The sequence below is a fragment of the Rhodococcus sp. 14-2470-1a genome (assembly GCF_002259425.1).
In the GTDB taxonomy this organism is placed as follows: domain Bacteria; phylum Actinomycetota; class Actinomycetes; order Mycobacteriales; family Mycobacteriaceae; genus Rhodococcoides; species Rhodococcoides fascians_E.
Window position 1 is genome coordinate 1 of sequence record NZ_NPFZ01000047.1, and the last position, 115,343, is coordinate 115,343.

96 protein-coding genes and 7 pseudogenes (1 of these 103 running past the window's edge) are annotated in these 115,343 nt (G+C 61.2%); 42 read left to right on the plus strand and 61 right to left on the minus strand.

Going from position 1 to position 115,343, the window contains the following annotated elements; all coding sequences use genetic code 11:
• Nucleotides 1-365: 365 nt before the first annotated feature.
• The 11 genes from CH292_RS26205 to CH292_RS29500 form a co-directional block, all read right to left on the minus strand.
• Entirely contained in the window at nucleotides 366-1,718 is a 1,353-nt protein-coding gene (locus CH292_RS26205; protein ID WP_094656107.1) for a glucose-6-phosphate dehydrogenase, read from the minus strand.
• Nucleotides 1,715-3,592, minus strand: coding sequence for a glycoside hydrolase family 15 protein (locus CH292_RS26210; protein WP_094656108.1), 1,878 nt, complete (start codon nucleotides 3,590-3,592; stop codon nucleotides 1,715-1,717). The genes CH292_RS26205 and CH292_RS26210 overlap by 4 nt, the downstream gene beginning before the upstream one ends.
• A complete protein-coding gene (locus tag CH292_RS26215) occupies nucleotides 3,592-4,095 on the minus strand; it encodes a Na+/H+ antiporter subunit E (protein ID WP_094656109.1) in 504 nt (167 codons plus the stop codon). Before CH292_RS26215 ends, CH292_RS26210 begins: the two co-directional genes overlap by 1 nt.
• Nucleotides 4,092-5,864: a proton-conducting transporter membrane subunit gene (locus tag CH292_RS26220; RefSeq protein ID WP_094656110.1), complete on the minus strand. Its 1,773-nt coding sequence runs from the start codon at nucleotides 5,862-5,864 to the stop codon at nucleotides 4,092-4,094. The genes CH292_RS26215 and CH292_RS26220 overlap by 4 nt, the downstream gene beginning before the upstream one ends.
• A complete protein-coding gene (locus CH292_RS26225; protein WP_094656111.1) occupies nucleotides 5,861-7,357 on the minus strand; it encodes a complex I subunit 5 family protein in 1,497 nt (498 codons plus the stop codon). The genes CH292_RS26220 and CH292_RS26225 overlap by 4 nt, the downstream gene beginning before the upstream one ends.
• A complete protein-coding gene (locus CH292_RS26230; protein WP_094656112.1) occupies nucleotides 7,354-8,814 on the minus strand; it encodes a complex I subunit 5 family protein in 1,461 nt (486 codons plus the stop codon). The genes CH292_RS26225 and CH292_RS26230 overlap by 4 nt, the downstream gene beginning before the upstream one ends.
• Complete coding sequence (locus CH292_RS26235) at nucleotides 8,811-9,143, minus strand: NADH-quinone oxidoreductase subunit K (RefSeq protein WP_094656113.1); 333 nt, start codon at nucleotides 9,141-9,143, stop codon at nucleotides 8,811-8,813. The genes CH292_RS26230 and CH292_RS26235 overlap by 4 nt, the downstream gene beginning before the upstream one ends.
• Nucleotides 9,140-10,096 carry a hydrogenase subunit MbhD domain-containing protein gene (locus tag CH292_RS26240; protein ID WP_094656114.1) on the minus strand — a complete coding sequence of 319 codons (957 nt, stop codon included), beginning with the start codon at nucleotides 10,094-10,096 and terminating at the stop codon, nucleotides 9,140-9,142. The genes CH292_RS26235 and CH292_RS26240 overlap by 4 nt, the downstream gene beginning before the upstream one ends.
• A complete protein-coding gene (locus tag CH292_RS26245) occupies nucleotides 10,093-10,380 on the minus strand; it encodes a monovalent cation/H(+) antiporter subunit G (protein ID WP_094656115.1) in 288 nt (95 codons plus the stop codon). Before CH292_RS26245 ends, CH292_RS26240 begins: the two co-directional genes overlap by 4 nt.
• Complete coding sequence (locus CH292_RS26250) at nucleotides 10,381-10,659, minus strand: monovalent cation/H+ antiporter complex subunit F (protein WP_094656116.1); 279 nt, start codon at nucleotides 10,657-10,659, stop codon at nucleotides 10,381-10,383.
• Between the two features lie 560 nt (nucleotides 10,660-11,219).
• The gene (locus tag CH292_RS29500; protein ID WP_256978587.1) at nucleotides 11,220-11,354 is read right to left on the minus strand and encodes a hypothetical protein; all 135 of its coding nucleotides are present in this window, start codon (nucleotides 11,352-11,354) and stop codon (nucleotides 11,220-11,222) included.
• A gap of 238 nt (nucleotides 11,355-11,592) precedes the next feature.
• Between CH292_RS29500 and CH292_RS26255 the strand changes: the two genes are divergently transcribed.
• Nucleotides 11,593-11,856: a hypothetical protein gene (locus CH292_RS26255; protein ID WP_094656117.1), complete on the plus strand. Its 264-nt coding sequence runs from the start codon at nucleotides 11,593-11,595 to the stop codon at nucleotides 11,854-11,856.
• Nucleotides 11,857-12,013: 157 nt separating this feature from the next.
• Here the strand turns inward: CH292_RS26255 and CH292_RS26260 are convergent, their stop codons facing one another.
• The 3 genes and pseudogenes from CH292_RS26260 to CH292_RS26270 form a co-directional block, all read right to left on the minus strand.
• Complete coding sequence (locus tag CH292_RS26260; protein WP_218830205.1) at nucleotides 12,014-12,724, minus strand: DNA/RNA non-specific endonuclease; 711 nt, start codon at nucleotides 12,722-12,724, stop codon at nucleotides 12,014-12,016.
• A 100-nt stretch (nucleotides 12,725-12,824) separates the two neighbouring features.
• Nucleotides 12,825-13,211: an Lsr2 family protein gene (locus CH292_RS26265; RefSeq protein WP_094656118.1), complete on the minus strand. Its 387-nt coding sequence runs from the start codon at nucleotides 13,209-13,211 to the stop codon at nucleotides 12,825-12,827.
• 104 nt (nucleotides 13,212-13,315) lie between these two features.
• Nucleotides 13,316-13,888, minus strand: a pseudogene (locus CH292_RS26270) (IS110 family transposase); the annotation flags it as partial.
• A gap of 1,104 nt (nucleotides 13,889-14,992) precedes the next feature.
• Here CH292_RS26270 and CH292_RS26275 point away from each other — a divergent pair.
• Nucleotides 14,993-15,895 carry a hypothetical protein gene (locus CH292_RS26275; RefSeq protein WP_143545802.1) on the plus strand — a complete coding sequence of 301 codons (903 nt, stop codon included), beginning with the start codon at nucleotides 14,993-14,995 and terminating at the stop codon, nucleotides 15,893-15,895.
• Between the two features lie 293 nt (nucleotides 15,896-16,188).
• Here the strand turns inward: CH292_RS26275 and CH292_RS28725 are convergent, their stop codons facing one another.
• The 3 genes and pseudogenes from CH292_RS28725 to CH292_RS26295 form a co-directional block, all read right to left on the minus strand.
• The gene (locus tag CH292_RS28725; protein ID WP_143545803.1) at nucleotides 16,189-16,482 is read right to left on the minus strand and encodes a hypothetical protein; all 294 of its coding nucleotides are present in this window, start codon (nucleotides 16,480-16,482) and stop codon (nucleotides 16,189-16,191) included.
• Nucleotides 16,483-16,887: 405 nt separating this feature from the next.
• On the minus strand, nucleotides 16,888-17,388 hold the full coding sequence (locus tag CH292_RS29690) for an RNA polymerase sigma factor (RefSeq protein WP_094656223.1): 501 nt from the start codon (nucleotides 17,386-17,388) through the stop codon (nucleotides 16,888-16,890).
• A 1,035-nt stretch (nucleotides 17,389-18,423) separates the two neighbouring features.
• Nucleotides 18,424-18,957, minus strand: a pseudogene (locus tag CH292_RS26295) (aldehyde dehydrogenase family protein); the annotation flags it as partial.
• A gap of 220 nt (nucleotides 18,958-19,177) precedes the next feature.
• Here CH292_RS26295 and CH292_RS29085 point away from each other — a divergent pair.
• Entirely contained in the window at nucleotides 19,178-19,324 is a 147-nt protein-coding gene (locus tag CH292_RS29085) for a hypothetical protein (RefSeq protein ID WP_179278102.1), read from the plus strand.
• A 480-nt stretch (nucleotides 19,325-19,804) separates the two neighbouring features.
• Here the strand turns inward: CH292_RS29085 and CH292_RS26305 are convergent, their stop codons facing one another.
• The 3 genes and pseudogenes from CH292_RS26305 to CH292_RS26315 form a co-directional block, all read right to left on the minus strand.
• On the minus strand, nucleotides 19,805-21,073 hold the full coding sequence (locus tag CH292_RS26305) for a DUF3500 domain-containing protein (protein WP_094656122.1): 1,269 nt from the start codon (nucleotides 21,071-21,073) through the stop codon (nucleotides 19,805-19,807).
• Nucleotides 21,074-21,511: 438 nt separating this feature from the next.
• Nucleotides 21,512-21,646 (minus strand): annotated as a pseudogene (locus CH292_RS26310) (TetR/AcrR family transcriptional regulator); the annotation flags it as partial.
• A 127-nt stretch (nucleotides 21,647-21,773) separates the two neighbouring features.
• Entirely contained in the window at nucleotides 21,774-22,733 is a 960-nt protein-coding gene (locus CH292_RS26315) for a CdaR family transcriptional regulator (protein ID WP_179278103.1), read from the minus strand.
• Between the two features lie 676 nt (nucleotides 22,734-23,409).
• Between CH292_RS26315 and CH292_RS26320 the strand changes: the two genes are divergently transcribed.
• The 3 genes from CH292_RS26320 to CH292_RS26330 all read left to right on the plus strand — a co-directional run bounded on the left by CH292_RS26320 (nucleotide 23,410) and on the right by CH292_RS26330 (nucleotide 26,771).
• On the plus strand, nucleotides 23,410-24,735 hold the full coding sequence (locus CH292_RS26320; RefSeq protein WP_094656124.1) for an MFS transporter: 1,326 nt from the start codon (nucleotides 23,410-23,412) through the stop codon (nucleotides 24,733-24,735).
• Nucleotides 24,736-24,848: 113 nt separating this feature from the next.
• The gene (locus tag CH292_RS26325) at nucleotides 24,849-25,616 is read left to right on the plus strand and encodes an SDR family NAD(P)-dependent oxidoreductase (RefSeq protein ID WP_094656125.1); all 768 of its coding nucleotides are present in this window, start codon (nucleotides 24,849-24,851) and stop codon (nucleotides 25,614-25,616) included.
• A gap of 165 nt (nucleotides 25,617-25,781) precedes the next feature.
• A complete protein-coding gene (locus CH292_RS26330) occupies nucleotides 25,782-26,771 on the plus strand; it encodes an NAD(P)H-quinone oxidoreductase (protein WP_094656126.1) in 990 nt (329 codons plus the stop codon).
• Nucleotides 26,772-27,521: 750 nt separating this feature from the next.
• Here the strand turns inward: CH292_RS26330 and CH292_RS26335 are convergent.
• The gene (locus tag CH292_RS26335) at nucleotides 27,522-28,538 is read right to left on the minus strand and encodes a phosphotransferase family protein (protein ID WP_094656127.1); all 1,017 of its coding nucleotides are present in this window, start codon (nucleotides 28,536-28,538) and stop codon (nucleotides 27,522-27,524) included.
• Nucleotides 28,535-29,767, minus strand: a complete 1,233-nt coding sequence (locus tag CH292_RS26340; RefSeq protein WP_094656128.1) for an acyl-CoA dehydrogenase family protein — start codon at nucleotides 29,765-29,767, stop codon at nucleotides 28,535-28,537. Before CH292_RS26340 ends, CH292_RS26335 begins: the two co-directional genes overlap by 4 nt.
• Nucleotides 29,768-30,070: 303 nt before the next feature.
• On the opposite strand from CH292_RS26340, the gene CH292_RS26345 reads away from it, so the two are divergent.
• The 7 genes from CH292_RS26345 to CH292_RS26375 all read left to right on the plus strand — a co-directional run bounded on the left by CH292_RS26345 (nucleotide 30,071) and on the right by CH292_RS26375 (nucleotide 40,366).
• Nucleotides 30,071-31,696, plus strand: a complete 1,626-nt coding sequence (locus CH292_RS26345) for a class I adenylate-forming enzyme family protein (RefSeq protein ID WP_094656129.1) — start codon at nucleotides 30,071-30,073, stop codon at nucleotides 31,694-31,696.
• A gap of 488 nt (nucleotides 31,697-32,184) precedes the next feature.
• Nucleotides 32,185-33,084, plus strand: coding sequence for an alpha/beta fold hydrolase (locus CH292_RS26350; protein ID WP_094656130.1), 900 nt, complete (start codon nucleotides 32,185-32,187; stop codon nucleotides 33,082-33,084).
• Between the two features lie 138 nt (nucleotides 33,085-33,222).
• Nucleotides 33,223-34,194, plus strand: a complete 972-nt coding sequence (locus CH292_RS26355) for a cyclase family protein (protein ID WP_094656131.1) — start codon at nucleotides 33,223-33,225, stop codon at nucleotides 34,192-34,194.
• A gap of 75 nt (nucleotides 34,195-34,269) precedes the next feature.
• Nucleotides 34,270-35,439, plus strand: coding sequence for an alpha-hydroxy-acid oxidizing protein (locus CH292_RS26360; RefSeq protein ID WP_094656132.1), 1,170 nt, complete (start codon nucleotides 34,270-34,272; stop codon nucleotides 35,437-35,439).
• Between the two features lie 377 nt (nucleotides 35,440-35,816).
• A complete protein-coding gene (locus tag CH292_RS26365; protein WP_094656133.1) occupies nucleotides 35,817-36,692 on the plus strand; it encodes a fumarylacetoacetate hydrolase family protein in 876 nt (291 codons plus the stop codon).
• Between the two features lie 125 nt (nucleotides 36,693-36,817).
• Entirely contained in the window at nucleotides 36,818-39,628 is a 2,811-nt protein-coding gene (locus CH292_RS26370) for an FAD-binding and (Fe-S)-binding domain-containing protein (protein WP_179278104.1), read from the plus strand.
• Between the two features lie 69 nt (nucleotides 39,629-39,697).
• Nucleotides 39,698-40,366 carry a GntR family transcriptional regulator gene (locus CH292_RS26375; protein ID WP_094656135.1) on the plus strand — a complete coding sequence of 223 codons (669 nt, stop codon included), beginning with the start codon at nucleotides 39,698-39,700 and terminating at the stop codon, nucleotides 40,364-40,366.
• A gap of 234 nt (nucleotides 40,367-40,600) precedes the next feature.
• On the opposite strand, the gene CH292_RS26380 is transcribed toward CH292_RS26375, so the two are convergent.
• A complete protein-coding gene (locus CH292_RS26380; protein ID WP_094656136.1) occupies nucleotides 40,601-41,161 on the minus strand; it encodes a helix-turn-helix domain-containing protein in 561 nt (186 codons plus the stop codon).
• Nucleotides 41,162-41,353: 192 nt separating this feature from the next.
• Here CH292_RS26380 and CH292_RS26385 point away from each other — a divergent pair, with 192 nt between their 5' ends.
• The 3 genes from CH292_RS26385 to CH292_RS26395 all read left to right on the plus strand — a co-directional run bounded on the left by CH292_RS26385 (nucleotide 41,354) and on the right by CH292_RS26395 (nucleotide 45,666).
• On the plus strand, nucleotides 41,354-42,418 hold the full coding sequence (locus CH292_RS26385; protein WP_094656137.1) for an isopenicillin N synthase family oxygenase: 1,065 nt from the start codon (nucleotides 41,354-41,356) through the stop codon (nucleotides 42,416-42,418).
• A complete protein-coding gene (locus CH292_RS26390) occupies nucleotides 42,415-43,176 on the plus strand; it encodes an alpha/beta fold hydrolase (RefSeq protein ID WP_094656138.1) in 762 nt (253 codons plus the stop codon). Before CH292_RS26385 ends, CH292_RS26390 begins: the two co-directional genes overlap by 4 nt.
• A gap of 1,113 nt (nucleotides 43,177-44,289) precedes the next feature.
• Complete coding sequence (locus CH292_RS26395; RefSeq protein ID WP_094656139.1) at nucleotides 44,290-45,666, plus strand: uracil-xanthine permease family protein; 1,377 nt, start codon at nucleotides 44,290-44,292, stop codon at nucleotides 45,664-45,666.
• A gap of 465 nt (nucleotides 45,667-46,131) precedes the next feature.
• Here the strand turns inward: CH292_RS26395 and CH292_RS26400 are convergent, their stop codons facing one another.
• Genes CH292_RS26400 through CH292_RS26410 form a run of 3 tightly spaced genes read right to left on the minus strand, consistent with a single transcriptional unit; the run spans nucleotide 46,132 to nucleotide 48,025 of the window.
• On the minus strand, nucleotides 46,132-46,506 hold the full coding sequence (locus CH292_RS26400; protein ID WP_094656140.1) for a DoxX family protein: 375 nt from the start codon (nucleotides 46,504-46,506) through the stop codon (nucleotides 46,132-46,134).
• A gap of 35 nt (nucleotides 46,507-46,541) precedes the next feature.
• Nucleotides 46,542-47,441 (minus strand): pirin family protein, encoded by a 900-nt coding sequence (locus CH292_RS26405; RefSeq protein WP_094656141.1) that lies wholly within the window; start codon nucleotides 47,439-47,441, stop codon nucleotides 46,542-46,544.
• Between the two features lie 29 nt (nucleotides 47,442-47,470).
• On the minus strand, nucleotides 47,471-48,025 hold the full coding sequence (locus CH292_RS26410) for an NADPH-dependent FMN reductase (protein WP_094656142.1): 555 nt from the start codon (nucleotides 48,023-48,025) through the stop codon (nucleotides 47,471-47,473).
• A 108-nt stretch (nucleotides 48,026-48,133) separates the two neighbouring features.
• Between CH292_RS26410 and CH292_RS26415 the strand changes: the two genes are divergently transcribed.
• Nucleotides 48,134-48,595 carry a MarR family winged helix-turn-helix transcriptional regulator gene (locus CH292_RS26415; protein WP_094656143.1) on the plus strand — a complete coding sequence of 154 codons (462 nt, stop codon included), beginning with the start codon at nucleotides 48,134-48,136 and terminating at the stop codon, nucleotides 48,593-48,595.
• A gap of 624 nt (nucleotides 48,596-49,219) precedes the next feature.
• Here the strand turns inward: CH292_RS26415 and CH292_RS26420 are convergent.
• The 5 genes and pseudogenes from CH292_RS26420 to CH292_RS29505 all read right to left on the minus strand — a co-directional run.
• Entirely contained in the window at nucleotides 49,220-50,032 is an 813-nt protein-coding gene (locus CH292_RS26420) for a mycofactocin-coupled SDR family oxidoreductase (protein WP_094656224.1), read from the minus strand.
• A gap of 118 nt (nucleotides 50,033-50,150) precedes the next feature.
• Nucleotides 50,151-51,272, minus strand: coding sequence for a helix-turn-helix domain-containing protein (locus tag CH292_RS26425; protein WP_256978588.1), 1,122 nt, complete (start codon nucleotides 51,270-51,272; stop codon nucleotides 50,151-50,153).
• A 9-nt stretch (nucleotides 51,273-51,281) separates the two neighbouring features.
• Nucleotides 51,282-52,253: an alpha/beta hydrolase gene (locus CH292_RS26430; protein ID WP_094656145.1), complete on the minus strand. Its 972-nt coding sequence runs from the start codon at nucleotides 52,251-52,253 to the stop codon at nucleotides 51,282-51,284.
• 488 nt (nucleotides 52,254-52,741) lie between these two features.
• Nucleotides 52,742-53,218 carry an SRPBCC family protein gene (locus tag CH292_RS26435; protein WP_094656146.1) on the minus strand — a complete coding sequence of 159 codons (477 nt, stop codon included), beginning with the start codon at nucleotides 53,216-53,218 and terminating at the stop codon, nucleotides 52,742-52,744.
• 56 nt (nucleotides 53,219-53,274) lie between these two features.
• Nucleotides 53,275-53,394: pseudogene (locus CH292_RS29505) on the minus strand (short-chain dehydrogenase/reductase); the annotation flags it as partial.
• A gap of 92 nt (nucleotides 53,395-53,486) precedes the next feature.
• Between CH292_RS29505 and CH292_RS26445 the strand changes: the two are divergent.
• The gene (locus CH292_RS26445) at nucleotides 53,487-54,107 is read left to right on the plus strand and encodes a TetR/AcrR family transcriptional regulator (protein ID WP_094656147.1); all 621 of its coding nucleotides are present in this window, start codon (nucleotides 53,487-53,489) and stop codon (nucleotides 54,105-54,107) included.
• A 946-nt stretch (nucleotides 54,108-55,053) separates the two neighbouring features.
• Nucleotides 55,054-55,935 (plus strand): SDR family NAD(P)-dependent oxidoreductase, encoded by an 882-nt coding sequence (locus CH292_RS26450; protein ID WP_094656148.1) that lies wholly within the window; start codon nucleotides 55,054-55,056, stop codon nucleotides 55,933-55,935.
• A 332-nt stretch (nucleotides 55,936-56,267) separates the two neighbouring features.
• Here the strand turns inward: CH292_RS26450 and CH292_RS26455 are convergent, their stop codons facing one another.
• On the minus strand, nucleotides 56,268-56,897 hold the full coding sequence (locus CH292_RS26455; RefSeq protein ID WP_256978589.1) for a TetR/AcrR family transcriptional regulator: 630 nt from the start codon (nucleotides 56,895-56,897) through the stop codon (nucleotides 56,268-56,270).
• A 108-nt stretch (nucleotides 56,898-57,005) separates the two neighbouring features.
• Here CH292_RS26455 and CH292_RS26460 point away from each other — a divergent pair, with 108 nt between their 5' ends.
• Entirely contained in the window at nucleotides 57,006-59,222 is a 2,217-nt protein-coding gene (locus CH292_RS26460; protein ID WP_094656150.1) for an MMPL family transporter, read from the plus strand.
• A gap of 661 nt (nucleotides 59,223-59,883) precedes the next feature.
• Here CH292_RS26460 and CH292_RS26470 read toward each other — a convergent pair.
• The 3 genes from CH292_RS26470 to CH292_RS26480 form a co-directional block, all read right to left on the minus strand.
• Nucleotides 59,884-60,651 carry an SDR family NAD(P)-dependent oxidoreductase gene (locus CH292_RS26470; protein WP_094656152.1) on the minus strand — a complete coding sequence of 256 codons (768 nt, stop codon included), beginning with the start codon at nucleotides 60,649-60,651 and terminating at the stop codon, nucleotides 59,884-59,886.
• Nucleotides 60,652-60,754: 103 nt separating this feature from the next.
• Nucleotides 60,755-61,804 carry an alpha/beta hydrolase gene (locus CH292_RS26475; protein WP_256978590.1) on the minus strand — a complete coding sequence of 350 codons (1,050 nt, stop codon included), beginning with the start codon at nucleotides 61,802-61,804 and terminating at the stop codon, nucleotides 60,755-60,757.
• A 459-nt stretch (nucleotides 61,805-62,263) separates the two neighbouring features.
• Nucleotides 62,264-62,683, minus strand: coding sequence for a nuclear transport factor 2 family protein (locus CH292_RS26480; protein ID WP_094656154.1), 420 nt, complete (start codon nucleotides 62,681-62,683; stop codon nucleotides 62,264-62,266).
• A gap of 127 nt (nucleotides 62,684-62,810) precedes the next feature.
• On the opposite strand from CH292_RS26480, the gene CH292_RS26485 reads away from it, so the two are divergent.
• Complete coding sequence (locus CH292_RS26485) at nucleotides 62,811-63,401, plus strand: TetR family transcriptional regulator (RefSeq protein WP_094656155.1); 591 nt, start codon at nucleotides 62,811-62,813, stop codon at nucleotides 63,399-63,401.
• 648 nt (nucleotides 63,402-64,049) lie between these two features.
• Here CH292_RS26485 and CH292_RS26490 read toward each other — a convergent pair.
• The 9 genes from CH292_RS26490 to CH292_RS26530 form a co-directional block, all read right to left on the minus strand.
• Nucleotides 64,050-64,895, minus strand: a complete 846-nt coding sequence (locus tag CH292_RS26490; protein ID WP_094656156.1) for a 3-hydroxybutyryl-CoA dehydrogenase — start codon at nucleotides 64,893-64,895, stop codon at nucleotides 64,050-64,052.
• 81 nt (nucleotides 64,896-64,976) lie between these two features.
• Nucleotides 64,977-66,176, minus strand: coding sequence for an acetyl-CoA C-acyltransferase (locus tag CH292_RS26495; RefSeq protein WP_256978591.1), 1,200 nt, complete (start codon nucleotides 66,174-66,176; stop codon nucleotides 64,977-64,979).
• A 16-nt stretch (nucleotides 66,177-66,192) separates the two neighbouring features.
• The gene (locus CH292_RS26500; RefSeq protein ID WP_094656158.1) at nucleotides 66,193-68,217 is read right to left on the minus strand and encodes an acetoacetate--CoA ligase; all 2,025 of its coding nucleotides are present in this window, start codon (nucleotides 68,215-68,217) and stop codon (nucleotides 66,193-66,195) included.
• Between the two features lie 85 nt (nucleotides 68,218-68,302).
• Nucleotides 68,303-69,247, minus strand: a complete 945-nt coding sequence (locus tag CH292_RS26505) for a 3-hydroxyacyl-CoA dehydrogenase family protein (RefSeq protein ID WP_094656159.1) — start codon at nucleotides 69,245-69,247, stop codon at nucleotides 68,303-68,305.
• A gap of 173 nt (nucleotides 69,248-69,420) precedes the next feature.
• Entirely contained in the window at nucleotides 69,421-70,536 is a 1,116-nt protein-coding gene (locus CH292_RS26510) for a branched-chain amino acid ABC transporter permease (protein WP_094656160.1), read from the minus strand.
• Nucleotides 70,536-71,420: a branched-chain amino acid ABC transporter permease gene (locus CH292_RS26515; RefSeq protein WP_094656161.1), complete on the minus strand. Its 885-nt coding sequence runs from the start codon at nucleotides 71,418-71,420 to the stop codon at nucleotides 70,536-70,538. The genes CH292_RS26510 and CH292_RS26515 overlap by 1 nt, the downstream gene beginning before the upstream one ends.
• On the minus strand, nucleotides 71,420-72,139 hold the full coding sequence (locus tag CH292_RS26520; protein WP_094656162.1) for an ABC transporter ATP-binding protein: 720 nt from the start codon (nucleotides 72,137-72,139) through the stop codon (nucleotides 71,420-71,422). Before CH292_RS26520 ends, CH292_RS26515 begins: the two co-directional genes overlap by 1 nt.
• On the minus strand, nucleotides 72,126-72,887 hold the full coding sequence (locus tag CH292_RS26525) for an ABC transporter ATP-binding protein (protein WP_094656225.1): 762 nt from the start codon (nucleotides 72,885-72,887) through the stop codon (nucleotides 72,126-72,128). Before CH292_RS26525 ends, CH292_RS26520 begins: the two co-directional genes overlap by 14 nt.
• A 5-nt stretch (nucleotides 72,888-72,892) precedes the next feature.
• A complete protein-coding gene (locus CH292_RS26530) occupies nucleotides 72,893-74,104 on the minus strand; it encodes an ABC transporter substrate-binding protein (RefSeq protein WP_179276085.1) in 1,212 nt (403 codons plus the stop codon).
• Nucleotides 74,105-74,245: 141 nt separating this feature from the next.
• Here CH292_RS26530 and CH292_RS26535 point away from each other — a divergent pair, with 141 nt between their 5' ends.
• Nucleotides 74,246-76,081 carry a GAF domain-containing protein gene (locus CH292_RS26535; RefSeq protein WP_218830208.1) on the plus strand — a complete coding sequence of 612 codons (1,836 nt, stop codon included), beginning with the start codon at nucleotides 74,246-74,248 and terminating at the stop codon, nucleotides 76,079-76,081.
• A 30-nt stretch (nucleotides 76,082-76,111) separates the two neighbouring features.
• On the opposite strand, the gene CH292_RS26540 is transcribed toward CH292_RS26535, so the two are convergent.
• The gene (locus CH292_RS26540) at nucleotides 76,112-76,645 is read right to left on the minus strand and encodes a cupin domain-containing protein (RefSeq protein WP_094656164.1); all 534 of its coding nucleotides are present in this window, start codon (nucleotides 76,643-76,645) and stop codon (nucleotides 76,112-76,114) included.
• Between the two features lie 407 nt (nucleotides 76,646-77,052).
• Here CH292_RS26540 and CH292_RS26545 point away from each other — a divergent pair, with 407 nt between their 5' ends.
• Together CH292_RS26545 and CH292_RS26550 are read left to right on the plus strand one after the other, a co-directional pair.
• Nucleotides 77,053-78,417 carry an MFS transporter gene (locus tag CH292_RS26545; protein ID WP_179278105.1) on the plus strand — a complete coding sequence of 455 codons (1,365 nt, stop codon included), beginning with the start codon at nucleotides 77,053-77,055 and terminating at the stop codon, nucleotides 78,415-78,417.
• A 99-nt stretch (nucleotides 78,418-78,516) separates the two neighbouring features.
• Complete coding sequence (locus tag CH292_RS26550) at nucleotides 78,517-80,706, plus strand: malate synthase G (RefSeq protein WP_094656166.1); 2,190 nt, start codon at nucleotides 78,517-78,519, stop codon at nucleotides 80,704-80,706.
• Between the two features lie 45 nt (nucleotides 80,707-80,751).
• On the opposite strand, the pseudogene CH292_RS26555 reads toward CH292_RS26550, so the two are convergent.
• Together CH292_RS26555 and CH292_RS26560 are read right to left on the minus strand one after the other, a co-directional pair.
• Nucleotides 80,752-81,222: pseudogene (locus tag CH292_RS26555) on the minus strand (AMP-binding protein); the annotation flags it as partial.
• Between the two features lie 2 nt (nucleotides 81,223-81,224).
• Nucleotides 81,225-82,124, minus strand: coding sequence for a GGDEF domain-containing protein (locus CH292_RS26560; RefSeq protein ID WP_143545806.1), 900 nt, complete (start codon nucleotides 82,122-82,124; stop codon nucleotides 81,225-81,227).
• Between the two features lie 254 nt (nucleotides 82,125-82,378).
• Here CH292_RS26560 and CH292_RS26565 point away from each other — a divergent pair.
• The 3 genes and pseudogenes from CH292_RS26565 to CH292_RS26580 all read left to right on the plus strand — a co-directional run bounded on the left by CH292_RS26565 (nucleotide 82,379) and on the right by CH292_RS26580 (nucleotide 86,433).
• Nucleotides 82,379-83,546, plus strand: a pseudogene (locus CH292_RS26565) (IS3 family transposase).
• A 616-nt stretch (nucleotides 83,547-84,162) separates the two neighbouring features.
• Complete coding sequence (locus CH292_RS26575; protein WP_256978592.1) at nucleotides 84,163-84,513, plus strand: hypothetical protein; 351 nt, start codon at nucleotides 84,163-84,165, stop codon at nucleotides 84,511-84,513.
• 114 nt (nucleotides 84,514-84,627) lie between these two features.
• Nucleotides 84,628-86,433: a subtype A tannase gene (locus CH292_RS26580; protein ID WP_094656168.1), complete on the plus strand. Its 1,806-nt coding sequence runs from the start codon at nucleotides 84,628-84,630 to the stop codon at nucleotides 86,431-86,433.
• Nucleotides 86,434-87,364: 931 nt separating this feature from the next.
• Here the strand turns inward: CH292_RS26580 and CH292_RS26590 are convergent.
• The 3 genes and pseudogenes from CH292_RS26590 to CH292_RS26600 form a co-directional block, all read right to left on the minus strand.
• A pseudogene (locus CH292_RS26590) lies at nucleotides 87,365-88,108 on the minus strand (IS21 family transposase); the annotation flags it as partial.
• Nucleotides 88,109-88,723: 615 nt separating this feature from the next.
• Nucleotides 88,724-89,683, minus strand: coding sequence for an alpha/beta hydrolase family protein (locus tag CH292_RS26595; protein WP_094656228.1), 960 nt, complete (start codon nucleotides 89,681-89,683; stop codon nucleotides 88,724-88,726).
• 610 nt (nucleotides 89,684-90,293) lie between these two features.
• Entirely contained in the window at nucleotides 90,294-91,568 is a 1,275-nt protein-coding gene (locus tag CH292_RS26600; RefSeq protein ID WP_256978593.1) for a family 1 glycosylhydrolase, read from the minus strand.
• Here CH292_RS26600 and CH292_RS29515 point away from each other — a divergent pair.
• From CH292_RS29515 to CH292_RS26635, 7 genes are all read left to right on the plus strand, one after another.
• Nucleotides 91,520-91,717: a hypothetical protein gene (locus CH292_RS29515; protein WP_256978597.1), complete on the plus strand. Its 198-nt coding sequence runs from the start codon at nucleotides 91,520-91,522 to the stop codon at nucleotides 91,715-91,717. The two genes, CH292_RS26600 and CH292_RS29515, sit on opposite strands and share 49 nt — an antisense overlap.
• 1,456 nt (nucleotides 91,718-93,173) lie before the next feature.
• Nucleotides 93,174-93,809 (plus strand): TetR/AcrR family transcriptional regulator, encoded by a 636-nt coding sequence (locus CH292_RS26610; protein WP_179278106.1) that lies wholly within the window; start codon nucleotides 93,174-93,176, stop codon nucleotides 93,807-93,809.
• A gap of 996 nt (nucleotides 93,810-94,805) precedes the next feature.
• Nucleotides 94,806-95,114 carry a hypothetical protein gene (locus CH292_RS26615; protein WP_094656173.1) on the plus strand — a complete coding sequence of 103 codons (309 nt, stop codon included), beginning with the start codon at nucleotides 94,806-94,808 and terminating at the stop codon, nucleotides 95,112-95,114.
• Nucleotides 95,111-95,431, plus strand: a complete 321-nt coding sequence (locus CH292_RS26620; RefSeq protein ID WP_094656174.1) for a type II toxin-antitoxin system PemK/MazF family toxin — start codon at nucleotides 95,111-95,113, stop codon at nucleotides 95,429-95,431. Before CH292_RS26615 ends, CH292_RS26620 begins: the two co-directional genes overlap by 4 nt.
• Nucleotides 95,432-95,654: 223 nt before the next feature.
• Nucleotides 95,655-97,331 (plus strand): Mu transposase C-terminal domain-containing protein, encoded by a 1,677-nt coding sequence (locus tag CH292_RS26625; RefSeq protein ID WP_094656175.1) that lies wholly within the window; start codon nucleotides 95,655-95,657, stop codon nucleotides 97,329-97,331.
• Between the two features lie 6 nt (nucleotides 97,332-97,337).
• The gene (locus tag CH292_RS26630; protein WP_094656176.1) at nucleotides 97,338-98,276 is read left to right on the plus strand and encodes a TniB family NTP-binding protein; all 939 of its coding nucleotides are present in this window, start codon (nucleotides 97,338-97,340) and stop codon (nucleotides 98,274-98,276) included.
• A complete protein-coding gene (locus CH292_RS26635; protein WP_094656177.1) occupies nucleotides 98,273-99,499 on the plus strand; it encodes a TniQ family protein in 1,227 nt (408 codons plus the stop codon). Before CH292_RS26630 ends, CH292_RS26635 begins: the two co-directional genes overlap by 4 nt.
• Nucleotides 99,500-99,780: 281 nt before the next feature.
• Here the strand turns inward: CH292_RS26635 and CH292_RS26640 are convergent, their stop codons facing one another.
• The 7 genes from CH292_RS26640 to CH292_RS26670 form a co-directional block, all read right to left on the minus strand.
• A complete protein-coding gene (locus CH292_RS26640) occupies nucleotides 99,781-100,329 on the minus strand; it encodes a recombinase family protein (RefSeq protein ID WP_094656178.1) in 549 nt (182 codons plus the stop codon).
• Nucleotides 100,330-100,610: 281 nt separating this feature from the next.
• Nucleotides 100,611-101,345 carry an HAD-IA family hydrolase gene (locus CH292_RS26645; protein WP_094656179.1) on the minus strand — a complete coding sequence of 245 codons (735 nt, stop codon included), beginning with the start codon at nucleotides 101,343-101,345 and terminating at the stop codon, nucleotides 100,611-100,613.
• A 7-nt stretch (nucleotides 101,346-101,352) separates the two neighbouring features.
• Nucleotides 101,353-102,069, minus strand: coding sequence for an SIS domain-containing protein (locus tag CH292_RS26650; protein WP_143545809.1), 717 nt, complete (start codon nucleotides 102,067-102,069; stop codon nucleotides 101,353-101,355).
• A gap of 42 nt (nucleotides 102,070-102,111) precedes the next feature.
• Entirely contained in the window at nucleotides 102,112-103,164 is a 1,053-nt protein-coding gene (locus CH292_RS26655; RefSeq protein ID WP_094656181.1) for a hypothetical protein, read from the minus strand.
• Between the two features lie 68 nt (nucleotides 103,165-103,232).
• Nucleotides 103,233-105,140, minus strand: a complete 1,908-nt coding sequence (locus CH292_RS26660; RefSeq protein WP_094656182.1) for a PIG-L family deacetylase — start codon at nucleotides 105,138-105,140, stop codon at nucleotides 103,233-103,235.
• The gene (locus CH292_RS29090; protein ID WP_179278107.1) at nucleotides 105,137-105,310 is read right to left on the minus strand and encodes a hypothetical protein; all 174 of its coding nucleotides are present in this window, start codon (nucleotides 105,308-105,310) and stop codon (nucleotides 105,137-105,139) included. Before CH292_RS29090 ends, CH292_RS26660 begins: the two co-directional genes overlap by 4 nt.
• A gap of 12 nt (nucleotides 105,311-105,322) precedes the next feature.
• A complete protein-coding gene (locus CH292_RS26670; RefSeq protein ID WP_094656184.1) occupies nucleotides 105,323-106,561 on the minus strand; it encodes an MFS transporter in 1,239 nt (412 codons plus the stop codon).
• A 142-nt stretch (nucleotides 106,562-106,703) separates the two neighbouring features.
• On the opposite strand from CH292_RS26670, the gene CH292_RS26675 reads away from it, so the two are divergent.
• The 3 genes from CH292_RS26675 (at nucleotide 106,704) to CH292_RS26685 (ending at nucleotide 109,134) form a co-directional block, all read left to right on the plus strand.
• Nucleotides 106,704-106,958: a hypothetical protein gene (locus CH292_RS26675; protein ID WP_143545810.1), complete on the plus strand. Its 255-nt coding sequence runs from the start codon at nucleotides 106,704-106,706 to the stop codon at nucleotides 106,956-106,958.
• A 273-nt stretch (nucleotides 106,959-107,231) separates the two neighbouring features.
• Entirely contained in the window at nucleotides 107,232-107,792 is a 561-nt protein-coding gene (locus CH292_RS26680) for a recombinase family protein (protein WP_179278108.1), read from the plus strand.
• A gap of 238 nt (nucleotides 107,793-108,030) precedes the next feature.
• Complete coding sequence (locus CH292_RS26685) at nucleotides 108,031-109,134, plus strand: GGDEF domain-containing protein (protein ID WP_094656187.1); 1,104 nt, start codon at nucleotides 108,031-108,033, stop codon at nucleotides 109,132-109,134.
• A gap of 159 nt (nucleotides 109,135-109,293) precedes the next feature.
• Here the strand turns inward: CH292_RS26685 and CH292_RS28730 are convergent, their stop codons facing one another.
• From CH292_RS28730 to CH292_RS29095, 4 genes are all read right to left on the minus strand, one after another.
• Nucleotides 109,294-109,542 carry a hypothetical protein gene (locus tag CH292_RS28730; protein WP_143545811.1) on the minus strand — a complete coding sequence of 83 codons (249 nt, stop codon included), beginning with the start codon at nucleotides 109,540-109,542 and terminating at the stop codon, nucleotides 109,294-109,296.
• A 74-nt stretch (nucleotides 109,543-109,616) separates the two neighbouring features.
• Nucleotides 109,617-109,988 carry a hypothetical protein gene (locus tag CH292_RS26690; protein WP_094656188.1) on the minus strand — a complete coding sequence of 124 codons (372 nt, stop codon included), beginning with the start codon at nucleotides 109,986-109,988 and terminating at the stop codon, nucleotides 109,617-109,619.
• Complete coding sequence (locus CH292_RS26695; protein WP_094656189.1) at nucleotides 109,988-110,533, minus strand: hypothetical protein; 546 nt, start codon at nucleotides 110,531-110,533, stop codon at nucleotides 109,988-109,990. Before CH292_RS26695 ends, CH292_RS26690 begins: the two co-directional genes overlap by 1 nt.
• Nucleotides 110,534-110,564: 31 nt before the next feature.
• A complete protein-coding gene (locus tag CH292_RS29095) occupies nucleotides 110,565-111,236 on the minus strand; it encodes an LGFP repeat-containing protein (protein ID WP_179278109.1) in 672 nt (223 codons plus the stop codon).
• 151 nt (nucleotides 111,237-111,387) lie between these two features.
• Here CH292_RS29095 and CH292_RS29100 point away from each other — a divergent pair, with 151 nt between their 5' ends.
• The 5 genes from CH292_RS29100 to CH292_RS26715 form a co-directional block, all read left to right on the plus strand.
• The gene (locus CH292_RS29100; protein WP_179278110.1) at nucleotides 111,388-111,660 is read left to right on the plus strand and encodes a hypothetical protein; all 273 of its coding nucleotides are present in this window, start codon (nucleotides 111,388-111,390) and stop codon (nucleotides 111,658-111,660) included.
• A 1,477-nt stretch (nucleotides 111,661-113,137) separates the two neighbouring features.
• On the plus strand, nucleotides 113,138-113,653 hold the full coding sequence (locus tag CH292_RS26705; RefSeq protein WP_094656191.1) for a hypothetical protein: 516 nt from the start codon (nucleotides 113,138-113,140) through the stop codon (nucleotides 113,651-113,653).
• A gap of 53 nt (nucleotides 113,654-113,706) precedes the next feature.
• Nucleotides 113,707-114,042: a hypothetical protein gene (locus tag CH292_RS26710; protein ID WP_094656192.1), complete on the plus strand. Its 336-nt coding sequence runs from the start codon at nucleotides 113,707-113,709 to the stop codon at nucleotides 114,040-114,042.
• Nucleotides 114,039-114,206 (plus strand): hypothetical protein, encoded by a 168-nt coding sequence (locus CH292_RS29105; RefSeq protein WP_170945405.1) that lies wholly within the window; start codon nucleotides 114,039-114,041, stop codon nucleotides 114,204-114,206. Before CH292_RS26710 ends, CH292_RS29105 begins: the two co-directional genes overlap by 4 nt.
• Nucleotides 114,207-114,584: 378 nt before the next feature.
• A protein-coding gene (locus CH292_RS26715; protein WP_094656193.1) for an ArdC-like ssDNA-binding domain-containing protein crosses the window boundary here: on the plus strand, nucleotides 114,585-115,343 show its 5' portion. Its footprint extends 168 nt past the window's final position; only the first 759 of its 927 coding nucleotides appear in the window; it begins with the start codon at nucleotides 114,585-114,587; its stop codon lies beyond the right edge, outside the window.

A 115,343-nucleotide genomic window follows, 5' to 3' on the forward strand; every position in this document is an offset into this window, starting at 1 on the left:
CTTCGGTTTTGACCTTCGACAAGCCAAAACCTAGACGGGGGACGGCGTGTGGCCGCTTAGGCGCGATTAGCGACCCACGAACGTGTCACAAGAGCCAGATGTCTTGACGGTGCGATAACTGTCGGTCACGGATGCAAGCGTCAATGGCCGCCTCCGTCGGTAAGTTTGACAGCAGTCGATATCGCAATTGTGGAGAACTCGATGCTGGTGGGTTGTCTTCCGTTGGGGCAGGGAACGCGCACTCTACTTTCGTAGCCGCACCCCGAGGTTTCGATTGAAGTGTGTTGTTTCAGTGTCTATTTAAAGTATGCGCTTCCGTGCGACCCCGCATGGTGACCGCATGCGCGTGACGGTAGTCCAGGCATCTACAGAAACCTGTCATCCGGGCCGTCCGAGCCCGCCTCGTATTCCTGCAGTGCAATCTCGTTGTTGTCCCATGCGGCGAGTACATCTTCGACGATGCGCCAACTCTGCTCCGCTTCGATGTCGCTGATGGAGAGCGAGGAGTCGCCGGCGAGCATGGTGCGCAGGACGGTTGCGTAGGCGGGCACCGTCGATTCGTGCGGTTCGACGGTGAATGTGTGTCGCTCCAGGTCGAATGGGTCGCCCTCACCGTTGAGGTCGAGATCGAGGGCAATGCCATCGGTGTCGAGTGTGAGTCGTAGCTCATTGGGGTCGGGGTGCGGCCCTTCGAACGGGGAGTGCGGCACGGGCTTGAATCGTACGCATATTTCTTTGCGAACCGCACCGAGCGCTTTGCCGGTTCGTAGCACGAAGGGAACTCCTGTCCACCGCCAATTGTCGATGTACAAGCGCAATTCCGCATACGTCTCGGTGGTGCGCTCGGGGTCGACCCCGTCCTGCTCGGCGTAGTCGCCCAGCGTGCGATCCCCGACGGTGCCCGCGGTGTAACGTGCCCGGATGCTGTCCACCGGGTCGACTGTGCGCACCGACCGCAGTGCGTCGGCCTTTCTGGCGGGCAGAGTCAGCGCGTCGAACGACTGCGGCGGTTCCATTGCGACGAGTGCCAATAGCTGCAGCAGATGGTTCTGCAGCATGTCCCGCAGCGCACCTGCGGTGTCGTAATATCCGGCGCGCCCTTCGAGGCCGAGTTCCTCGTCGTAGACGATCTCGACGGCCTCGACGTGATGGTGGTTCCATACGGGCTCGAACAGCCGGTTGCCGAACCGGAGGCCGAGAACGTTGAGCACTGTTCGCTTGGCGATGAAGTGGTCGATGCGGAACGTAGATGTCTCGGGCACGATGCGGTGCAGAATCTTGTTCAACTCAGCCGCGTCGCTGCGATCCACGCCGAATGGTTTCTCTACCGCGACGACGGATCCTTCGGGTACCGAGATCTCGGCGAGCGCGCGCAGCGTTGCCGCGAAAATGGTGTTGGGTAGCGCCAGATACACCACCACCGGGCCGTCGACACCGTCCAACGCGGTACGCAGGGCGGCAGGGTCGGTGACATCGCCGACGCGATAGCTGGTCCCGTCGATCAAGGCATCCCACGACTTCTCGGTGGACGCGGCTGCATGTTCGCCCAATTGCTCACCCGCCCAAGCCTGATAGGCGTCGTCATCGAAGTCTTGTCGGCCGACTGCCCGAATGTTGGGGATAGCCCCGCCGTCGGCTGCGAGATGGGCCAGGGCCGGCAGTAGCAGTCGGCCGGTGAGATCACCGTCGCCGCCGAGAATTACCAGCGTGTCGATCATGACTGCACGCCGAGCGCCCGTGCGAGTCTATGGCCGCTGGCGATTATGCCGATGTGGCTGAAGGCCTGCGGGAAGTTCCCGAGGAAGGAGCCGTCGGCCGGGTCGATCTCTTCGCTGAGCAGGCCCAGATGATTGGCTCTGGCACAAAGGGATTCGTACAGCGCCACGGCCTCGTCCAGTCGGCCCTGTCCGGTGAGGTTGTCCACCAACCAGAACGAGCAGAGCAGGAATGCGCCCTCCTTGCCGGGTAGACCGTCCGAGGATTCGTCGTGCAGGTATCGGTAGAGCAGGCCGTTGCCTGCGTCCAACCGCTCGACGACCTTGTCCACTGTGGACACCATCCGCGAGTCGTCGAAATCGATGATGCGGCGCAGCGGCAGTGTGAGCAGAGAGCCATCGAGTCCGCCGTGCCCGGTGCCGTTCTCGTCGGCGAGGTGCTCGGTGAACGTATCGGCGTCCTCGTCCCAGGACCGCTCGAGCAGCTCGGCATGGATCTCGTCAGCGGCCTTCTTCCACCGCTCGACAGGGCAGGTGCGGCCCGATATCTCGGCGATCTGCAGTGCACGATCGACTGCAACATGGCACAGCGCAACGGAATAGGTGAACGGCCGGGCCGAGTCGCGGATCTCCCAGATGCCGTGGTCCGGAGTGCGCCACACCCCGATGACGGACTCGGTCAGCTCGGTGAGGATCTCCCACAGGTGGTCGTCGATCTTGCCGCCTGCGCGCGTCCACTGGAAGGCGACGTCGAGCAACTCGCCATAGACATCGTGCTGCGTCTGACCGGCGGCGCCGTTTCCCCACCGAACCGGGGCCGAGCCGCGCCAGCCCTCGAGATCGGGATCCTCGATCTCCTCCTGGGGTTGGCCGCCGTCGAGCGTGTACATGATGGAGGGCTTGCCGTCACGTTCGGCGCAGGTCAGGGTCCAGTTGAGAAATGCGTCCGCCTCGCTGCCGAGACCGATCCGCCGGAGGGCGTAGGTGGAGAACGCGGCGTCGCGCACCCAGGTGTAGCGGTAGTCCCAATTACGCACGCCGCCAACGTGTTCTGGAAGTGACGAGGTGGCTGCCGCCATGATGGCACCGGTCGTGGAATGGTCGAGCAGCTTGAGTGTCAACGCCGATCGGCGCACCAGATGCCGGGCGGGACCTTCGTAGTGCACGTTCGTCATCCAGCGCCGCCACACCTCGGCCGTTTGATCGATCATCGATGCCGGATCGACCCGGGTGCTGAGCGAATTGTCCGGTGACCACACGAGAGTGGTCGAGAAAGCCTCACCGGCCCGCAGTGAGATCGTGGCACCGAGGGAGCCGTCCTCTGCGACTGTCAGATCGTGAGAAGTCCGCAGTCGCAACGTCAGGTCGGGATGGTCCGGTGACGTCAGCGTCCACATACCGCCCTCGCGGCCGAATAGTTGACGCCGACGCGTTGCAAGCCGGACGTCGAGTTCGACAGTGCCGGTGACGACGCGAGCGACTCGAATCAATTCCCGACGGCTCGCGTCGGCGATTTCGGCCAGATCCGCGCCGGACCGTAGCGTCATGGCGTCGGTGATTTGCACGGTGCCGTCGGGGCAGTCGAGGGTGGTGACCAGAACTGCGGTGTCGTGCAGGTATTCCTGTTCACCGCCGGTGAGCCCGCGCGGGGCGATGGAGAACGTGCCACCGATGTTGCGGTCCAGTATTCCGGCAAGATAAGGCGCAGAGTCGAACTGCGGCAGGCACAGCCACGGGATTGTTCCGTCGCGCGCAACGAGCGCGCAGGTTTGACCGTCGCCGATGAGTCCGTGGTCCTCGATCGGAAGGTAGTCCTCGTCCGCGAACGGACGGGTGCGCGGAACCCGGTACGGGCGTTTGTCATGACTCTGCGGCATCAGGATTCAACCTTCGTTTCGGGGTCATCGGGCAAAACCCGGGCGATCATCTCATCGAGCTCTGCGATCTGTGCCCGTATGGGTAGTTCACGGTGCAATACGTGCAAGAGCAGCCCGTCCTCCGACAAATCGACCGACAGAGAACCGGGTGTGAGACAGCTGATGTCGGCGATTGTCACGCGCCCGAGAATGCTGCGAGTCTCGATCGGAACGGTGATGATCTCGGGGTCAACGTCCACGGTGGGCCGGAGTACCCTCTTGGCCACGTCGACCCCTCCGAGGACGGATTGCCGAACGAACCAGCCGATCAAACGAGCGAGCGCAGGTAGTCGACGCAGCAGTGGCGGACTCGGTCTGGGCTGCAGCAGGGCGAGATTCGCTGCGGTGGCACTCAGGGCAGCGAACACCCCGTAGCCGGCCATCGACAGATCGCCCTCGCTGATTGCCCACCACGCCACATACAGGACAAGGAAACGCAGGACAGCGGCACGTAGAACGATCATGACAGCACCGCCGCAGCGACGGTTACAGACAGGACGGCAAGCACTGCTATCCCCGAGGCCGACCAGACGGAGAGCTTGCGCTCGACGGAGTCGGTGGACGCCCCCGCCAAGGTCCCTACTCTACGTACAACTGTGGACAGGCGACGCGTGACTCCCTCGGTGGATACCGCGACGGTGCGTGCGTGTGCGGCGGCGAGTGCGTGTTCGAGCGGGACGATGATGTCGCCGGGTGGAACGATCGTGCCGTCGGGATGGAAGAGGCGGTCGCCGCTGGGGCGTCTGCGCGCGAGCATCAGCGCGGCGGCAGCGACGATCACACCGACGAGTATGGGCCACAGTGCTTCCCAGAGTGTCACGGCGTCGAGCTCGGGGACCGAAAGTAGCGGAGCCCAACGCTCGGCTAGGAGCCAGGTGACCGCGACACCTCCGACCGAGAGCAGGAACCAGGCCCACAGAGCGGGGTCCGCGTGACGCGGTGCAGCCACCGGACCGGTGAGCAGCAGATAGCCGGCCCGCAGCACCAGCAGTGTGGAGACGGTACCGACCCACGGCAGTAAGGAGATCAGATCGAACCCGCCCAGTGACGCCGGGGTGATGGCGTCCTTCGCAGCATATTTGGCAATGGCACCGCTACCGAGCGGAGCACCTGCCACCGCCAACCCGAGCAGGGTCATCACTCCGATCACAGGCCATTTCAAACGTCCGCCGCCGTGAGTCTTCCAGATCGACACCGACAGAAAGAGCCCACCTTTGGCCATCGCGTGGTGCACAGCGTAGACCACCGCGGCCAAGATGCACGCGGCCGCCAACTCAGGTGTAGCCAGAGCAACTCCGACCAATACGGCGAGAAAACCCATTTGCCCGATAGTGCTGTACGCCAACGGAACCTTCGGGTCACGTTGCAGCACACCTACAGGAAGAGCGGCAAACGCACCTAACAGTGCGAAGATCACCAGGGCAAGCCCCCACGCCGGCATCGCCACCTCACCGAGAGGAAGGAACCGAAGCCATCCCACCAATCCGGCTTTGACCATCGCACCACTGAGGACAGCGCTCGCAGGCGGCGGTGCTGCGGGATGGGCGAGTGGGAGCCAGACATGCATCGGTACGATTCCGGCTTTGATCGCGAAACCGGACAATACAAGGGCGACGATGACAGTGCGATTGCCGGACGAAGCTACCGCCGCGGGGGCGTCGGCGATCAGAAGGCCACCTGCCTCGGCGATCAACACGAGCGCCACCAAGATCATCATTTCGCCCAGGATCGTGAGACTCAGGTAGATGCGCCCGGCACGTCTGGCGGGCGCGGATCCGCTGTGCACGATGACCCCGAACGCGGCGATGCTCATGACCGAGAACGACAGGTAGAACGTCACCACATCAGCTGCGACGAAGACTCCGGCATTGCCGACGAAGCACGCGAGCAGAAATGCGATCAGGACATGCTGGCGCGGAAAGGATCTGGAGTGCACTGTAATCACAGCGGTGCTGTAGAGCAGGGCCGCGACAAGTAACAGGGGTCGACCGATACGGTCGACCTCGAGTTCGGTTCCGAGTAGCAGCCACGGCAAACTGACAGTTCCTGCTGCAGGTCCCACAGCCGCAAGAACCACCGTAGGTGCGATCGAAAGTGCAGCCAAGCTGTCGATTCGGCGCCGGCGCAACGCCGTCATGCGCGCGTTGTGTCCGTGGGTCAATGTGAGCGCTGCGATGGTCACTATCGGCGCGCCCGCCGCGCTGATCCACAATAATGCCTGCATGGTACTCATACGCCGTATATTCCTTCGGTTATCACACGTGCCAGATTCAGCGGCGAGAACTGCACTCCGGCAAGCACACCCACCACAATAGTTGCGACTGCGGTGAGTACGACGGGCCCGAGCATCGGCAGCGTTGCCTCGAAGCGACCGCGTCCATGGTCGGTCCAAGTCTCCGGTTCCGGCGTCAACCACCACATGCGGTAGATGATCGGCAAGAAGTACGCGGCATTGAGCAGGCTCGAGATGACAAGAACCGCTACAACCCAGTACTGCCCGGCGTCGACCGAACCGGTTGCCAGATACCACTTGCTCAGGAACCCGGCCATCGGCGGAATGCCTATCATTCCCACCGCGGCCACCGAGAATGCCGCGCATGTCCACGGCATGCGCCTACCGACCCCCGAGAGTTGACTGATCTTGGTCAGTCCCAACGTCTCCGCTAATAGACCGGCGCAGAAGAACATGGTGATCTTCATCAGGCCCTGATTGACGATGTGCGCGATGGCTCCGGTGGTTGCGAGCACGCTGGTGATCGAGACACCGAGTGTCACGTAGGCGACCTGGCTCACGGTCGAGAAGGCCAGTCGCGCCTTGAGTCCGTCCTGTCGGAGGGCCTGTACGGATCCGTAGACGATGGTAACGGACGCAAGGACGGTAAGTGGGGTGAGCACCCCGAGTTCGGCGGCGACTTCGATACCGTAGATGTAGTCGACAAGCAGCACGATGCCGAACACGCCGGCCTTGACGACGGCCACCGCGTGCAGAAGCGAACTGACCGGGGCGGGTGCGACCATCGCGCGCGGCAGCCAACCGTGCAGCGGAAACAGAGCAGCCTTGACGCCGAGCCCGGCGAGGATGAGGACGAAGATGGCGATTGCCGTCGCCGGCTTCTCGGCTGCAAATGCAGCCATCTCCGGGCTGCCGCGATCCGAAAAGTCGACCGACCCGATCTCCGCTGTCAACCACACGATTCCGAGAAGAATGGACAGGCCACCGACAAGCGTGTACGTGAGATACGTACGACCGCCCGCCAACGCTTCCTTCGTCCGGTTGTGAATCACCAGTGGATAGGTGGCAAGAGTGAGCAGCTCGTAGAAGATCAGGAACGTCACCGGATTACCCGCCAGCGCAACGCCACTCGTCGCTGCAACACAGAGGCCGAAGAAGCCGAAGAAGCGACTCCGCTCCGGCGACCCACCGAAGTAACCGATGGCGTAGATGGTGGTGAGGAGCCACAGAACGGCCGACAGTGCCAAGAAATACAGCGCGAACGGTTCCACGCGCAAGACCAGGTCGATACCGGGAACGAACGACGAGCGCCACTCGAAGCGCTCACCGTCGACCGCTGCGCCGATCAAGCTACCGACGAGCAGGACCTTTGCGACCGCACCCGCCAGGTTGAGAATCGTACGCAGCCTTTCACGATCCTCGGGAACGAAGAATACGACCAGACCGGGAACGAGCGAGGTCGCCAGAATCAGCAACGGAAGATATTGCGTCACTGCAGTACCCCCGAAAGGTCGGTGAGGCTCAGAACTAGTGAACCCTGCACCCCGAGCACCACGACCGACGCAGCAAGAACCAGAGGCACCCACTCCATCCGGCGCGGCGGCCGCGTCCACGCGACCTCATCCCGAACCGGAGCCATGGTGATCGCGACGACGCGCACGGTGTACGAGAACGTCGCGACTCCGCCCACGAGAACGAACGCGAGCCACCACCACTGGCCGGACTCGAGGGTGGAGCTCAGTATCTGCCACTTGCCGGTGAACGCCAGTGTCGGCGGCAGACCGGCCAAAGAAACACCCGCAACGGCGAATGCGAACACTGCCCGCGGATTACGTACCGACGCACCCTGCATAGACGAAAGGTCGTCGGTACCGTGCGCGAAGGTGAGTGCTCCGGCAGCGGAGAACATCGCAGCCTTGGCGAGTCCATGCGCTATCAAGAAGACCAACACGCCCTGAAACCCCAGTGCCGCAGCCTCGATCGCTGCAGGCTCGGCGTCGGGAAGCAGCCCTGGTGCCACAATCGGAAAGAGCAGAAAGAAATATCCCACCTGCGCGACTGTCGAGTACGCCACTACCCGCTTCAAGCTGCTCTGACGCAGAGCCGCCACCGATCCCCACAGCAATGCGACGGCACCCAACACCCCGACCACCTGTGCCAGTGCGACGACGATATCCGACGCCGGTAGCGAGATCCACAATCGAACCAGAACGTAGAACGATGCCTTGATCACCAGGGCGGACATCAACGGGCTTACGGCAGAGGGTGATCCGGCGTGCGCGGGAGGTAGCCATGCGTGCAGGGGCCACAACGCCGTCTTGAGCCCCAGACCGACGGTGGCGACCACCAGCGCAGTCGTGACACCGATTCCGGGCGTGAGCGCGGCACTCACGTCGGCGATCGAGAGGGTGCCGGCCTCGGAGTAGATCAGTGCGACGGCGATCAGGAAGCCCAGTGAACCGAGGATTCCGACGAACAGGTAGCGCAACGAAGGAGCGAGTGAATTACGGCCACCGATCGCCACCAACCCGACGGCTGCGACGGTGACAAGTTCCAGCGCCACATAGGTATTGAAGAGGTCGGCGGCGATATAAACGGCGTCGAGTCCGGCCCAGAGCAGCATCCACAATGGCCAGAAGAAGCGGTTGCCCCTGGCCTTCTCGGTCGCCGACGCGTAGATCGCGATGGCGGATCCGACCACTGCTGTGAGGAGCAGCATCGCCGCACTCAGGCCGTCGACGCGCAGTCCGATTCCGACAGGCTGCGCCCATCCGGAGAGCTCGGTCGATACCGGCGCACCGCCGAGAACCGTACGTGTGACAGCGATCGACAAGCCCAGTACCGCGACAGAACACACGGCAGTCACGGCCGCGCCCCACCGCGGCAACATCACGGCCAGTGATGCGCCGATCAGCGGCGCGAATATCAGGAGAGGGAGCCAGGTACTCACGAGTCACTCTCGGCTTGTTCGTCGTTTCTGTTCGTATCGTTGGTGTTCGCGTCGATGAGGTCGTTGGCTTCGATGTGGCGGGCCAGCGCCAGTGCCAATCCGCTAAGGCTGACCGTGATGACGATGCCGGTCAACGCCAATGCGTGCAGTACCGAATCTGGCCGACCGGTGTCCGGTGCGGCCAAGGCGATCAGGATGATCAGGGTGCCGGCGCCCGCGACGTTCACTGCAACGACACGGCGAACGAGATCGGTCGTCAGCAAGACGCGTACGGAGCCGAGTACGAAGAGGGCTGCGCCAAGCGCGAGGTACCACTCGGACCGGGTCATCGGCTCTGTCCGGACTTATCGAGGGATGAATACGAGTAAGCAGGATGTCGACCGGCCAGGTAGAGCAACGCCAGTCCGACGCCGATGGTCGCGGTCAGCACCGCCTCGATGGCGAGTACGACCCACGAGCCCCAGGGTGATTGAAGAACGAACCAACCGTCGCCCAGGACTACGGTGAGCACGGCGGCGACCAGGAACCCGATGAGACCGGCCGTCAGAGACAAGTTTGTCCAGCGGCCTCCAAGCAATACCGTTCGACCGGACAGGTGCAGCAACAACAGCGCGCCGGTGACGACGGCTCCAGCTTGGAAGGCGCCACCCGGGCGGCTGGAACCGGCGAAAAGAAACCACGCAGCGACCAGCACTACAACCGGGATGAGGAAGCGCACGAAGCCATCGAACGTCGGACGCTGATCAGCCTCCTGCGGGCCGACACGAAGAACTCCACCCGGATGAAGCGAAAGCGCGACCACCACCGCGGTGAAGAGCACGGCAATTTCGAGGAGGGTGTCATATGAGCGGAATTCGAGAAGGACGGCAGTGACTAGATGAGGAACCACCGCTTCGTCAAGAGGCAATGCACGACCCACTGCGGGAGACCCGTTCCCGGCCCGGGTCGCACCGATGAAGGCGGCGCCCAGACCGCCAGCAACGCCGAGACCGAATGCAATCTCGGCAGCGGCGGCGACCCGGCGGATAGGCGCCGGCCGGTCCCCGACGCGCCCGCCGGTGGTCGCGGCCATCAGCAGCGCGCCGGTTACGCCGGAGGCAATAGCGGCCTCGGCCAGTGCAATATCGGGCGCACCCAGACGGGCCCACAGAACGGTCAGCAGTACGCCGAGAGCCAGGAATATGGCGACGGCGGTGATGCGCTCGCGCGCGAACAAAGCCACCAGTGCGGTGCCGAGGACACCCATGCCTATGAGCACGTCGATAACAGCTGCTGCCGTCATAGCTTCGGCTCCGATCGACCAGCGCTACGCGCAAGCAGAGCAGCAGCAGTTGCAGCGGAGAGTAGAGCGAGACCCCAGATGATGAACAGTTTCGCTGACACCGCTGCCGAACCCGACTGCAGAATGAGACCGAGAACAACGAAGCCCAGTCCGACGTTGTCAGCTTTGGTCAGTGCGTGCAACCTGCTGAGATAGTCCGGAAAACGCAGAACACCGATCGAACCGGCCGCATAGAAAAACAGTCCGACGACGACAAGAACGACAGTAGCGATGTCCAGAATCATTCAGACCGTCCCAGCATCGTCTTCGCTGCGCTCGTCTGGCAGCAGATCGCGCTGCCGCTCGCCGACGATGCGCACAGCGACCATCAGAGCGGCCACCACGGCCAGGGCAAGTGCGGCATCGCGAAGGGCGGCAGTATCAATGGCCTGAGCAAGCACGAGGAGTACGGCGACGCCGGTGGTGGACACCAGGGCCAAAGCCATCACTCGATCACGATCAGAGGGGCCGAGCACGACCCTGACGAGGCTGACCAGCAAACTCAGCAGCAGAAGCGCAGACACGATAATGAGGAATGTATCGATGACGTCGTCCTCGATTCAGCGCTTCGACTCGGCGCCCGAGGCAGCGCGGGCACAGAGCACGTCGTTGTTTTCGCTCATGCCCTTCCCTTCTCGATCCCATGTCTGCACGTGGTACCCAAACTTCCAGACCGTCTTTACCCGCGGTCGCCACATCTAACCATTCCGGACATTTCAACCTTGCGATCGATGGATATCGGGACCGTCGGCGCATTAGCTGTCCGCCTAGAATGCCAGTCCCCCCCAGTCATTTACCGCACCCCAGGGTTCCCTCTCACAGCACCGACAGGCCCTGATATGAGTCGACAGCTGAATCAATCTTCGCGAATATCGGCACAATCGGACTGGTATCGCTGCCGGATCGCGCGGTACGGCCGACAGTGAAGATTGCCAACACCTTGGCAGAGTCCCACTTCAGCCCTCGTCCACTCTTCGTGCTCAGCTAACCGTGAGGCTCACGCGCGATCGTCCGTGTGCATTACCGAAACGGGTGCGGGTTCGCAGCAGTGCCTCGGCGGATATGGCAGGCGCCGAGCCTGCCGTCAGCCGCGGTTCGGCCGCGCGGTGGTGGAGTTCGCGCCGGCGTGGTCCACACCGATCCCGCGCACGAACGTGGTGGTGTGGCGCCGCGCGGTCAACGGCCAATCCAGCGATGAATGCAGGGGCCGTCCGATCATCGTTGCGCGCACAATGACGTCGAGCGTGATGACGTCTGAGCGGATGGTGCCGTCCGCTCAGACGTCACGCGGTCCGATGCGCCTCCACTGCGTCGACGATGCGATCGCGCGCACGCAGAGCGTGGTGATCGAGCAACGGCGGGTGCCGCGCAGAGGAAGGATCAGGTGATCGGCAACCGCAAGGCACTCCACCAGGTATGCCTCGATCGCAGCGGGACCGCGCAGCCCGGCCGCTCTGATGCGTTCGAAGGCGATCGACGGCGGCGATCCGCTCGGTGGCCGCTTCATCCCCAGTTTCGTCATCGATGCGCTCTACACCGGCGACACCGAGGTGACGATCTGCGGCCGCAACGCGCGGACGGCGTTCGATCATGCACTTGCTGCGGAGATCCCGACGGTCGAGTTGCTCGTCGAGCATCGCGGCGGTGGCGATGAGACGTGGGTGAAGGAGAACGGAGTCGTGGTGTACTCCGAAGGTGCGGCCGAACACCGCGCTCCCTGACCCGTGGCCTTCCTGGAGCCGCCTTTCGCGAAACCGACCTGCCTGTCAGAGAACAATATCGGTGTAGGAAGCCAGTTCGGTCCACCGCCCAGGCCCCAACCGCGCCGCAGGCTGAAGCGCATACCGATCCGCTGCGACGAGTTGGTTCATCGACAGTTCAGTGGCTACGACGATGTCCTCGATCGGTACTTGGAAGGTCCGGTACGGGCCGAGCGGGGGGAGTAGCGGTGTCGGCACTGGCGGGGCGTTCGAGGATCGGGCCCAGCGACGGTGTTTGATCGAGGACGTACCCGGTCGCCGCGAGCTCCGACTCTTGTTCCCAGGCAGCGATTTTGAAGAACCGGCGGGGGATTGCCACACCCCGGTACACCGGGTCGTCGGCGGCGAAGATGCAGCCGGAGAACACCGACAGCCGCTGGCCGTACTGACGGGCGTGTTCGAGCACGTAGTCCTCCAGGCCGAGCCACAAGGTTTTCGACTGGTTCAGGGTCGCTGTCTGGGGTGCGCACACGGTGTAGTGGAAGGTGTCGGCGTTGGCCTGCTCGGCGATCGCGGAGGTGCCCCAGACGGGGTCGGGGCGGCGCACCAAGTGTCCGCGGTCGAGATCGTTTCTGGCGTACAGCTCCGGTCCGGCCTGCTGCGTAGCCAGCAACCTCGGATCGAGTCGCCAATCGTCACCGCGCTCGACCTCCCGCAGCCCGGATCCGTCGATGTTCACCGCCGTGGATGCTGCGAGACGCCGGGCGGGGTCGATCCCGACGGTGAAGTGCGTGTACGGCAGCACGGCCAGCCCGGACCGCGTGGGCGCATCGAGTTCGATGGTGGGCAGGAACGCGGGGGTCATAGCCTGCGGGTCTACGCCGTCCATGCGTCGAGCGGAGTCTTGATCAGTGCGCGCTAGTCGCTACGTGTTTAACTCGGGACATCGGTGGGCGGACCGGAGTCCGCGCCGCCGGTTCCGGGATGACTCAGTGTGATGTGTTGTACGCTTCTTCGATGTCTGCTGGAATTCGGCCACGTTCGCTGATGTCATAACCCTGGTCGACTGCCCATTGGCGGATCGCCCGGGTCTGCTCAGGATCGCGCTTCGGCTTCGAATTTGTTGCTGCGGAACCGGACTCTGCAGAAGGGGTAACAGCACCGGCTGGAGAGGGGCGCCGCCTGCGCCCACCGACCCGGGTGGCGTGCTCGATGTAGTAGTCGAGCTTGCGGTGAAATTCGGTGGCGTTCTTGTTTCTCAGGTCGATGACATAGTCGACGCCAGACACACTGAACTCGATCGATTCTCCGGTGCCGTCATCGATGATTGTCTCGTCGATATCGTCGACCAATTGGACAGTTGTTTTCTTTGCCACAGCGCGGTGCTGCCTTTCATGATAAGAATCTGACGTCGAAATTTTGACTTGACCAGAACAATCCTACAGCGAAATCATAACCTCCGAACCTGCACTGCGGCGCAAATTCCGGCGGGGCCACCGCATCGGGAGAGGATCTCGACCACGGCAGGGTGCGTGACCCGCGGTCCGAGGACTCGCTCGAGTGCGGGATGAATACCGTTGAGCAGTCCGCGAATTCGGTTTCTGACACGGGTCGCTTCGCCTGGCGAGGTCGTCATCGAAACCGATCAGAACACCGAGCTCGGCGAGCGTGTCGTCGCCGGTGTCGACGCGCCGCAGCGTGTGGGGCATGGTCCTGGCGGTGTCGGCGATGATGAACGCGTCCAGCGCATCTGTCTTGGCCTGTCCGGGATACAGATCTGCGATTCGGCGTATCGACAGTCCTGGAAGGTACGCCACTTGATGACCGCAGGAGCGGGCGACGGTCACCGGTAGGGCGCCGATCGTGTTGGGCTGATCGACCACGATCAACAACGGCCCGTGCACTGCGAGACGGTCGAACACAGTGCGTAGACGAGCCTCGTCGTTGGGTAGGGCTTGTCGTATAGGCGGGTGCCGTCGGCGGCGAGACCGACAGCGTGGTGTTCGGATTTCCCCACGTCAATGCCGCAAAACACGGCGTAACTCGTGTCCATGAAGCAGTCCTTCGTCCGGTTTACCACCGGTCGCCGATCCGACATCGATACCCGACACCCACGTTATGAAGAGACCTGCTCAGGATCAGCGGCCCTGTCCCTATCAGCGGTTCATCGATGCCACCACACCCAGCGACACCACCCCCCCCGGATCATTGATGACAGGGGCAAGAAGTCATACCAGGTCTGGCGACCGCAGCCCTCGGTTTCAAGGACCGCCTAAAAGATAATGGGCGACTCAAACGCGATGGCTACGGTATCGCTGTGTAGACGAAGGACGGCTGGTCTGCACCGCGGATTGAAGGACCAACTATTCATCAACCGAATAGTAAATACATTGGCTTCGGCTTATATCGAGTTCAGATAGTGTTCAATTAGCTACATTGCGTCGATAAGCACGGTGAAATCAATGAACATAAGTCGAGCAATTCACGACGGATGGTCATTTGAGGTATTTAGAACAGCAGGCTCGACGTAGCCATCACCTGATGCCCGCCGCTGGACGGAACGAGACCAAGCGTGACTGAAACTGGACATGGTCCCTGTTGGTGACTCGACGCGAATCCACCAGGACCGTGGTAGTCGAATTCCATGCACGCTGGCTGCTGACTCATCAGGGGCCAGAGTTGCCTTGTTGGCTCCAATTCCCGCCCCGGAGCAGGACATCGGCGACCGGCAAAGGACGGGGTACGCAGCCCTCGCGCGACATCACCCGATCCTCCACGGCATGCTCACGATACGCCGACCCCTCCACACATACATGGTGGATCCGCCTTTCCGTGGCCGCATCCACCATCTCGTTGTGGACCGTACAAGCAGTGTTCCTTCAGAATTAACCTGCAACCGAGCGCTTTTCGGTAGTCGGATGACTCGATTCCCATGATCCTGATCACTAAATAGTCCTGACCGGTGGACCGGTAGGCCCCTGTCGCCCAGGTGGGACTCGGATTTACACGTAAATTGGACAGTGAGAGCAACTTTCCTTGAGATTCAAGACCTGGCCGAATCCGCCCGCTCTCTCTTACTTTGATCTGGCGCGGATCGATCGGAACCGGTGGCGTCGACCGTGCACCCCGCCCGAACGGAAAGCTTGGAGTTTTGAATATGAACGAAATCGGTCGTCGCAAGTTGTTGACGGGAAGCGCAGCACTACTGGCAGGCGGCGCAGCGAGTTCCCTAGGCCTTGGACTTGCACCGCGTGCACTAGCGTCTCAGCGAAAGTACACCGTGCTGCATTTCCAAATTGGTGCTGGCCACCAGGAATTGATCGCTACCAACTTCGGCGGAGGTACTCTCGGGGCGCAATGGGTTGACGGCTCCAACATCATCCAGCAAGCCCGCTTCGACTACAACGGCGGCACTCAATACTGGTCGAAGATCGGTGGCGCGCGTGGACGATTGTTGCCAATGCGTCCGATCGACCCCAGGGTCGGAATCTTCGAAGCACGGCGAGGACAATTGGAAACATCCCGCATCAACGTCAACGGGTTCGGTGCCCTAGTCTATCGTGAGAACGGCATTCTGTACGTCCGGGTCCAGGTGGTCGGGGCGAACGGAATGCGGTATTACACACAAACTTTGCGAACACACAACACCGGTCCAGTCCAGTCTGCGCTCGACGCTTTCTTGGATACGGCCTACCAACTCAATCTGCAATACGCAAACTACCGCGTCGCGGCCGCACAGTGGGGTGCCGCTGCGCTCCCCGGCATCGCTGTCGGCGCTGGAGGCCTGATCGTGGCCGGGGCGACCCCTGTCACAATAATCGCTCTAATTGCGGCCGCGACTGCGGCGACGATCGGTATCGTTGGCAACATCCGCACCCAGATGAATACATATATGACTACCTACAATGTCATGATCGATAGGTTCCAGCGATTGATGGCTGCAGCCAATCACCCCGTTCCAGATATAGCAGGTTACAATGTGGGTAATATGACCTGGAATAGATATTACGTAACAGATAGTGCCGCACCTCCTTTCGAGGTGTTGAGCATTCCCCGATAAATGGACAATCGCCCGGTCCACTTCGGCCATTTCTCGATCAACTACTTGTCACACCGTCAACGTGGTTTGACCCAACGAGGACGCGCCACGACAATTTCGGTTGTTGCGGCGGGTCTGAATCCGGCAGCGAGTAACACGTCCCGTATCAACTCGGCCCTGTGCCTGTCTTTTTCGATTCGGTATCGGTAGCGCTGTTCGGGGGGTCGTTGGTTTGTTGTTTGAGGGAGGTCGGCAGCTGACGCCACCGCGATACGCACGGGGTAAGGTAATCGACAGTTCAAGTTCTGTATCGGTCAGCCACCGAAAGCATTCTGATAAATTGACCGAAGTTCATCGGTGGACGGGCCGCTCTGTCCACACGTCGCGATGACGCCGTCGTCGGCCGAGATCAGATAGGACTGTCCGTCGATCAATTCGCCGATGGTGAATTCGGATGGCAAATCTGCGGGCTGCTGTGGAATTCCTACCGTGTCTTCTACGTTGCCAGTGAATCGCTGGGTGACGTTTAGTTTCACCTGGCCGTCGACGATATCGGTGACCGTGGCCTCGAAAGCAACTTGTCGGTATCGGAGTCCTTCGGTGGTCACTGCGGCGCAACTCGTCGATGGAGCGCCCGCGGTCGCAGTGGGCGTGGTGAGAGTTGTCATGGCCGAACCTCCGGTGCCGACGCTCACCGCTAATACCGTTGCGGCGGATGCGGTTGCGATGCCGACGAGCGCCCACCGATTACGCTTCCGATGTATGGGACTGACGGTATCAGTGGTGTCACGAAGCTTTCGACGGTCGGCCGAGATTGCGCCGTTCAGTCGTTCCAAAAGGTCGGACTGTGGCAAGGGGCGCAGATTTCGGGCGGGGTCGGCCGAGCGGACCAGGGTACGTAGTTGCTCGTCGTCGAGTTCGGCACCGAGTGGTGCAGTGTTACCGTCTCGCGGGATGTCATTCATTGAGGTCGTCTCCTGAGGAAGCGGAAGGTTGACGGAACCAACTCGTACTCATCGGAGTTTTATCAGGTGAGTACGCAGGCGATTTTTGGCCCGGTGAAGGCGTACTGCGGCCGCATTGACACTAATGTCGAGTGAGCGGGCGATCTCGGCAGGTCCGAGCTGCTCCCACGCCCAGAGTCGCAGCACCTCGGCGTCATTATCCGATAGCATTGTCAACGCTGATGCCACTTGTACAGACGCCCGGTCATCTAATGGTTCGTGGTGTATGTAAGAAAGTGGATCGGCTGCGGCGATGGCATGTATTAGGCGTTCTCGGCGGCGATCGGAACGCTGCGCATTGGCCAAGTTGAGTCGGGCAACTCCGATCGCCCAGGGCACCGGGCTATCGGTCGGTACATCGTCGAGTCGGCGCCAGCACACCAGGAGGGTCTCGTTCAGGAGGTCCTCAGCGGTGGCGGTGTCGGTTCGACGAGCCAAGTACCGGCGTAGCGGTTCGACAACCTCGGCTGCCAGACTGGCGAAGCGGTCTTGATCTGCCCTCCGCATCATGTTCTCCACACCCCTCTATGTCCAGAATGGACCGAGTTCTTACGCAGCATCGACGGGCGTCGTGTGTGGAATTAATCACATGGGAGGATTGGGGGCTCTTGACCGCAGTGGTTTCAGAGCGAGTAGATCCGCGTCCTGTAGACAGTCAGCTCGCCGGAGCGGGTGAGGAGTCGTGCATCGACCCCAGTCAGGTCCATTGTGTGAATCGCTTACCGGTGCGTGGCCGATCTATCGATGATTGTGCGCTTCGCGGGGATACCCATCGCGGTGTGGGGTGTCTTCTCCGCACACGACTCCGGCCCGGGATATGCAACGTGTGCACCGCAGACGTCTGTCCGGCGGCGTTAACGCCGGACTCGTCGACGATCCTCGGGTCGACGATCCTCGGGTACGGGTCGTGCCAGTGGTTGTGTCGACCAGCTCGCTGGCAGTGTGTAGTACCGGTGTCGGGGGTTCTGATCTGACATGATGTCAGCTCCGCCTGGGTTGCCCAGGTTGACCGCACGAGAATTGGTTTCATCGATCAGCACTCCGGATCCTATCCGTCTCTCCGATCGAGAGTTGTCTTCCATATCAGCCCTTCTCAATGGGTGTATCGATGGATGTCGAAGATGTGGTCGACGCTGTCGAGGGCCGGACCACGCGACATTGGGGCTGTGCAATCGGTGTATCAACCGATTGTCGGGTTTAAGCGTGCCGTCAGCTGCCAAATTGATAAGAACACCATCGCAGCGGCGGTGTGAACGTGACCGCGGAGCACTGGCTAGCGTCGATTGGCCGTGCGCTCATTCAGCGGTCCACTAAAATCGGAACACGGGTGCCCTTTTCGATCGCCGTTGACACTCACCACTTCGGTCCGGATGAAATCCCGGCTATGTATCGCTTTCCGGGCTTTTCGAATCCGTCTTTTGATGCTGGGTGAGCAGCATCTGATTTGCTGAGCGGATGGGGCTGCTGCGCGTGACGACGGACTAGGGGTGATGGTCATGTCGTGGTCCTTGTCGAAAGGTGAAGGGGAGTCAGTGCTTGTCTGCGTCAGTGCTTGGCTGGGTCGGCTTTGCCGAAGGTCGGGTTGTGTACCTTGCCGAGCGTGATGTGCACGGCTTGCTGCTGGGTGTAGAAGTCGATGGAGCGGTAGCCGCCTTCGTGGCCGACGCCCGCTTTGAGGCCGCTGAACGGGGTGCGCAGGTCGCGGACGTTGTTGGAGCCACACCATGCCGGGCGTCGATGGCCTGGGCGAAGTTGTGCGAACGTTCAAGGTCGTTGGTCCAGAAATATTCTGCGAGAACGTATTTGACGCAGTTGGCCAGTTCGAGTCCTTCGTCGTCGGTGTCTAACGGGGTGATCGCCGCGACGTGTCCGAAGATCTCTTCCTGGAAGATACGGGCGTCGAGTGCGACGTCGGCGAACACGGTGGGGGTCACGAAGTTGCCCTGCTCGAAGCCTTCGGCCCGGCCGCCGCCGGCCACCAAGGCGGGCTTCGCCCTTGCCGATCTCGATATAGCTCATGACCTTGTCGTAGTGCTCGGGGTGGACCAGTGCACCGGCCTCGGTCACAGGATCGCGCGGGTAGTCGGCACTTCTCCGGCAAAGACGACATCTTGGGTACCGCCTTTCGAAGTCGTTCTCGAGGAGACGAACGGTCGAATCGATCGTGCGGTCGGGAAGCAGCGGGGGCTCAAAAGCGTTGTCCAAGATGTGCAGGGAGATCATGTCGCTCACGTAGGAGGCGCGACTCGAAGCCAGGATTGCGATTTCCCAGTGGCAGCGGGCGATCTCGGACAACTCCATGGAGGTATCGAACAATATCGCCGTCGCGCAGTGGCGACAGAGGATCGCTCTTCACCTCCAGGAAGCCGTGAACGACGAGGACCTGCGGCCGGTGGCCGTCGACATGTATGCCGATTTGATCATGACTACGATGATCGGCCTTTAGGTGACCGCAGTCGTCGACCGTCCACGGGCGTCGAGAAAGATCAGTTGGCGTTGATCGACCCGATCGTGGACGGGTGTCGCGTGTAGAGCGTCTGAGGGGCCAAGCCTCACAACGTCCGATCTCGAGAGACCCAGTTCAGGCGTCTGAGTGAAGATCGCGCAACAAAGTGCGCGCAGTTCTGATGCGCGTTTAGATAGCGCCGTCCACTACTACGCCGTTCCAGCCCTTGGCGAAATCGGCGCCGGCTAAGCGTAGTCGTGTGTCGGTGTGTGGAACGCTTTCCAGCCGTCGAAGAACTGACCTGATCGCAACGTTGCCCACGTCTGACCGGACCACTCGTCGCGACCCAATCGTGTCCACCGCACTCAAGGACTTCCAGGCCCGCAGCCCACACGTCGACGGCCTTCTGCACGGGCCCTATGTTCGCATATGCGTCTTGTCGGCTAACGGACGTCGAGACAAAAGCTCGCTGCGAGGGGATCAGGAGCCTGCGACGCCGACGGGTGGGGTGCCGCCTGCCGGCGGGGTGCCACCGGTTGGTCCGCCGCCCATACTCGTTGCTGCTTGCTGGGTCGCGCTGTTCGCGTAGTCGTTGGTGGGATCTCGGTAGATGGTGTGCACGTGGCCCCAGCCGGAGGTGGTGACGCCGGCGACGTCGGCGCCCGCCGATCCTTGCTGTGCGGCAAACTCGACGTAGACGTTCGGTCCGGAGATCTGGAAGTAGATGCCGTCGCCTTGCGTCATGTCGTAGGTTGTTGCGCCGGACCAGTTCACGTAGGTGGTGTCGAGAGTGGATTCGATCTCGGCGAGTGCGGCGTCCGTCGTTTCTTCGTCGGCCATGCCGGCCCAGTTGGCGATGACGTCGAGGAGCAGTTGCTTCTGTTCGTCGGTGAGGTCGGCGCCGGAAAGGCCGGTGCCGGTGGGGTAGTCGCAGGTGCTGCCGGGTGCGCAGACCATGTTCGCCACAGTGTCGCCCTGGTACAGGGTGGCCTTCTGCTCGTCTGTCAGGCTGTCGTAGAACGCGAACGCATCGGTGTAGATGCCGTCGAACGGTTGTACGTCGTTACCATCGGCGTCGGTGTATTCGGCCGGTTGGATGCCCAAGTGCGTCGGGGCGAACGTGATGGCGTCGGCCGAGCCGTCGAGGGTGGCGTTGATGCCGAGGTGGTGACCGCCGAACTGGACCTCCCAGGCGTTGGTTTCGGACGGGTCGCCGAAGAACGCGATGTAGTACTGGCCCAACGACTCTTCAGTGGAGTTGCTGTTCTCGTGCAGGTATTCGTCGCCGCCCATGATTCCGCTGACGGTGGCGTAGGCGTCGTCGCTGAGTAGGCCTTTGAGCACGGCGAGTGCTGCTGTTTTCTGTTCGTCGGTGAGGTCGGACAGGTTCAAGCCGGCGCGGTCGACGAACGTGACCGGGAAGTTCGACCACGACGTGGTCTTGGTCTCGTCGTCGTAGGAATACAGGACGGAGTCGCGCTGCTCCTCCGACAGCGTGGCCAGGAAAGCTTCGGCGGCGTCGGCAGTGGACGAGATGGTTTCGGCAGTGGTGGTCGCGTCGGTGGGCGCTGAGGCGGATGATGAGGTGGCCCCGGCGCTCTGCGAGGTGCTCGCGGCTGTCGTTGCGGTGGTGGCGTCTGCAGCGCAGCCGCTGAGGGCGAGACCGCCGACGAGTAGGGCCGAGGCGAATGCGAAGCGGATTCGTTTGCGGGGGGAGGTGGGCGATTGGCGAGGTATGTCGATCGTCATGACACGAAGGTTATGGCCCGATCCTGCAAGGTCCCTGTGAGCCAGCTGTGCACTAGCGGTGGAAAGAGCCGATGCGAGCCGCGACTGCCGAAGCTCGGGGTCTGGTGGCCAAACCGGTTCGATGAAAGATCGTGATCAACTGCCCGCCTGAGGTAGCGGTGTTTATTGCTTTGACTATCGATTTGACCGGAATGGCGGACCGCCTTGCTGATACAGACCACGACTAGTTCGGGCGTTGGCAGGCGACACGGAGCCCGGCGGCGACCAGGTTGCGCAGCGAGGTGTCGTCGGTGCCTTAGGGTGCGAGCACCCGTTCCGGGGGAGAGGACTGTGTGCCCGTTGGCTCCGGCGAGAAAGCGGAGCGTGGCGATCAGCGCCTAGTCCGATGCTGGTTGAAGCTGGAGACAGGTGCAGGGTGTAGCGCGAGGCCAACCAAATACTGGTGAAAATCGAATGCACAGTCTGCCTCGTCACGCCCCCAGCCCGTGCCACCGCCGCGATGGTGACGTCCTCGAAGCCGGACTCGGCGATCAGCCCGAGCGTCGCATCGAGAATCTTCGGCTTCGAGCGCATCACCCGATTATGACTGCCTCATTAAGGCTGCGCCCTGCATCTCTGTGCAGTCGTCGTCGATGCCGAACCGGACGAAGGCTGTCGACAATATGATCGATACGTTCGACGCGGACCTCCAGGGGGTGTCCTAACCGCTGGTGGTGAAGCGTCCGCTGGCCCGGGCTGGAAATTGGAACGATGCTCGCCTCGGAGCCAACAGTCTTACGGCAACCAGCAAATCCAGTACGTCGGCGAAGTTGCGCATGTCTTTGCCCGTTCGCTCCGCAATTCGGTCCAACCGGGCATATGCGGTGTTGCTATGGACGTATATTTTCGCGGCTGTAGCTTTTGCATTCAGGTTGGATTCCACATACGCGACCAACGTCACGATGTACAGGCCGTCGGCGTCGTCGTCTTCTTCTACGAAACGGTGAATTCTTGGAGTGATCAGCCTTCGCGCGGTTTCGTCGGCCCGTGTGACCAGGTACTCGAACGCGCTCAAGCTTTCCAATGAATGAACGCCTGGCACCGCGTATCTCGACGATCGAGCCATTGCGGCCTCTCTGTATGCCTTCGGTACGTCGTCGAGACTTTCGTGGACGGTACTGGTACCGAAAGACACCTGCAGGCCGTTCTGGTTCATGGCCTGCAGCACCGGGCGTAGCCGGGCGAGCAGGCTCGAACTTCCCTGGTCGGAGACGGGGAAGATGCCGACGATTTCGGTGCCTCGAATCGTCACCACGCCCTGTGCGCCGGCCTGTGCCGCTTGGCCGAGTGCTCGCGCGATCACTCGCTTGTCACCGGTGTCGTCGACGGTTCCCCCAACACCTACAACGATTTTGGAGGATTGGACGAATCCTGCGTCGCGCAGCGAATCCTGCCTGATTCCCATTGCAGGTGGCCGTCCGGCCAGGAGGTCCTCCACCAGATCGCGTGCTGCCCGGTCGGCGTCGGCGAGTAGGTATTGTTGGGCCTCGATATAGCTCTCCGCTGCTGCTGTGCTCCCGGCCTCGATGACCTGCATGACGTACTGGACCGATGCTGTTGCGGCCGCACTCAGTTCTGGGTGATCTGCGGTCAACTCGAGGATCATTTCCCACAATGTCATCTGACTGATTCGGAACGCTTGTAGGAAGTCTGCGAGTGGGATGTTTTGAGTAACGCGGCGCATCGAGTAGGTTGCGGCCACTTCGAACTCCGCCCGCCGGGATGGCCGCTGCTCCATCAAGCTTCGAACAAAGGTTTTGAAAACGTAGTGACAGTGAGCTGCTACATCCTCGCGCAGTGTGGAGTCCGCGTTGTTGCGGTAGCTGGGGACCTGTTCGCACACACGTGAGGCTGCACGATCGGAGATCACCTGGAGTGATTCCTCGATCTTTATCGCGAACGTGTGCACAGCTTCACGCTCTCTCTCGATCGATTCTCGCGGACTCACCAGCTTCACCGACCTCGCTCGTGTTCGACGGTTGTGCGTACGGGCGGCACCTCGTCTACAAGTCTCCGGGCCACCATGGTCCGATCACAGCGTACCCCGTTGCTCGTTCATCACGGATGACAATGTTCGTCAGAGGTTTCGGGCTAGTCGACAGCGTCGTCGACGTGGAGCTGGGCGTTTGGATCACTTTTTCCGGGGTCGTTGCGGCCAGAGCACCTCTGCTTGGGGGGCTGCGTAGCTCTTCGTCACCCCCTAGTGACTAGTAGGGGCCACCACTTTCCCTGTGGCCGAGTCACAGAAAAGTGGTGGCTACCTTCCGTAGCGTAGAGATACAGGTCACAGTTGCAGAATGACATCAAAGACTCTGGCTGCACCAGTGACGCATCTCAAAGATGCGCGCCGGGCGTCGATGGCGGCCGCACTTGCATCGTCGCTCGAGTGGTACGACTTCTTCATATACGGTACCGCCGCCGCCCTCGTGTTCAACAAGACATTCTTCTACACCGGCGACCCGGTCCTGTCTGCTATCAACTCGTTCGCCAGCGTGGCGGTTGCGTTCGTTGCCCGGCCGTTCGGCGGAGTGGTGGCCGGACACTTCGGCGACAAAATCGGGCGCAAACCGGTCCTCGTTGCGGCCATCGTGTTGATGGCCTGCGCAACGTTCATGATCGGTCTGACGCCGGACACCGAAATCATCTGGGTGGCACCCGCTTTCCTTGTCCTCTTGCGTATTGCGCAAGGATTGGCGTTGGGTGCGCAGTGGGGCGGCGCAATGCTGCTCGCCACCGAATACGCACCCGAGAACAGACGCGGTTTCTACGGAAGTTTCGCCCAGATCGGAGTGCCGGTAGGGGTGCTGACCGGAAACCTCGTGTTCCTGTTGCTGTCCAATGCAATGGACAACGAAACCTTTTTGAGTTGGGGATGGCGGGTCCCGTTCCTGCTGAGCATTCTCATGCTCGCAGTCGGCCTGTACATCCACAAGTACCTCGAAGAGACACCGTCGTTTCGAAACGCCGAAAAGGCGATGCTGAATGCGCCGAAACAGAGTTCACCCGTGATACAGGTGATTCGCAACAATGGTTCCACCATTATTCAGGCAGCAGGAACTTTCGTCGTCATCAACGCGATTTTCTATTCGACGATCATTGCCTCGCTTCAGTATGCAGACGTTGTGCTGGGAATTTCGACCTCTCAGGTCCTTCTGCCGATCCTGGCGGGTGCCGCGGTACAGGTAGTACTCATGCCGCTCTCGGCGCTGGCATCGGATATCTACGGCCGGGTGAGGGTATACACGATCGGGATCACGCTTCTCGGACTGTGGGCGTTCCCCATGTGGTGGATCTTCAGCCAGGCGACCCCGGACAACACCCTCCCCATCTGGATCTCGATCGTTCTTGCCTCGGCGTTGATCAGTATCAGTTATGGACCCCAAGCTGCACTTTTCAGCGAGATATTCCCGGCTGCCCTGCGCTACTCGGGAGCATCCCTCGGATATCAGATCGCCACAATTGTCGGCGGTGCAACCCCGGTCATCATGGTCAGTCTCATCAACGGCGACAGCGACAACTGGTGGCGATTCTCCGCATACATCGTGGCGCTTTCCATTGTCGCCCTGATCAGCGTGGCAATGATTCATAGAAACACCACACACTCCAACCGAGAATCGGTGTAGCCATCAATAGTTGCTCAACGCTTCGATGTCTGTGCGAACACCGTCAGCGCCCACGCGCCGATGGTACGACCTGACTGACACGACCAGAACAACACGCAACCGAAAGGGCTTGCATGAACTCAGCAGTGGAGCGTTTCGGCCTCGCGGGACGAGTCGCAATCATCACGGGCTCGAGTTCGGGCCTCGGGCGCGGTTTCGCACGGGCGCTCAGCGACGCCGGCGCTGCCGTCGTCCTTGCTGCCCGCAGACAGGAGCAGTTGGCGGACCTTGCCGCCGAGATTACCGTGGCTGGACGTGAAGTCCTCATCGTCACAACGGACGTGTCCAACAAGCAGGCGTGCACTGCCTTGGTTGCGGAAGCCATGGATACATTCGGACGAGTCGACGTACTGGTCAACAATGCAGGAATAGGAACGGCAGTACCTGCGCTGCGGGAAACCGAAGAGCAGTTTCGTGCCGTCATCGATGTGAACCTGATGGGGACCTATTGGATGGCGCAGGCGTGCGCCCGGGTGATGTCACCGGGTTCGGCCATCGTGAACATCGCAAGTGTTTTGGGTCTGATCAAATCCTATGCGCCACAAGCTGCCTACTCCGCCAGCAAGGCCGCGGTCATCGGCCTGACCAGAGATTTGTCCCAACAATGGTCCGGGCGACGAGGCATTCGCGTGAACGCGATCGCTCCAGGATACTTCGAGAGCGAGATGACCGCATCGATTCCCAATGAGCTGCTCACGCAATTTGTGGCACAAACATCGACACTGGGGCGACTGGGCCTGCAACATGAACTCGACGCAGCGGTGCTGTTCCTTGCCAGTAATGCCTCGTCGTACATAACCGGAATCACGCTACCGGTCGACGGTGGCATGTCCGGCCACTAATACGGCATCGATGGCTGGTCGTTGATCGATGTGCTCCGCCGGGCCTAACGCCGGACACACCTCGGATAGCGTTGTACGCCATCGGCGAGATCGGACCCATCGCGGCTCGACACAACCCAGGGCGACTGCTCTGGGTTGTCCACTGACATCGGAAGGAAGACTTACATGTACGCAGTGACCATGCACTGCCACGGAGGGCCGGATGTCCTGCAGTGGGCGAAGTATCGGGACCCTCGACCAGCTCCGGGTGAGGTGGTGATCGACGTTGCCGCCGCCGCGGTCAACAGAGCCGACGTGATGCAACGGCAGGGCAACTACCCACCCCCGCCAGGTGCCTCGGAGATACTGGGACTCGAATGCTCGGGAACCATTGCCGAAGTGGGCGTGGGGGTATCGCGGTGGAGCGTCGGAGACGAAGTCTGCGCTCTGTTGTCAGGAGGGGGGTACGCCGAGAAGGTAGCGGTCCCAGCGGCCCAAGTACTGGAGGTACCAGCCGGGGTCAGTGTGGTCGACGCAGCCGCGTTGCCGGAGGTAGCGTGCACGGTCTGGTCGAACCTGGTCATGTCTGCAGGTCTCGGCCCGGGGCAGTTGTTGCTGATCCATGGTGGTGCCAGCGGTATCGGCACCCATGCCATTCAGGTTGCTACCGCGCTCGGTGCGAGAGTCGCGGTGACGGCCGGATCGGCGTACAAGCTCGACAAGTGTCGTGAACTCGGTGCCGAGTTCACGATCAACTACCGAACCGATGACTTTGTCGAGGTGATGATCGGAACGGGTCCGCGGGGAGGAGCGGATATCATTCTCGACAACATGGGCGGGGAGTACTTGAAGCGGAACGTCGACGCTCTGGCATTCGATGGGCAATTGGTCGTGATCGGGATGCAAGGAGGACGAGCCGGCGAACTCGACATCGGAAGTTTGCTCGCCAAGCGGGGATCGGTGGCGGCAGCCAGTTTGCGGGGGAGGCCACTCACAGGACCGTCGAGCAAAGCCGATGTCGTGTCGGCGGTTACAGCGGGATTGTGGCCGTTGATTACAGCGGGTCGGGTCGTGCCGGTCGTGCACACCAGATTGCCGATCACGGCGGCGGGCGATGCGCATGAGCTTCTCGACTCGTCCGACACCGTAGGGAAGGTGATACTCACCGTCGACTAGTGACGCGCCCTGTGTGCGAGGTGAGTGTGCTACTGCGACCGATAGCGCCGACGAGCAGGTGAACACGTCCGTTTATGGGTATCCCCTCCTTTTGGCGGATGCATCGCATCGAGAAGCCGGGCCGAATCAGTGCCCCGTTCGGGCATTGAGAAATGATGCAGTCCCAGGAGTGGAACGTTATTTCACTCTGGAAGAGTTCACCCATTGAGCTACCAGCAGACATGCAGGCTGAATATGGTTCTCTGCACAATGATCACCGAGTCCACTCGTGCCCAGCTCTTGGCCGAGGTGGACACCGCACTGATCTCGCGCGTTGGCCGGAGGTCTACTGCTCCGCGGATGCGTCTCCGACGCGCTCGACTCCAGCGAATCGGTCATCTCCGGAACCAGTGTGGCTGCAACGAGCGAGATCTGGCCACGCCGGCGGTGCGCAGCAAAGGCAGCACTTCAAGTATTCGAAGGCGCTTTGCAGCGACGGCGCGTACGAAGCGATTACCGGCCTCATGGGCGGGGCCCGATACTCGAGCCGAAGCAGCACATTCGACCGCCGACACGACCGACAATCAGAAGCAGTAGTTGCTCGATGTCATCGCGAACTGGGTGGGTACGGCGGACGAGGAAGCTACTCCGCCACACTCGCGCGGATGGAAGCAACCATTTGGAACGGAGTTGCGTGAGCTGTTCCAGGGCAACGAAATATGACGTGATGACAAGCGGTGGAAGCTACTTCAAGATTTCCGGCCCCGCTTTTCAGCGAGCCAAAGCACGCAGGCCTGTTGCGATGAACTCGCCTGTCACATCGGCGGCGTCTCCGGCTCCGTTGCCCGAGTCCGATCCCGCCAAGGCTCGGTGGGTAATTCCTTCGCCGATAACACCGAGTTTGAAGTTCGCGAGCGCTACGTAGAAGTTCCAGTGTTCGAGTTCTCGCCCAGACTCGCGGACATATTGCTCAGCGAGGTCGTTCGGGGAGGGATACCGCGGGCTTGTCCACGCGGCCTTGACGCCCAGCACGGCGTCGAAAATCGGTTGCCGGTAGGCGCACATCAGTGCGACATCAGTCAACGGATCGCCGATTGTCGACATTTCCCAATCCACCACCGCTGCAACCGATGTGACGTCGTTTTGGACAAGAATTGTGTTGTCCACTCGAAAGTCGCCGTGGACGATCGACGCCGCAGACCGCGGAGGCACGGACGCAGCCAATGCGGCGTGCAACCTGTCGACGTCGGCTAGTTCTCGAGTTTTCACACGCTGCCATTGGCGATTCCACGTGGCCACCTGCCGCGCAGCGAACCCATCAGGGCGGCCGAAATCGGCCAGTCCGACTGCGCGGTAGTCCACCGCATGCAGTCGGGCAAGGACGCGCACCAGCTCACTGGCATTTGCGTTGATCTGTGCATCGGAGAGATCTTCGAGATCGGCCTGCGAACGGATGACACGTCCTCGTTCGAAGCCGACGATCGTCATCGGTGCTCCGAGGACTGTCCCGTCTCGATCGAACGCGACGGCAGCAGCGACGGGCACATCGGTGGGTTCGAGCGCACGGGTGACCGCCCACTCTCGAGCCATGTCATGCGCAGACGGTGTCAGTCCACTGGTCGGCGGTCTGCGTACAACCCAGGACGAGTTATCGTCGTACGCTCTGAACGTGAGGTTCGATCGGCCACCACTGATCGATTCGACCCGCAAGTCCCCGTGTAACTCGACTCCGCTGTCGAGTAGGAATTGCGTCAAGGCGCGCGTGTTCATCCCCGCGAGCTCGTTCATGCGTGCGCCTGAGACGTCGCCTGCACATTGTTGTTCACAGCTCGCTTTGCTTGTCCCACAGCACGCTTCGCGATCGCCCACCGGTGCACCTCTGATGGGCCGTCGTAGACCCTGAACGGCCGGACCTCGCGGGAGAGCCTGGCGAGAGGTAGGTCGTCGGAGACGCCGATTCCACCGCACATCTGTATTGCTCGATCGACGATGCGGAACACCGCTTCGGCACCGTACGTCTTGGCAATGGAGGCTTCGTTCCCGGCCTCGCTTCCCCGGTCGAGAAGGAAACATGCGTTCGTCAGGAGTGCACGGGTAGCTGCGATGTCGATCTCGTTGTCGGCAACCATTTTTTGCACCATTCCGAGGTCTCCGAGCTTGCTACCGAACCCTGACCTCTGCGCGACACGCAGGACCGCGATGTCGTGGGCTCGACGCGCGGCACCGAGCCATCGCATCACATGGGTCATGCGCGCGGGCCCCAGTCGTACCTGCGCATAGGAGAAGCCCTCGTCCACCGCTCCGAGTACGTTCTCGTCCGGCACGAACAGGTTGTCGAAGAACACTTCGCAGTGCCCGCCGATCATCGCCTTGTCCAGCGTGCCGATGTGTCGGCCGACCTCGATCCCCGCGGAGTCGGCGGGCGCAAGGAACATCGTCGCCCCGCCGCGATTACCGGGCTGACCCGAAGTTCGGGCCATGATGATGAAGAATCCGGCTCCATCGGCTCCGGTGATCAACCACTTGTGGCCGCTGATCTTCCAGCCCCCCTCTGCTCTGACTGCCTTCGTCGTCAAAGCAGAGGGATCAGAGCCGGCACCTGGCGCTGGTTCCGTCATCGCGAAGGCGGACCGCAGTTCTCCTCGCGCGAGGGGCGCAAGAAATTGTTCTCGCTGCATCGGCGACGCGATATGGGCGAGCATGTGCACGTTGCCTTCGTCGGGCGCTGCGAGATTGAGTGCAATAGGACCGAAGAGTGAGTAACCCGCTTCCTCGAACACCGGCGCTCTGTCGCTCATGTTCAATCCGTGCCCACCGAATTCGACCGGGGCGTGGGGAGCGAAGACCCCAGCACGTTTGGCGTCCGCCTGCATCGTGATCCGCAGTTCGTCGCCGCCGGCGTCGGCGATGTTACCGAGATACCGGTCCTCGAGTGGCACCACGTAGTCACGCGTGAAATTGCGAGTCTTCTCGATCAACGTCTGGACCCCGGGTTCGTAGGTCAGGTCGATGGCCATCGTCGTCTCCTCGTTCGGTACCGAGCGAACGCTCGGTCGCTCTTTCGGTCAGCGTGACACATCTCCTGCCGGCGGTCAATGCCCGCTCGCGGATGGGACATCGTCCCAAGATGATTCGCTCGCGCGACAAAGTCTGCCCACAGTGGGCATTCGCGACGCCATACACGCAGATGTGTGCGGCGGTCGCCGACGCCCAGTCGTCAGCGTATTGACACTTCGAATGTGCTCCGCAACACTTCTTCTGGCACACCGAGCGAGTGATCGGTCGGTATACATCGAACACCAGAGACGACCGGAGCTCCTATGTCTTACGGACAAGCGCAATCAGAACAAACCGTCATCAGCGCTTGGCGTGAACGTGTGCGGCGGTGCCCGCAGCAACCTGCGCTCGCCTACTTCGATTTCGTTGCCACTGCAGCAGAGGTCGATTCCGCGTCCGACTCGCTGGGGGCCGTTCTGGAAGACAGGGGTGTTTCTCGGGGCGAGCGAGTGGGTATTTATCTTCAGAACGTGCCACAGTATGCGGTGGTCCTTCTTGCCCTGTGGAAGATCGGTGCAGTGCCGCTGGTGCTCAATCCGATGTACCGTGGTCGAGAATTACGGGTGATCATCGATGATGCTGAGCCGATGGCTCTCGTCTGCGACGAGGCCGATCTCGATCTCATCGGCCCTGCGCTTCGCGCAAGCAGTGTGCAGTTCGTTCTCAGCACGTCCGGTCTCGATTATCAAAGCCGCAACGACCCCCGTGTATTCGCACGTCGGCAGCGTTTGGCACCGAGGCCGGAGGACGATCTGATCGGTTTGATTCAGGCCAACGAGCACCGGCACCCCGCCCAGTACGATGTCACCGGGAAAGACCTCGCGCTGTTGGCCTACACATCGGGAACGACGGGTCCGCCCAAAGGCGCGCTGATCTCGCACGCGAATCTCTTTGCCACCGCCGCCGACTTCGGTGAAGTCGCAGGGGTGAAGGACGGTGACGTCGTCTTCGCGATCGCGCCGCTGTTTCACATCACTGGTGCGACCCTGAATGCAGCGCTTTCCCTCGTACGAAACTGCCTTCTCGTTTTCGCCAATCGATTCAACGCAGCCGTCACATTGGATGCGTTCGTCGAACACGCCGTTACGTACACGATCGGTTCGATTACGGCCTTCAACGCGCTCTCTCAGGTCCCGGGAGTAAGCAACGCAGAGTTCGCGTCCATCAAAGCCCTCTATTCGGGCGGCGCACCTATACCCCCGTCCACGGTCGAGCAGTTCGAGAAGCGGTTCGGATGCTACATTCACAACGCCTACGGAATGACCGAGACCACAGCCGGCGTGATTGCAGTGCCGCCAGGCCGCCGGGCCCCCGTCCATGGCCCCAGTGGATCCCTGTCGGTGGGGGTTCCATTACCTCGTGTGAGCCTGCGGACAGTCGACCCGAACGGTCAACCTACTCCAGCCGGAACCGCGGGCGAGCTCGAGATCCGTGGCCCCCAAGTCGTAACAGGTTACTGGCGAAACCCGTCCGCTTCCGCCACCACAATGCCCGAAGGTCGTTTACGCACAGGCGATGTCGCGATCATCGACGACCTAGGCTGGGTGTATCTCGTCGATCGACTCAAAGATCAAATCAACGTCTCCGGCTACAAGGTGTGGCCACGGGAAGTGGAAGACACCCTCTACGAGCATCCCGCAGTCTTCGAAGTCGCAGTCGTCGGCCAACCCGACAATTATCAGGGCGAAGCCGTCACCGCTTATGTCTCGCTTCGCGACGGCACAACGGCCACACCGGAGGAGTTGATCGCGTTCACGCGGGATCGTCTCGCCGCATACAAGCGTCCGCGAACCGTATATGTGATCGACGCACTCCCCAAAACACACACGGGCAAAATTCGTCGAGCCGACCTCAAGCACACAGGGACGCCGCTCGTCGAGAACATATGAGCTTGTCCGACCCGAGCTCGAGACGGAGAATTGCGCGTATCCTGCCCACTTCCTTTCGATGCTCTGCCGACGCGACGCGACAGTCAATCATGTTGAACCGTACACACTTCCGCCGCAAGTACATCGGCAAGGAGCGTCCGGCACTCACGGAAAATCGGACTTCGGGTCGCCCGACCGCCGGCGTCCGGCAATGAGCGGGCAAGCCCCGTTACGCAAGCATTGCCCCCGGGGTTCCCGCGATGCCGCGCAACGTCGCCTTCGCTCGATAGCACGTGTAGACGCGAATCGATCGACCGCGTCTCGCTGAAGCCGGTCAGTGCGTCCTGCCGCCGAAGCCCACATCACTGCAATCAGAAGTCGAGCAATTCGATTTGACACGCCCTGCAGACGCCCGTCCCCACGTCAACCGAGAGACCTCAGGATTGGACGCCCGGCTGGCAACTGCATGCTTCCTTGACCCATCAAAGTATATAAAGTAGAAAGTACAGATGGCTACTGTCGAAGAAGCGGACGCATTCGGAGACGTGACGCTCGAGCACCACACGATCACCGCGAACGGCATCGCGCACCACGTGGTGACCGCAGGCTCTGGACCACCCGTCTACTTACTCCACGGATTCCCCGAGACCTGGTTCGGGTGGCGAAAACAGATCGCAGTCCTGGCAAAGACGTACACAGTGATCGCTCCGGACCTGCGTGGATACGGAGCAACGGACAAACCCGCCACCGGCTACGACAAGCGAACCATGGCAGCCGACGTCGTCGCCATAATGGACGCACTCGGACACGAGAAGATCGCGCTGGTAACACATGATCGCGGCTCCCGCGTGGGCACCCGATTCGCGAAGGATCACCCCGACAAGCTCGATCGACTGGTGGTGATGGACAACATTCCCACCCGCATCGTGGCAGAGACCTACGACGTGGCCAAAGCAAACGCCGGCTACTGGTTCTTCACATTCCTCGCGGTTCCCGATCTACCCGAAACCTTGATTGCAGGAAAAGAACGCGAATTCCTGACCTACTTCTACCGCACGTGGTCGTACAACCCGGAAATGCTCACGCCCGCAGAGATCGACGTCTACGTGCGGGCCTACCAGCAGCCCGGAACAGTCCGGGGTTCTTGTGCGGATTACCGCGCTGCAGCGGAGGACGTCGCGCAGGACGAGCAAGACCTCGACACCCTCATACAATGCCCTCTTCTGAGTATGTGGGGTGAAGACTTCGCGGCGGTGGGCGGCGCGTACGACGTCGCGGCCATCTGGCAATCGATGGGCACGAACGTACGCACAGTGGCCATTCCGCGCTGCGGCCACCTGTGCCACGAAGAACGACCCGACGTGGTCAACCATGAGTTACTCGAATTCCTCCACGGATGGACAGGCTGACCGCTGCCGACATCTCGGCCCAGTCTCAGCTCGCACCGCTTTTGGGGCTCGAACGCAGCCTGGAAACGTAAATTCGGCCGACCGAATACCCGCACGAATACCCACAGTATCGACACAGAGAGCGAAGTGCTGAAAAAAATGACCGACTTCGATTTTCCATCCAAAGACACAGTCCTCGGCTACTACGATTCGCTGTCGAACTGGGGCCGGTGGGGCGAGAACGACAGACTCGGCACGTTGAACTTCATCACACCCGAGGTCCGTAAGAAAGCCGCTGCTCTGATCAGCAGCGGCCAGGTGATCTCGCTCTCGCAGAACCTGGATCCCAACAACCCGGACCCACTGGGTGCGGGAATGGGAAATATCCAACGCTTCATGCAGCTCGGCGAGGTGTCACACATTGCGAATCAAAAGGTCCAAGCAGATGCGGTGACCGATTTTATCGGCATTGAAGCCCATGGCTCGAACACGCACTTGGATGGTCTCGGACATTACGCATGGAAAGGTCGAAACTACAATGGATTCGACGCATCCGAGACCAATTCGATCGACGGCTCGCAAGCGTTGTCCATCCACCAAGCCGAGCATGGCATCGTCAGCTCAGCTGTCATACTGGATATCTGCGGACTGCACGGTGTCCAGTGGCTCGAAACCTCCTATGCCATAACCCCGGATGATCTCCTCGCCGCCGAGAAGCGACAAGGGGTCACCGTAGAACCCGGTGACGTACTGCTGGTGCACACCGGCCATGTGGCAAAGATACGGGCCAACGGACCGGCCCCGGCATCCAGCGCGGACACCCCAGTTCCGCCGGGCGCAGGCTTACATGCCAGCTGCCTCCCGTTCTTGCATGACCGTGGCGTCTCCGCACTCGGCTCCGATACCGTGCAAGACGTCCAACCATCCGGATACGACGACTGGGATCTGTTCAGGCCGATCCACTCCATCGGAATCGTAGCCCTGGGGCTGTGGCTGATCGACAACATGGACCTCACCGAGGCGGTAGACAAATGCCGAGAGGTCGAGCGCTGGAAACTATTCTTCGCCCTTCTGCCATGGAAAATGGTGGGCGTCACCTCGGCGGCGACCAACCCCGTTGCAATCTTTTGACCTGTTTCAAATAGACGAAGCCTATCGATCCTTCTATCGAACATCGACCCCTCGGAATTCACAGAAAGTCGACGCATGGCTAATTACGGCGAGTACCAGAAAACCTTTTATCGCACAGGTTCCGAAAGCCCCACGTCCCCCCAATCGCTGCCCTTCAAATACGCTGATCTCGAGAGGCAAGCACTCGACCTGCTCGACCCCAAGGTGGTCGATTATGTTTTCGGCGGTGCCGGTGATGAGCACACCCAGCGACAAAATGTTTCGGTATTCGAGAAGAAGTGGGGAATTGTCCCTCGGATGCTCAATGACGCCGCCGATCGCGATCTATCGATCGAAGTCTTCGGGCGCACGTTCCCCACGCCGATATTCCTTGCGCCCATCGGGGTCATCGGAGTCATGTCGGAAGACATGCACGGCGATCTCGCAGTGGCACGCGCGGCCTCGGAGACAGGCGTCCCTATGATGTCGGCGACCCTATCCATGGACCCTTTGGAAGTAGTTGCGAAAGAATTCGGCGATACTCCAGGGTTCTTTCAGCTGTACACATCCAGTGATCGTGAACTCACTGAAAGTCTCGTCCGCCGTGTGGAGGCTGCCGGCTACACAGCAATTGCCCTCACCGCCGACACGCGCGCCCAGGGATGGCGCCCTCGGGATTTAGCGCAAGGAACAATACCGCAGTACCGAGGCTTGTGCTTGGAAACATATTTCTCGGATCCGGTCTTCAGATCCCGATTGAGTAAGCCGCCGGAGGAGGATCTGAACGCGGCAATTGTCCATTGGATGAGCATTTTCACGAATCCGACGTTGAGTTGGACGGAGGTGGAATGGATCAAGTCCCTGACGAAGTTGCCTGTGATGGTCAAGGGGATCTGTCATCCCGACGACGCTCGCCGTTCCCGAGACGCCGGCCTCGATGGAATCTATGTAACCAACCACGGCGGCCGTCAAGTCAACAATGCACCTGCTCTCGAATTTTTGCCCGCCGTGGTGGATGCAGCCGACGGACTACCGGTCCTTTTCGATTCCGGCGTCCGCAGCGGAGTGGATGTGGTCAAGGCACTGGCGTTGGGCGCGGCGGCGGTGGGAATCGGACGTCCGTACGCGTACGGTCTCCCTATCGCAGGTACGGATGGGGTCGTGCACGTACTTCGCAGCATCCTGGCTGAAACTGACTTGACCATGGGCATCAACGGTTATGCGCGCATAGCAGACCTCAACCGAGATTCATTGATAGCGCTGTGACAATCTGCTGTGCACCGATCCCCCAGCCGACCGGTACGCCGCCGCCAGCCCGCGTTTGCTTGGTGGTGACGTACCGGTCGCCGCGGGGCTGCGCAGGGGATGGATGAGCACCGTCGACGGGGCCGACCGCCTCGGTCTCGTCGCATAGCGACCCCTGCTTCGAGCTCTCCCGTCCGTAGCTGATCGTAAACCAGACCGCCCGCCCACTACTGGTCGAAAACCTGCTCGCACAACGCAAAATCGATTGATCATGCACAAGCAACAACCTCAACTGGTTGCTACCGACACTGCGGGAGTGGACACATGAGACAACACAACGACAAAGCAGTCGCCAGTCACGCTGCTGCGTTCGGTTCCGGCGACCGGGACTTTGCCTGATGCGCTTCGTGAGATTCGGCCCTGCCGGCCGTGAACGGCCCGGAATGATGTTGTCCAACGACAAGGCTGCGGATCTGTCATCGCTGGTGGGGGACGTCACCGGCGAGTTCCTCGGAGACCTACCGATCGCCGAACTTACCGCCGCGGCATCGGGTTCCGTCCCGGTCATAGACCTGAAGGGTATTCGACTCGGCCCCCCGATCACGCGACCGTCGGCGATTTACGCGGTAGGTCTGAACTACCGCGATCACGCCGAAGAAACGGGAATGGACTGCCCGACACAACCTATCGTCTTCGCCAAGGCTCCCAACTCCGTATGCGGATCGACCGATGATGTCGTATTGCCCCGCACTGCCCGGCGCGGAGACTGGGAAGCCGAACTCGGAGTGGTGATCGGCCGAACCGCTTTCGAGTTGTCGTCGCTCGATGAGGCTGCCAGAGTGATCGGCGGATATGTCGCCGCCAACGACGTCTCGGAGCGAGACTTGCAGCTCGGGGGAGGCGGACAGTGGTTGCCCGGAAAATCTTTCCCTACAGCCTGCCCGCTCGGCCCGTGGCTGGCCACTCCTGACGAGGTCACAGACCTGTCCGCCTTACGTGTCCACTTGACGGTCAATGGCGAAACCAAACAAGATGGAACAACCGCAGACATGATTTTCACGGTGCCCGAGCTCGTCTTCCGCCTCAGTCAGTATCTCCGCTTCGAGGCCGGCGACCTCATCGTCACCGGCACCCCTGCTGGAGTCGGAATGGGTAGAACACCCCCGGAACATCTAGCCGACGGGGATCTGATCGAACTGTCCATCACTCATCTCGGCACTTTGCGGAACACCGTTCGTATCCCTGCCCCGCACCCGACTTCAGGAAGACTCTGATGCCGCCGATCTCGTCGAAAGTTCTGCGCTCGATACAAGCACGCGCCGGACTGGGTCCGCACACAGATCACGGGACAGATCGACGAAATTTCCCTGATCGGGTACACGGCGCAGCATCGGCTGCTTTGGTCGCCGAACTCGTCGAGACTCTCGGCGATCAGGTACTCGGCGAGGTACTCGACCTCGCCCGCTACGCAAGCGATGCAAGCCCCTACCGAATGATTCCCAGTGCCGTGGTCGTTGCCGAAGACCTCGATACCGTGATCGGGGTACTCGCGTACGCACATACGCACCGTCGGTCGGTGGTCTTTCGGGCTGCGGGAACCAGTTTATCCGGACAATCGCAGACCGACGACCTTCTCGTCGACGTTCGCAAGCATTGGGGCGGATTCGAGATCCTCGACGACGGTAAGACCGTACGGGCACGACCGGGCGCGATCATCGGCCACATCAACGCCGCCCTCAAGAAACACCAACGGGTCCTCGGGCCCGATCCTGCGAGCAGCAACGTTGCATGCGTGGGAGGCGTCGTGTCCAACAATGCCAGCGGAATGGCCGCCGGTACTGCCCACAGTTCGTACGCCACCGTTCGCTCGATGACTCTGGTGCTGCCCAACGGCACAACTGTCGACACAGCAGCCCCGGATGCCGAACGTCGATTCCATGACGCCGCACCCGAGCTCGCCGCCGGGCTGCTGACGATCCGTGACCGTATTCGAGCCGACACCGAACTCGCAACACGTCTGCGGCACAAGTACGAGATCAAGAACACCAACGGATATCGCCTCGTGGCATTCCTCGATGCCGACTCGCCGCTGGAAATCTTTCGTCGACTCGTCATCGGTTCGGAAGGAACCCTCGCGTTCATTGCCGAGGTGGTTTTCGACACTGTTCAACTTGGGGCTCTGCACACGACGGCACTGCTGCTGTTCCCCGATCTTCGAGGTGCAGCCGACGCCGTCGAGCACTTCGTCGCAGCAGGTGCCAGAGCCGTCGAGTTGATGGACGCGCCGACCCTACGTTTGTCCGCCGACAAACCGCGCGCTCCTGCTTCGTGGGCAACACTGACAGACCGGTGTGCCTCGCTCCTCGTCGAGTTCCGTACCGCCGACCCTCGATCCGTGGCCGAAGTACAGTCGCGCGCCCAATCGATCGTCGATGGTCTCGTCTTGCTCGAGCCTGCCGAGTTCACCTCCGACGACGATCTCGCCGAATTCTATTGGTGGGTACGCGGCAGTCTCATGGCCGGTCTCGGCGCAAGCCGACCTCCCGGTACGACTCTGATCGTCGAGGACGTATGTGTCAGACCCGAACACCTGGCCGAGGCCAGTCGCGCCATAGCAGCCTTGCAAGGCCACTACGGTTACCCGCCTGGAGTCGCGGGCCACGCATCCGCCGGAAACCTGCACTTCATTCTCGCGCTGGACGCAAGCTCGGCAGCCGACCGAACTCGCTACGAAGCATTCATGGACGACCTCGCGCATCTGGTCGTCGACCGCTTCGACGGCTCATTGAAAGCAGAGCACGGAACGGGCCGGAACATGACACCGTTCCTTGAACTGGAATGGGGCCGCGCGGTCGTCGATCTGATGTGGAAGATCAAAAGTTTGGCAGATCCGCACATGGTTCTTGCGCCCGGAGTGATGCTCAACCGCGACAATACAGCCAACATGTCCAATCTCAAGACCATGCCTGCGATCGAGACGATCGCGGACGCCTGCTTCGAATGCGGCTTCTGCGAGCAGGTATGCCCAAGCCGCGACATCACCACCACTCCGCGTCAACGCATTTCGCTCCGCCGCGAGATGGAGCGTCACCCGCACGGCTCACCGACGTTGGACACCCTTCTGCGGCAATACGAGTACGACGCCGTGCAGACCTGCGCCGGTGACAGCTCGTGCGCTGCGGCATGTCCGGTCGGTATCGACACCGGAGCACTGATGAAAGACTTCCGGACAGCGTCCAACACACCCCACGCCTCCCGGGTAGCAGTTTCGATGGCGCGGCATTGGTCACTCGTCGAACGCGTCGCTCGGACGACGTTACGCATCGGTGCAAGGATGGGAACCCGTCGAATGACAGTGTTGACGGCGCTGGCCAGACGAGCAGTCGGCAACGAACTGGTGCCGTCATGGATCGACGCCATGCCTACAGCTGCCCCGTCGATGCCCTCGACAACCCGTTCGGGGGCACACGCGGTGTATCTTCCAGCGTGCATCAATCGGATCTTCGGGCCATCGCCGAACGGCGACGACGAGCATGTCGTGGCCGCGCTCACCGAAGTTTCGGCCCGGGCAGGGAAGCCCGTCTGGATTCCCGACGACGTAGCCGGGACATGCTGCGCCACAGTGTGGCATTCCAAGGGTTATACCGACGCCAATACGTACACAGCACGACACCTCGTCGACGATCTCTGGCGGTGGAGCGAGCAGGGGCGGCTCCCCATCGTGGTGGATGCAACCTCGTGCACGTTGGGAGTGAGCCGCGAGATTTTGCCGTACCTGGACGAGAAACGCCGCATGCACCACACTCGACTACAGATCGTGGACTCTCTGACGTGGGCGGCGAAGCACCTCCTGCCGACTTTGCGCGTGAGCGCGCCGTTGTCGTCGATGGCGGTCCACCCCACCTGCTCAGCACGCACCCTCGAACTCGGTGCTGATCTTATGACGATCGCGGCCGCCCTCGCCGAGACCGTCGACGTTCCGGCCTCGACCACATGCTGCGGCTTCGCGGGCGATCGCGGGTTTCTACATCCCGAGCTCACCGAGTCGGCCACACGCGCAGAGGCTGCCGAGGTGATCCTGGCAGGTAGCGCGGCAGTGACGTCGTCCAACCGAACATGCGAGGTCGGGTTGGAACATGCGACGGGACGCACCTACGAATCGATCGTCGTCGCACTCGCACGCGCCACCCGCACGCCCTCGGAGCGATAAAGAGCGAGCACTATCATCGAACGACGGCCGTACATCCGGCCACGCGACGATCGGAGAGGACTGGGCCTCGTGACAGACGTGAGCACCACTGCGCTTTCCCAAGGGCTCGGCCGCGACATCACCGATCTCGTACGCGCCATGATCCTCGACGGCACATTGAAACCGGGACAAGTGCTGCTGCCCCGTGATCTCCAGGCGCAGTTCGGTGTATCCACCATCCCCGTCCGTGAAGCCCTCCGCACACTTGCATCCGAAGGATTCGTAGTGTCGTCGCCGCGCCGACGCACGAGAGTGGCCGGTGTCTCGATGACCGAGCTCGGTGAGGTGTACACACTCCGGCGTTCAATCGAGCCGCCCCTGATGCGGCAGAGTGCAGCCAGCCGCACCGAGCTTCACATCCGGCTGGCCGTGGCCGCGTTCGACGACATGGACCGCCACGTCGGCTCTGATGTGAATAAGTTTCTGGCCGCGCACCGCGAATTTCACCGAGCGCTACTGGAACCGGCATTGGGGCCACTGACCGAACGTATTCTCCGGCAGCTGTGGCTCACATCGGATAGGTACGTACGCCTGGGGGTGGCCAGTACCCGAGTCGACGAACGTGCCCGAGACGATCACCTCACGTTGCTCGATTCGTACTCCTCAGGCGATGCGATACTTGCCGAGCAGACTGCGCGCGCGCACTTGCAGCTGGTAGAGCAGTCCGTAACCGGAGCGTTGGGTGATCTTCTCGACTGAACGCCCGGCGATCGGCCCAGACCTGATTTTGTGACGAACCGCTCCGGGATGCGGCGATGACTCGGACACCCGCGTCAACGCACCGACCGCCGCGAGTCCAAGGCGGCCAACCGTCAACAGCTAATGGAGTAATAGGTGACCTCTGTTCCGCAGTTCGGCATCGCCTGGCGAAATAGTGTGTGATCGCACGAAGCGTTCTCGACGACAGGTACTTCGCCCGCTGTGGGAAGGAATTCAGAACCCGGGTGGTGTGCAGATGAACAGAAATTTAGCAGTGTCCTCGGTGTCGTTGAACCATTGGTGCGGCGACGATGCGGTGTAGTAGATCGTGCTTCCGGGTTCGAGGGTGTGCTCAGCGTCGTCGACGACGAATCGAACGCGTCCGGAGATCACGTAGAGGAGTTCTTCACCGTTATGGGAGGTGGGCGATTCGGCGGCACTGCGAGGATCGGCTATCACTTCGTTGCATGCCATGGAACGAGAACCCGCCGTACAGAAACGCATCACAGCTCCTGGACCGAGAGAATACGACGACGAATCGTCGACATGGATCACTGTCGCGTCCACGCGTGCACCCTGTTCGAGGAGATCGTGGGCAGTCGTGCCGAGCACCTGGGCAATTCGGTGCAGATTGATGACGCTCGGCATGACGTTACCGTTCTCGATCTGACTCAGAAACGGTTGTGACAGTTGCGATCTCGCGGCCACATCGGTCAAGGTCAGCTGGATAGCGCGGCGCGCGGCGCGTATCGACGCTCCCAGTGATCGGGCGAGGTCTCGCTGATCGTCGTCCACTCCCGGACGCTACCAAATCCGGCAATTACATGCGGTGGACGGTCCGCCGGACGGACATCGAGAGTGCGGCCTAGGCGGCGGTGAGCACAACGTAACAGAATAAACACATGGAATTAAATATTCTTCTGTTCAATGTTGTTTAACGTCGAACTGCGGTTCGACAGGCCCACTACAGTACGAAGCGGAGAAGCAATGCCACGCAGTATCGAACGCCCTACCTTCACGGTTCCCGTCATCGACATCACCGCGTACACGTCAGCGGGCACGACTACCGAACGCTCCGAGGTCAGCTCGCAGATGGATGCCGCATGTTCGACGGTCGGGTTCGTTCAGATCCTCGGACACGGCATCCCCCAGGAGGTCTTGTCCGGGTTGGCTGGCGCGGTCGACGCGTTCTTTTCGCTCCCGCTCGAGACGAAGAAGCGATACCGCGTCGACGGCACCAACCGGGGTTATAGTCCCCCCAAGAGCGAGTCTCTGAGCTTGAGTTTGGGCATCGAATCGGCCACCAGGATGAACGATTTCTTCGAGGCTTTCAATGTCGGCACAGAAGCTCGTTCCTTCCCGCACTTGAGTCTGTCCGAGGACGATTACGGCCTCAACCTCTGGCCGGACGTCGAGGGTTTCCGCGCCGCAGTGGAAACCTATTACCAACATGCCGCACGCGTAGCACGAACTTTGACAGCGGTGTTTACTGACGCCCTGCAACTGGACAACGAATACTTCGATGTCCACGCCGACCATTCGGTCGACGTGCTGCGCATGAACAACTACGCACTGCCCGAAGGCACGATCACGCTTGACGGCGATCTCACTGGAATGGGCGAGCACACCGACTTCGGATTCGTGACCGTACTCTGGGCGGACCAGGTCCCAGGTCTTCAGGTACTCGCCAGCGACGGTACCTGGCATGACGTTGAGCCCATCGATGGAGCACTGCTGGTCAACCTCGGCGATCTCACCGCGCGCCTGACCAACGATCGCTGGATGTCCACGCTGCACCGCGTCAAGCCGCCGATCGTCGAGGGCACTATCCAGCGCCGGCGCTCGGTGGCGTACTTCCACGACGGGAACATCGACGCCACGATCTCCACACTGCCGAGCCATCTTGACGCTGACGACGGTCTCGCCTACGAGCCGATCCTGGTCCGCGATCACATCACCGCCAAACTTGCCGGCTCCCGCCAGGGAAAGGCGAACGTCACCGCGGTGCGCGAGGCAGCCCGAGTTCTCGCAGCGCAAAGTAGCCAGGTATGAGCGGTGCAGTCATCGTCCTGATCCACGGGGCGTGGGCGGGCCCGTGGGTATGGGACAGCATCATCGACCGACTGAGCACTGCAGGACATCGTCCGTACGCAGTGGCACTGCCCGGAGTCGGTGATGCGATCGACCCCGACGTACCGATCACCCTTGAGATGCTCACAGACTCGGTCATTGCCGACATCGCAGGCTTTGACGGCCCGCTCGTCATTGTCGGTCACTCGGGCGGCGGAGTCGTCGCAACCCAGGTCGCGGAGCGACTGCACGATCGCGTTGCCGGGGTCGTGTTCGTTGCCGGGATGATGCTCCCCTCGGGACGATCGTTCGACGATATCTGTGCCGACGTGGACTTACCTTCCACTGTCGGTATCACCGCCGATCTCGAATTCACTGCCGAACGTAGAATCAGCACCGTACCCGTAGACGTAAGCTCAACGGTGTTCTTTCAGCGTGCAGATCCGGCGGCGGCAGCGGATGCATCGCGCCGCCTTCGCCCGCAACAGGAGTCCGCACGACTGATCACCCCGACGTGGACAACCACCCGATACGGGTCCATCCCGAAGTTGTACATCGAGGCCCTCGACGACCGATCCGTTCCGCTCTCGGCTCAACGCCGCATGCAGGAAATTTCACACGGTGTAGAGATTTTCTCTCTGGATTCCGATCACGCGCCGCAGTTGTCGGCGACCGACGAACTCGCCACCGTGATAGCGAATTACAGCAACCGACTGTGTTCAGTCAGCCTCGCCCCTTGAATTCGGCGACGGATGCTGCGGGAAATGAAGCCACCGTGAGCTGATCTGCAAAGGGTGATGCATCCACCTGAGTGCCGTCGTTGCCAACCCAGACTGACGATGGCCATCGTCGGTGCGCCGATGATCATGCGGCTAGTACCGACACTCGTACAACAACACGATCGAGGATCTCGTCCAACCTGCATCGGGCACTCTGCGATGAAACCGGGGCTGCCTGTAGTTCGAGCATTGTCGTCGAAGTGAAGCCTGTTTGCAGCGTGTTCGACCGTAGTGACGCGACAGTGGGTTGGACGTCGATCTCCTCGGCAGCCAATCCGCTCGAAATCGCTGTGCCCGCGCGGCGTGTCAACTCTGTGCCGACTGGGCATTCACCCACGGTGCCTTACTACCAGGACACGTCAGCGGCGACGTTCGCACGGCCCCTCGACGCGCTAAAGCCCAGTGGGCGGCTCGTCGTCATCGGAGCCCGTCGGCGGCGCGCCACACCGATCTCGACCTGACGAATCTGTCTCGCCGCTCGATCACCATCGTCGGATCCGCGATGGGCAGCCCCCGACGAGCTCACCCCGCTTTCGCCGCCTTCTGCGTCAAACACGACGTCAAACCTCCGTGCACTCGATCTGGCCGATCACCCACTCGCAGAACGCATTCGAGGATTTCGATAAGAGCGAACTCTTCAGGAAAGTCATCCTCGACTGCGCACCGGGTCGAGGATGACAGGACTCGTGAACCCCCCGATCGATCGAGATCGAGGTTCTGTGCTGCATAGCTCGCGCAGGAAGAGCGTCTAGCCGGATCTGGCTGAGCGGGCGAGGCACATCTCGTCGCGCGGACTGATGCCACACTCGCGGCTCAATTGCGACACGCTGTGCACGATGGCGGTGCATTGTTGCTGCGGCCCTAGGACGGGTGGGCGGCCCGCATCGACTGGCAACGGATGGGTTCCGACGCGTGGAATCTATTCGCGACCGTCGTGCTCGCCATGCCTGGAACACCACGGACGGTTACAGAACAGAAACCTGGACGGCGGGATCGTAACAGAATAAACATAGTCAATTAAATATTTCCCTAAAGAATAAAAGTACTCAATAGATCGACACCTGGAGCACCCCCATGACCCACGCTGTGGACATACGCTTACCTACCCCGAGGCTGCTCGCTTTCGGGCTGCAGCACGTACTCATCATGTATGCCGGGTGCATCAGCGTGCCAATCATATTCGGCGCAGCTGTCGGTCTGGACACGCAGACCACAGCCATGCTGATCTGCGCCGATCTTCTCATTTCCGGTGTAATAACGGTGATGCAGAGCCTCGGGATCGGAAAACTTGTCGGCATCCGACTACCGATCATCTGCGGGGGATCCTTCGCAGCGTTAGCGCCAATGATTCTCATTGCGTCCGAGTATGGAATGCCCGCCGTATACGGATCCATGCTGATCGGCGGCATCATCGGCATCCCATTGGCATGGATATTCTCTGGGTTGTTGCGCTACTTCCCAGCCCTGGTGACCGGATCTGTTCTGACCGTGGTCGGTCTGTCACTGATTGGTGTAGCAGGCGGGCTGATCGTCGGAAACGACCCGTCTGCGAGCGACTTCGGGTCGCCGACCAACATTGGACTTGCCGCGCTGATCCTGCTCGTCGCTGTCGGCTTTCTATGTCTCGGCCGGAATCTGTGGCGTCAACTGGGCATACTCATCGCACTATTGGTCGGCGCTGTGATTTCGATTCCCCTCGGGCTCTACGATCTGGCATCGGTGAGTGACGCGTCGTGGGTCGGTATACCGTCGCCCTTTCACTTCGGCGCACCACAATTCCCGCTTACCGCAGTAGTAGCAATGACGGTCGTCATGGTTGTGATCTTCGCGGAATCGACCGCGAGTATTCTTGCGCTCGGAGAGATCACCGGAAAACCGATCTCGCGGAGCGATCTAGCTCGCGGGCTTGCTGGCGACAGTGTTTCGGGGATTCTAGGTGCGGTGTTCAATGCATTCATAGATACCGTGTACACCAACAACGTCGGTGCGGTTGCCGCAACACGCGTCTACAACCGCCACGTCACGGCGGTCAGCGGTGTCATCCTGATCGCGCTGGGCTCGATTCCCAAGTTGGGCGCTTTCGTCGCCGGCCTACCGGCACCGGTCGTGGGAGGTGTTGGTCTCATATTGTTCTCGGTCATTGCAGTCGTAGGAATCAACACCCTGCGGCAGGTCGACCTGTCCGATCCGATCAACATGACCATCGCGTCCGTTGCTGTCGGCGTCGGTCTGCTGCCTACGTTCGTACCGGGCATGTTCACCCAGTTTCCATCATCAGCTCAGATCATCCTCAGCAGCGGGATAACGCTCGCGGCACTGGCAGCCTTCGCACTCAATCTCATCTTCAATCACACTCGCCTCGGCCGCAGCGCCCGCCGCGCACTCTCCACCGCCGCTGACACGAGTACCGAAACCACCTCCATTCCGATCGAAGAAAACCATGCCACATAAGAGTGTTGATCATGACGAACTCATCAGTGAAGACGAACGTCACCGCAGTGCACGAGGCAGCCCGAGTCCGCGCGTCGAAGAGCAGCACCGCAAGAGCGTGAAATGCTGCGCACCACGTCGCCGATCGAGCACGATGGCGCGCCGCGCGACGGCTAAAGTCCGACTCGTACGACGATCTGATCGCCTTGCTCTCCTGAAACTGCCCGGCCAAGTCGCATCTTGGGAGAACCTATACACGTCGAGGAAACCTGTCGGTTTCCCGTCTCTGTCAACCACGCCTGGCCGAACGTCGATGGGAGTGGGTTCCCGAACGGCGACCTCAATCACACCGCAGAGCGATATCAAGATTCATCGGTACGAGCAGCGTGCATGGTCGGTGCGAGGCTTCACCGACCTTGACATCGCGAATCGAGCGTTCCCACAGTCGGTTTTGCCACCGGTGCCCGGATTCGTCGATGGTGCGAGTCAGAAGCCGTGCGGTCCGAATCGGAATGCAGCGAGGACCGCACTGAGCAGGCCGAGGACTATCGGTCCCGGTAGGGCGGTGAACTCTCGTCGGCGGATGTGGACTGCCAGCGCGGCAAGCATGGTGATGGTCAGGCCGGTGGCTGCGAGGGGGGTCAGGATCACCGCGATGCCGAACACCGGCGGCAGGATCAGTCCGAATGCGCCAAGCACTTCGAAGGCACCGATAGCTTTGACCGCAGTATCGGAAAGGTCGTCGACGTAGCCCATGCCCGCCGCGGAGAGTTGGGCCCGCGTCCTGACGAGTTTCATGCCGCCTGCGCCGAGGAAGGCTATCGCGAGGACTGCGGCGAGGATCCAGAGGAAGATATTCATGATGGTGGTCGGTCTCTTTCGTTCGGTTGGAGAAGTCAGCTCAGTCGCATGAGCCGGGGGATTGGCCCGAACTTGCCGGCGTGGAAGTCGTTGAAGGCCTTAGTAATTTCGACTTTGGTGTTCATCACGAACGGACCCCCGAGGGCGATGGGTTCGTTCAACGGGGCACCGCTGAAGATCATCAGTCGTGTCGTGGTGTCCCCGTCGGGTGTGCTCAGGTAGAGCGAGCTCGCTCGTGCGGTCGCGTCGGCGGCGCGTTCTGAGGGCAAGGGTTCCGACCATGCGGTGCGGCCGGTGTCCAGACGGTGCCCGCTGACGTCGGCGCTGCCGGAGAGTACGTGTACGAATGCTCGATGGTTCCCAGGCAGTGCGTAGTCGGTTCGGGTGCCGGGTTCGATGGTGATGATCACCGCCTGTACCGCGACGTGGTTGTGGGCCGGTCCGGTATGCCCTTCCACCGTGCCGGAGATGACGTCGATGATCACGCCGGGGCGTTCGATACGAGGTCGTTGTGCGGCGACCAGGTTCTGGTAGTTGGTGTCGGTCATCTTGTCTGCGGCAGACAGATTCAGCCAGAGCTGCAGAACATGTGCACGTTCGTTGCGGTACGCGAGCTCTCGGTGGATGATTCCGCGGCCCGCGGTCATCCACTGGATGTCGTCGGTTTCCAGTGCTCCGGCATGTCCCTTGTTGTCTCCGTGTTCGAGGACGCCGTCGACGACCATCGTGACCGTTTCGACTCCCCGGTGAGGATGCCACTCGAAACCCGGGGTGGAGAACCAGTCTTCGCCGAAGAACAAGAAGGGATCGGTGAGGGTGGGGTCGCTCGGATCGAAGATCAAAGCCTTGTTGTCGACCTGTGCGTCGGGTCCGAGGGTGCGAGGCGACTCCACTCGTGAAATGGATCGGCCGGCTGCCAGCGATGGTGTATTCACCGTACTTCTCTTTCGTTGCGAGGTGGGTGTCAGCGCAAGGGCGCAAGGGCGTTGGCCCAGGCCTCGACCTGGCCGAACAGGACGGACAGCGGTGCCTGGTGTCGTTCCCCGGGCGTGAAGGTGCTGTAGTTCTCGAAATCGTCTGAGAGGGTGAGGGTTACCTGCTGTCGTACGTCGGCCAGCTGAAGTTCTCCGGCGATCGAGCGCAGGTGTTCGGCCGCACGGGTGCCACCGGCCGATCCGTAGGAGACGAATCCGACGCTCTTGTTGTTCCACTCTGCGTAGAGGTAGTCGAGTGCGTTCTTCAGGACACCGGGGATGCTGTGGTTGTACTCGGGGGTGACGATGACGAAGCCGTCGAATTTCGAGACGGTTTCGGCCCACTCCTTGGTGTGCTCGTTCTGGTACTGACCCATCGACGGTGGCATGAATTCGTCGAGATGGGGTAGGTCGACCTGCTGGAGGTCGATCAGTACGTATTCGGCGTCGGATCGTTCGAGTGCGCGGTCGTACACCCACTGTGCTACCTGCTCCCCGTTACGCCCCGGACGGGTACTTCCGACGATGATTCCGATTCTTGTCACGACGACTCCTTGGTGTTCTGGCTCAGGCCATTTACCTGACGCGTCACCTACAATTCCACTAGTGGCTCTGAAAAACAAGCTGATGCGTCAGTGAATTATCATCTAAGGATGTCCGATCCGAAGTGGCTCAACGAAAAGGAAGCGTCGATGTGGCGGGGGCAGGTCGACATGTGGCGGCGGATCGATCGCGAGATCGACCTGCAGCTCGCTGGCGCAGGATTGTCGCGCGCCGAGTTCGAGCTGCTCGGACCGCTCTCCGAAGGACTCGAAGAGGGTATTCGGCCCAAGGAACTGGGGGCCACAGTCGGGTGGGACACCAGCAGAATCGCCCATCTGCTGCGGCGGATGGAAAAGCGCGAGTTGATCGAACGCTATGACTGCGACGGCGACGGCCGAGGTACCGTCGTTCGCATCACGGACGGCGGCCGGAAGCTGATGGACGGTGCCGCGGCTGGACATCTTGCCTTGGTCCGTCGGCTTTTCGTCGACCGGCTCACCGATCAGGAGATGGAAGTGCTTTCCCGAATCTCACTTCGAATCAGAGCCGGAATCGACCCCCCTGGACGGTAAGGCAGAGCCGGGGAACGGCCGTCCGCGCCGCGTGCCGGACTGCCCCCGGTCTGGTGATAATTGAATATCGCCCATGCGGGGAACATTCGTCGGTGACCGTTTGACTCGGCGGGTGTTCGTCGTCTTACGCTCCGCGACCTCAAAATGGAGCTGGTGACACTCGGCCCACCGTGTCGGTCCCGAATACGCGCACCCTGCCCCGGGTCGTTATTCGACTCCGCTCCCGTGACGAAACACGTGAACGAACTCGGGATCGGCAAGTGCCAGGCCTGCCTTGTTGCCGAGAGGCAGCGCGGGCGACGTCCTCGTTGCCCACAGTTCGAATCGATGACGAGGCACAGAAGCGGGAATCCGATGGCCGCGCAGATCGTGCACTTCTGGTCTGTCCGACCCAGGGGGAGTTGGCTGTGATTTGTCGACAGATCGATCACGCAAGCCCCTTCTAGAGAATCGACTTCACCGAAAGTGTCAGGGCCGGCGCGCCTACGAAAGAAGTTGCAGAAACCGGTTGTAAGTCCGAGGTCAGCGGCGCGTACAGGTGTACGTGTCCATCGCGACGATGCCGCAATCTTCGCTCTGCTCTGTATGACGAACGCAGGTCCGGCCGCAAGAGAGTGATCCGAGTCAGAAGTGCTGTGCGCCGCCGTCGACGGTCAGACTGTCCGCGGTGATGAAACTCGACTCATCCGATGCTAGGAAGGCAACGGCATCAGCGATTTCGCTGGTGTCTGCGGCCCATCTGTTCAAGAAGGGAGTATTCATCCCCGCCAGCTTCGGGTTGGATTCCGTGGTCTCCGCTATCCGCTGCTGCATTGATCCAGATCCCATCGGGGAGTTCACGGCTCCTGGATGCACACTGTTCACTCTGATGTTGTGCAGTCCGAGCTCGGCGGCAAACCCACGGGTCATACCGACCAGGGCATGTTTGCTGGTGGTGTAATGGATCATGAAGGGCTGCATTTTGTTCCCGGCCACGGAGCTGATCACAATGATCGAACCACCACCACGCCGTATCAGATGAGGTGCGGTAGCCATGATCGTGTTCCACACCCCTGTCACATTGATATCGATTGTGTCCTTGAATATTTCGGCAGTCGACTCCTCCCACGTTGCCGGAATGCAGATCCCGGCATTTGCCACCACGACATCTAGCCCGCCGAACGTGGACACGACATCGGCAACGAACTTCTTCTGGCCTTCGAGATCCCGGACGTCACCGACTCCCAGAAGGGCTCGTCGCCCCTCTGCTTGCACCAAAGCGACAGTTTCCGCAAGATCGTCGCGTGTGGCGGGGTCGTAGGGCACACCTTCGATAGGCGCAGCCAAGTCGATACCTGCGATGTCCGCACCCTCGCGGGCAAGTCGAACGGCATGCGCGCGTCCTTGGCCCCGTGCCACACCAGTGATGAATGCAACCTTGTTCTGCAACCGCATGATTTGACTCCTCTTGTTGTTTCTGACGAATGGTCGTTGGGGTAGTCGCGTGCGGTCCGCAGTGCGACGTAGTCGTGGACGCCGCCCTCCGCGAAGACAAGAGAGCCGAGCGGTCATGGCCTCACCTGTCCGGACCGAGCGAGGGCACTGTGAATTCGGGCTGGGATTCATCTCGAGTTGAGCTCAGGGGGCTTCGGCGGCGTGGGGTCTCGTCGTTGTCGAGCACCATAATCATCGATGCCGCGCGCGGCCGGTTGTCGATGGCGTCGACGGTGAAACCGAGATGGTGGGACAGTTTCGCCATCCGATGCGCCACGCTGCTGTGGTGAAGGTGCAGCCGGTCGGCAGCGCCACGCAGTGTCCCCGAGTGCAGATAGACGCGCAGGGTGGACAGAAGTTCCAGTCCTGCCGTGGTTTCAGTCAGCTCGTGGGCACGGACCAGGTCTGGAATAGCATCGCGAGGAGGGGCGTTGTTGCCCGTTGCAAGAAGGTTCAGGGCGCCGAGGTCGGTTGCGTCGACGATCGGTCGGTCATTGCTCGCCTGGCTGCGGGCGAAGTAAGCGGATCCGACGACAAGATATACGGTCGATGCCGGCGCAGGGAGTGAAATGCCCATGGCTACAGGTAATCTGACCAATTCTTCGGTACGTATCACCGGGATCAGGACAGTATCGTCGACCGTGACAGCGACGGCGTCCCCAGCCCGCGACCACGTGCTCGGCAGCTTCGCGTCGGCGTCGTATGCGACGACGCGCAGGTTTGTGCTGGGGTCCAGACCGAGCGCTGCGCAGGCAGTGAGCACCGCCAAGTCGTCCATGGGAAACAGTAGGTTGACGGTGTGCTCGGACTTGGTGAGTGTGCGACGGGGCTGCAAGATGAACGCTGCGGTCAGGGCCATGCGATCTACGAGCATGTCATCGAGAGGAAGGGGAGTACCGACTCGTTCGAGCCACACGGTTCCGATCGCATTGTCATCGATCACCACGTCTTTCGTCGACGACGGCGAACGTTGGGGTTGCGGGGACCAGCGACCTCGGGGATCGCATCGGCGCGCTTGCTGGCCTGATCCCGGCCAACCGGACACATCCATACCGACGACGCAATCAGCTAATGTGGCACTGGCACGCAGCATCGTCGCCATATCGGCGCCGTGCCGGATCAATGCGTCGAAATAGTCGATCACACGGACCAAGCCTGCGGAGTTCGCATCGAGCTCCGCCAGCCGGTACATAAGTCCTTGCATCTGGGTACGCTACGAAGTTGACACTGATGTGCGCAAGCCTCTGCCGAGAGCATTCATGGCCTCGGCGCGGCTTCGGATACTGACCTCTGCGGTGGCGACCAGCGACGATCCGTGGAAGGTGCCAGGGAAAGAGTGCAGCTCGACGCTCACGCCTGCACCGAGCAGACGAAGTGCGTAGTCGATTCCCTCGTCGCGCAGGGGATCCAATTCCATCGTGCACAGGTACGTCGGAGGCAGACCCGCCAGATCCGTTGCGCGTGCCGGCGCGGCGTAGATGGATACGTCGTGATCGTCGGTGCCGGTGTAATTCTCGCCAAGGTAGTATTGCCACGACAGAATTGCATTGGGGCGGTGCCAGAGCGGCGTGTCCACGAATTCGGTCATCGAGGTAGTGGACAGCCTGTCGTCGAGTTCGGGGATTTCCAGTAGCTGGAAGGCAACCGGAACGACGCTCTCGTCGCGTGCCTTCAACACAGTTCCCGCAGCGAGTCCACCACCTGCGCTTTGGCCACCGACTGCTATGCGATCAGGATCGATGCCCAACTCGTCGGCGTTGGCGTGGACGTAGGACAGGGCCGCGTAGCAATCGTTCAGAGGCCCCGGGAACGGCGTTTCCGGGGCAAGGCGGTAGTCCACGCTCGCAACCGCCACGCCCAGCTCACGTACGACCTCGACACAGTACGGATCGTCGGATTCGGCGGTTCCGATCGCGAATCCGCCGCCGTGAATCCACACGAGCACAGGCAGGGGACCTTCGGCGTGCTGAGGCGTCAGGAACCTGATGGTCACCTCGGGATCGGACCCGATTCCTGGAGCGCCGAGGACACGGACATCGACGCCATCGTAGGACAGTTCTGCTATCGGCCCGCTCAGCAATGCTTCGACGGCCGACCGGGCTGCGTGGATGTCACCGAAATCTGCCTGGGGGATCATTGCGGCAGCTGCGGCGAGTTCTGGGTCCATCGATGGAAAAGTTGTCATATCGCCCATTCTGTCCTGGGTTGTGGTTTACGTCACGTGCTGTTTGGAGGGACTAGGGCAGAGTCCGCCCGACGGGTGTCGGAGTGAAGAGCGATGGAACGGCGAACCGCGACTGAGGTCGATGTCAGATTTACTTAGCTGCACGACCCCAGCAGGTGTTGTGCCTACTTACCGCACGCATTAATGCTGAGACCAGATGCGTCGCTCGATTCCCTCTCGCGACGTCGTTGCGACTTCCGTCCGCCGCGTTCGAGGTAGATGCTCCAGCTGTCGGGCGATAGGTCAGGCAGTTTGACAGAAAATTGCTCCAGCCTCGTTTCGAGGCTGCGCGGAGGTGGCTCTCCAAGCTGCTGCCGACTCATGCCGCAGGTCAGGGTATGCTTTATTTGTCGGTGGCCGCCGTCGCATGTTGCTTACTTTTGCCAATATCAAGCTTTGATCCTCAGTCGCGCTGGATGGCTGAGGGCTAGTCGATCGGTGTCCGGCGTCTATTTTGGGCCGGGTGCGAACCGTGCTTCGAGCTCGCGCAACGTGTTTTCGATCGCAGCGGCATTGAGGGTGGGCCATCGAAACAGCTTCAGCATGAGCGGCGACTTTGCGTCACGGTAGTTCCACGTTTCGGTGACGCGAGTAGTTGTGGACGTTACCGGCTCGAATTCCCACCGCCAGCGCTGGCCGAGGCTGTGTTGCCATTCGATGGCCCGGTTGGTCTCGAACTCGGTCACTGTCAAGGTGCTGGAGTAATTGTTGCGGTACTTGCGCATCCCGACCGTGAAAACCGCGCCCGTGCTGAGGCGGTGTGGGCCGGATACCGGAGTGTCGCGAACAGTTCCCGACCCGTCCAGTCCGGGGTGACGGTGTGGATCGGCAACGAGGTCGAAGATCTGGTGCGCCGGTGCTGTGATCGTCGCTTGCCGCGATACCGCAGTGGCGCCGGCATCGACGACAGTAATCGGGGTGCTCATGCGTGCCGCCCGTTTTCGCTGGCGGCAATGGCCGCGGGTGCCCACGCCTTCCACTGCTCGAGCGAAGCGACGTTTCGCGCGGTAGCTGCGACCTGGTCGCCTCGCTCCAGAGCGGTCTGGACAAATTGTCGACCGAAGCCTTTCGACGTTTCTGTCACGAACCACACCTTGTTCATCGAACACTCCCATCGTCGTCTGACCAAATTAACACATGCTGCAAAATATGTCACTCACTGACAGGTTCGCGTGGAAGTGATAATTTGAGGTGATGAGCGCACGGAGACCGCAGGGCGTATCGCTACGTGAACGTACCCGGCGAGCGGTGCGCGCCGAACTGATGGACATAGGTATCGGTTTGTTCTCGAAACAGGGCTACCAGCAGACGAAGGTCGAAGAGATTGCCGTCGCGGCGGGAATGTCCGAGCGTTCGTTCTTTCGTTATTTCTCATCCAAGGACGATCTGGTGATGGGTAAGTTCGAGGACATGGCCGATCGCATGGCGGAGCTTTTCGCGGCGCTGCCCGACAGCGAGCCGATCTGGGTCTCGCTCGAACACGTGCTTCGTGACATCGTCGTCGGAGGTGGGCCGGGAGCCTACGATTCCGCGGACCTCGCGATCGATCGGATCGTGCGGAGCACTCCGAGTTTGACGGCTCGATACTTGGACAAGATGTCCCAGATGCAGCGTCCATTGATCGCCGCTGTTCGTGCGCGACTCGGTTCGCCTCCAGGAGATCCCCGCCCCGCTGCCATCGTGGGGGCTGCGTTCGCCTGCGGCATGGCTGCACAACAGGTATGGATCGAAACCGACTACGCCGACACCTTCGAACGTATCTTGGCGCAATCGATGGCCGCAGTGGGACCTGACTCCCACCTCGCACCGCGATAGGCATTGCTCGCTTTCACCTGAGGTGCGGCCGATGAGGCGGGGCGAGCCTGCCGAATGGCTTTAGCCGACTGGTGTCCCTCCCGAGCCTCGACCTCAGCCGCGCCTGGAGCTTGCCGGGGACATATGCCCCGTCGACGAACGCCGGGGGTGAGCGAGGGAGGTTGAGACACGTGTTCGCCAATGCGATTCCAGTACGGGCGGTGTCGGTCCTGGACCTCGCACGACCGCGATGGCGTCGATGCTGCGCTGTCGAGGGCCGTACGGCTCGACGGGGAATTCGTTGCTGCACAAGGACCCGAGAAACATGCACCTCGCCGGTAGCCGACCGGCTTCATTGATACCGTCTAGATCGTGGTCGGGGATACAGGCAGTGACCGTGGTGTGCTTCGGCCGCATCGTCGGTGACCAAGTACTGCGCGATCCACTTGTGATGCCGACTGTGGGTCACCTCGTCGACGGTTGGGAGACGCCGAAAGCGACGAGACACTCTGGGTCTACAGCGCGAAAGTTGTCCTGGGCTGAGAACCGCGCCGAGGTCGAGAGTGACTCGACTCTTGCTCGCATGAACGGGAATTGCGTGTCGGTGACGAGCTCGGCAACGGTGGGGGAAATGGACCCGCACCTCGAAGAACTTGATTGCCGACTAGGAATTAAGACGCGATCGCGTCGGCCGCATCGCTTTTTGCTGACATGTCAGGTACATTGTCGTCAGGCCCGAAAGAGGCCGTGTACGTTGACGATCGGAAGACACTGACGACAGGGGTATCACTGCCAATGCGGCGATGATGATGTACAGCCCCGAAATCACCACTGCCGATCGATTCCGGTTCGGTTGGAATCTGCACCGAGCCACGCGTACCGATGACGATGGTCAGTCGCGGATAGCGCGTGAGTGTGCCGGACCGACGTTCGAGAAGTTCACAACTCATCGAGGAGCAACAAAACCATGCAAGCACGCAATAAAAAGTCACTGATCACAGCCGGCACCGGTGGGATAGGACTCGAAACAGCACTCGGTCTGGCCCGTGCGGGGCATGCGGTGACGGTGGTCGGCCGGGACGGTGGTCGCGGCGAGGCAGCCGTGGCACGGCTTGAGTCTGAGGTGCCCGGAGCAGAGGTGCGATTCGTTCAGGCCGACATGTCCTCGATCAAGGAGGTTTCAGCGTTGGGAGCAAGTATCACCGCGGAGGGTCCGTTGGATGTGCTGGTCAACAATGTCGGTGGAATGTACGTGGACCGTTTGGAGACAGCGGACGGCATCGAACGAAGCCTGATGCTGAACCACATTGCGCCGATGATCCTGACCGACGCACTGATAGGTGTGCTCACCCGAGCGGCACCGAGCCGAATCGTGAACATTACTTCAGCGGCTATCAGTGCGTCGTCGATGGATTTCGCCGATATCGATGATGCGGGCCCGTACTACGGAATGGCGGTCACCGGCAGAGCGAAAGCGATGCATCTGGTGCACACCAACGATTTGGCGGAAAAACTGAAAGTGAACGGCATCTCGGTGATCGCTGTCGATCCCGGAGGTGCGGCGACATCGAATGCTGCGGAGATGAAGGTCGAGATGCTTCCACCTTCGTTCCGGCCGTACTGGGACGTGATTTCGGCGGGCGTACAGGGTTCGGCGGCGGACGCTGCGCAGTCGGTTGTGTTCGCTGCGACCGACCCATCCCTCGATGGTAGGACGGGTGTCGAGGTGGGTTCGGATTGTACCGTGGGAATGGCACTGGCCTCTCAGATCGATTCCGATTCGACTGCCGCAGCGAGAAGGCTGACCGAACGCCTGCGTGCACTCTGGGTGGACGCCGCCGACCACTGACCATCAAGCTTCAGAGTGAGATGCCAGCCGTTCCGAGATCGGTCCAGCTCATCTAACTCAGGTTTACCTTTTGGATGCTGCGTCGTCCGAGCAAGCGGTCGGTCCCTGCTTGCGGTCACAGCCAGATACACGTTCGCGAGCCGCGTCACACCGGGATTACTCTCGTCGCGCAGAACGCCGCAACCGCGACCGAGCGCATGCGTCCAACCGGCGTGTTCCCACCCCGTGATGGCATGTGGCACCAGCACGCCCTCCAACCCCTGCGACCCGGAGTCGGCAACGAGGGTGTCAGGGTTAACGGTACTCAATCGTCAGCTCGTAACGAGCCGAAGTCACACGCGTGGAAAGGGTGGCGGGTTCGAATCGAGCAGTTGCATCACTGCTTCCAGGTTTTTGATGATGTGCGGTAGAGACGCGAGGTCGTCGCCCAGCATTCGCATCGGACTGGCTTCGCTGACCAATTCCAGCACCATTGTCGTCATGCGAGCAGCCGCCTTGCAGTACAGATCGTCTGGTGCTCGCCCCAGACGCTCTGCGACAGCTTCTTCCAGTAGAACTCGCTCGTTGACATACTGCTCGAACAACCGCGCCCCCAACGACGGGGTGGCCTCGAGAACCTGCTGAATCTGCGACAGCCTCTTAACACCGGCGCGAGGGGTGAACAACAGCACCCGAAGAGCATGTCCGAGGGCAATGTTCAACGGCTCGTTGTCCGGCCGTGAGCGCAGTTCGTTCGCCATCTGCCCGTTGAGCTCCAACGGTCCCACGACCAGAAGATCCTTGCTCGGATAGTAGCGATACAGCGTCGTCGTGCCGATCTCCGCGGTCGCTGCAATTTCCTCCATGGTCGTTTTCTCGTAACCACGCTTGAGGAACAGCGAAAATGCTGCATCGAGAATCAACTCTCGCGTCTGTGCCGCATGCACTTCACGTAACCCCATGTTCAGCAATGTAACAGCCACACCGAATCGGTAGTGACAACCGTCACGGGAGCTCAATCTAGTAGTCACTACCAAGTAAGTTTACGCTTCTGAATCAGAGATCGCTTCCAATCGAAAGGTGCGCCACCCATGGCATGGCAATTGTTCAGGCTGGGCCGTTGGTCCTTCCTGCATCGCAAACTCGTCGCAGGAATCTGGGTGGTCCTTCTGCTCCTCGGAGTACTAGGTGCTTCCACGTTGAACACCCAGACCTCGGACTCGTTCGAGCTCGACGGCATCGAATCCACCGAAGCGTTCTCCCTGATCTCCGAACGCAGCGGTGAATCCGCGGACGGAGCAACTGCGCGCATCGTGTTCGAGGCCCCGGAAGGCCAGTCGCTGACCGACCCGGCCAACCAGGCCGCCGTCGCCGACGCCATCGCCTCCGCCCAGACCGAGCACGTGGCCTCGGCAACCGACCCGTTCACCACCGGCACCATCTCTGACAACGGTCGCGCCGCCTACTCCACGGTGACCTACACGACGCCTGCGATCGAGCTGGTCGACGCCGACCGTGCTGCCCTCGACACCGCGAAGGACCTCGGCGAGCAGGCCGGCTTGAACGTTGCCGTCGGTGGCGACGCCGTCTCTTCAATGGGCGAAGTTCCCCTCGGCGAGCTGATCGGCATCGGTGTCGCGATCATCGTCCTCGCCATCACCTTCGGATCGCTCGTCGCCGCAGGCATGCCGTTGCTGACCGCCCTCATCGGTGTCGGAATCGGCATCATGGGCATCACCGTGCTCGGTGCGTTCGTCGAACTCAGCTCGGTCACATCCGCACTCGGCACCATGCTCGGACTCGCCGTGGGCATCGACTACGCCCTGTTCATCATGTCCCGCTACCAAAGCGAAGTGAGACAGGGCCATTCGCTGGAAGACGCTGCAGGCAAAGCCGTCGGTACCGCAGGTTCGGCAGTGATCTTCGCCGGACTGACCGTCATCATCGCGCTCGCAGGACTCTCGGTGTGCGGCATCGGATTCCTCACGCAGATGGGCATCGGCGGCGCGTTCATGGTCTTCATCGCCGTCCTCGTCGCACTGACACTGCTCCCGGCCATCCTTGGCTTCGCCGGCAAGAAAGTGCTCGGCGGAAAGATCAAGGGCCTCAGAGCCATCGACCCCGAAAACCCCGAGACCCGCACCAACGGTCAGCGCTGGGTCGAGAAGGTCAGCACGTTCAAGTGGCCGGCCCTCGTCGCAGGATTACTCGTAGCCGCGGTCGTGTCCCTGCCCATCGCGTCGATGCAGCTCGCGCTACCCGACGACGGCACTGCACCCACCGGAAGCGACAACCGCGTCGCATTCGACACCATTGCGGAGAACTTCGGCCCCGGCGCCAACGGCCCCTTGGTCGTCGTCGTCGACACCGTCGGAGCTGCGGATCCTGTTGCGGCAGTCAACACTGCCGTCGAGAAGCTGCAGGGCATCGGCACCGACATCGCAACCATCGTGCCGCCGGTTGCTCAGGCGCTCGAACCTCAGCTCGCTGCAGTCGGTTTCACCACCATCTCCATAATTCCGGGCAGCGCGCCTTCGGACGCTGCCACGAAAGAGTTGGTCGGCGCGATCCGTGACACCATGTCCGATCTGCCTGCGGACACCGGAGCTCGCGCTCTCGTCACTGGTCAGACCGCGGTGGGTGTCGACATCGCCGACGAACTGACGTCGGTGTTCCCGCTCTACCTCGCGGTGGTCGTCGGACTCGCGTTCATCCTGCTGATGTTGGTGTTCCGCTCGATCCTGGTCCCGCTCAAGGCAGCCCTCGGATTTCTTCTGTCCGTCGGAATTTCGCTGGGAGCCACGGTGGCGGTCTTCCAGTGGGGCTGGCTGGCGAACCTCATCGGCGTCGACACCCAGTCACCGGTCGTGTTCATCCTCCCGCTGCTGCTGACCGGCATCCTGTTCGGCTTGGCCATGGACTACGAGGTCTTTCTCGTCAGCCGCATGCGCGAAGCCTTCGTGCATGGCACCCCCGCACGACAGGCCGTAATCGTCGGATTCCAGCACAGCGCTCGCGTCGTCGTCGCGGCCGCAGTGATCATGTTCGGCGTGTTCGCGGGCTTCGCGCTCACCGACCAGGTGATCATCAAAACCATTGGATTCGCCTTGGCCATCGGCATTCTCGCCGACGCCTTCCTGGTCCGCATGATGATCGTCCCGGCTGTCATGGCCATCGTCGGCGACAAGATGTGGTGGTTGCCTACGTGGCTTGACCGCGTCCTGCCCAACCTCGACGTCGAAGGCGAGGGCCTGAACAACAAGACCACTCCGCTCAAGACCAGGACGCCGGAGCCGGCGAGCACCTGAAACCGATCAGCCGCAAACGGCCGCCTCGACTTGTTGAGGCGGCCGTTTGGAGAAACATTCCAGACCGCCTCCGAGCCTGCGGACATATCGACCGTCGTATCGGGACCGCTACGTGCACAAGGCGTAGGTATGGCCCGCTTCATGATTATGCGGCGATACCGGTCAATACCGTCGGTGATCGATGTCGCGGTGGGGAAGTCGAGTACGGCGGCGCGGCTACTCCGCCAGGCGTATCCACCATTCGGTGACACGTTCGCGATCGCGATCCCGGGCTCATGGATGTGGAGAAGCTCGGTCAGCAACCTGGTGCTCAGAAAATTGACATGAGAATGTCGACTGACCGATCAAAGGTGTCACACCAGAGCATTCGAACAACGCGTCGACCGGGTAGTCGACTGAGTCCACGAATATTTCGGGTCGACGAAGGATCCACAAGATCGATCTGGCTGAACGATGTCGGTCCGCTGCCGTCGCGCTACCCATGGCAAGGACATGGCGTCCTTCGTACTCGGCGAAGTCCATTATGCGTACGCTCGGTCGTCGTTGTTAGTCGTGATCGCAGGTTCACGCTTGATCGTCGATTTCTGATCGGAGTTGGGATTCGTTCTTGAACCGTGTCGGATGCGCAGCATCCGACCAAGCGAACGTGGGTACCGGGCACTCAGGTGCGCATGGTGGTTCCGCCGTCGACATTGATGACCTGGCCGGTGATGTAAGAACCCTCATCGGAAAGCAGGAGGGCCCCTAGCGCTGCCACGTCGGTGGGGTTTCCCACTCGTACTTTGATTGCTGCCATTTCCAATCCGAGCTTCTCGAGTCCGGGGCCAGCAGCAGCCGCCAGCTTGGGATGCAGGATGACCCCCGGCGCGATCGCGTTGGCCCGGATATTCTGTGCGCCGAAGGTGAAGGCGACGTGACGGATCAGTGCCTGAATGGCTGATTTGTTCATGGAATAGAACGGCAGACTCGATTGCGGCTTGGTAGCGGCCGTCGAACTGGTGAACACGATCGAGCCGCCTTTTCGCAACGTCAACTCGGGAATCACTGCACGAGTGCATAGAAGATATCCGCGTGTGTTGACGGCCATCATCTCGTCGAACACCGACAACGGAAGGTCTACGGCATCTTGTCCGAGTGAGCCATCGGCAAAGCTGGCGAAGTTCACATGAAGCCCGTCGACGCCTCCGTGCAGTTTGCGCGTTGCTTCTATCATGTCTGCGACCGATTGCTCGTTACTGCCGTCGAGGTATATGCCGGAGGCAACACCTCCCGCATCCACGATCCCGCCGGCGACACGCTCGGCGTGGTCGCCGTCGAGGTCACCCAACACGATATTTGCACCTTCGCGGGCGTAGTAGCGAGCAAGCTCATCGCCAATTCCTCCCGCTCCGGCGACAATGATCGTCTTTCCACTGAGCTTGATTGCCATATTGTCGACTCCTACTCTCGTGAAAAAACCTCGGTAGTTTGGTCGAATGAGACTGGGCCGTCGTCCCAGTCCCCTCGACACACGCGCCCCTCCGCTGCGAAGGTCAAGAGGTCAGAGATAAGCCCCTACGAAGTGCAACCATCACTTCGGTGCGCGCTCGTCTGCTCACTTCAGCCGCAGCGACCACGCCCGAGCCATGGAACGTCCCAGGGAAGGAGTGCAGTTCTACGCTCACGCCGGCATACATGAGTCGTGTCGCGTATTCGATTCCCTCGTCACGTAGGGGATCGAGTTCCATCGTGGAAATGTAGGTCGGCGGAAGCCCGGCCAGGTCTGTAGCTCGTGACGGGGCGGCATACTTGGAGACCTCCGGATCATCGGGCCCACCATAGCCGTCACCGAGATAGTACTGCCAGGACAAGACCGCGTTGGGGCGATGCCAGAGGGGGGTGTCTGTGAATTCACTCATTGAGACCGTGGAGAGTCGATCGTCGAGTTCCGGGATGTCCAGCACTTGGAAAGCCACTGGGACCACTGCCTCGTCCCGCGCTTTCAACACCGTCCCCGCAGCGAGTCCTCCGCCTGCACTCTGTCCGCCGACCGCGATTCGATTCGCGTCGATGTCGAGGTCATCCGCATGAGCATGGATGTAGACCAGAGCGGAGTAACAGTCGTTGAGCGGCCCAGGAAACGGTGTCTCGGGGGCGAGGCGATACTCGACATTCGCAACAGCGATTCCAAGCTCACGAACAATGTCGACGCAGTGAGGATCGCTGGAGGCAGCTGTGCCGATACAGAACCCCCCGCCGTGGATGAACAGCAAGACGGGAAAGGGACCATCGACGTCCTCAGGTGTGAAGAATCGGATGGTGGCATCGTGATCGTCACCGATTCCAGGGGCCGTTAACTCGCGTAACACCACGCCGTCCATCGACAACGCGGCCAACACCGGTTCGAGCATCTCGTTCATCGTGGCACGGGCAGACGGCAGGTCAGCGAAGTCGACGGCGGGAAGCATAGGGATAGCGGCGGCGAGTTCAGCATCGAGGGTCGGAAACTTCTCCATGCAATGATTCTGACCAAGAATGCGTTGCGCGTCATCAACTGTTTGGCGGAAGTTGTTGTTATTGGCCCCGACGGTTGTCGTCCTCATCAACCTTTTTGCGCTGCACAGGCCTGGGTAGTTGCAATTCAAGGTCTTCTTTCCGGGGAGGGTTTGGGTGAAATATCTTCGCCCTGAGGTCGATCAAGGACAAGGCGACCGCCTGTCACCCGTAGTTCTCGCGCAGTCGGCTGGTATCCGGAAGCCGCGTCCAGCGATCGAGAGAATCCTGATCGAGCTCGATGTCGACCGCGCCGACGGAGGAGTCCCATTGCTGAAGGGGCCGGTAACTGGTTAGGTCACGCCGGGTTGGTACGGCGCGCCGGGTCAGGGAGCTCGGCCAAGAAACAGGCTTTTCTGGTGCGTCCGAGATGCGCATGCGTCACTGCTGACCATGTTCTCGTGCACGCAGTCACCCCGGCAAGACGCTGATCTCGACAGAGACTGTCGCGCTGCAATCGACGTCTTAAGCGGTCGGACGGTTGATGAGGCACAAACCGTGCGACGCCTTCAAGGGCGTGTGTAGCGCGTTCCGAAGAAAACGGCGCTGGTGTGCATCGTGTCGTAGTACTCGCGAATAGACGTAATTTTGCCATCGCGCAGTTCCACAATGAAGACGTTCGAATTGTTGTATTTCTCCCCTGTAGGCGACACGCCTTGTGGGTTCGCTTCAATCGCGACTCGATCGACATCAGCGGTCACCGACGTCACCGTCATCGAGAGTTTGCTCGGCATGGCCTTGTCGACGATGGACATCAGGTCACCGAAGGTGTCCTTGGTGTAGGTCCCGGCGATCGGCACGTGCCGAGGGTCGCCGGACACCCACCATGTCGCCCGGTCATCGAGCAGCGCCATGGCATCCGCACCGTTCCCGTTGGCCATGTCGTTGAAGAAGGCCAGGACCACCTCTTTGCTCGCAGCCGCGTCCATCACTGTCCCTTTCAGTCGTAACTCGCCAATTATGCTACTGACTACCTTATAAGGAACTCAGTCTCATGTTTGAAGGATGCACTAGCATGAGACTGCTGGCAAGCGGACGGTAGGAGGGGTTGCGTTCATGGCGACTACACGCGGAACCCGCAGCATCGCGAGGGCAGCTGTGCGCAGCGAGTTGAGCCGGGTCGCCTTGGAGTGTTTTCTGCGCGATGGCTTCGACCATGTGACCGTCACCGATGTGGCATCGGCAGCTGGTGTTTCGAGAACCACGTTTCTGCGTTACTTCGCCACCAAGGAGGACGCGGTACTGGGAACGTTCGAGTTACGCGGCGAGCAGGTCACCCAGGCACTGAGGGACCGGCCACGATCCGAAGACGACTGGACGGCGCTGCGCCGGGCGTTCGATGTGGTCGTTGTCGACCACGAACGGGACCGCACTGCGGCGCTGGCCATCGCCCGGCTGATCGCGCAGACTGCGTCGTTGCGGGCATGGGAGCTGCAGCAACAGTGCAGTTGGCGAACCGGACTGGCGGCAGCACTGGCAGATCGCAGTCCTGGCCAAGGCAACGTGCTGACACGGTCGACAGTGGTGGTTGCTGCGGCGCTGAACTGCCTAGACATAGCCGTTGCACACTGGGCGGGGAATGGCGGCATTGTCTCGCTCGGGGATGCGCTCGATTCGGCTTTCGCCCACCTGACTACAACGGACTGACCGTCACACAGCATCCGTAACCGCCCTGTCTGCAGTCAGGGCGGTTCGTCAACGAAAGCCGCGCGGTCATCAACGCAGCAGCGACAGAACGACCCGATGCGCCGCGAATCACCCGCGATAGCCTCCGCACTGCCGACCTCCGAATCCGTCGCAGCATTGTCCGGACGCCGTTCTAAGTCTCCTGGCCCGAGTAATATTGTCTCACAAGGGTATGCAGCACCTGACCATCCCGACATGTGCGTCGACGTCGACTGCTTTGGATCGGCTTCGAGCCTGCTGAGATGCGGGGACGTTGGCGCACGGACCTGCAGTTCTCCGCCCTAGCACCCCCGAGGACGATGCTTGCAGGAAAGTTGCAGGTCAATATATCCCGACATGAGTGGTTGCCGCATTACCACGATCGATCGCGGTGCCCGATCGATCGTGGGGCCGCCTGTCGTCGCGATGACGGCCGCCGAGATCGGATCGGCGATCGCCGGGCACCACACCACACCGGCACACATGCCAGCAATTGCAAGGTGCGCTTTGGCTGGAGCGGGTACACGGACGATGAGGGCGTCGCCCTGTTTTCCTCCACCACAGGACGACCGCGCCGATAACGCTCGGCGCTGGACATTTCGAGCGGGTGACCTCGCGATGGCGCGAACGTCAGTAGGAGTAGAAGCCCTTTCCGCTTTTGCGTCCGAGTCGGCCGGCTTCGACCATTCTGCGCAGGAGCGGCGGAGGTGCGTGCTGGGATTCACGGAACTCGTCGTAAAGAGAGTTGCTGACCGCTAGCACTACATCCAGTCCGATTGTGTCACAGAGCCGAAGCGGACCCATCGGGTGGGCGCAGCCGGCGACCATTCCTTCGTCGATGTCTTCCAAGGTGGCAAAGCCGGATTCGAGCATCCGCACCGCGGAGACGAGGTAGGGCACCAGAAGTGCGTTGACGATGAAGCCAGCGCGATCTCCTGAGCGGATGGTTTTCTTGCCCAGCCGCTTGGCTGCGTAGGTGGTGACCTCGGCGACGACGTTTTCCGACGTGCGCAGGCTGACTACGATCTCGACCAGTGGTAGTACCGGCACGGGGTTGAAGAAGTGGATGCCAACCACCCGCTCGGGCTGGCTGGTGGCGTTGGCTATGCGGATGACCGGGATCGAGGAAGTGTTCGTCGCCAAAATGGCTGTCTTGGAAACGATTTCGTCCAGGCGGCGGAAGAAATCGATTTTGACGCTTTCGATCTCCGGTGCGGCCTCGACGACGAGATCTCGGTCCGCGAATTCGTTCAGATCGAGCGTCACAGTCACGAGGTCGCGGGCGGTGTCCGCGGCAGCGTGAGTTAACCGTCCACTTGTGACTGCCCGCCCGAGAGACGCCGCGATTCTCGTCTGGGCTGCAGTTGCGGAGTCTGTGTCGCGTTCGAGAACGAGGACTGGGTCCCCGGCTCTGGCGACGACTTCCGCGATTCCTGCGCCCATCGTTCCGCCGCCGATGACGCCGACCTTTTTCACGTGGTAATTCTCCTTGTGTGCGCCCCTCGGTGGGCGAGATGATGCGTCGTATGTGTTGTGCGGCCGCAAGACCGGGGGTAGTCAGAGTTCGAATAGTCCTGCTGCCCCCATTCCGCCGCCGATGCACATGGTGACTACGACGAACCTGCTTCCGCGTCGACGGCCTTCGATCAACGCGTGCCCGACTGCGCGGGCTCCCGTCATACCGTAGGGGTGTCCGATCGAGATCGCGCCACCATCGACGTTGAAGCGCTCGGGGTCGATGCCGAGGAAGTCACGGCAATACAGGGCTTGAGATGCGAAGGCCTCGTTGAGTTCCCACAGGTCGATGTCATCGATCTTCAAATCGTGCTGTCGAAGGAGCTTGGGTATTGCGAAGATCGGGCCGATACCCATTTCTTCGGGACTGCACCCCGCGACAGCCATACCTCGGTAGGTTCCCAGAACGTCGAGCCCTCGGCGCGAGGCCTCTGCGCTGTCCATGAGCACCGACGCCGATGCCCCGTCGGAGAGCTGAGAAGAATTGCCGGCGGTGACGCTCGCGTGGTCTGTGACGGCACCGTCGGCGAGGACGGTCCGCAGGGTGCGCAGTCCGTCGAGAGTGGTGGAGGGCCGATTGCCTTCGTCGCGTTCGAGGGTCACCGATTCCTCGCTGGTCAGTCCCGACTGCTTGTCGGTGACGATCTGGACGGCGGTGGTGGGAATGATTTCGGCGTCGAAACGGCCTGCCTCTTGAGCCGCAGCAGTGCGCTGTTGGGATTCCAATGCGAACTGGTCCTGTGCGTCGCGGCTGATTCCGTATCGTTGAGCGACGATTTCGGCCGTCTCGAGCATCGGCATGTAGGTCTGGGGTAGGTGCTCGCGCAACCAGGGATCACGTGCACGGTAGGTGTTCGCGTTCTCGTTCTGGACGAGGGAGATAGATTCGACGCCACCGCCGATCGCGACTGCCATCCCGTCGACGATGATCTGCTTGGCTGCGGTGGCGATGGCCATCAGCCCGGACGAGCATTGGCGGTCGATGGTCATTCCGGGGACGGTCACTGGTAGTGAGGCCCGAAGTGCTGCCTGACGGGCGATGTTGAGTCCGGATGCGCCTTCTTGCATGGCGCATCCCAGTACGACGTCGTCTATTTCGGCTGGATCGACGCCGGCACGTTCGACTGCAGCGGTGATTGCGTGGGCGGCGAGTTCCTGAGGGGAGGTGTTGTTGAAGGCTCCGCGGTAGGCCTTGCCGATCGGCGTGCGAGCGGTGGAGACGATGACTGCTTGTCGTGTCACTGGTGTGCCTTTTCGATCACGGGGTGGTGGGTGTTGCGAGTGCGGAGCGGCGAGCGTTGCCGAGGGTGACGAACTGGTCCACAGCAGCGGCATCATCGATCGAATCGATGCTCAGAACGTCGTCGCGGGCTGCGCCCTGCAGGATGCGTTTGAGGGGGACTTCGATTTTCTTGCCGGTGCGCGTGTGGGGGAGGGAACGCACAGCGATGACCTCGTCCGGGACGTGTCGTGGCGATGCTTGGGTGCGGATGATCGTTCTGATTTCGGCGACGAGGTTGTCGTCGAGTTCGATGCCGTCGGCGAGGACGACGAACAGCGGCATCCAGTAGCTGCCTTCGCTTTCGTCGACGCCGACGATCAGCGATTCCACGATCTGGGGAAGCTTCTCCACTGCCTGGTATATCTCGGAGCTTCCCAGCCGGACGCCGTGACGGTTGAGCGTGGAGTCGGAACGTCCGTTCATGACCACACTTCCGCCGGTGGAGATGGCGACCCAGTCTCCGTGACGCCACACGCCGGGATAGTGAGCGAAGTATGCGTCGTGGTAGCGCTGCCCGTCCGGGTCGTTCCAGAAGAACACCGGCATCGAGGGGACTGGCTTGGTGATGACGAGTTCGCCTACTTCACCGAGCAGCGGGTGACCGTCGCCGTCCCATGCCTCCATGGCAATACCGAGGCCGCGGGCGCTGAGCTCTCCTGGCCAGACCGGTGTGGTAGGCGCGCTGCAGGCGAAAGCGGTGACGGCGTCGGTGCCCCCGGTGGTGGAGGACAATTGAATGTGGGCACCGACGTTGTCGTGGACCCAGTGGTACGAGGCGGCCGGCAGTGTCGATCCGGTCGAGCCGATGGTGCGCAGGGAGCTCAGGTCGAAGTTGTCCTTGGGTACCAGTGCCGCCCGTTCGCATGCTTGAAGGTGGCCGGGGCTGGTGCCCAGAAAGGTGACGTCGTGGGTGTCTGCGATGCGCCAGAGTGTGCCGGCATCCGGGAACGTGGGGCTGCCGTCGTAGATGACAGCGGTGGCACCGGTCAGTAGTGAGGACACCACGACGTTCCACATCATCCAGTTGGTGCTGGTGTACCAGAACAGCCGATCACCGGACCGCAGATCCATGTGCAGGCCGAGCAGGGACAGCAGCGACAGCAGAACTCCGCCGTGACTGTGCACGATGCCCTTGGGTAATCCTGTTGTCCCAGAGGAGAACAGAACCCACAGGGGGTGATCGAACGGAACTGGGGTGAAGTTCGGAACTGCGTCGAAGTCCACGGCCTCGTTCCACTGGATGACGTCGGTGTACTTTTCGCCGGCGAAGGCGTCCGGTGTGTGATGGTCCACGACGATGGTGTGTTCGACGGTGGGCAGGCCGCGTCGAATCGTGGCCAGTTCGTCGCGGCGGTCGTAGTGGCGTCCGTTGTAGCTGTATCCGTCTGCTGCGATGAGGACGGTGGGTTCGAGTTGTCCGAACCGGTCGATGACCGCGGTCGCGGCGAAGTCCTGTGCGCATTGGGACCAGATCGCGCCGATGGAGGCCGCAGCGAGGAATCCGATGACGGCATGTTGGCCGGGGGGAAGGTAGCCGACGACGCGGTCGCCCTGTGCGACGCCGTATTGACGCAGGGTCACTGCCAGCGCGGCGACCCGTGAGCGCAGCTCGGTCCAGGTGACGGTGGTTTCTCGCCTGTCTTCCTGGATGCAGATCAAGGCGGGTGAGTCGGTGTGTTCGTTGGTCAGTGCGTATTCGGCGTAGTTGACGGTGGATCCGGAGAACCATTGCGCGCCGGGCATGGTCTCTTCGGTGAGGGCGTTGGTGTAGGGGGTGTGGGAGTGGATGCCGAAAAAGGTCCAGACCGCTTCCCAGAAGTCGGCGATGTGCTCTGTCGACCACGTCCACAGGCCGGTGTAATCGAGTGGGTTTTCCACGCCTGCGGCGAAGCGTTCGTCGGCGAAGGAAGAGAAGTCGGCCAGTGTCGAGGCGCGCGCTTGATCAGGATCCGGTACCCAGATGGGTTGAGATCGATCGGGTTTCGGTGTTGTGGTTGTCATGAGCTGGTCGCCTTTCGGTCGGCTCGCAGCCGGAACCGATCAGGGCTGTGTGTTCGATCGGTTCCGGTGTTCGTCGCGGGGTGGTTCAGGGATGCGTGGTGTGCGTGGCTGCGATGAGGTGGTGTTCGAGCCGATCGGCGGCGGCTTGCCGACTTTCCGGCGTCCAGGTGAGCAATCCGGATCCGGTCTTCGCTCCCAAATGACCCTCGGCGATGAGTGTGGACAGCAGCGGTGAGGCGTGGTCGTCGTTGTTGAGAGTGGGGAAGAGGTAGTTGTGTACCGCGGCAGCCAGATCGAGTCCGACGTAGTCTGCGTTTTCCAGCGGCCCCATCACGGCTAGGCGAAGTCCGAAACTGTTGCGTGCTACGAGGTCGACGGTTTCGGCGTCGCACACGCCTTCTTCGACCAACGAGATCGCTTCTCGCCACATTGCGTGCTGGAGGCGGTTGCCGATGAACCCGGGGATGTCCTTGCGGACATGGACGGGGACTTTGCCTGCGCCGGTGAGGATGTCGAAGATCCATTGTGCGGTGTCCGCTGCGGTGCTCTCGCCGTGCACCACCTCCACCAGTGGTACCAGGTGCGGCGGATTGAACCAGTGCGTTCCGACGACACGTTGCGGGTCGACGGTGTCGCGTGCGATGTCGCTGATCTTGAACACCGAGGTGTTGGTGGCGAGGACAGCACGAGGCAGGAGTGTTCCGAGGTCGGCGAACAGTTTCTGCTTGAGTTCGAGGATTTCCGGGACTGCTTCGATGGCCAGGTCGGCACCGGTCACTGCGTCCTCGAGCGTCGATGCCAGACGGATCCGGTCTGCGGCGTCGCCGTTGTGTCCGAGGTTGATCAGTTGCGCGCGTACCCGTTCGGGCACCAGTTGCAGGGTCTGCTCGGACGCATCGAACACTGTCACTGCCGCGCCGGCGGCAGCGAAGACACCGGCGATGGAGTGTCCCATCAAGCCTGCCCCGACGACGACGACCGTGAGTCCCCCTATGTGGTCGGGTCGGTCGTAGAATCCGGACTCGCTCATGGTGTCCTCTCGGTTGGCGGCATTCGATGCGGCGATGCGATGGTGTGGGTCGCTTCAGTTTGCTGTCGTGTTCTGGATCACGATATCGACCCTGCGCCACCCAGCGCGATGGAAAGTTTTGACCCTTCATGGACTCATTGGTGGCAACTATATACACCAAGCGGCTGCGGATGTCACGAGTGTTGGACTGGCCTGGATTGCGTAGATGCTGCGGTGGTGGGTGGAACCGAGGCGACGGGTCCGAGGCGTGGTCGCCTGAACGGGCCGTTGCGGGGTCGGGGTAGTTCGCGGCCGCCGGTGATGCCGTCGGGCCGGAGCAGCAGGACGAGTATCAGGACTGCGGCTACGACGAGTTCGCGTGTGCCGGCGGGAAGGCTTATCGACAGTCCGAGAACATCACCACCGCCTTGCCATTGTTCGATCACGTAGGAGACCGCTGAAATCGCCGCTGTTCCTGCTACGGCACCGAACAGGCTTCTACTTCCGCCGAACACGAGCATCGCGAGGGTGATGAAGGTGACCGACAGAAAGAAGTCGTTGGCTGAGAAGCTGCCGACCGAGTGGCCGTAGAGGCCACCGGCGATGCCGAACATCAACGCGCTGAGGGTGAAGGCGAGTCTGCGTTCACGTGCAACGTTGATTCCGACGGCCCGGGCGGCGACTTCGTCTTCGCGGGCTGCGCGCACGCGCAGCCCGAAGCGGGTTTGTTGGTAAAGGAAGGCAACGATGATGGCGATCAGTGCCCACCCGAGCATCATGTTGACGTTGGTGTCGGTGGGTACGCGGGTAAGGTTGCCGCCGCCGCTCGATCCGGGTTTCCAGTTTGCGAAGAACGTGTGCACGATGAGCAGGAGCGCCAGGGTGCCGATCGAGGCACCGATTCCGGTCAAGCGCATGAGGGGGATCGAGACGATGTAGGCCACGATCGCGGCGACAGCTCCTCCTAGCAGAACCGCGACCGTCGTTGCGAGGGTGGTGTTCTGGAACACGGCGGGTGCGTTCGGGATGATGACGCCTTTGGCGATTTGCGGGATGGTGAACATCCCGCAGATGTAGGCACCGATAGCCATGAAGCTCACTTGGCCGAACGAGACGACGCCGGAGTTGCCGACGAACACCGACAGGCCTACCACCATGATGAGGTTGACCAGGGCGATGATCAGGACTTGGTCGAGGCCGGGGCTGTGACCGGCCAAGGCAAGGGACACGGCGGACACACCGATGCACAGACCGAGGGCAGGCCAGATGCGGCCGGTCAGCCGGCGGGTGGCGAGTTGAGCTGTGTACATCAGACACGTTCCTTCGCGAAGGCGGGGGGGAGTAGACCTTGGGGCCGGGCGAGCAGCATGGCGATGACGAGGACGAAGACGAACGCGTCGCGGTAGACCTCGAGCGAATCCGGGAGCACGGTTTGCAGTATTACCGTCACGATGCCGAGCAGGAGGCCGCCGAGAGCTGCTCCGGACAGGGACCCGATGCCGCCGATCACTACTGCGATGAAGGCGATGATGACCGGTTGCACGCCGAAGTCGGGGGTGACGGTGGCGGTGCTCACGGTCAGTAGTACTCCAGCTACCGCGGCCAGGGTGCCGCTGATGGCAAAGGCGTAGGCGATGACGCGGTTGGCTTTGACTCCGAGCAGACGTGCCATGGCGAAGTCTTCGGACGCGGCGCGTAGTTGGCGTCCGACGCCGGTTTTGTTGAACAGCAGGGTCAATGCGGCAACTATCACAACGGTGGCACCGATGGTCACCAGATCGAACACGCTCACTCTGATGCCGCCGATGGAGATGCTGTTGATCAGTGCTGCGCCGAAGTCGAGTGTTTTGGGTCGACTGCCTTCGATCATCAGAATGCCGTTCTGCATGAAGTAGCTGACGGCGAACGAGACGATGAGCAGGGTGGTCGGGTGTGCCGCTCGCACCCACCGGAAGACCAGCGAGTCCATGGCCAGCGCCGCAAGGACCGTCACCAGCACCGCTGCCACGAGCACGATAGGCCAGTAGAGGCCGACGACGAGGACCATCGTGTATCCGGCGACGGTCATCAGTTCGCCGTTGGCGAAGTTGACGATTCTGGCGACACCGAAGATGACTGCGACGCTGAGCGAGAACAGGGCGTAGAGCGCACCGAGGCTGAGCGCGTCGATGCCGCTTTGAACGAACGTTGTCATCAGGGGTGGTCCTCGGTGTGTGCGGAGAGCCCGAAGTAGGCGTCGAGAGCTCCGACGTGGTTGTGGTCCTCTTCAGCCGTGATGGAGCCTTGACGCAGGAGCAGTGCGCGGTCTGCGATCGCCGCTGCGCGTCGGGCGTTCTGTTCGACCAGAACGACTCCGATTCCATCCCGTCGAAGCTCGGCAAGCAGCGCGAAGATGTCGTCGATCACTTTGGGTGCCAAACCGAGTGAAGGTTCGTCGAGCAAGAGGATCGTGGGTTTGGCGAGCAGCGCTCTGGCGATCGCCAGCTGTTGCTGTTCACCGCCCGACAGCAGCCCTGCCGGTCCGCCGGCCCGGGAGGCGAGGATGGGGAAACGATCCATCATCTCGCCGATCTGGCGGTGGGCTGCGGGTTTGTTCCGGCGCGATGCCGTGGCTACCTGAAGGTTCTCTCGCACGGTGAGGCTGGCCAGGATGCGGCGGCGTTCGGGTACGAGGGCAAGTCCGCGAGCGACGCGGGTTTCCGGTGCCAAGCCCAGAAGCGAGGTGCCGTTCAAGGTGACGGTGCCGCTCACCCCGCTGCGCAGTCCGCCTGCCACAGCAAGCAAAGCACTTGATTTGCCTGCTCCGTTGGCACCGACAATGGTGACGATTTCACCTTCGTCGCAGGTGAAACTGATTCCCCGCACGGCGGCGACGGGTCCGTAGGTGACGGACAGGTCCTCAACTTTCAGCATCGTCCACTCCTAGATACGCCGCGATGACCTCGGGGTTGTCGCGGATCTGCGCCGGTGTACCGAGCGCCAACGGTGCCCCCTGCGCTAGAACAAGAATGCGGTCACTCAGACGCATCACCAGAGCCACGTCGTGTTCGATGAGCACGATGGCCGGGTTGTGGGTTCGACGGATCGAGTCGATGGCGTCGCCGAGTTCGATGGTCTCGTGTTCATTGAGTCCTGCTGCGGGTTCGTCCATCAGGATCAACTGCGGTTCCATCGCCAGGCAGCGTGCGATGGCGAGGCGGCGTTGGTCGCCGTAGGGCAGGCTTCCGGCCGTGGTGTGTGCCCGATCTGCCAGTCCCAGCACCGCGAGCGCCTCGGCCGCGTGAGCGCGGGCCTTTTTTCGGCCTGCTCGGCTGAGGGCTGCAACTTCGATGTTCTCCTCGACGGTGAGGTGATCGAAGAGTCGCACGCCTTGAAAGGTCCGTGCCAGGCCGTTGTGCGCTCGTTGGGTAGCAGACATGGTGGTGGCGTCGATTCCGCCGAGGTGCACCGAGCCGGTGGTGGGTCGTTGAAATCCGCTGATGACGTTGACCAGGGTGGTCTTGCCTGCTCCGTTGGGTCCGATGAGGCCGAGGAGCTCCCCTGGCGCGACCTCGAAGTCGACGCCGGACAATGCCTTGAGTCCGGAGAATGTCACGCTGACGTCGCGGACAGCCAGGCTGGCACTGCTGGCTTCGGTGGTCGAGCCGGTGGTGGTGCTCATCATGGTCAATTGCCGAGGTGAAGATCGACGGTGCCCTCGACGGGGAGGGTCTCGGTGTACGCGGGTTTTCCTGCGGTGTACTCGATGATCGCCAGTGGGCGATCCGCCGGGATGTGCAGTTCCGGGGTGAAGGTCGTTGATCCCGCCAGCAGGGGCTCGTCGGTGAGGGTGTCCAGTTGGTCGGACAGCGCCGCACCGTCGGTGCTTCCGCCTGCCTTCTCGATGGCGTCGAAGATCATCTCTCCGGCCGAGTACCCGCCCACTGCGGCGTCGGTGGCCGGTCCCGCGCCCGTGGCCTCGGTGAACGCGGTGATGAAGTCGTTGACCTTCGGGTTCGGGTCGTCCCCGTATATCGAGGCGGTGGAGGCGGTGTAGAAGTTGCTCAGGTCGGGGACTGCGTCGAGCCAGTAGGTGCCGGCCATGCCGATTCCGGAAAGGATCGGCAGATCGATGCCTGCAGCACGGAGCTGGCGTACTGCAGTGGCCCCGCCCGGGGTGTAGGAGCACAGTGCGATCGCGGTGGCCCCGGAGGATTTGATCTTGGTGATCTGCGAGGCGATCGACTGGTCGGAATTGTTGAACGAGTCTTCCTGCGTCTGCAGGCCCAGGTCAGCGGCATGATCCCGGAAACCTTGGCAGACCTCGGTGGAGTAGTCCAGTGACTTGTCGTCGAGCAGGAATGGGGTGGTCCAGCCTTTTTCCTTCGCAAGCTGCGCGAGCGTTGCCCCTTCGAGGTAGGTCGCCGGTGCCACGGTGTATGCCTGAGGACCGATTCCCTGCGCGCCGTACTTCGGGGATGCGGCACCGATGCTGACGTTGAGGATGCCCTGGTCTTGCGCTGCAATACCGGCTGGGGACCCGACATCGAAGTTTGCGCTGGTCAGCAGAATCCGTGCTCCCTGATCGATGAGCGTCTCCGCGGCCTTCTTCGCTCCTGCCGCGGTCGAGGTGGTGTCTTCCTGGATGAGCTCGATCTGTCGTCCGTCGATACCGCCGGCTGCGTTGACCTCGTCCATCGCGATCTTGAACCCGGCCATGTCCGGTTCGTCGAACGAGGTCATGAAGCCCGAGGTCGCGACGGCCGCACCGATAACGATCGGTCCGTCCTGCGACTCGCTCGATGTCGCTGCGTTGGGGTTGGTGGAACTGCCACACGCCGCGAGCATCAAGCAGGACACTGCGACGGCGGCAGCGATCGGAATACGAATCTTGTTCATGCTGTGAACTCCTCGAGCCTCGTGATTGGCAACACACCACACAACAAATGTGAAGTAAGGCACTTTGTGGGTCAGCGAAAAGTACCGCTGCATTGCCCGAACCATGAGGGTGGGAAATACCACTTCTGTACCGTCAGCGGTGTGGAAAGTGAGCACAACGACCCCAATGCTGCCGAGGCGATCGCAACCTCGAATCCGACTCAGTCGATGTCGGAAGCCGTCGAGCACCGCCAGCGCCGCGAACGCGAACTGGCAAGCCTGTATGCCACCGCACGGGCTCTCACCGCGCTCGGCGATGTCGACACCGTTCTGTCGTCGATCGTGCGACATGCTCACGAACTCGTCGGCACCGACGTGACGTACCTGTCGGTGTTCGATGATCCGCACTCGCAACTGACTTTGCGTGCAGTCGAAGGGTCACTGTCGCCGGAGTTCAGGACCGCTCACGTGCCGGGCAACACCGGTGTGGGTGGGCGCGTGGTGGAAAGTCAATCGGCGTTCTGGGTCCGTAATTACCTCACGGACGACACGCTGATGCACGACGCCGGCTTCGATGCTGTACTTCGAGCCGAGGGCATCGTGGCGCTGCTGGGGGTGCCGCTCCGCGACGGAACGCGAGTGTTCGGAATTCTCTACGCCGCGGATCGAGTCGAGCGACCATTCGACATTGACGAGGTCGCGCTGCTCAGTGCTTTCGCAGACCACGCCGCGATCGCGCTGCAGAACGCCCGCCTGTACGAGGAAAGCACGCAGGCCCTCAAGGATCTACAGGACGCGTACGCCACCATCGAGCGCTCCGCCGCCGTCCACGAGGCCTTGACGCGAGTCGTACTCACCGGGGGTGGTGCGCGAGAAGTAGCGCACTTGTTGGTGGCGTCTCTCGGAGGCCGCGTCGCGATCTACGACCGGGACGATCATCTGCTGGTCACCACCGACAATGTGCGCGGCAAAGCCGATGCACCGTCCGACGGCCTGAGTGACGCACTGTCCGATAGCCGCAGAACCGGACGATGCGCGACAGTTCAAGACGGCGACGCAGCTCCGTTACCGCAGTTCCACAGTCTCGTTGCGATTCTGGCCGGTGACACCTACCTCGGCGCGGTGGTTCTCTCTCACCTGCACACCCCGAGCGCCGTCGAACAACGCACCCTCGAACGGGCGTCGCAGATCCTGGGTCTGATGACACTCAAGCAGAACGCGGTAGTCGAAGCCGAGGAACGCGTACGAGGAGAACTTCTCACAGAGGTGATTACCACGGTGCGGCCCATCCCCGCCGAACTGGCGGCCCGCGCGGCATCTCGACACGTACAGGTGGAAATGTTCACAGCACTCGTGGTTGCAGAAGGCGTTTCGCGGCGATCCCTCGATTTGACCCGACGCCTGCATACTTTTTCCGCGGAGTGGAGCGGCCTGGCGGGGGAGTACTTCGGAGTCGCGACGATGCTGATCGTCACCGATGACCTCGACGGTGCCGCAGCTGCCATTCAGCGGCGTCTGCGGGCAACGCTGCACGAACCCATCCTGGTGTGCGCGACACCGATCACCGGACTGAACGAGTCGCTGACTCGGCCGTTCACCATCGCGTCACGGTGCCTGAAAATCCTGCGCGCCAGTGGAATCGACGATCGCGGCACGACGAGCGCGCATCTTGGGCTCTATGCGACGCTGTTCGACCCCGCCCGCGCCGAGGATCTGACAACTCTTCTCGCCGACAACATCGGCGAACTGATCGACTACGACACCCGGCGCGGCACCGACCTCGTCGGCACCTTGGCGGCCTATTTCGAGAACTCCGCGAACCTCACCAAAACCTCCAAAGCGCTACACGTCCACATGAACACTCTGATCAAACGACTCGACCGGGTCAGCGCAGTGATCGGCGAACAGTGGCAACAACCCGACAACGCTCTGTCGCTACAGGTCGCAGTCCGACTGCACTCCCTGACCAGTGTCCTCGGCTCGTCGCCGGCGAACTGACGGCCCGGCGGCTTCGCGTCATACACTGGCTCATACGCCGGTGCGGTCCGCCCCGACTAGCACGAACAGCATGGTCGCCGGGCTTTCGCTTCTGTTCTCCCATTTGTGCCGCGTTCCTCGCTGAACCACACAGGTACCGGGGAGGATCTTCTGCTCGGTGTCGTTATCGAGCCGAAGCCACATCTCGCCTTCGAGACACAGTCCGTAGTCGACTGAGTCGGAGGTGTGAAAGCCTGGATTCTCGGGCTCGAACGCTCCCATCAGGCCGGGTAGCTGACGCTCTGCGTCAGCGTTGAGCATGTCGACATCACCGGACGGTTCCGGTACCGCGGACAACGGTGCCCACCGCACCAACAGAAAACGGGTACCACCCAACTCGGGCCAATAAGGTACCGATCCGGCACTGTCCGGGGAGACGGGCCGACCTTCGCGGTCTGTGGCCCAGATCGGGAAGAAATCGAGTCCCTCGAGAGCCGCAGGCGCAACGGGCTCGAGAACGTCGTCCTCCGCGATCACAGACACCTTCTCCGCGTCGTAACCTGTGACGATCCGACGAATATCCACTACAGCCTCATTCTCTCGATGGGTGTCGATACTCACTACTGAAACTTGTGACGCACGACATACCGATCACTCTAAGCAGGTGCGCCGCCAGTTGTGCATAGCAACTTTATCTACCAACTCCGGTTGAAGGGTGTATGAGTTCATTAAGAGAGCAGTTGCATTCAGTTGCCTAGAAATGCATGTGACCGTTTGAGCGCGCGGGTGACGTCGGTCAAAAATTGCCGATATGGAGTCAGTTATCACTACCGAGTACATCTCGACAGTGGTAATAAATACCCTCACGCAGCGGAGTCTCGCACAATATCGTGACGTACACCACGCAGTGACGACCGTTGGTAGCGACGTCACATGCGAGCACATCTACCGGCCGAATCCTGTGGATGCTTCCGCCCGCGAGAGGACCTCGAATGACCACCCCGATTCCGTTGGACGCGATCGAGCGTTTGTACAAGTCAGCCACCCAGAAGGTGTGGTTCCGACTCATCCCGGTGCTGATGTTCGCCTACGTGTTGAATTTCCTCGATCGAACGAACATCGCCCTGGCCAAGACACGACTCGATGCCGACCTGGGAATCTCTGCCGCGGCGTTCGGCTTCGGCGCGGGCCTGTTCTTCATCGCCTATTGCGTTCTCGAGATACCCAGCAATCTGATGTTGCACAAATTTGGTGCGCGTCGATGGATCAGCCGCATCGTCATCTCCTGGGGTCTCATCTCGACCCTGACGCTTTTCGTACAAGGAGAAACCAGCTTTTACATCATGAGGTTCCTGCTCGGTGTCGCCGAAGCCGGCTTCTACCCCGGAATGCTTTTCTACTTCACGCTGTGGTTCGCAGCCCGAGACCGCGCCGTCGCTGTCGGAATGCTTCTCGTCGCCCCACAGATTGCCACCGTGTTCGGCAGCCCTCTCGGTGGTGCGATCATGACCCTCGATGGCGCGCTGGGTCTCTACGGCTGGCAGTGGCTGCTTCTGCTCGAAGGAATCCCCACTATTCTGTTCGGGTTCTTCCTGTGGTTCTACCTGCCCAACGGCCCCAAGGACGCTCGCTGGCTCACCGAAGACGAAAAGGAAGCACTCCTCGCCAAGACCACCGTCGTCAGTGAAGAAAAACACTCTGTCCGACAGGCGCTCGGATCGGTGTTCTCCAGTGGTGTGCTGCTTTCGATCGCTGTCATCTATTTCGTCACCCAACTCTGCGTGTACGGCATCACTTTTTTCATGCCGAGCATTGTCGAGGCCTCCGGAGTGTCGGGAACTCTCGCCATCGGTGCCATCTCCGGACTTCCTGCGGTCGGTGCGTTGATCGGTGTTCTGATCTACCCCAGACTCTTTCGTCAGTACGGCAACCCAATCCGCTTCGTCGCAGTGGCCATGGTCGGCGCGGCTATCTCGACCTTCGTCGCCGCAAATTCCGGTCACGTGGTGAGTCTGATCGCGCTCGCAGTCATGCAGTTCTTCGTCACCGGTACGGCCCCGGTCCTCTGGTCGGTAGCCATGAGCCGAATAAGCGGTGTTCAGTCGGCTGCAGGCTTGGCCATGATCAACTCCATCGGGCTTCTCGGTGGATTCTTCGGGCCGAATCTGTTCGGCATCGCCGAGTCCCGGACAGGCGATCCTGCCTCTGCGATAGCACTACTGACAATTGCGGCCATAGTGGCACTTGTTATCGTTGTTGTTCTGCGGCAGCTACTTCGGAGAAACCCGCCGGTGACCACAGTCGCCGCCGTTGTCGCGGAAACGTCGAACACCGACGCCACGACAGCTACCAGCTAGTCATGTCTTCACTTCGGCTCTGCACCGGAAAGACCGGGAGCAGGGCCGAAGTGCTGTTTCGTACAGGCCAGCGCGTCGTATGTCGAAGGAGAACAACAGGTGTCAGGATTTGTTCGTGTTGGTGGTCTTCAGGTTGCCCAGGTTTTGTACGACTTCGTGCAGAACGAGGCACTTCCGGGCACCGGCGTAGATCCCGAGAAGTTCTGGAGTGGTGCCGAATCGGTGATCACCGATCTGGCTCCGAAGAACAAGACTCTCCTCGGAGTGCGCGACGAAATCCAGGGCAAGGTCGACGCCTGGCACGGTGAGCACGCCGGACCGGATTACGACAAGGCAGCGTACAAGGCGTTCCTGAAGGACATCGGATACCTGACCGACGAGCCGGCCGACTTCCAGATCAGCACCTCCGGAGTCGACACCGAGATCACCTCCACCGCAGGCCCACAGCTCGTGGTCCCGGTGCTCAACGCCCGCTTCGCGATCAACGCCTCCAACGCACGCTGGGGATCGCTCTACGACGCTCTTTACGGCACCGACGCCATCTCCGAGGACGGCGGCGCGGAGAAGGGCACCAGCTACAACAAGGTCCGCGGCGACAAGGTCATCGCCTTCGCCCGCGAATTCCTCGACGAGGCTGCTCCCCTGTCCTCCGGTTCACACGTGGGCACCACCGGATACGTTGTCGACACCTCCACTACCGGGGCCGCATCGTTGACGGTGACCCTCGCCGACGGATCCACCGTCGGTCTGGCAGACCCCGCGCAGCTGCTCGGATACCAGGGCGCACCGGATGCGCCGACAGCCATTCTGCTCGTGCACAACGGCTTGCACTTCGAGATCCAGATCGATCCCGAGAGCCCGATCGGTAAAACCGACGCCGCAGGGGTCAAAGACGTTCTGCTCGAATCCGCGGTCACCACGATCATGGACTTCGAGGACTCCGTCGCCGCCGTCGATGCCGACGACAAGGTTCTCGGCTACCGCAACTGGCTCGGTTTGATGCGCGGCGATCTCACCGAAGAGGTCTCCAAGGGCGGCAAGACCTTCACCCGCACCCTCAACCAGGACCGCACCTACACCGCGGTCGACGGGTCCGAGCTGACCCTGCACGGTCGGTCACTGCTGTTCGTTCGCAACGTGGGGCATCTGATGACCTCCGATGCGATCCTCGACGCGGACGGCAACGAGGTCCCCGAGGGCATCCTCGATGCGCTGTTCACCTCGCTCGCCGGGTTGCATTCGCTGGCCACCGACAACGTCCTGAAGAACAGCCGCACCGGATCGTTGTACATCGTCAAGCCGAAGATGCACGGTCCCGACGAGGTCGCGTTCACCGCGGAACTGTTCGGCCGGGTGGAGCAGGTTCTCGGGCTGCCGGTCAACACCCTCAAGGTCGGCATCATGGACGAGGAACGCCGCACCACCGTCAACCTCAAAGCCGCGATCGAGGCCGCGAAGGAACGTGTGGTGTTCATCAACACCGGGTTCCTCGACCGGACGGGCGACGAGATCCACACCTCGATGGAAGCCGGACCGGTCGTGCCGAAGGGCGAGATGAAGGCTCAGACGTGGATCAAGGCGTACGAGGACTTCAACGTCGACACCGGTCTCGCCGCAGGCCTGGAAGGCAAGGCGCAGATCGGCAAGGGCATGTGGGCCATGCCTGATCTGATGCACGACATGCTCGAGCAGAAGATCGGGCATCCGAAGTCCGGTGCCAACACCGCGTGGGTTCCTTCGCCGACAGCAGCGACACTGCACGCCTTGCATTATCACAAGGTCGATGTGTTCGCCCGGCAGGAAGAGATCGCGAAAGCCAAGCGTGCCACCGTCGACGAGATCCTCGAAATCCCGTTGGCACCGGCGACCGACTGGTCCGACGAGCAGAAGCAGCGCGAGCTCGACAACAATGCTCAGTCGATCCTCGGCTATGTCGTGCGGTGGATCGATCACGGTGTGGGGTGCTCGAAGGTTCCCGACATCAACGACATCGCGTTGATGGAAGACCGCGCGACGCTGCGTATCTCGAGCCAGTTCCTGGCGAACTGGATCCGGCACGGCATCGTCACCGAAGATCAGGTGCGCGCTTCGCTCGAGCGGATGGCTCCGGTGGTCGACCGACAGAACGCATCCGATCCGACGTACAAGAACCTCGCGCCGGACTTCGATTCGAACATCGCCTTCCAAGCGGCCAGTGACCTGATCTTCCAGGGCACCAGCCAGCCCAACGGCTACACCGAACCGATCCTGCACCGCCGCCGCCGCGAGTACAAAACAGCCAAGCACTGACACTGTTTCGGGTCGGCTTCTCCACGAAGCCGACCTCGAGGGTTTGGCGTCGTCGTCGACGATCTTGGCCGAGATGCCCGGCAGCGGGGTCATCGCCGAGCCGGGTTTGGTGGACGTGACCCCGGGGAGTGGGGAGATCATGATCGCGCCGGTTTCGGTCTCCCACCAGGTGTCGACGATGGGGGCGGTTCCGCCGCCGACGACGTCGCGGAACCAACGCCAGGCTTCGGGGTTGATGGGTTCGCCGACGGATCCGAGCAGGCGGACCGAGGTGAGGTCGTGGGCTTCGGGAATTTCCTTGCCCCACTTCATGAATGTGCGGACGAGGGTGGGGGAGGTGTAGTAGATCGAGACTTTGTATTTTTCGATGGCGTTCCAATGGCGGTGTTCGTCAGGGGAATTGGGGGTGCCTTCGTAGACGACCTGGGTGGCGCGGTTGGAGAGCGGGCCGTAGACGATGTAGGAATGCCCGGTGACCCAACCGATGTCGGCGGTGCACCAGTAGACGTCCTTGCCGTCTAATTGTTCTCCGAAATTCGCACAGTTGACCTCTTTGCTTCGTACATCGCCGCATCTGCGCGCTCCATCAATCTGTCAACCGTATCTCCCGGCCGGGACTGAGCGTGACCGACACTGATTGAAATGCGTAGTTCCTGCCCACGCCACCGTATTGGCGCAAGCGCCGATTCATTGACGAAGCTTTTGACGAACCGGTGTGAATCGAACCGCCATTCGAACGGTCTGGACTGCTCGACTGACCGTTCAACTACCAACAACTCATCACCGGCATAGCGACAGACGATACGGTTCTCGTGCGCCAGCGCTCCTAAGCGAATCGCGACTTTCCGGAGGACAAAATCTCCGGCGGCATGCCCGTAGGTATCGTTGACGTCCTTGAAATTGTCGAGGTCAGCGAACACAACGCTAACCGGACATTCTTCATGCAACCACTGGTCAACCTGTTCCATAGCAGGAATTCGACGAAGCAGACCAGTCAGGTCGTCACGCTCTGCCCGTTCGCGAAGTGTCGATATCTCGGCGAGCAGTGGAGCAGCAAGGTCGAGGCACACCACAAACACCGGCTCCCCATTCGCGACGGTAATACCTACATGGGTCCAGACTGAGATCGTGGGACCATTGTCCTGTTGGAGACGCCGAAGTGCTGACACGGGAGACGGGTACTTGTTTGAGGTGGTCCATTCGTCGAGCAGTCTCAAGCTCAGTTCCTCTGCGGCTGGATGCTCGCTCGGGTGCAGAAACTGACGGGCGTCGCGACTGATGGCGTACGTGCCGCTGAGATTGCTGCGACTGCGACACTCCGAGTTCACCGCCAGTAGCTTGAACCGCGAATCGTGGGCGATTGCGGCCATGGGAATACAGTCGACCAGATGTTGGACGACTTCATTTTCCTCCGGCATAGGACCCACCTACTGCGTCCCGCACTACGCCACAATATGAACGGAATGCATGTTGTGCAGCCCTAGGCCCGCGACCAGGCACGTGCGGAAGAAGACCGATCGGACTGATGCTTACAGCATAGGTGAATCGACGGACAGACGGGATAGAAGTAGCGTACAAATGAACCAGGACCCCAAAGTCGGCTGGGAATTCCCCGGCTTTGGTTGACATCTGATATATGTAGGTCGCTCCTCATGGTGGAAGGATGTTCCCCATGCCGAAAGCATTCCCCGAGCAGTTCCGCCGCGACGTCATCGCCGTCGCACGCAAAGGCGAGGCTCCGCTGCGCCAGATCGCGAAAGACTTCGGAATCTGCGAAGGTGCCCACACCGCTGGATGAAGATTGCCGATCGTGAAGGCGGCGTTGTCGTGACGGCCGGCGGAACCCAGTGACGAATCCGCTGAGCTGCAGGAGCTCGAGAAGCGTAACCGCCTACTCAAGCAGGAAAACGATGTTCTGCGGCGAGCCGCCGCCTATCTGAGTCGAGACGTCCTCCCAAAATGATCTTCCCCCGCAAGCGGGAGGTGCCCCCAATGCTGATCCTCGACCCTGCTGCCGACGGAGTCCCCGTCACAGCGACCTGCCTGGTTCTCGATTCTCCACCCAAGCATTCAAAAATGGAAGAAACAGCAAGTCAAGCAACGAGATTAGGACGATGCTCACCTGATCCACACTGCCCATCCATGCGGACGATCCAGCATTCGGCTACCGCTTCATCGCCGACGAGCTACCCGACCACGGCATCACCGCGTGCGAGAACCGCGTCGCACGGTTGTGCTCACAAGAACGCATCTGGTCCGTGTTCTCCAAGAAGCGCGGCCTGAACAGTAAAAGCCGGCCCGACGGTCCACGATGACCCCGTGGATCGGCTGTTCACCGCACCGTCCGCGGATGAGCTGTGGCTGACCGATATCACCGAACACCGTACAGACGAAGGCAAGCTGTACCTGTGCGCGATCAAGGACGTGTGGTCCAACAGGATCGTCCGCTACTCGATCGACTCCCGAACGAAGGCCTCGTTGGCGGTGGCCGCGTTGGATAATGCTGTGGCGCAGAGAGGCTCGGTGGGGACGATCGTTCACTCGGATCGCGGTAGCCAGTTCCGATTCAGGAAGTTCGTGCACGCGTGGTCTCGCAATGGATTACGCGGATCGATGGGCCGCGCCGGGGCATGCGGCGACAACGCGGCGATGGAGTCATTCTTCGCCCTCCTGCAGAAGAACATCCTCACCGTCAACGATGGTCGACCCGCGAGCAACTACGGCTGGCAATCGTGACCTGGATCGAACGGACCTATCACCGAAAGCGCCGCCAACGACGCCTCGGCAAACTCACCCCTATCGAGTTGGAGACAATCAACCAGACCGCACACCCGGCCTGAACCACTCAACCCCGACAGTCAACTGAACTCAGGGCAGTCCCTCCCGATATGGTCGAGGTGCGAACACTATTGACGCTCGGTGCCACGTCACTGCGTTTCTGCAGTGGTATCTGGCAGACACGATGATGAGATCGGGAGAGTCGCCTTCGGGTGGCAGGTACATGAGTCGGTGTTCGATGTTTAATTCGTCGTGACCATCCGCCTGCGAGGGCGTACTTCAGGGGCTCGGGTTGCCAATTCCGGTATAGAGGTCTCGCAGTGCAGCGTCGATAAGTTTGTTGATGCGGGTGGGCATCTTGTTGTCGACGGTGTGGCAGGTGCCGACCTCCTCTTTTGACGCCGCGGGACTGAGTGTTCCCGGTCACAACGATCGCGACTGGGCGAGGATAAAGCAGAAGTCGCACATCACTTGGACTGAAGCGCACTCGCTAGGACAGCGGCGTACGGACTCGAAACCTGCGCTTGATGGCCCTGCCGACACATCAGTGATTACCACTGCACTGTTACTTACGCGCGTCTAGACGTTCGACAGAAACCTCCCAGCGTTGTCGCAGCAGTAGCTCGAGTTCGGCAGGTGTAATAGACCCCTCCAGCAAGAGAAGGGAAGGCCTTCCGAATGAGCATGACTTCACTGAAGCGTCGAATCTATTTGGTCACCATCGGTGTTACCGTGGTGTGTAGTGCAGTAGCGTGCAGCTCGTCCGACGCTTCCACCTCGTCCGCGCCGCAGCCCGGCGCCACAACGGCCGGTTCACTGCCTGCTGTCGATGCCGAATTGCAGGCATGCCTCGAGGCGAACGGAATCGCAGCACCCCCGGACATGGACTCGGCCGGTAATGCGCCTGCGGGCGGAATCCCGCCGTCGTCTGGGGAGATGCCGGCCGGCGGTGCGCCCGACGCGTCCAGCGCGCCCCCGGGTGTCGATGCGGACGCTTGGGCTGCCGCGCAGGAGGTCTGCTCTGCGTGACCGAGCACCACTGGTCCGGGGCGTTCCGAACCAGTGGTGCGGTACTTTCACCGCATCGTCTCCGGGGCCTGGTGCTACTTTTTGCCAACGGAGAATTCGTCGAGACAGGGGCTTATGACAATGATTTTGGACAGACGCGCATTTCTTCGCGGAACAATGATCGTCGGACTCGGTGTTGCCTTCAGTGCGGTTGCCTGCAGCTCGTCATCGAAAACGACGGTTGTCACCGATCCGACCCTGGCGCTCGACCAGGCACAGTGGAACTACGACAGTGCGAACGACGTGTACTACCAGATCGGTAGGCAATACGTCGCAAAGCCGCAGGCAACGGACTACGAGACGCTGGGAATCTATGTTCCCGGTCAGTACTTCACCGGCACAGAAAATGCGGACGGGACCTACAGCGTGGAGCTTAACAGTGCTGGAGCTGTCGGTGAATTCACCGCGCAGACCGCTCCGATCGTATTTCCGGTGAACACACCCGGGTACGCCGCGCAGACGCCGCCGAGCGAATACAGCTTCGACGAGGTGTCCGCGTACATGCAGGCCGGATTCGTCTATGTCGCTGCGGGTTTGCGAGGCAAGGACTCTCAGACGGACACGTACACGGGCAACGCTCCCTGGGGAGTGGTCGACCTCAAATCAGCGGTGCGCTTTGTTAAGTACAACCGCGGTTCCATCGCGGGCAATGTCGAGCAGATTTTCGTGTTCGGGCATAGCGGCGGTGGCGCGCAGAGCGCCGTGATGGGCGCATCCGGCGACAGTGATCTCTACACCCCGTACCTGGAGGCGCTCGGTGCGGCAACGACGGAGTCGGATGGCTCCGACATCAGCGATGCGATCGCCGGAGTGATGGCGTGGTGTCCGATCACCAGTCTCGATTACGCAAACGCATCGTACGAATGGAACATGGGCCAGTTCGCCTCGTCCGGTACCCGCGCCGACGGTACGTGGACAGCCGCGTACTCGGGCGATCTTGCGAATGCCTTCGCGGAATACCAGAACGGTCTGGCTTTGAAGAACGATGCAGGCGAAGTTTTGGAACTGACGGAATCCGATTCAGGACACTTCCTTTCAGGAACGTACTACGACCATATGATCTCGGTCGTACAGACGTCTCTGAACGACTTCTTGTCCTACACGGCGTTCCCTTACACGCCGAACACTCAGTCGATGGCCGGCATGGGTGGGTCCGGAGATGCGCCTTCCGGTGCTGCCCCGCAATCCGGAGCGGCACCCACTGGAGAAGCTCCGAGCTCTTCCGGCCAAACAACGACGGAAGCGTCGACGACGTATGCGACGGTGGCGGAATACGTTGCCTATCTCAACCAGGACAGCACGTGGGTCGATTACGATGCGGCTACCAACTCGGCCACCGTGCTCACCCTCGGCGGGTTCGCCAACAGTCAAAAGTCCGCAAGCAAGGACGTCGGCGCATTCGACGGGATCACCTCGCAGCAGACCGAGAACGTCGTGATGGGTCTCGGCACCGAGGGTCGACACTTCGCGCAGATCTCACGAGATGTGCTTGCGGACAAAGAATCCCGCTACCAGGGGTTGAAGGATTGGAACGACGAATACAGCTACGCGGCATACGACACAGCACTCGCCGAAGTGGATGCTACCGGCAAGGACGTGACCTACCGGATGAACATGTACAACCCGATGTACTACCTGTCGCAGACCTACGACGGTTTCGGCACCTCCACGGTGGCACCGAACTGGCGTATCCGCACTGGAATCATGCAGGGTGACACCGCAAGCACCACCGAGGTCAACTTGAATCTGGCGTTAAGAAACAAGGGCATCGACAACGTGGACTTCGCAACAGTATGGGGACTCGGCCACACCCAAGCCGAGACGACGGGAGATGCCGCCACCAACTTCATTGCGTGGGTAACCGAATGTGTCAGGTCCTAAGATGCCCTTAAGCGCAAACCTTTGCGTCGCATTGACGCAGTGTTCGGGACGAGTCGGTGTACGTACCAGACGTAGACCATGACGCCGACTAGGTCCACCAACGTCTGAGCCTGGTAACCGACCGCTGATGCCCGATCACTTGATGTCTTACTACCCGGCTGCAACAAGTTGCTCACGGCCAGATGGTTGGGTACCAGGTCATCGACGCGGTCGACGGCAGAGGTTGCAGGGCCGTGGGTAACCGCCTCGCAACTGCAACTTGCCGGTTGTACGTCATCACTTGGCGGATCGGTTCGCACCCACCCCACGCTGCTGATTCACGCTTCCGTGCCTGGGGCAGCTCGAAATCCGGCTTTGCATTCGCGTCCAGCTGAGTCCATCCCGCGATGATTGCAGGAAGGAGAAGCGTGGTCATAGACGCCAGTTGCCATCGGCGGCTCACTGGTCGATCGGATCTGTGCACACCGGGCGAGGGCAGCGTTGATGGGGAGAGGGACTGTAAATTTTAATCGAATGAATGATGACCGGCTTAATTCCGAAGCCGACTGTGCTGTCTTGATACATGTGGACACAGGTATCTCGATACATGTGAGACATGATTTTAGGCTGCGGGGCGGTGGAGTTTTCCTTGGTAACGCTTGTCGGTGTTCAGGTGCGGGTGGCCGAGGACTCCTCCGCTGGCCGTGTAGGTGGTGATGTGGTTGCCGTCGCGCAGGACGATCACGCGACTGTGTGCGTGGGACGGTCCGACCGAGATCGTATGGTCGCCGACGGAGATCACGCCCGAGTCGGAGAAGGAGTGGGTGCCGACTGTGGCGTCGACCTGGGTGGGTAGGTGCTGCGGGCCGCAAAGGGTTGCAGCGCGGTTCCATGCCTCTTCAGGGGGCATGTTCACGGCACTGTGGCGACGGTCAGTGTTGTAGAACTTCTGCCAGCCATCGCTCAACCGTGGAGTGATCGGGTCAGAGTCGGCGACAACAGGTTTGAGGTTGTCCGGGATCAGGACAGCGAACACGCCGCCGAAGAACCTCCATGCTGTTTCGCAGCCGGCGATGACCGCCGCCAACGTTTGTGAATAGCTCAGCCACACGAACATGTGTCGGCTGTAGACCGCGGTGAAGATCAGGGCGTGGACTTTGCGGGCCCGCCCGTCGTCGGGGTCGGTGAGCATCCCCAGATACCCGAAATCGATCTGGCATTCGATCCCGGGTTCGCCGTCGACGACGCGGACGGTGAGATTCTTGCGGCCGAAACCGCACATCTCGGTCGCGAACCGGTGCAGTGTCCGGTACGGCACCACGCATCCTTGGCGGACAAGCAGCACTTCAATTTTCGCGATGGTGAGCGGTTTGCGTTCACCATCGCCTGCTACCCACTTGGTGATCTGCTCCTGATGGGGCACGAGTTGCTCCCATGCTGCGCCGTGACCGTGGGGTCGGTCGGGGCGGACAGTGGCGACGACCGCTGAGATGACCTCGTCGCTGACCGCGCCGACATCGTCGGTTCTGGTCAGGCCGGCTGCTTGGGCTGCCTCGACGTATCGGCGGACCGTTTTGCGATCCACACCGGCATGCTCGGCGATCGTGCGCAGTCCCGGTGCGGGCAGGCCCGCCGTTCCGAGCCACAGCCGTAACACTTCTCTGATTTCGTTCACACTGATCTCCCGAAAAGCCATGCTCACCGACCTCCGTGACGGACTTCGTGCTGTCACAGACGATCGAACGAGCAAACGACGGGACCACCGGCAAGGCGCGCCGGTGGTCCCATAACCGACAATCCAGGTGGTCCCATCACCCTGGCAAAAATCAGGTCACGCTGGTCCCATCCTCATGGCAGACGACAGACCCCACTCGCGGCCACGGATTACTCCATAGCCGGTCACAGTGCCCCGCAGCATCACCACAGCCCGTGTGTCTCATGTCCCTGGATATTCTCATGTCTCATATGTCCCCGGACTCAACAAGTCCGAACCCGACCACACCGGTAAACGATTCGCTGAGTAGTTCGTCTTACTCAGCATCGGCAGGCGACGTGTGCGGAGTCAATCACACGGCCTATGCGCTCCAAAGTCGCGTTGCCTCAGCGCCCGTGCGGGCAACGACGCAGCGTGGGAAGTAGGATTGAAAGCGGCGAGGTCTAGCTGGCAGCTGTGTGGCTATCTCGGTCTTCGACTCGTCGAGTGACCGAGACGCGGTCGGCTGTCTTTGATTGGGCCGAAGCGGGCACCTACCGATGACAATGGCGTTGGACCAACTCTTGTTTATCGAACGACAGTCCACCGGCCCCAGGATCACCACGCATTCAATGCAGTAAGTATCTGCGGACGTGCTTTCCACAGTTCAGCCGACCAATACGGCCAAGAATGAATACCTCCGTTGAACCTGAACGTGGCATCGATTCCAAGCGTCGCCATTCGAACCCGATAGGCAATTGTCTGAGCGAACGACAAGAACTCCAAACCCATTCCTGTGGCCGTGTTGTAATAGTCAAGCAACACGCGAGGATGATCGAATTGCCCCGGGATCCCGTTTCCCGTAGAGACATACATCGAAAGACCGCGCATCTGGCTTGCCGACACAAAAGGGTCATTCCGCAACCACGCGTCGTCCCAAGGAAATCCCCACATGGAGTCGGAATTGAACCCACCCGCGTCGAGCATCGCTAAACGGATTGCCTCACGCATACCCACCGCAGATGTGTTGAGATATCCAGATAGAGATCCTGCAAACTGAAATTGATCACGATGATAAGCCGCCAATGTCATTGCAGCTGTGCCACCCATGGAGGGGCCGATTACTCCGGTGATTGAGCGGTCCACTCCAAACCGATGTAGGTACGCGGGCAGTTCGCGGGTCAAAAAAGTTTCCCACTTGTAAGCGACTTTTTGGTTATTGAAATTACTTTTATTGTACCAGTCGGAATAGAAGCTGGACTCACCGCCCACTGGCATTACCAATGTCAAATTGTCCTGAGCAAACTGGTCAATAGCATTCGTTTCGAAGCTCCACGCGTTCCTGTCGTTCCGGGCGCGCAAGCCATCGAGAAGATAGAGCGACGCGGTACCGCCACGGGAAGCCCAACGGACTTGGACTTTGATATCACCCATCGACGAGGGAACCCATAATTCTTGATAACCACCAGCTCCGGTGTAACGGACCATGCCCGATTCCGCACTCACGGCTTGTGGTGCGAAACCGACTGCGAGTGCCAGGATTGTTGTGCCAATCACCGAGAAACGACGCCACGCCATACTGGCAGCCTTGAACACCGACGTATAACTCGCCATGCCTGATTCTCCAATCATATAGTGGGCGGGCTGTGGAGTCGCCCGGAAATTTATCGGTGATTATCGATCCGCGTTACTCCCTACTCGGTGATATATCCCACGATCGACGGCGGAACGCAGGCTTGAAAGCATGAGCCCAATGCAAGTTGGCTAAATCAACGGGGTCAACAGTCGGGCCGCCAAATCTCTTGTGCAGGATCCGCTGTTCGCTGGCTGTGATCGCCGCGGTCGACATCGTTAATCCAACCGATAAATGTTTGCACCCAAAAAACCGCGATAAGCTCCGAAAGGAGCTTCGTTGAAGCGGAGCTGATCATCACAACTGGATAGCACTGCTCAACGTCGAATTCGACTCACGAACGAGGTCGTGGGTACGCGCCCGGTCGCATGATTTACCGGCTACGTCTTAGCGCTGTCCTGGTGACACAGGTTTGCCAACCGAAGCTGGATCAGAAACGGTCGCGATCACGTTGGCTGCGCCAGGAACGTTTGACGAAGGTTACCGTTCATTTGCTCGCCGCTCGGAAGATCAAGGACACACTTCCAGGGTGGGCAAATAATGGTGGAGTTGCGCTCAACGACCGGGAACCGTCGCCGGTTCGGTGCAACTGAACGGTGGATCGACCAAGGAACACACTGCCGGCGCACGTGTAGGACGATAGTCTGCTGCAACTCCCTGGTCGGAGATTACCTCTCGAAATGCGTGGACAGCTTCCGTCGGACGACGCTCGAGGGTCGGATCGGTCTGGACGTCGACGCTATACAACCCCAAACGAGTTCTGTAGCTTCCCCATTCGTAGTTGTCGGTTAGGCTCCAGTAGTTGTACCCGATGACATTGACACCCTCGGCTACAGCCCGTTGAACCCAGTACACGCTGTCACGCAATGCGGCATCTCTCTTGTATCCGTCCGGCCGCTCCCCATTATCTGTGTACAGTCCCGTCTCGACGATGTAAAGCGGCAAGTCGGGAAATTTTCGCGAGTAGTGGCGGAGGGCATAGTAGATGCCTTCCGGTTCTGTCGGTGCGTTCCACCCTTCATTCGCTAACAACGGCGCGAGGATGTTCAGGTTGTGGGCCGAAAGGCCAAGGTAGTAATCGAAGCCGACGAAGTCGAGCTTTTCAGCGACTTTGTCGAGAAACTGAGTATCAACGGAGGCGTTGACCCCGGGAACGTACGCAACGTTGCTTGAGACCATCGCGTTCGGCTGCACGGCATGGATATGGTCGTAGATCGAGCTGTGTGCTTGCGCGAGTCGATCGAACATTAGAGGGATATCGGAGATGCCGATTCCTCCGAAGCGAGCCTCGTTAGCGACGTAAAAGGTCGGTTCGTTGATCGTGATCCACAGCGGGTCGTAGGGCGCGTATCGGTCGACCACGGTGGTGGCATTACTTAACCAATCGCCGACCATGCTCTGGTTCTTCCAGCCGCCGCGATCGACCTCCCATCCCGGATAAACCCAATGGTCGAGCGTGATCATCGGTCGCATTCCAGCATCGACGATAGCCTCAACGACGTTATCGTAGAATGCGAATCCATTCTCGTCCCATGTCCCGGGTGCAGGCTGCACTCGGGACCATTCCACGCTGAATCGGTACACCGTAGTACCGAGTTCTTTCGCCAACTGGATGTCCTGGCGGTACCGATTGAAGAAATCGACAGCGTTTGCGGCGGCGTCTTCGGTGAGTCCCCTGTCTACATACCGCGTCCAGTTGCTGTCGCGTGCAGATCCCTCGGATTGAAAGCCTGACGACGCGGTACCCCACATGAAGTCCTGTTGAAAATTCGATGGGAGTGATGCCTGCCACGGTTGGTCAGCATGCGCTGATTGAACGCCTGGTGTCACAGTCAGAAATGCAGCTGCGATTAGGAGGGGAACAAGGAGGCGACCGGATCGTCGGCGGCAAACTGTATTTGGAATTGGTGTGTGCACTTGCAACTTCCTCATGTTCGGTGGCGATGAAACTAGTCAGTGAAGGCTCCGGCCGCCTGTGATTGTCTGCGAATCGTTGTACACCCTACGCGATGTAGGTGACAACATGTAGGTACGCGTGTTCCACTGGACGGTGTGTTGCCCAAACTGGCGTTTGGTCGGAAAACAGATTTGGTGGCAACAGGTGAGTTGCTGGCAACCCGCCGCCGTATGTAGCGTCACTCGGCCGGGTACGCCGTGTCCTCCTGCTGAGCAGTCGGGGGCTGGACGACGTTGCGTTCCCCTCCCCGAGGAGATGGAGGGTAGCGTAATGCTGGGGTGCGTTGCAGGGGAGACCCTGCTGGGGGAAGCCCACGGTCCGGGCTAGAATCTGCGAAAAGATGCGCACGGGTCATGGTCACTACCCCCGCATTGCGGTGGACTCGCACTGCGGCCGCGGTTGCTGCATTTGCAAACGGAGACTCTGCAGCGACGCCGTGTTCGGTCACGCGCCGGACTTAGACCCATCGAGCAGATTCGACGCCACCGTGCCGACTACTTCGTCGTTGATGTGTAGCGGCGTCTGCTCTGTGTCTGACAGTTCGGCCCCGAAGCGCACTCCCGGGGGAGTAGCCGACTCCTTCGATACCTTTGGGTAGCTATCGCAGGATGCGACGGTGCCCAAACCCTCTCACGTTCTCTGTGAAGATCTTGTAATCGCTGACGTCAGTCCTTCGATCACATCGGGCCCCGTGAAATGAGTTCGGTGATTGGAGAGGATCGTTCAGACCAAATCGGCGAAGCAGCCGAGTAGTGAAATCGACTCGTTACTACAGTTTGAGGGAGATGCCAGCGGGCTCATCACCGTCTTTCTGCGCTGCCAGGGCGTGCAATTATCCCAGCTAAACGACGTTCCGCGCACAACCCTTCTTTCTCTATCCGCACCGAGGAAATTCGATGGCGTCCGGTCCAGCCGAGTTGGGCCCGGCATGCTTTGGACGTAACCCGTTCTTGCCCGGAGGCGGCATGTGCAAACTGCAGCCGATAGTTTTAGGGACCGGAGTTCGCTTCGCCTGACCAGGCTCAGCTTCTTCTAGCCAGGCAGAGTGCGTTGAGCCACCGTAAACGTCAACACGGAATCAAGCCCTGCATTTGTTCGCTTCTCCACCAGACAGCCTACCGCGAATTCTCTCGCGCGTGCAGACTGCGGACCCCAGACGCAATGAGTAACGATGGCTCTCCGTATGTGCGCGCAGGGAGCAATCGCCATGAACCCATACCGACAAATGTATTGGCCTCTGCTGATTAAAGAATTTTGGACTAGATTAGCACGTTCGTGAGGACATTCGCCAAACATTAGAATGGGTCGAGGCGATCACGCTTCTGCACGGTTGTGCATTTGATCGCGTTCGATGCCGCGGCCCGTGGAGGATGGGGGTCACTTTGATTGAGTGGTTAGGTTTCGCATTTGTCGATGTCCGTTGACACAATGTGCACATAGCGTCACCAAGTAATCCTGTGTACGCTAGCGTGATGGCAATGTCAACCGACCCTCCTCCGGCTGTGATGGGTCACCGGCACGGGCGGGTGCCCCGCGAGGTTCGACACAAGCAGCTTCTGGATATTTCGGAGCAGATTTTCCTGACTAAAGGATACGATGGTTTCTCCATTGAAGAACTGCGTCGCAGCGCGGGCGTCAGTAGGCCCGTCGTCTATGAGCATTTCCGGTCGAAGGAAGCGATCTTCATTGCGTGTATAACGCGAATTTGGGAGATATATGAGACGTCACTACTTGACAGCGCCGCCAACGTTCACACCTTCAAAGATGTAGTCGTGGGCGCTTCTGATGCTTACTTCAGAACGCTGGAGAGCAACCCGCGAGCATGGGAGTTGCTCAACAATGCCCGTGGAATCAATGTTACTGTTGATGGCGAATTGGATCGTTTGCGAGAATTGTCGGTGCAGCGAATTGTCGAGCTCGGTAAAGTGCTAACTCCAAATATGGGACACGAACGTATCGAGGCATATTCTCATATAATTTCCGGCGCAGCGGAAGATCTAGGTCGTTGGTGGTCACGAAACCTCGATATACCTCGTAGTCGAATAGTTGAATACCATACGGATGCCATACTGGCCTTGGCCGGGAGATTTGCTGATATCACCGATAGCGTTTGACAACCGGTTAGAGTCTTTAAACTACACACTCATGAACCAAAATTCTTGGCTGGACCTGGAATATTCGGTACGTGGCCGTGCAAGAGTGAGCTTGTCACGGAATGTTTCGGACGACTGGGTCTAACGATCGGGGAAGGCTGCGATTCTGGCAAACCAGGTTGCGCCTTGGACGAACCCAGATAAGGTTTGGGACCACCCGAGTCGCGGGATGACACCATGTTCGAGTGCACAGCTCTTGTGAGCGGTCGGTGCCTGTCCGGTGGGGGTCCTCGCGCACCGAATCTGGAAGGCCCTCAGCAATATCTATCTCTGCCTCTGTTTCCCCTACTGTCGACAAGGACACCGCACTGGCCCACGCCCGCGCCGCGATCGAGAACCGCACCAAAATACATCGAGTCACTCTTCGGCGCCCCAAGCCCACAGTGCGGCCCCATGCCCACAGTGCGATGGACGCAGTGCGGCGTGGATCGGTACGGGTGGGGCGCGCTCGATCGTGACCCTCATGGACGCTCGGACGAAGGTCGAGTCTAGATCATTCTGTGCGGCGAATCGAGTGACGAGCTGACCCAGGACGGGCGGTAACAGCACGGGATGCGCGGCGAGGGGCAAGTGGGTACCTGATTCGCTGGTGGTGAGGTCGTTGTCGGTGAGCTCAACGATTCCGGGTGGGGATGTAGCCTTAGAGCAGGACGAGGGCACCGGCGTCGCGCAGTTTGGACCCCGAAACAGACCCCCGAGTCGATCCTTCAAACAACGTAACTGCGCCCCGGTCAACCCATACGCCGCGACAGGCGCGTAGGCAACGCATGCGACCATTGCGCCCTCGTGGAAGCGCACACCGGACCGCCGTGTGCGGTTTGATGCAGCCGAGCCGCGCCAGCCTGATCAGACTCCGATTGATCGGTGACTTGTGAAGATGGGTCGGGTCTCGAAGATCGGGCCCATCAGCGACTGGGGTCCTTGCTTTGTTTCATCTAGTGATGCACAATATGGAACATGCATAGCAAACGCCTTCCGATCAGCCTGGACGGCGACGATCTGGCCGCGATTGCCGTGTTCTCCGATCCAGATCGGGTCGAATCACGGGTCCTTCACGAGTGGACGACCCAGCACCGCATCACTGTCCGCGGCAACTCGGAAGCAGGGATTGTGCGGGCGCTTTTGCGTGCTGGTGCCGAGTCACTCAGAGAAAAAGCCCTTGACGCTGCGTATGCTGAGCTTGCCAAAGATCAATCGGACGGCACCGATCAGCAGCGCGCCCGCCGCAAGCGGTATGCGGACACGGTCGATCGGATCTACGAGTGAGCGCTGCCCTACGAGGTCAGATCTACTGGGCAGACGTCGGGCACGGACGCAAGCCATGGGTGGTTGTTTCTAACAATCAACGCAATCGCAACTTGTCGACTGTTCTTGCGGCGCGCGTGACGACCACGCCGAAAACCGGCATACCTACCGCAGTGCGCCTCGGCCCGGCAGATCCTTTGGAGGGCTCCGTCCTGGCCGATGACCTCATTCAACTCTTCGATGACGAGATCGCGGCTGGACAATCCGCGGGTGCTCTGTCGCCAGCAACAGTGCTCGAGTTGAATAGGGCGCTTGGTATCGCGCTGGGGCTCCCCTGAAGCGACAGATTCTTCTGAGGTCTGCGTCAAGCATGGGCGTTGATTGAAACGACGGACTGCAAATCCGCAGCGACTCGCCAAAAGTGACAGTGGCTGTCAGTTTCAGAAGTCGACTGCACTGATTGCAGGCGTTCCGTAGATGAGTGCGCTCGTCTTCTGACATTCTGATGTCAGAAGTGCAGTGCACGGTCGTGCGCGGCTCTCGGTGGCGGGGAGGCTTGTTTTGGATCCGGACGAGTTCGATGTCGTCGAGACGGGTGTGCTGACGGCGTCGGGGGAGCGGTGGGCGCAGGCTGAGGCTCGATTCGCCGTGTTGGCACCGTTGTTGGAGGCGCATCCGGTGCGTCTGGAGGCAGTCGACGACGCAGGGCAGCGATTGGGGCTGTCGCGGCGACAGATCTACTCGTTGCTGACCAGGCTCCGTAACGGGACGGGCACGGTGACCGACCTACTGACACGCGTGTCACCGGGTGGCCGAGGCCACGGCCGGTTGTCCGACGACGTCGAAGAGATCGTCAGTAATCACATCTCCCGCTACTTTCTCCACCGCCAGAAGCTCAGTGTTGCTGCCCTGCATCGACGTATCGTGCTGGCCTGCCACCGCGCTGGTCTGCCAGTGCCAGCCCGGAACACCGTCAACGCCAGGATCGCCGCATTGCATCCGGCATCAGTGGCTCGCTCACGCGGCGGACCCGATGCCGCCCGCCCGCGTCAGTCCGCCGGCGACGTTCCGCCTCAGGTGTCGGGGATTCTCGATCAGGTTCAGATCGACCACACCGTCGTCGACGTGATGATCGTCGACGAGTACGAACGCCACCCGATCGGCCGCCCCTACCTCACGATCACCATCGATGTCTTCAGCCGTTCAGTACTCGGCTTCGTGATCACCCTGGAACCACCGTCGGCGCTATCGGTCGGGCTGTGCCTGGGCCGCGTATGCAGTGGAAAACAGACCTGGTTGGAAGCATGCGAACTGGCCGAACAGGTGCAGTGGCCGATGGCAGGCAAACCGAAGCAGCTGTACCTCGACAACGCCGCCGAATTCAAAAGCGAAGCCTTACGCCGCGGATGCGCCCAACACACCATCAAGCTCAAGTACCGTCCACCTGGTCGACCCCATTACGGCGGCATCGTCGAACGCATCATCGGAACCGCGATGACCGCAGTGCACGAACTACCCGGGACCACCTTCTCCTACCCGGCGCAGCGCGCGAGCTACGACTCGGAAGCTCACGCTGCGTTGACGTTACGCGAGCTCGAACGCTGGCTGGTGTTGGCCGTTTCCTCGTATCACGGAACCGTGCATTCGGGGCTCGGGCGCACCCCGGCATCGATGTGGAACAGCGGAGTCACCGCCGATGGCCGCGCCCCTCGCACAGTGCACGGCGAGACTGCCTTCTTGGTGGACTTTCTTCCCGTCCTCCGGCGGCGGTTGACCCGCAGCGGATTTGTCCTCGATCACGTGCACTACTTCTCGAACGCGCTCAAACCGTGGGTCGCGCGTCGAGAGCAGCTGGGACGGTTCGTCATTCGGCGCGATCCACGCGATCTGAGCAGAATCTGGGTCCTCGAACCCGACGGCGGCGGGTATGTCGAGGTGCCGTACCGGACGATGTCACACCCGGCGGTGACCCTGTGGGAACACCGCGCAGCCGTCACACGTCTTCGTGAACAAGGACGGTCGAACGTCGATGAGAGTGCACTGTTTTCGATGATCGAGCAGATGCGCGAGATCACCGACCGCTCGCAGAAAGCCACCCGCAGAGCTCGACGCAACCGTGCGCGACGTGACCACCTCATCGACACCGCGGCCGGCTCAGAACCGATGCAGCCGCCCGATAGTCGGCCATCGGACGACACACATGTAGTGCCGGTGTTCAGCGACATCGAGGAATGGTGAGGCCCCATGACGCCCAGCCCGAAAAACAACGCCGAGCAAGCAAAGCTACCCGACGCGGACCTGGAACATCTCAGAGCAGCGGTCCGGCCACTCGCAGCCCTCGACGGCCCGGACCGGATCAGAGCGATTCGGTCTGAGAGGTGGATCGGGTACCCACAGGCACACGCGGTCCTGGACCGTCTGGAGACGTTGTTGTCGTGGCCTGACCGGCAACGAATGCCGAACCTGCTGTTGCTCGGTCCGACGAACAACGGTAAGTCGATGATCATCGAAAAGTTCCGGCGAACGCATCCGTCGATCAGCTTGGCCGACCGAGAGCGTATCCCGGTGCTGTGCATGCAGATGCCCCCGGACCCGTCACCCGGCCGGTTCTACCTTGCCCTGCACACCGCGTTGGGAACACCGACCCGCCCACGCAATCGGGTCCACGAACTCGAACAACAAGCATTGATGCTGCTCCGCGCCACTGGCGTCCAAATGCTGATCATCGACGAGCTGCATAATGTTCTCGCAGGCCGCGACAACGTCCGCCGCGAATTCCTCAACGTGCTGCGCTTCCTCGGCAACGAACTCCGCATCCCGCTCGTCGGCGTCGGCACCCGCGAAGCCTACCTCGCCATCCGCACCGATCCCCAACTGGAGAACCGATTCCACCCGATGACCCTGCCGGTCTGGACCAACACCACCGACACCAGATCACTGCTGGCCAGCTTTACCGCGAGCTTCCCCCTCCGCAGACCCTCGCACCTGACATCGCCGGATATGATCGACTACCTCCTCACCCGCTGCGAGGGCACCATCGGTGAACTGGCAACACTGCTCACCGCCGCAGCTGTCACCGCCGTCGACACCGGGGAGGAAGCAATCAACGCCTCGATCCTCACGCGCACTTTGTACGTAGGACCCACCGAGCGACGTCGCCAGTTCGAACGTCACCTGGCGTGACAGCACGGCCCGAGACGGAACCCGGAGACGACCGTATTCGCCCGTGGCCGCTCCATCCGGCACCACTGCCCAACGAGTCTTTGACGTCGTGGCTGAGCCGCACGTGCGAGGTGTACTCGCTGACCAACCCCGCCCACCTACTCACCGGCTTCGACATCGCAGCGCACGAACTCGATCGCTACACACCCGAGCCGATTTTGACCGCGCTAGCCGAACGGGGCGCGGTCCCTGTGGAGAGGTTGCGGCCGATGACGTTGGCGGGGTGGACGCCGTGGCTGCTCGACAGCACCGACCCGGCCGGCTGCGACTTCGACACCTACGTCCACCAGTTCTCGATCCTGCTACCAGCTGATCTTGCTATCGAGGATCAACGACGCCGGACACCCACAGACGACGCATGGCTGCCCTGGGTGAGCGCTATGGGGAGCCGGGCATGCCCGACATGTATCGACAGCCTCGAAACCACTGCCGACATCACGGTGTGTTTGCTGCAGCAAACCTCAGTGTTGAGCAGCTGCCTCCACCACCATTGTCGACTCGAGCCCTGTTTTGTCCTCCCCGGTCACGCAGTCTTCTGGGATCAGGTCCGCTTCGGTTCGGAGGAGCGAGTGCCACCCGTCCCGGTGTCCGCGGCGGTCACCGAGCTCGATCGACGTACCACCGCGGCTCTCAGAACGGGATGGGTGGAACTTCGAACAGGCCGGGTGCATGCCGCAGTCTGGTTTCGGCTTCTCCGCGCTGTCGTCGACGAAGTGTCTACGCCTTTGTGCCGCGCCAGCCGGTGGGCTACTCGACTGGTTGCGATCTGGAAGGCCGCCGGTTACTCGCGGCCACCGAGGGCCGCCCGGGTGCCGTTCGAAGACCTGCGCGGGGACGAGCAGGCGAAAGTGCTCGGCGCTGCTGCTGCCGCCATCACGATGATCGAGAACGGTGAAATCGACGGAGGCGGCGTCGACGCATCTCTGCTGCGCCCGCGTCTGTACGAGCCGGTCGATCCTGGAACGGCTCCGACACGCTCGTCCTATCCCGTACCTGAGCGCAATGCATGGGCCGAGGTGCATGCTGCGGCCGAGGAAGCGATCGCGGCAGCCCGCGTCGATCCCGCATCCGCCAGGTCGTTGTACGACTTCCTGCGCTGGGGATGCCGCACGGCGCAGAAGCTGGACGAGACGGTGCAACTATTCGTCGACCACGGAATCCCGCTGCACCATCCGCCGACGTAGTGCTCTCCGGATGGAGCGGAAGTTGACCGCCATGCATTTCGCGGCCACCGTCTATAGGGACCCCTTTCGCGTCGAGTCCTAGTCACCCAGGCAGTATGCGCGGTGACCGACGAGAATTTTCCTGCACCATCTCCGTGACAACGACTGTTCAAAGTACTTTCGCTTCTGCATCTTGACGGCGAGAGCAAGCTCGATGCCCAGGAAGCGGGTCCAGCTCAAGGGTTAAGAGTCGCGCCAGGGCGAAAATTGGTTCCCTGCGCCCCTGCCGGGCCGAGTCGCGACTACTTCAAATGCCGATACAGCGTAGACCGCGACACCCCCAACACCTCCCGAATGTCGGTCAGCGACATCCCGCCGGCGTGCATCCGCTTCGCCTGCTTTATCTGCGTGCTCGACATAGCCGGCGGGCGACCACCCAGCCGACCCTGCGCCCGCGCGACAGCTAAGCCCATATTTGTGCGCTCACGAATCAGGTTACGTTCGAACTCCGCCAACGCGCCGAAAATCGAGTAAAACAACTTGCCGCCGGAAGTGGTTGTGTCGATCGCTTCGGTCAGCGACCGAAACCCGACGCCGTCAGCGTCGAGCTGTTCCACCGTTTGGAGTAGGTGGGGGAGTGAACGCCCGAGCCGGTCCAGTCGCCAAACCACCAATGTGTCGCCGCGGCGCAAATGAGAGAACAGATCCGATAGTTGCGGCCGCGACGTCGTCGCGCCCGACGCGGTCTCGGTCCACACCCTCGAACACCCGGCAGCGCTCAACGCTTCTCTCTGTGCGTCGGCGCTCTGATCGGTCGTCGACACCCTCGCATAGCCCAAAAGTTCGCCCACAAGAGTCGAGTGTGTCAGAACTCGACATATAGACGCATCTATTGATCGAGGTTTTGGACATGAGTTTTGATACGCGAGTTCCGCGACGACCATGCGTCATTCGCTCGGCGTGTCTAAAACGGTCGTTTAAGACACGTTAGTGCGCTTGGCTGCGGAAGCTCGCTGATCGCACCCGGACGGCGTCCAATCGTCGTCTCTAGCGAATTTCGTAGACAAAGCAGCGCCGGTTCGTTTCCTTCTGCAACGGTGCCCGGGGCGAAGCGAGAGAGTGGACGCTTTACTCAATCGCGGGGAAGAGCACCTTCACAGTCGGGGTGTGACTGTGAAGATCGGGGTGTGACTGTGAGGAAAGAGAGATCGGGAATGCAGTCCACCACCGCCTCTTCGAGCAGATTTTGTCGTATCGACTCCGTCTCTGCTATGCCGATGACGGCAAGCCCCGCTGCCCGCGCCGCCCGGGCACCCGCAGGCGAGTCCTCCACGACGACGACTTCGGTAGCGGAAGCCCTCAGATGTTCGAGCGCGAGCAGATACGGCTCCGGGTGCGGCTTTCCATATCGAACGTCCTCTGCCGCAACAAGAATACGCGGAGACGGAAGTTTCGCCGAGTTGATTCTACGGAGCACTGTGCTCCGCGATCCAGACGTGACGATGCACCGTAGATCGTGAGGGATCTTTCCGTAGGTTTGCTGGGCGCCTCGGTGTGCACGCGTCGTACCGGCGAGAGAATATTCGATCGAGCGTAGAGCGTCGGTCTCGGTCTTCATGTCCAAGTGGGGCGCGACCAAGGCAATGAATTCGGGGTCGGTGAGGGCGTGGGCTTCTTGCCTCCACGTGCGCAGGTCCACATCGCGGCTGTGTGCCCACTGCTGCAAGGCACGGTCGATCTGGGGGTGCGAATCCACGAGTACCCCGTCGAGATCGAAGATCACAGCCGCGGCGTCGGTACGGTAGTTGCCGGTGGAAACGGTCAAGCGCGTCGTCTCTCGATGCGGGGAGGCGATTCGTGTGTTCATTCGACGGTCACGCTTTTCGCGAGATTACGTGGCCGGTCCAGATTGCGGCGCAGGTGAACTGCCACGTCGTAGACGGCACTTGCAGCGCGATGCTGCTCAGGATGTGATCGAGCAGAGGATGGAGTGAGGGCAGGGTGATCACGTGCGCGGCGTCGGGGTGTGGGCGTCGCTGGGCGCGATGGTCGAAGACGATGACGGTGCCGCCGCGTGCAGAGGTCTGAGAGATGGCGACTTCACTGCGTGTTCCGGGTTCGTCGTCGGTGAGGACGACCACCGTTGCGTGGTTGGCCGAGACCAGTGCCAGCGGTCCGTGTTTGAGTTCAGCGGCGTGGTAGGCCTCGGCGTGGAGGTAGGAAATTTCCTTCAGTTTGAGAGCACCTTCGCGGACGATAGGAAGAGACCCTTCTCGTCCTAGGTAATAGATGCTCTGGAAAGTCGAAAGCAGGGTTGCCGCGTCGCGGATCACCGAGTTCGCGGCGAGCGTCTTGGCAATGTAGTGAGGGAGTTCTTCGAGGTAGGGACGAAGCCCGCGCAGTGCTTCACCGGAGTCGTTGTCGCGGTGAGAATGTCGGTGACTGTCTCGTACCGCAGCGGCGATGGCGAGTCCGGCTAGCTGCATGTTGGTGACGACTTTGGTCGAGGCGACCGATACTTCTCGCCCGGCTTCGAGGTGCAGTACGGCGGGGCTTTCGCGGTCGAGGCTGCTGCCGCGGACATTGACCACGGACAGCACCGGTACTGCGGTCGTGGAGTGCGCGGGCGGCGGTCAAGGTGTCGATCGTTTCACCGGATTGACTGAATACGACGTGGGGCAGTCGCTTTCGATGACAGCGTCTCGGTCGAGGAAGTTAGTTGCGGACTCCGCGGTGGCGGGCACACGAGCGAGGCTTTCGACGAAGTGCGCGGCGAGTTCGCCGGCGTGCAATGCCGATCCGCAGCCAAGAAATTTCACGCGGCGGGGCGCGTGTCGTGTGAGGAATGTGTGCCACCCCCGGGCCTGTTCGGTGCTGTCGTAGAAGGTGGCGATCAAGCGTCCGGCCGCGGCGACTTGGTCATGGATTTCTTTGAGCATGTAGTCGGGATAGCCGCCGCGTTCCGAGCGCGCCGCGGCTGGTTCGTACATCGTCCAGCTACCGTCGGCGTCCGGGGCGCCAGCTCTGAGGTGGGCCAGATCGATGACTTCGCCGTTGCGGATCGGGCGATACATGATGCAGTGATCGGACAGTGCCGCAAGGTCGGAGGCTACGCGAGCAGAGCCGTCGCCGAAGATGCCGATCAGCAGAGGGCTGCCGTGGGCGGTGGCGGCGAGACTGTCCGGCTCGGTACGTGAGATGGCCAGGACTGCGTAGTTGCCGTGAATGAGCGCGGTGGTGGCTTTGAGCGCCTCCGTGATCGTCGAGTGATGCTCATCGATGTGCTGTTGTACGAGGTGGGCGATGACTTCGCTGTCGGTGTCGGAGCTCAAGGCCACCCCTTGAGCGCGTAGTTGCGCCCGCAGGGCGGCGGCGTTGCCGATGACACCGTTGTGGACGATGGCAACCGACCCGGTTTCGCTGACGTGGGGGTGGGCGTTGGCGTGGTTGGGTGGTCCGTGGGTGGCCCAGCGGGTGTGGCTGATTCCTGCGTTGGCCGGCGGGCGTGGGGTGAGCGCATCGTCGAGGGCTTGGACCGGGCCGACCGATTTGCTGACCACGATTTCTCCACCGGAGTTCACCGCGATGCCAGCGGAGTCGTATCCGCGGTATTCGAGAACATGAAGCGCATCGAGAAGCACTGTCGTTGCGTGTGTGGAACCGACGAAACCTGCTATACCGCACATGATGGGGTTCTTCCTTTGCTGCCTGAAGGAGAATGCCGGACTGGGGTTGTCAGAGGGCGGGCAGTCCGTTACATCCTGCTTCGACCGGGTAGGTGCGTGCGGCTCGGAATCCTTCGGCGTAGGAGACCCCGCATTGCAACCCGCGGATCTGTCCTTGTCTGTCGACGAAGGTCACGTAGTCGATGCCGTCGGTGTTCTGCAGCCATTCGGTTCTGGCTCTTGTGGCACCACAACATCTGCCGTTTGATGTCGACGGTGGTGGGGATGTCGACCCACAGTTCCGGTGAGTCGCCGACGAGGCCGAGAGGGTCCATGTAGAACACCGACGGTGCGGCTTTCAGGGGGTGGGTTCCGGTGTTGAACAGTGGGGCAGTGGCGAGTTGGCGTGCACTCATGGCGATGGTGCTGGCCGCGCGGTGGTCGGGGTGGTAGTCGTTGGGGTCGTGCGCGAAGACGATGTTCGGGGAGAATGCGCGTACGGCATCGACGACAGCTGCTCTGGTGTCGGGGTCGTCGTAGAGCATCCCGTCGGGGCGACCGATCCAGTACAGTTCGGCGCCGAGCAGGTGTGCTGCGGCCTGGGCTTCTTCCCTGCGGGTGGCAGCGACGTCGTCGGGGTCACCCGAGGGTGCGCTGAGGCGGCCGTCGGTGAGGATGCAGACCGCGATAGCGTGGCCGCGTTCACGGTATCGAGCGAGGGTGCCGGCGGCGAGGATCTCGATGTCGTCGGGGTGTGCTCCTATGGCCATGATGCGCAGGGTCATGCTGTGACCTCCAGTGAGAGTTGTTGGAAGAAAGCGAGTTCGGCTGTCAGCTGGGTGTCCGGCAGAAAATGGGTGCGAATGTGCTCGCGGCCGTGCTCGCCGATTCGGCGACGCCGCTGGGGTTGATCGAGTAGCTCGCGCACAGCACTGCCGAACAGATCGCTTGGGGCCATCGAGAGCAACAGTGGTTCCCTGCTCCGCGCTGGGGATCTGCAAACGTATCCCCCCGACAGCGGTAGCGACCACGGGGGTGCGTTTCCACATCGCTTCGGCGACCGTGAGTCCGAACCCTTCCGATCGGCTTTTCTGCATGACGACAACGGCATGCCGTTGCAGTGCATTGATGGTCAGCGCGTTGTCGGTGACATCGGACATCGGCAGGCACACCAACTGGACCCGGCGCCGGACCTGTCGCGGCAAGGCCCGCCACCGCGATACGCAATAAGCGAGGTAGTCCGCGGCCTCGGGGTCGTCGGCCACACCGGTGACCTCCGGACCAGCGAGAGTCAGATGCGCGTCGGTGAACGGGGCGATAGTGTGCTCGAAAGAATCGAGGACACCGGCCATGTCCTTGACCCGGTCCCACCGTGAGATCTGCGCAATCATCGGAGTGCGGCTGGTGGGAGGCGGTCCTTCGCGGTAGAGCTCGTAACCGGGTGGGATCCGTGCCGGCCGGGCCGGACCGTCGATGATTCCCCACCGCTCCAGACGAGCGTGCACCTCCGACTCGGTCAGGACCCGGTTCTTTGCGGAGGTGGGGTCGATGAACGGTGCGATGCTCATATACGGCAGAGTGGACAGGGTCGGGGGCCGGAAATCGTCTGTCGTCGCAATCAACCCGTCGGCGCGGCTGATGTAGCGGTGGAGAAAGTTCCAGGGCCGCACGGAATGCTCGTTGGGGCGATCGGCCCCGTTGTGCGCTCGCCATGTCACGATCGCGCCGAGTTCGCGTAGCGCGGTGCACAGGCCCGCGGTCTGTGGATCGTGCAGGACGACACGATCACCCGGAACGACGAAATGTGCGATCTGTTCGGTCAGCACACGCGATACCTGTTCGTACAGCACGGCTTCGGGCTCTCCGAGCGGACCGCCGTCTCCGGCGATACCCGAGACGCCGTTGTCGATGCGTTTGGTGATCTCGAAGAACTCAGGCGGCCCGTCGATCACCAGCCATCGAGCCGCGATCCCTACCGCCCTGGCCAATCCGATCATGGGTGCAGCATCTCGGCGACACCTCCGCCTGCAGCGGTGGAATTGATATGCCACAGCGTCGCGGCGGGCGGGGAGCTGCGCGCGGTGTCGAACAACGAGTTCCACCGCTGTGGTGTCACTTCCGTTTTCAGAGCATCCGGCTCGTACGATTGGACGTCGACTTCGGTCACGTGGGGCATGGTTTACCTCTCGGCGAACTCAGTAGAAGGAAGGAGACGAGATGGACTGCGCCGCAGAGAAGTCGACAACAATCCCAGAACGATCGAGCACGTACAGGCAACGAGGACGAACGCAGACACCAGGCCGGTGTGATCGGCCAAAAACCCCACCAGCGGGGGACCACCGAGATATGCGCCGTACCCGACAGCGCTGACCCGCGCAGTCGCAGCGGCCACACCGGCGCTGCTGCGACGGCCGGCCTCGGTGATCAGCAACGGGAACAACGGACCCAACGCGATACCGATCACGCCCATCATCAGCACGACACCCCACGGGCCGTGCTGGACAAGCACACCGACAACAGTGGCCACCGCAACGACGGCTGCAGCACACATCATGGTCGCCGCTGGACCGAGACGGTCGATGATCAGATCCCCGACAGACCGGGAGAGGAACATCGCGCTACTGAACACCACCACCGCAGTGGCACCGACGACGCTGCCGCCGCCGAAATCCCGTGACACCAGCAGCGCAGACCAATCGGTGACCATGCCCTCGACCAACAACGCCGCAATCGCCATCATGCCGATCACCGCCGGAATCGCCAGCAGGCGTGTGACCCTCTCGACCCACGAGCCCCTGGGGCCCCCGTTGTCGAGTCGAGAGCGAATCGAATGCACCTGAGCATCCGGCCTGGGGCCCTGTCGAGGAAGGAACGTCGATGCAGTCCCCACGAGAACCAGCAAGGTGATACTGACGCCCACGAAGTGCGCGGCAGTGGTGACATCGAACTTTGCCGTCGCGGCGCCCGAGGCGGCACCGGCAAGAACTCCCAAGCTGTAACCGCCATGCAGGCGGGAAAGGATACGAAACCCGCCGCGATCCTGATATTCGATCGCGGCGGTGTTCATCGCCACGTCCAAGCACCCGCTGGCGGCCCCCAGCACCGCCAGTGACAGCCCCAGAAACCACCCGTTCGGAGCAAGTGCGATCAACGGCAGCGCGCCAGCGAACACAATGGCCGAGACCGTGCACACCAACCGTGACGGCACAGATCGCAGCAGACGTGCTGTGCCGATCAGCGCTGGTACCGAGCCTGCCGCGACCCCGAGCAGTGCCCACCCCATCTGACCGTCGGTCAACGACAGTTCGGATTTGACCTGCGGGATACGCGGCGCCCAGCTCGCAAGGACAGCACCGTTGACGAAGAAGATGATCCACAGCGCCATCGACGGGCGACGGGATCGAAAAAAAGCAGACATGGCAACCCTCGTGGTCGCCCTGTCGGAATCAGGTGCCTACACCCCCGAACGGGCAGGAGTGCTACGGCATCAACTGTGAACACAGAAAGCAAACCATGCCGTCCGAATCCCGTCAAACCAGTACGACTTCGAGGCCGGCCGTTTGACTCGTCGCATCAACGGCATGATTTCGGAGGCGTTGCGGTCGTATGGTCTCGGTCATGTGCCGTTCGATCCCGAAGCTCTCCCGACCAACCAGTACGCGCTGGTGCGGGTCTACGATGCGACAGCTCCGGTGGGCAAGGCAATCGAGTCCGCACATCTTCCCGGCGACGAGAATGATCGATTGTTGAGAGAGTCGGTCAAAGGTGATGCTGCGCAGATTCTTTCGAAGATTAGGGCGTTGGTCGAAGAGTGACCGATCGACCGTGACCGCGCTAACGATCTCGAAGGGGAGTGGTCCTGTTCGCTTCCGACATTGTGAGGTCGTCTTATGAAACCGACAAGCTAAACCGAGACACACTTGCGACCGCGATGGGCGAAAAGTGCAGTCCACTTCTGAAACAGTGCAGTCGTCTTCTGAAACTGACAACGAGCGTTTGTGATCCAAACGTGATGTGTCTCAGAAACCTGTCTCACGCCCTGACGCGTCGCCTGTGCCATGTCGGCCGTTTCTGAGACAGTCATCCTCGTGAGCGCCGTTTTGGGATACATGAGAGTTTCGACCACCGATCAGTCGCTGGATCTGCAGAGAGACGCACTGGCGGCCGCCGGATGTTTTCGGGTCTGGGAAGAGACCGCATCCGGAGCCGACCGGGACCGGCCGCAGCTTCAACTTCTTCTCGACAGTGTGCGCGCCGGCGACGTCGTCGCCGTGTGGCGGCTCGATCGACTCGGCCGATCGCTGACCCACCTCATCGAGACCGTCAACCTCATCGAAACCAAAGGCGCATCACTACGCAGCATCACCGAAGGAATCGACACCTCCACCATCGGCGGACGCTTGACCTACAACATCTTTGGCTCACTCGCCGAATTCGAACGAGACCTCGTCAAAGAACGCACGATGGCCGGCCTCGCCGCCGCACGAGCTCGCGGCCGCATCGGCGGACAACCCGCCAAGATCGACCCCGACAAAGCTCGCCACATCCGCAGAATGCTCGACGACGGAACACCGAAAACAGAAATCGCGAAAGTACTCGGCATCGGGCGGGCGACTCTCTACCGCCACCTCGAGACTCTCACGCGATAGCGGTTTCGCGCTTAGAGCAGGAGCACCGATATGGCCGAGGTGAGGGTTGCAGGTATTGATTCCGTGAACGACGTCGGTCGGGTCTGTGACCTGCGCGAACGAGCACTGGTTTGCGATACCGACCCGACTGTTTTCTGGCACAATCAGCTCTTGTCACCGCTGGACGTGGGGTCGGCCCGGTAGTTCACTATCGGGCCGCGGTGACACCTCCACCGCACAGAAGGCCCCTACCCGAACAATGCAGCTGCTTCATCGATGGTGGACCCACCCCGCCGACTACGCCTGGACCGCGGACTATTACCGCTCCAATCCACTGCTGCGGCATGTCCGGCTCGCATTGGGGACCTGGTGTTGGCTCTACGCGGTGCTGTGTGTGCTGGCGGCCTTCACCCCCGCCGGTGCTCCAGATGGAACGCCGCAGGTCCTCGCGTTCGCTCTCGCTACCACCGCAGCCGTGATCGGGGGATGGTGGATCCGCGGGCCGTGGCCCAGCGAAACCACCTCACGGCTGTTCGTGACCTACCTCGAGCTCTCTGCCGCTGCAGCTCTACTGATACTCGCCGATCCGTTCGTGGCGCTGCCGTGCGCGGCAGCGTTCGCGGTGATCGGAGGTTACATCGCAGCGGTGCACAGCCCGAAAATGATCGTCGCACACCAACTCTGGGCGGCAACGATTACGGCAATCCTGTTCGTGCGCGCCATCACCGAACCAGGCGCCGACATCGTCCTCGCCTGCGCGTACCTGCTGCTGCTGACGTTGGTGCTGTTCTCCGCCCCGATGTTGACCCATGTACTACTGCTGTTGCTGCGCCGCGACGCAGCAGCAGCGTTCTACGACCCGCTCACTGGTCTGCGGAACCGTCGTGGTCTCGCTGCCGCGATCGCCGAACCTAGAACCAACTCTGGCCTGCAGGACGGTCCTGCTGCGGTGGCGGTGGTGATGGCGATCGATCTCGACGACTTCAAAGCCGTCAATGACCGGCACGGCCACGCCCACGGTGATCTGGTCCTGCAACACACCGCGAACGCCATCTACCATCACTTTCCGCCGCCGGCGATCACCGCCCGCACCGGGGGAGAAGAATTCGTGATCGTCACCCACACCCACGATCCAGCGGAGGCCATCGCGGACGCTACCGCATTGCAGCGCTGGTTCGCGGCGCTACCGGATAGTGCAGGAACCACAGTCAGTATCGGTGTCGCACACGATGATGCATCCAGACTCGCGGCCACGTTCGAGCAGATCCAAAGCCGAGCAGATGCCGCGATGTACGCCGCCAAACACGCAGGCGGAAACACCCTCCACATCCACCGGCAGGACCGTGCACCCGCCGACGAATGACCGAAACCCAGCACACCGATCATCGTCACCCGCAGTTGACGTGACGAGCGAGGGCGACACCGGGCGTGTAGCCAGTGCCGCCCTCGGCCACAACGATTCGGGCGTCGCAGCACATCGGACTGTATCCCGCGCGGCGTGCATTCGACGGAACCGGTGAGGTCAATAGCCGCCGGAGTTGCATTTGCCGACTGCGGGTTGGTTGCTCACGAACGACGAATGCACGAACAGCCAGTTGGTGTAGCCACCATTGACGGGGACGTAGACCTGGAACCAGCGGGGAGAGCCGTTGTAGGTGTCACTGTCCACCAGCACGACATGTCCGAAACCTTGGTACGTCGGGCCTGAACCGTCGTTGGCTACCTGCCCGACCAGGCAGGCAGAGAGTTTGGCATAGCGTCGAGCTGGCATATTTGCGACGGTTTGGCACCAGCGTGACCGCTTCCACTCCTCAGGAAGGGAAGGGCCAGCTGGTGCCGCCGCGCTCAGATCGAATCGATTGTTGCCGGCCTATCACCGTCAGTCACATTGGTAACCCACGAAATCTCCGCCTTCAAGCTGTTGCCTGCACTTACGCGCTCCCTCGGCTCCAATATCAAGTATCGAGCAACTTCGGTCGCCCGCTCCTCGGGCGTCGCGTCCGTGAGACCTGTAGGAGATTCGTCCACCAGCCAATCGACACCGTACAGATCGTCCGGCCTCGTCTGGGGGAGGGGACGAAAGACAACCAGCAACCTGCGCCCGACCGTCCACGACCGCAGGATCAGGGGCTCCTGGAGGCCGAACAGTCGCCAATCACGGCGGACGACTGCCGCGACGATCTCCGCGAACTCATCGATATCGTTCTCTTGGTTCACTAAACCGGCACCTTAGCCATCCAGTCCGGGCACAACGGCGCGGTTGCCGGGTTTTCGCAGTAAATCGAAATGTTTCCTTTTCTCTTGTCTGACGTAGTCATGTTCTGATCCAACCGATTCGACTCGACTGATCGCACCCACTGGATCTCACCGGTTGCTCGGCAATTGATAATCCAGAAGGAGCATTGGACTCGCTCGAAATAATTGCGGAAGACCGCCGTGGTCGGATCGGCGTCAGGAGCGCAACCAGCCAAGACTCCAACCGTTGCAACCCATACCCCAAATTTTCTGATCTGGTGGTAGTTGTACATTTTGTCATATCCGAAGCCGGTGTTGCCCACGTAGTAACCCCGACGCAGCAACGTCTCCTGGCTTCCCCACCGCGCGCACACCACCGGATTCTTCATCAAAATCTCACTCTGATACGAAAAAGGCGGGGCAGTGGGGGTCTGCGCGACCGCTCTCGGTGCGACGCTCTGCGACAACGTGGAAAATGCGACGATTAAGGTAACGGCAAACACAGCAAAAGCGCGTACGTACTTCATGTCAGTGTCCTTTTCCTAGAATTGAGCGAGCTCAACGGCCCCAGATGAATGCAGATCCGTCGCTGGTGATTCCGGCCACGGCACGTTGAAATACTTGCTTCTGCGGAACACCGGGATTCGGCGCGGCGGCTGCAGCAGCCCTAGCCTGTGGATCTTCGCCCGCGCGTGCAACCGTGGGCGATGCCCCGATCTCGGTATCTCGTGCCGGTAATCCCATTTTGCCGGTCTCCCAACTTTGAGTACCCCAAATCTGCATCATCTCTCGTGTGAGGTAGACAGCGCCGGTTGATCCTGACCAGTAGATCGAGCCTCGCTGGAAGTGATTGAATCTCGCAGCTCCGTTCGGTGTGCCGAATTCGTCGCTTATCGGGTAACCCAGATTGCCACCTTCGTAGCCGTACGCAGCCCACTTATCGCCGATCGCACCACCCACTGGGTGGGCGTCAGTGGACGAGGACCAGTAGATCGTCGCGCCCTCGAATTGCTGCCGCTTGCCGGCTCCGTCGGGGTTGGTGAACTCGTCCGTTTTCGGATAGCCCAGAAAGCCGGTCTCCCAACGATACTCACCCCACTTGTCACCGATTCGACCGCCGACTGGATGGGCCCCAGTCCCAGATGACCAATAGATGGTGGCGCGCTCGAATAGCGTGCTACGCCCATTTCGGACCGACAATACGTTTTCATCGGACTTCGGCCAACCCACGAAACTGTTCTCTCGTCCGAGCGAGTTCCACTTCGCCAGGATTTCGCCGCACAACTCGAATCGCCCAAATGGGCCGAATACATCTTCGCACCCCGGGCGAGCACGCGCCTGGATCGGAGGCGCAGCGGCCTCAGGCGATGCGCTCGGCGTCGTGGCAGAAGTAGACGGGCTTGCAGCTGAGGGGGTTGATGGAGAGGTGGAGCCTTGCGGGGCGGTCTGGGACACGCTGGCGCATGGTGTCGGCAACACGGTCGTGCTGGACGGCACCGCAGGCGTTGTAGTGGTCGGTGAAACCGTCGTCGTGGTCAGCGGTGCGACGGTCGTCGCTGAGGCACACGGATCACCTGGTACGGGCGAAACCTCAGCGGGCGCGGATTCGATACTTGGCGTCGGTGTCGGAGCAACAGGGGTCGTCGTCGGTTGAGCCCACGCGGCCAAGCTGCTCGAGCCCACCACCAACGCCACGGTGCTCGCTGTCAGCAATGAGCCTGCAGCCCAACGCACGCGGCTTCGCGAGATTTGTACCGGCTTCTTTGCAACCAAAGTAGATACCTACTTCCCTCACTTGTGCGGTTCATCCGATTAATCCCACTCACAGCATCTTTGAACACAACTCACAGGTTCACAACAGGAACACGCAACACAGCAGACCCGAAACAAACAGATTGGTATATAAACTGCTTCACGACAGCGCTAATGGACCGTTTTCACCGAATTCACCACATCGGCAACCGATTTGCAGTTCTGAACTGGGCGGCGTCAAGGGTCAGTGCAGACCACCGCACGACCGACTTGCCGATCGGGTCCAACTCCAACCCCTCACCGACAAGGAAGCAAACGAACGACGAACACCTTCGAGAGTGCTACCGCGACACCGAGCATGGCCGGTCTCCGTCGCTCCCGCACAATCACCTTGAACATGTCCCAGCCTGGAGGTGCACACTTCAGGCGCCCGACGGCCTATTTCTTGAAGAACATGTACCAGGTGATGGCGGAGAACATCAGAGCAACAATCAGGAGCAGCAGGACATTCGACGTATGTATGTCACCGTTCAGGTACTGCGTCATATTCTCAGTATGGTCCCCATCTGGAGGCGATCACTTCAGATGCTCGACGACGTTCGAGTGGGTGGTTCGCACACGTGTTCGAGCACGGGTTACGCTGAGACGAGCGGGTCGCGGAGGGAAGCCGCGGCCCGCTTCGGGCGAGTGCACGGAGGCCATCATGGACCACTGCAGTCTCCGCAGGATCGGGGCAGGCTGGGCCGAAACCCCGCCCACATACTGCCCACGCGGGCACCGCCTGACCGCCCGAAAGGTCCTCGTCGGCTCCCACGTCTGCAGCTGCGAAATCCATCACCACTGCACCCACCGCTGACTCACGTGCGAGACCGTCACCTACACAGCAGCACTGGGACCCGACTGCAACGACAGTGCCTTCGACGGCCGAGCGAACACACAGCGTTGATAACCGGCGGGCACCAGCCCGGCAGAAGGCCTCCGCCGACACCCGGGGGGATGAGCCTCCTCGACGTTTCGAGGGGGCATGCCGCCTGGCGGCGACACTACGGCCACCCTGCGGGCGTCCACCCCTATCGAACGACGCTGCGCGCCGAGTTCACACCTATTTGAAGAGCAGTTGTTTTCGGCCGGTGTTCTGGCTCCCGGCGATCCTGCATCACCCGTACCCGCCTTACCCACCCCGCACTCCGCTATCGCTCCGGCCCTTCGGGCTCCGGAAACTTTTCACAGCGCCTCCGGCTGAAAACTTTCCGTCTGCCGGGGCAGGACAGCGTGCCCGTGCGCTGCTGTATCTCCTCACGCCAGAACACCTTCCGGCGAAAACAACGTGGCAGGACACCGGGCTTATCGGGTCGGCCAGCAGGGGAGAGGAACCCACCATGAGCGCATTCACCGTCCCGAACGAACACATCGACGTCCTCGTCCACGCCGGACGATCCGCGACACTCGGCATCCTGACCTGGGCCGTGCCCTACGTCGCAGGCGAGCTGCCCCTCGACTCGACCATCAGCAACGGAATCATCGTCAACAGCGTGTCGGGAAGCCGCGCCCGTCAACTCACCGGTGCCAGCGTCGACGCCGTCGGTCAGATGCTCGTCGAGCAGAACGTCGCCAGCGTCAACGACACCTACGACGAGGACGACCTCGCGATCTACACCCACCGCCAGCCCCGCAACATGCACCGAAGCCCCGTCGAGATCCTGAAAGCGATCAGTGCCTACCGCTACCAGTCCGACGGCACCGCCGACTGGGCCTCGAGCGAAGCGTTCAACTTCTGCGAAGCACTCGAAACGGTCACCATCCAGAAGATGCGCGGGTGGGAGGATGCAGCGTGGGTCATCGGACGCGAGACACCCACACTCGCCGAGCAGCACACCCGGACCGGCACCAACTGACCACCCTGTACCGAGTTACACCGAACCACCACCGAAAGGAGCACCCACACGTCATGCCCGCCCAAGCATGGATCACCCTCATCGTCGGCGTCCTGGCCGTCGTCGGAGTCATGGCCACCGTCAGCCAACGAACCCGCGCAGACAACAGGGCTCAGAGTTGGCAGCGCATCACCTGGTGCTTGGAGCGCACCGTCAGCGACAACGACGAGGAATCCGAACTCGGTTGGGAAGTGTTCGGCACCGTCGCATCCACGCCGTTCATCGCCAAGACCGACCGTCGCACACTGTGGACCATCGCCGACCACATCGCCAACAGGTCACCCGACCTGGCGGAAACCACCGACACCAGCGACAATGAAACCAAGACAGGAACGGAGGACCCGCGATGACCACCACCGAGAACCGCCCGACCCGACGAGGCCGGTCGATGCAAGTGCGTTCCGCCGCAGCCCGCGCCTCGATCAAGCTCCGCGAATATGACAACGAACCGGTCCCGCAGTGGCTCCGCGACGTCGCCGCAGGCAAGGACACCCCCGCACCCCGCAACGACTGACCCCACCACCAGCAAGGCCCGTCCCACATCAGGGGCGGGCCTTTGTCGTGCAGTAATGCGCGGCCACCTTCGGTGTCCACCGAATCGAGCTCCGCTGCGCGTCGCACTGTGAAAAGCGTTTCTTTCTCGTACATCTGGCTCTCGGCGAGTCTGCGTCACCCGTGACCGCCGTATCAACGGCTGGCGTCGCACGCTCCGGCCTATGGCTCCGAACACTTTTCACACCCACACTCGCTGCGCTCGCAGTGAAAACTGTCCGGCCCAGCCGTTGCCCCGTCGTCCCCGTGCACCGCTGCCTCTTCCTACGCCAGATGACGGCGAGAAAGAAATGAGCAGAGCGAGAGGCCGGGGGACCGGTCGGGCACGGGAGGAACCATCATGGGAGCACGCACCATCACCAGCGCAGCGGACAAGGCGCAGGCACGCCGCGAGCTCGCCGAGGCGCTGCACGCTACGATCACCGAGAAGGTCGAGGCCCTCACCGGTTCGGAGGCGTGGCGTGCCTACCTCGATGCGGCAATGTCGTTCCACGACTACAGTTTCCGGAATATTTTGTTGATTCTGGCGCAGCGTCCGGACGCAACGCGAGTGGCCGGTTTCCGGTCGTGGCAGGGACGCGGCCGTCAGGTCCGCAAAGGTGAGAAAGCGATCCGGATCTACGGCTACAGCTCCCGCACCGTCACCGACACCGACCCGGACACCGGCGACGAGAACAGCCGCAAGATCCCGACGTTTCCGATCCTGTCGGTGTTCGACATATCCCAAACCGACCCGATCGAGGGACACCCGCAGCCTGAAGAACTCGCGCAGCTCCTCACCGGTGCCGATCCGGCCAACATCTACGACCGCACCGCCGCTGTCATGACCGCGCGCAGCTGGAGCGTCACCCGCGAGAAGATCGCCGGGACAACGAACGGCTACACCACCACCGACGGCAGCCGCCGAATCGTCGTCGAGGCCGATCTCGAACCCGCAGCGGCAGCGAAAACGATGCTGCACGAGGCCGGGCACGCCCACATTCACATTCCGCAGATCACCGATCCCGAGGCGCGCAAAGACCTGCACCGTGGCCGGATGGAAGTCGAAGCCGAATCGGTTGCCTACGTCCTGGCAGGTGTGCAGGGGCTCGATACGAGC

Coding starts and splice junctions, on each gene's coding strand:
- CH292_RS26205 (WP_094656107.1), bottom strand. CDS start 1,718: ATGATCGACACGCTGGTAATTCTCGGCGGCGACGGTGATCTCACCGGC.
- CH292_RS26210 (WP_094656108.1), bottom strand. CDS start 3,592: ATGCCGCAGAGTCATGACAAACGCCCGTACCGGGTTCCGCGCACCCGT.
- CH292_RS26215 (WP_094656109.1), bottom strand. CDS start 4,095: ATGATCGTTCTACGTGCCGCTGTCCTGCGTTTCCTTGTCCTGTATGTG.
- CH292_RS26220 (WP_094656110.1), bottom strand. CDS start 5,864: ATGAGTACCATGCAGGCATTATTGTGGATCAGCGCGGCGGGCGCGCCG.
- CH292_RS26235 (WP_094656113.1), bottom strand. CDS start 9,143: ATGACCCGGTCCGAGTGGTACCTCGCGCTTGGCGCAGCCCTCTTCGTA.
- CH292_RS26240 (WP_094656114.1), bottom strand. CDS start 10,096: ATGACGGCAGCAGCTGTTATCGACGTGCTCATAGGCATGGGTGTCCTC.
- CH292_RS26245 (WP_094656115.1), bottom strand. CDS start 10,380: ATGATTCTGGACATCGCTACTGTCGTTCTTGTCGTCGTCGGACTGTTT.
- CH292_RS29500 (WP_256978587.1), bottom strand. CDS start 11,354: ATGATCGGACGGCCCCTGCATTCATCGCTGGATTGGCCGTTGACCGCG.
- CH292_RS26255 (WP_094656117.1), top strand. CDS start 11,593: ATGCGTTCGAAGGCGATCGACGGCGGCGATCCGCTCGGTGGCCGCTTC.
- CH292_RS26260 (WP_218830205.1), bottom strand. CDS start 12,724: ATGGACGGCGTAGACCCGCAGGCTATGACCCCCGCGTTCCTGCCCACC.
- CH292_RS26275 (WP_143545802.1), top strand. CDS start 14,993: ATGAACGAAATCGGTCGTCGCAAGTTGTTGACGGGAAGCGCAGCACTA.
- CH292_RS29690 (WP_094656223.1), bottom strand. CDS start 17,388: ATGATGCGGAGGGCAGATCAAGACCGCTTCGCCAGTCTGGCAGCCGAG.
- CH292_RS29085 (WP_179278102.1), top strand. CDS start 19,178: ATGGAGGTATCGAACAATATCGCCGTCGCGCAGTGGCGACAGAGGATC.
- CH292_RS26305 (WP_094656122.1), bottom strand. CDS start 21,073: ATGACGATCGACATACCTCGCCAATCGCCCACCTCCCCCCGCAAACGA.
- CH292_RS26315 (WP_179278103.1), bottom strand. CDS start 22,733: ATGACATTGTGGGAAATGATCCTCGAGTTGACCGCAGATCACCCAGAA.
- CH292_RS26320 (WP_094656124.1), top strand. CDS start 23,410: ATGACATCAAAGACTCTGGCTGCACCAGTGACGCATCTCAAAGATGCG.
- CH292_RS26325 (WP_094656125.1), top strand. CDS start 24,849: ATGAACTCAGCAGTGGAGCGTTTCGGCCTCGCGGGACGAGTCGCAATC.
- CH292_RS26330 (WP_094656126.1), top strand. CDS start 25,782: ATGTACGCAGTGACCATGCACTGCCACGGAGGGCCGGATGTCCTGCAG.
- CH292_RS26335 (WP_094656127.1), bottom strand. CDS start 28,538: ATGAACGAGCTCGCGGGGATGAACACGCGCGCCTTGACGCAATTCCTA.
- CH292_RS26340 (WP_094656128.1), bottom strand. CDS start 29,767: ATGGCCATCGACCTGACCTACGAACCCGGGGTCCAGACGTTGATCGAG.
- CH292_RS26345 (WP_094656129.1), top strand. CDS start 30,071: ATGTCTTACGGACAAGCGCAATCAGAACAAACCGTCATCAGCGCTTGG.
- CH292_RS26350 (WP_094656130.1), top strand. CDS start 32,185: ATGGCTACTGTCGAAGAAGCGGACGCATTCGGAGACGTGACGCTCGAG.
- CH292_RS26355 (WP_094656131.1), top strand. CDS start 33,223: ATGACCGACTTCGATTTTCCATCCAAAGACACAGTCCTCGGCTACTAC.
- CH292_RS26360 (WP_094656132.1), top strand. CDS start 34,270: ATGGCTAATTACGGCGAGTACCAGAAAACCTTTTATCGCACAGGTTCC.
- CH292_RS26365 (WP_094656133.1), top strand. CDS start 35,817: ATGCGCTTCGTGAGATTCGGCCCTGCCGGCCGTGAACGGCCCGGAATG.
- CH292_RS26385 (WP_094656137.1), top strand. CDS start 41,354: ATGCCACGCAGTATCGAACGCCCTACCTTCACGGTTCCCGTCATCGAC.
- CH292_RS26390 (WP_094656138.1), top strand. CDS start 42,415: ATGAGCGGTGCAGTCATCGTCCTGATCCACGGGGCGTGGGCGGGCCCG.
- CH292_RS26395 (WP_094656139.1), top strand. CDS start 44,290: ATGACCCACGCTGTGGACATACGCTTACCTACCCCGAGGCTGCTCGCT.
- CH292_RS26400 (WP_094656140.1), bottom strand. CDS start 46,506: ATGAATATCTTCCTCTGGATCCTCGCCGCAGTCCTCGCGATAGCCTTC.
- CH292_RS26415 (WP_094656143.1), top strand. CDS start 48,134: ATGTCCGATCCGAAGTGGCTCAACGAAAAGGAAGCGTCGATGTGGCGG.
- CH292_RS26425 (WP_256978588.1), bottom strand. CDS start 51,272: ATGCAAGGACTTATGTACCGGCTGGCGGAGCTCGATGCGAACTCCGCA.
- CH292_RS26430 (WP_094656145.1), bottom strand. CDS start 52,253: ATGACAACTTTTCCATCGATGGACCCAGAACTCGCCGCAGCTGCCGCA.
- CH292_RS26435 (WP_094656146.1), bottom strand. CDS start 53,218: ATGAGCACCCCGATTACTGTCGTCGATGCCGGCGCCACTGCGGTATCG.
- CH292_RS26445 (WP_094656147.1), top strand. CDS start 53,487: ATGAGCGCACGGAGACCGCAGGGCGTATCGCTACGTGAACGTACCCGG.
- CH292_RS26450 (WP_094656148.1), top strand. CDS start 55,054: ATGCAAGCACGCAATAAAAAGTCACTGATCACAGCCGGCACCGGTGGG.
- CH292_RS26460 (WP_094656150.1), top strand. CDS start 57,006: ATGGCATGGCAATTGTTCAGGCTGGGCCGTTGGTCCTTCCTGCATCGC.
- CH292_RS26470 (WP_094656152.1), bottom strand. CDS start 60,651: ATGGCAATCAAGCTCAGTGGAAAGACGATCATTGTCGCCGGAGCGGGA.
- CH292_RS26475 (WP_256978590.1), bottom strand. CDS start 61,804: ATGAGGACGACAACCGTCGGGGCCAATAACAACAACTTCCGCCAAACA.
- CH292_RS26480 (WP_094656154.1), bottom strand. CDS start 62,683: ATGGACGCGGCTGCGAGCAAAGAGGTGGTCCTGGCCTTCTTCAACGAC.
- CH292_RS26485 (WP_094656155.1), top strand. CDS start 62,811: ATGGCGACTACACGCGGAACCCGCAGCATCGCGAGGGCAGCTGTGCGC.
- CH292_RS26500 (WP_094656158.1), bottom strand. CDS start 68,217: ATGACAACCACAACACCGAAACCCGATCGATCTCAACCCATCTGGGTA.
- CH292_RS26505 (WP_094656159.1), bottom strand. CDS start 69,247: ATGAGCGAGTCCGGATTCTACGACCGACCCGACCACATAGGGGGACTC.
- CH292_RS26510 (WP_094656160.1), bottom strand. CDS start 70,536: ATGTACACAGCTCAACTCGCCACCCGCCGGCTGACCGGCCGCATCTGG.
- CH292_RS26515 (WP_094656161.1), bottom strand. CDS start 71,420: ATGACAACGTTCGTTCAAAGCGGCATCGACGCGCTCAGCCTCGGTGCG.
- CH292_RS26520 (WP_094656162.1), bottom strand. CDS start 72,139: ATGCTGAAAGTTGAGGACCTGTCCGTCACCTACGGACCCGTCGCCGCC.
- CH292_RS26525 (WP_094656225.1), bottom strand. CDS start 72,887: ATGAGCACCACCACCGGCTCGACCACCGAAGCCAGCAGTGCCAGCCTG.
- CH292_RS26530 (WP_179276085.1), bottom strand. CDS start 74,104: ATGAACAAGATTCGTATTCCGATCGCTGCCGCCGTCGCAGTGTCCTGC.
- CH292_RS26545 (WP_179278105.1), top strand. CDS start 77,053: ATGACCACCCCGATTCCGTTGGACGCGATCGAGCGTTTGTACAAGTCA.
- CH292_RS26560 (WP_143545806.1), bottom strand. CDS start 82,124: ATGCCGGAGGAAAATGAAGTCGTCCAACATCTGGTCGACTGTATTCCC.
- CH292_RS26575 (WP_256978592.1), top strand. CDS start 84,163: ATGAGCATGACTTCACTGAAGCGTCGAATCTATTTGGTCACCATCGGT.
- CH292_RS26580 (WP_094656168.1), top strand. CDS start 84,628: ATGACAATGATTTTGGACAGACGCGCATTTCTTCGCGGAACAATGATC.
- CH292_RS26595 (WP_094656228.1), bottom strand. CDS start 89,683: ATGGCGTGGCGTCGTTTCTCGGTGATTGGCACAACAATCCTGGCACTC.
- CH292_RS29515 (WP_256978597.1), top strand. CDS start 91,520: ATGCCTGCCACGGTTGGTCAGCATGCGCTGATTGAACGCCTGGTGTCA.
- CH292_RS26610 (WP_179278106.1), top strand. CDS start 93,174: ATGTCAACCGACCCTCCTCCGGCTGTGATGGGTCACCGGCACGGGCGG.
- CH292_RS26615 (WP_094656173.1), top strand. CDS start 94,806: ATGCATAGCAAACGCCTTCCGATCAGCCTGGACGGCGACGATCTGGCC.
- CH292_RS26630 (WP_094656176.1), top strand. CDS start 97,338: ATGACGCCCAGCCCGAAAAACAACGCCGAGCAAGCAAAGCTACCCGAC.
- CH292_RS26645 (WP_094656179.1), bottom strand. CDS start 101,345: ATGAACACACGAATCGCCTCCCCGCATCGAGAGACGACGCGCTTGACC.
- CH292_RS26655 (WP_094656181.1), bottom strand. CDS start 103,164: ATGTGCGGTATAGCAGGTTTCGTCGGTTCCACACACGCAACGACAGTG.
- CH292_RS26660 (WP_094656182.1), bottom strand. CDS start 105,140: ATGATCGGATTGGCCAGGGCGGTAGGGATCGCGGCTCGATGGCTGGTG.
- CH292_RS26670 (WP_094656184.1), bottom strand. CDS start 106,561: ATGTCTGCTTTTTTTCGATCCCGTCGCCCGTCGATGGCGCTGTGGATC.
- CH292_RS26685 (WP_094656187.1), top strand. CDS start 108,031: ATGCAGCTGCTTCATCGATGGTGGACCCACCCCGCCGACTACGCCTGG.
- CH292_RS28730 (WP_143545811.1), bottom strand. CDS start 109,542: ATGCCAGCTCGACGCTATGCCAAACTCTCTGCCTGCCTGGTCGGGCAG.
- CH292_RS26695 (WP_094656189.1), bottom strand. CDS start 110,533: ATGAAGTACGTACGCGCTTTTGCTGTGTTTGCCGTTACCTTAATCGTC.
- CH292_RS26705 (WP_094656191.1), top strand. CDS start 113,138: ATGAGCGCATTCACCGTCCCGAACGAACACATCGACGTCCTCGTCCAC.
- CH292_RS26710 (WP_094656192.1), top strand. CDS start 113,707: ATGCCCGCCCAAGCATGGATCACCCTCATCGTCGGCGTCCTGGCCGTC.
- CH292_RS29105 (WP_170945405.1), top strand. CDS start 114,039: ATGACCACCACCGAGAACCGCCCGACCCGACGAGGCCGGTCGATGCAA.